Consider the following 115,343-nt stretch of genomic DNA (forward strand, 5'->3'; position numbering starts at 1 on the left):
ATCACTTCCTAAAGCCACGGCACTATTATTCAGGGCTTGAGCTGAAGAACCTAGGGCAATACTATTTACACCCGATGCATTTGAGCTATCTCCAAATGCAATCGCACTTTCTTGAGCAGCACGGGCAGTTTGCCCAATTGCGATACTGTTCGTTGCATTAGAGAAGGAGCTATCTCCAAAAGCAATCGCACTATTTTTAGTTGCTCGAGCTGCTTGTCCAATAGCAATACTGTCTGTTGCACTCGCAATCGAACTATCACCAAGTGAAAACGCACTATTTTTAGTTGCTTGGGCAGAGTGACCAATAGAAATACTATTGGTTGCACTGGAAAGAGAATTATTACCTAAAGCGACTGCGCTATTGCTATTGGCTTTTGCTGATGATCCAATGGCTGTACTGTTAGAGGCGGTGGAGCTTGAACCATTTCCTAAGGCAACTGAACTTGCTTTAGTTGCTTGAGCAGAATGACCAATGGCAATACTATCTATACCGCTAGAATCAGAAGCTGTGCCGACCGCAAGTGAGTGGTTTCCAGAAGCATTTGCACCAGAAGCTGTATATTGATTATTACTACCTGAAGAAGAACCAAGCGCAAGGGCTCCGATACCAGAGGCATTCGCAGAATGACCTAATGCTATAGCCCGTGTTTGAGTTGCAGCACTGGTTGTACCAATTGCGAGTGCAGAATTTTCAAGAGCAACAGCTTCGCGACCTATGGCTGTTAAACCATTTCCATCGACATAAGAATTGTTACCGAGAATGACATTGTTATTGCCATTTGCATAGGAAGCATTACCGATTATGAGATGAGCACCACTATTAAATCCACTAGCTCCAGAAATTGTCGTAGCATGATTCTCCGTTGCTGTCGAGGAACCAATAACAATTGAACCCGCCACCAAGGATTTCGCATTATCACCAATAGCAATACCATAGGTGGTTGTATCTTGTTTTTGACGATTTGGAAGTGCTGGATTGTTCCAATAATGAATGATCAAATTTGTATTATTTACTGTTGCATTTTCAGTTGTAATACTTACCCCATTTCCAGTCGTTTGAATGGTTCGTTCAGCCCAAGCAGGTGAAGTCATTAAGCAAATACTTAAACTCAGTAATTTGAGTTTTAGTGGCGGATGTACTGTGCTTAAGTGCTTATAATATGTCGTATTATTAGGATGTTGAGAAGTCGTATTTTTAATTATTTTTGTCATCTTGATAACCTTTTTTAGGTTTATTAATCACTATATTATTCATTAGTATATTTTTGAGTTATCGTCGTACCCCTGAGATTTCTAATTCAATGCGACGGTCAGGCTGTAAACATAATTTTTGTTTTGATAAGTTTTTAATGTTCTGACAACCTTGTGTAACAGGCTGTGTCTTTCCAAAGCTTTGCACGGCAAGAATCTCATCGGGAACGCCTTGGCTGACTAAATATTGCTTCACGGTTTGTGCGCGTGCTAATCCCAGTTTATAGTTATATTGCTCACTGCCCAGACGGTCGGTAAACCCAGTTATTGCAATTGAACTAATATGACTATAATTTTGTTGCAGGGTAGAAATGAGCTGCTGTAGATTTTGTTCACCTGTTGGTAATAAGCTACTTAAACTTGAACCATTGAATTTAAATAAGATATCACCGTTCAATAAAACTTTTTCTGTGTTTACTGTCGGTTGAAGTATTGGTTGTTCAGCTTCTACGACCTTATGCACGGTAGGTGGTTGAGCGACAACAAAAGTTTCACAATCATTTCCTTTCCACGAAAGTCGTTCAGCAAGATATTGTTTATTAAAATCAATACGAAGTTGGCAACGCTTATATGTTTGTGTATTGGGCATCCGAATATCTAAAACATAATTCCATGTTCTTTCAAACAGAAGCCCTTCATTAAAATGAGGATTTCCTAAGAGTTGACGAAATTGATCTTTGGTTAATCCCGTATCAAGTCGAGCGACATCATTATATTCATAGCGATGAACTTGTTTTAAGTAGCTTTTTTGAATGTCTGGAAAACGTGAATTATGGTCATTTGTTTTTGCCTCAGCTGCAAATATATTTCCCGACAAGGTGATGGCATAGCTAAATATTAAACTTGGAATCAAGATTCTTTTTTTCATGATAAATATCCCCAATAGAATTAAATTATTTTTATTTTAAGTTTTATATTTTTTAATTAATGGCACCGCCAATACCTAAGCGTACACTTGGCTTACCTTCTGTTGCTCCTGCAACGCCAACGGTTGCAGACCAGCGTCCATTATCTGCTGTCTTTTTCAATGTCGCACCAAAACCGACTTCCGAAGAATGATATGCTGTTCCTAAAGCATAAGTCCATTTACCCGGAATATAAGGGGCTGGTTCTAAAGCCATTGCAGCCGCAATCCCCGCATTTGCACGTTTTGCTGTTTTATTGATGGCTTGTTGTAATCGTTTATCCTCATTGTCTAAGGCAAGAATTGCATCACCTACGGTATAGTATGAATTTCCTGCGACATTGAATGTTGGGCCTTTACCTGATTCGAAGTCTGAGCCTGCACCGATAATATTGTAAATGGTATCGCCTAAATGATAGAGCTGAGAACCATTGACTGCATCTTTAGAGCTTGATGAAATCGTACCATTCGCAACATTGGTAATTTTATTGCCACCTGCATTAATTCCATCTTGGTTAATGATGGTGTTACCCACATGAACTGAATTAAACGTAACATTTTTACTGGTTGCAACTTCATAGGTGGTGCTGCCATCGGCATTTAATGTTGGTGAAACYTCCATATTTAGTCCAGCAACTACTTTTGTTTTTGCAGCAGCAACAGCTTCATCAATGGTATCTTTACCCGTATTACCAATATTTGTGGCAGTAATGGTGCCATCCGCATGTAATGTTGCATCTCCGCCAATAATATTGACCATACTATTTGCAACATTACCAATGACATTATTGGTTGCATAGAGTTGGCTACCATTCACAGCATCTGTACTATTTTTAGAAATTTCACCAGATCCAACATGTTTAAGTTGGCGTTCCTCATTGGCATTCCCGAAAGAGACTTGCATGCCAGGATCGCTGACTTGTCCTGCATAATTACCAAAGGTGATTCCTTTTAGAGTTGTATTAACGATTTTGGTGGCATTGGTATCTGTTTTTGCATTGCTACCAATCGCTACGGCATTGGCTTTATTTGAAATGCTGCCTTGTCCAATGGCAACACTATTATTCGCACTAGCCGTTGCATCACTTCCTAAAGCCACGGCACTATCATTCAGGGCTTGAGCTGAAGAACCTAGGGCAATACTATTTACACCCGATGCATTTGAGCTATCTCCAAATGCAGCAGCACTTTCTTTAGAGGCATGAGCAGCTTGTCCAATGGCTACACTCTTGGCTGCATTGGCAATCGTATGGTCACCGATAGCCAATGCACTGACGTTGGTTGCTTGAGAGGATTGACCAATAGAGATACTTTTATTGGCATTCGATAAGGCATTGTCACCTAAAGCGATTGCACTTGTATTCGTTGCTTTAGCAGATTGCCCAATGGCAACACTATTGCTTGCACTAGAAAGTGAACTATCACCTACAGCAACTGCATTATTACCACTTGCTTTTGCTGCTTGTCCAATGGCAGTTGCATTGGCTGCACTGGCAATTGCACTATCACCGAATGCAAGGGCACTATTTTTAGTTGCTTGCGCGGAATGACCAATGGCAACGCTGTCTGTTCCGCTAGAAACAGAAGAGGTGCCTACGGCAAGTGAGTGGTCTCCAGAAGCATTCGCACCAGAATCTGTATAGTAATTACTCCCTCCTTCGGAGGAGCCAAAAGCAATAGCACCGACACCTGAAGCATTAGCAGATTGTCCGATGGCAATGGCTTTTTCCGCGGTTGCAGCGCTAGTTGTCCCGATTGCGAGTGCATTGTCATCAGATGCGACAGCTTCACGACCTATAGCGGTTGAGGCAATTCCATTGGCATAAGAATTATTTCCTATAATCGTATTGTGATTGCCATTTGCATAAGAATTAGTACCAATGACAACCGCTGAGCCTAAATTAGGGTTTGTATTATTAGGCGTGTTTGAATTTTGGCTTGTTGCAGTGGAATTTGTACCAACAACAATAGACCCTCTTGAAAGTGCTTCAGCATTATTGCCTATAGCGATTGCAGACGCATTCGTTATTCCGTGTTGTTTATTTGGTAGTGCAGGGTTGTCCCAATAAAATATATCAGCAGAGGTGTTATTTACAGTTGCATCTGAAGTTGCAATGCTTCCACCATTTCCCGATGTTTGAATGGTTCGTTCAGCCCATACAGATGAGGTCATTAAACAAATACTTAAACTCAGTAACTTGAGTTTTAAGGTCGATGATGTGGTCTGTAGGTGTGCATATTCCATATGATCATCAGAATGATCATTAAAATTTAGGTTTTTCATATAATGTGCCTTTATTAAAATTATATTTTATATTTGTGATTTATTTCTCAATAAATATTATTTTATAGGAGCTTACTTTTTGTTTTATAACATAATATATGTGTATATGGAACATATTACATGAGGGGAATTTTAAATAATTTTAATATAAATTATTTAAATCAAGCGGAATGTTTGTAACACTTAAAAGATTATTTATAGATCAATGAAAGTTTATGCTGATCATTCAAATTTAGATTGTATATATGCTTAAAATTAAGATAAATTTGAATTGACATGTTTGGAAAAATTCTGAGACAAGAGAAGAGATAAGCTTTCACTTTTGGGAGTTTCTAGATGAAGTCAATTAATTATATGAGCTTAATGAGGGGCAAGTGCTTTAAGTAAAACATCACCCAATAAAAGTATTGAGTGATGAGATTTTCATGTGAATCTAAATTATATTTCTTGTTGCGCAGATTGTATGGCAGTCAGTGCGATGGTAAAGACAATATCATCGACTAAAGCACCACGTGACAAGTCATTTACAGGTTTATTTAAGCCTTGCAACATTGGGCCAACGCTGACTACATTTGCAGCACGTTGAACTGCTTTATAGGTCGTATTTCCAGTATTTAAGTCTGGGAAAATAAATACATTGGCACGCCCAGCCACTTGAGAGTTTGGTGCTTTAGAACGTCCTACGCTTTCAACCGATGCAGCATCATATTGAAGTGGTCCATCAATCAGTAAATCTGGGCGACGTTCTTGTGCTATACGGGTTGCCTCAGCAACTTTTTCGACGTCAGCCCCAGCGCCAGATGTTCCTGTTGAATAGGAAATCATCGCAATACGAGGATCAATACCAAATGCTTTTGCAGAGTCAGCAGATTGAATTGCAATTTCTGCAAGTTGCTCTGCATTTGGATCTGGGTTGATTGCACAGTCACCATAGACATAAACTTCATCTGGTAAAAGCATAAAGAATATAGATGACACAAGAGAATATTCTGGTGCAGTTTTGATGAGCTGAAATGCAGGACGAACTGTATTTGCAGTGGTATGAATTGCACCAGAGACCAAACCATCCACTTGATCTAATGCGAGCATCATGGTGCCAAGTACAACTGTATCTTGAAGTTGTTCTTTTGCTTGTAATTCGCTGAGTTTTCCTTTGCGCAGTTCAACCATCTTAGCTATATATTGATCTCGAATTAAATTAGGATCCATAATTTCTAAATTGCTTGGTAAATCAATGCCACGTGCTTTTGCAACTTCAATGACAACAGCAGGTTTTGCTAACAAAATACAGTCTGCAATACCACGAGCTTGACAAATAGCAGCTGCTTGAATGGTCCGAGGCTCATCTCCTTCAGGGAGTACAATTCGTTTTTTTGCAGCAATTGATTTTTGCACAAGCTCATATCTAAATGCAGAAGGAGACAAGCGTAATTGATAGGTTCCATTGAGTAATTGCGTTAACCAATCTGGATTAATATGGCTAGATACAAAGCGTGTTACTTGAATGGCGCGCTCAGTATCATCTATTGGAATTTCATTACTCAAATTTGAAAGTTGCTGCGCAGCATCAAATGCATTTAAAGGCGTATATAGAACGGGTAATCCTTGTTTGATGACTGGCTGACAATATGTCAGTGTTGATGAGTTTTTGATCTCATGTTCGGTGAGCACGAGGCCTGCAAGCGGAATACCATTAGTACTGGCAACACTCGCTGCTAAAATGACATCACCACGGTCAGCGGAGCTGATAATCAGTTCACCCGCAATAAATTTGTCTAATTCATATTCAATATTTGATGTGATTAAGCTGCTGTGAAGTACACGACGTAAATTTGCTTCACCATGATGGAGCCATTCTGCTTGAATGTGTGTTGCAAGGTCTGAAACTCGTGGTACGCTTAGAGTATTACTAAACGGAACTAAACCAATCACGGGTAAAGTCGCTGTGCCAATATGACTATGCGTTTTTTGAATATCTTGAATAAATTGGTGAGTTTCATCAATTAGGCGTAAGCTTGGATCAAGTGTTACAGGAATTTGAGCAGATTCTTCAGAAAGTCCTTTGGTGCGCATAAATAAAACGCCAGCAAGACGCTCAGCCGAGTTGCTGTATTGACGTAGTTGACTTTCTACTTTTTCAGCAGTTGCTGAGGGTTGCTGAATATTTGCATTGCTGACAACAACGACTTTAGCATTAAGTGCTTTTGCTAAAGTGGCGTTCATTTCAGTTGCAAAAGAATCCCGACTGGTCGGAACAAGTCCTTCAACAATAATCACATCATGTGATTTTGAAATTTCACGATGTAGACGAACAGCATCTTCTAAGAGTTCATCACTTTGATCATTATTTAATTGGGCAATCAGTGACTCATAAGCAATTGGGGCAACAGTTTCATTTTGGAATAAATGTGAATATAACGTTGTTGTACGATCTGGATCTGCACTTTTATTGTCTTGAGAAAAAGGTTTTAGAAAGCCTGCTTTGATGCCTTGGCATTCTAATGCATAGATTAAGCCTAAACATGCAGAAGCTAAACCGACACTTTCACCAGTTGGAACTAATAAAATTGTTTTCATAATAAAATCTAAATCACATTGATGATGGTGTAATGACAAATAGACGAAGATTGCTTATGCAATCAACGCCTGTGCTTCAAGCTTTTTTTCAGATGTTTGATCAACCTCAGTTTGTACAACCTGAATGGTTTCTTTTGCAATGCGACCTTCTTCATCTGTCGGAACAACCCATATTTGAGGTCCTGTTCCAGCATCAATACGACCTTCAGTTCCACGCTTTAACTCATTATTTCTTTCTTTACTTAAGTTAAAACCAAAATGTGGAAGGTAGGACATTGTTTTTTCACGGATATATGCAGAATTTTCACCAATACCACCTGTGAAAAATAGACCATTAAGCTGTGGTAAACCACAACTTAGCGCTGCCAGAGATTTCGCTAAACGATAGCAGAATACTTCAATGGCCAATGTTGCATCTTCATTGCCTTGTTCAGATGCCTCAATGAGTGTACGCATATCATTTGAAAGATCTGATAGACCCAATAAACCAGATTGACTATTGAGCATTTTATCAATTTTATAAAGATCCCAGCCTAGATTATTAGCTAAAAAGCTATGGATACTAGGATCAACATCACCGCTTCGCGTACCCATGACCACACCTTCAAGTGGTGTTAAACCCATAGAGGTATCGATACTTTGACCATTCCAAATTGCACATGTTGAACTGCCATTACCTAAATGTGCAGTTAACCATCCACCTTGTTTGAAGCTTCCAGCAAGTTCTGAACCACGCTCTGAAACATAAGCATGGCTAGTGCCATGAAAACCATAGCGACGAACATTATGTTCAGTATATAAAAATTTGGGTAATGCATAGCGGTATGCGTGTGCAGGCATGGTTTGATGGAATGCTGTATCAAACACGGCAACTTGTGGTAATTCAGGGAATAGACGCATTGTTGCTTCAATACCCACTAAATGTGCCGGATTATGCAATGGGGCTAGTGGTGTTGCTTCGCGAATACGTTGCACAATTTCTGGGGTGAGTAATTCTGCTTTTGTTAATGTTCCACCATGAACAACACGGTGCCCAATCGCTTGAGGATTATAATGAGATAAACGTTCTAAAATTGTTTCTAAGGCTTTTTCATGATCTGCATTGGGTAAGGCTAGCTCCAAAGGTTGACCACCTACAGTGATTCCTTTAATGCGCGCTTCGGGAGAACCTAAGTTTTCTGCTAAACCAAAAATTCGGTCGTCTCGTTGATCTGAAATAAGCGCATATTTAATAGATGATGAGCCGCAGTTAATAACTAAGATAGATGTAGACACGTTGTTTTACCCGATTATAATTGAAATACTGTTCCCTGATTTTGATCAAAACCAACTCAGTAAGAGTCGTAATATTGATCATTATTTATGTTTTATCATGGGATTTTTATTCCTCCTAGATAGACTTTAGGAGATTAGACTTAAGCACAATTGGCGATTGTTATGATAATCACTAAAATTTATTGTTTGTAAAATCTCATTTCTTAATGAAATATCACATAAATTTTATTTGTGCACTTAGTTCTAAATTGAAGATAACATAACATTTAAAGAAGATAATGTTGTTTTTTATTATTCTATAAATTCCATCATGTTTTATAATGATTATTTAAACCAACTCAGCCCAATTTTAAACTGAGTTGGTGTAAGTCTTTACTGGCGAATTTGACCATCACCAAAAACAATCCATTTTTGAGATGTTAAACCTTCTAAACCCACTGGTCCACGTGCATGAATTTTATCGGTGGAAATACCAATTTCAGCACCTAAGCCATATTCAAAACCATCGGCAAAACGAGTAGATGCATTAATAATGACCGAGCTAGAATCTACACGTGCTAAAAATTGTCTTGCTAGACTCAAGTTTTCAGTCAAAATCGCATCGGTGTGATGTGAGCCATATTGGTTGATATGAGTAATCGCTTCATCCATACCAGCAACAACTTTGACAGCTAAGATTGGGCCTAAGTATTCTTCATACCAATCTTCTTCAGTTGCAGCTTTTACCTGTGCACCTAAAATACGCTGTGTGTTTGTACACCCACGAAGTTCAACTTGCTTATCAGCAAATGTTTGTATAACTAACGGTAAAAAAGAATCTGCAATTTTCTCATCAATTAATAAGGTTTCCATGGCATTACACACACCATAACGATGCGTTTTAGCATTCAACAAGATAGGGAGTGCTTTATCTAAGTCAGCTTGTGCTTCGACAAAAATATGACAATTACCATCTAAATGCTTAATGACGGGGATGTTGGCTTCACGCGTAATCAGTTCGATTAAGCCTTTTCCACCACGTGGAACAATAACATCGACATATTCAGATAAGGTGATAAGTTGACCAACTGCAGCACGATCTGTTGTTTGAATCACTTGCACACAGGTTTCAGGTAAATTTGCAACTTTTAAGCCATATTGAATCGCCTCAGCAATGGCTTTATTTGATTCAATTGCTTCTGAGCCGCCACGTAGAATAATGGCATTTCCAGATTTTAATGCTAATGATGCTGCTTCGAGTGTAACATTCGGGCGAGACTCATAAATCATGCCGACGACACCTAAAGGAACACGCATTTTTCCAAGTTGAATACCAGAAGGACGATAGGCTAAATCTGTAATTTCACCAATTGGGTCAATTAAACTAATGACATCTTTTAAGCCTTCAAGCATTGCTTCAAAGCGTTTGGGAGTAAGTTCTAAGCGATCAAGTAAAGCACTATCTAAATGGTTTTGATGTGCATTTTGCATATCAATTTGGTTAGCCGCTAATATCGCAGGTTCACTGCTTTGTAAAGCAGCATAAATTGCTGATAAAGCGTTGTTTTTTGTTTGGGTAGAAGCGCTTGCCAAAATACTAGACGCTTGGCGTGCTTGTTGTCCTACCGTTTGCATATATTGTTCAACTGACTCTTGCATAGCGGTTTGATCACTTAGTAATTTCACTGTTGATATTAACAGTCTCCTGACAGACAATGAAGCATCTCAGAAGAAAAAGCTTAAAATTTAGAAAAATGAGTTTTGGATTCAATGAACTTATTTTAAGAAAAAGATCTTCGTTTTGAATTAAAGGAATATTTAAATATTCCTTTAATCATGATTCATTAACCCGAATTAATTTGGTAGAGTTGAATTTCTAAACGCAGTGATCGTATCACGAACTTTTTGCCATTCAGCTCCTAAATTTAAATCTTCTCCAACACGAATATCTGGAATTTTTCCACGCATTTTCTCTAGGCGTTCTTGGTTTGGAAGTGGGAAGTCTGCTATCCCTGCTAAGGCAATCCGCTGTGCCTCACGATCATTACAAACCAGTCCCATATCACAACCAGCTTGCAATGCAGCACGGATCCGAGCATCAGCACCGCCTGCGACACAAGCGGCCTGCATACTTAAATCATCAGAAAATAAAACTCCATCGAACTGGAGATCTTGGCGTAAAACTTTTTGAATCCAAAAATTAGAAAAACCTGCAGGGTTTGGATCAACTTGATTGTAAATGACATGTGCTGGCATTAAGGCATCTAATTGTGATTGTAGTTGAATAAAGGTTTGCATATCTTTGGCATGAATCTCTGCATAGGCTCTAGAATCGATTGCTGCTGCAATATGTGAATCTGCTTTTACCGAGCCATGACCAGGAAAATGTTTACCCGTAGATGCCATACCCGCACGTTTCATTCCTTTTAAAAAAGCAGAAGCGAGAATAACAATATCATTTATATTTTGGGCGAAGCTTCGGTCGCCAATCACATCACTGACATCATTTAGATCGAGAACAGGTGCAAAGCTAAAATCAATACCTACTGCTAAAACTTCAATGGCCATCAGCCAACCACATTGTTCAGCGAATTCTAATGCCTTTTGAGGTTCTGAAAGATAGAGTTCACCAAAGCGACCCATTGCAGGTAAAAGTGTAAATCCTTGCTTTAAGCGTTGAACGCGCCCACCTTCTTGATCGACAGCAATTAAAATTTCTGGACGAATATGTCGCATATGATTCGTTAATGTACGAACTTGTTGCACCGATTCAATATTTCGACCAAATAAAATTACGCCGCCTACTTGCGGAGCTTGTAATAGTTCAATATCTTCTTGAGTAAGTTGTGTGCCAGCGATGTCAAGCATCAATGCGCCAATCATATTTGTGCCCGTGTTCGAATTTTTACTGAAAGACAATAACCGAATTCTGCAATGATTTGCTACATTTTGACAGCATAGAATATGATAAAACTAGTATTATTCATTCCAAGAAGTTGTTTAAGCTTTGAAAATGTTATAGTTCATAGTGAAAAACAATATTTAGATTGGTTCAAAACCAAGGAACAAAGTATCTTTTATGAAACTTCAAACAATCGCTTGCGCCGTTGCCATTGCTACTGGTGGTTTTTTCTTTACTCATACTATTAATGAAGCTATTGCTGCCAATAATACAGTTACAGCACAGAACAAAGCTATTATTCCAACACAAGAACAAGCGCTCGTTTCTCGACAGCTTGCAACATTAGTCGACCGCCAGCATTATTTAAATCAGCGCTTAGATGCGGAGACATCTAATCGAATTTTAGATTTTTATTTAGATAGCTTAGATCCAGATCATAATTTATTTTTAGCGCCAGAAGTTGCACTTTATAAAAAACAATACGGTTCTAATTTTGGCATAGCATTGAAAGCTGGGGATCTGACAGGACCTTATGCCATTCATGAACAGTATCGAAATCGCTTGAAGCAGTTTTATGAGTATATGCTGGCGGAATTGAAAAAACCTCAGAATCTAAATCAACCGAATGTGATTTTAGATACAGATCGTGAGAAAGCGCCTTATTTTGCAACCAAGGCAGAACAGCAAGCGCATTGGAATAAAATATTAATTTCACAATTAATTAATTTGAATATTAATAAAGAAGAAGAGCTCGCTAAACAAAAAGCATTAAAAGAAAATCCAGAATTGGCGAATGGGCAAGATTTAGTGAGCCCTGAAGATTTAACACCCGTTCAAACCTTAACAAAGCGTTATACACGCCAATTAGAACGAATTAAGCGTATTAAAAGTGATGATGTTTTAGATAAAACATTAAATGCGATGACCTTAACCTATGATCCACATAGTAATTACTTTCCACCTGTCGATGCGATGGAGTTAAACCGCCAAACGACTTTGCAACTTGAAGGTATTGGAGTTTCCATTCGCCCTGAACGAGGGAATGAAGATTATACGAAAATTGAAACCATTGTTGAGGGTGGACCTGCAAGTAAATCTGGTCAGATTAAATCTGGAGACCGTATTGTTGGTGTTGCTCAAGATGGCGAAAAAATGGTGGATGTCATTGGTTGGTCAAGTAATGAGATTGTTGGGCTCATCCGTGGTAAACGAGGAACCAAAGTTACTCTAAGACTCTTAGGTTCTGGTGCCGCAATGAATCAAGCACGTGTGGTTACTTTAACACGTGACATTATTCAAGAAGAAGATGCAGGCGTTCGTACACGGACCGTTGATATTACACGTAATGGTAAACAATACACATATGGTGTCATTGAAATTCCATCATTTTATTTAAATTATCGAGCGCGTCGTGCAGGGACGGAATATCGCTCTGTTTCTGAAGATACCAATAATGCATTAAAAGAATTATCTGCTAAAAATGTAGATGGCATTATTGTCGATTTAAGAAATAACCCTGGTGGCTCACTTGAAGAAGTATCACGTATGTTGGGGCAAGTGATTAAATCTGGACCAGTGGTACAAATTCGTGATGGCAATGGCAATGTCAGTATCTTTGAGGATACAGATGGAGGCGCACAAACCTATGCAGGACCGTTAGCTGTATTGATAAATTTAGCCTCTGCATCTGCAAGTGAAATTTATTCGGCTGCAATTCAAGACTATGAACGCGGAATTGTGATTGGTAGCACGACAACTGGTAAAGGTACCGCACAAGTTCAATTAGATAATTTAGCATATGGTCAAGCTACATTAACCCAACGTAAGTTTTATCGTATTACTGGGGGAAGTACACAGAATAAAGGTGTGATTCCAGATATTAAACTTGTTGATATCTATAATGAAGATTTCGGTGAACGCAAGGCTAAAAATGCATTGATATGGGATACGATTCCAACAGCCCCGTTTAAACGAGAAGGTGAGGTGAAAAAATATATACCTCAATTAAGTGGGAATTCACTTGAAAGAACTGCGGTTGATCCACAGTTTAAATATTTAGAACAACGTAAAAATATTTCCAAAGAAGCGAATGATAAAAAACAGATGGTGTTAGATATTAATCATCGTCGCGCTGAAATTATAGCTTTAGAACAACAAAGCTTAAAGTCTGAAAATGAACGTCGAGCTGCAACTGGTCTGAAACCATTTCCAAATTGGGAAAGTTATCAAGCATCACTAGAAGCATTAGCAGAATCTCGCGCAAAAATGAAAGCAGCACAACGTCCTGCATTACCAGAGGAAGAGGTTTTTGTGACTGAAGCTGCGAATATTTTATATGATCATCATCAATTACAAGATAAAAGCGTGAAATAATCTGCTTTAATTCAGGGAGTAATGCTTTATTCGAAGCATTGCTCCTTAGTTTTTAAGAGGGTTGTGGTAGAAACATATATAATAAAAATAATGTATTTTTATCATTGACCTTAATTTAAATGTGTACCATTCTTAACCAATGAAATGTACACTTAATTAACTCTCTGTTTTATTAAGTAAAAATCATGTAATTTTGTATGTTGATAATCTGTTAATTGTTTTTATTTTTAAGGGAAAATAATGGTACTTATCCATTATGATTTAAATATGGTGATATATTCATTCATTGTCGCTATATTTTTTTGCTACTTATCTGCATTATTGGCGGATCAATTTTTATTTAATAATCATCAACAGAAAAAGAATAAAATTTTTATTTTATTAAGTGGATTATTTTTGGGGCTTGCTGTTTGGGTTACCTTTTTTTTATCTATATCTGCAATTCAAATACCGGGTAATTACCATTTTGATTATGCGTTAATACTTGTTGCATTTTTAATTACATTTATTGCATCTGCTTTTGCAGTCTGGTCGACAACACAATACACGCTAACATCTATCCGTTTAATTTTTGGTTCTATTTTAATGGGACTTGGGATCTCGGGGATGTATTATATTGGTCTGATGGGGTTATTCATTGAACATTATGCGATGGTCTATCAACCTCAACTCATGGTATTAGCAACATTAGTTGCAATTCTAGGAGCAGGGTTTAGTTTTGGGCTTGCAATTCAATATAAAAATAAATCAAAAAATCAAAAAAAAACGCAATTAATATTTTCCATAATGATGGCGCTAAATATTATAGGGATGCATTATATTGGAATGCACTCAGTCTCATTCTATCGAGATTTAAATTATAAATATAATTTTGTTTTAAGCACGAATCATAATTTTATTTTATTCACGGTTATATTGATTTCAATCCTTATTTTTTTAGTTTCAGGGATTATTGCATTCTTGGAACAACGATTAGAGGAAAGAAATCGTCAATTGTCGAAAGCAAATACAGATTTAGCTCATCAGGCAATACATGATAGTTTAACTAAATTACCCAATAGATTGTATTTAAGTGAATATGCACAAAAATTATTTACATCTTCGCAGCAAAGTGCATTTTTATTTATCGATTTAGATCGCTTTAAAGCTATAAATGATGTTTTCGGTCATCATATTGGTGATCGTTTATTGATTCAATTGGTGAATAGAATACATAAATATTTAAATAAAAATGAGCAGCTCTTTCGGTTAGGTGGTGATCAATTTTTATTGGTCATAGAACATGCGATGCCTGAATTGGCGATGAAAAAAGCTGAACATTTACAACAGATCATTCTAGAACGTTTTTTAATTGAAGGAAAAGAAATTACTATTTCTGCCAGTATTGGAATTGCATTTTTAAATGAGCATGGCAAAGATTTGCAAGAACTTGTCATGAATGCAGATTTAGCAATGTTAAATGCAAAAGAGCAAGGGCGAAATACATATACTGTATTCAATTATTCAGATGCGCTTTTGCAATCGCAACTTCAAACGAAATTGATCAATGATTTATATAAAGCAGTAGAAGAAGATCAATTTATTTTATTTTATCAGCCTAAATTTACAACAAAAAGTCATTGTATTTGTGGCGTTGAAGCCTTAATCCGTTGGCAACATGTAAGTCATGGATTATTGACACCAAATATGTTTCTGAAAGGGGCTGAATCGACTGGTGTAATTATTCAAATGGGATATTGGGTACTTGAAGAGGCAATTAAACAAATCCAAAAATGGGAGCTCAGTCATACCAATTTATTTCCTGTTGCAGTAAATCTATCTGTTGTTCAGTTTGAGCATAAAGAATTATTTATCACCTTAGAGCAGTTATTTGAAAAGTATAAAATTGATCCAAGTCATTTAACCATTGAGATTACTGAGTCTACAGCAATGCAGAATATTGAAATGAGTATATTGCGTTTTGAGCGACTGCATCAAATGGGGCTCAACCTAGCGGTAGATGATTTTGGTACGGGATATTCAAGCCTATTATATTTAAAAGATTTGGCCATAGATGAGTTGAAAATTGATCGTGCTTTTATTCATGATATTGAAAATAATAAAAAGAGTGAAATTATTCTAGAAAGTATTATCAATTTGGCAACTAGGCTCGGCTTAACAGTGACTGTAGAAGGCGTTGAAACATTAATGCAAGCAGATAAGTTAACTCAGTTAGGATGTCAGCAATTACAAGGCTTTTTATTTGGAAAGCCTATGCCAGTAAAAGAAATAGAACAATGGAAAAATGATCATGATTGTATAGAAAATTAAATAGTTAGCATGAAATTTATGCAGGAATCTATCTTCTAGAAACAAGATAGATACTTATTACTCTTAAATATCGTGTTATCAAACAATAAAAAAACGATAAGAATTGAGTGAGTGATTAGACGTTGATAACGATATTATTGAACAGCTGATTACTAGATGCGCGTAGAAGGAAAAGCTAGAATCAGATACAATACGCGCAATTTTTTATATTGATCATATTGATCTTTACACTGCATATCTGCAGTAGGTGTATTTCATGAGCTTTAAAGACGAATTAGCGGCACAGGTTGCTCAGCGACGTACCTTTGCCATTATTTCCCACCCCGATGCGGGTAAAACGACAATGACTGAAAAGTTGTTGTTATGGGGGCAGGCAATTCAGGTTGCAGGTATGGTGAAAAGCCGTAAATCTGATCGTGCTGCAACTTCTGACTGGATGGAAATGGAAAAAGAGCGTGGTATTTCGATCACGACCTCTGTAATGCAATTTCCATATAAAGACTACATGATTAATCTTTTAGATACACCAGGACATGAAGATTTCTCTGAAGATACATATCGAACACTCACTGCAGTTGACTCTGCGCTTATGGTGATTGATGGTGCAAAAGGTGTCGAAGATCGAACCATTAAATTGATGGACGTGTGTCGTATGCGAGACACTCCTATTATTTCATTTGTAAATAAAATGGACCGAGAAATCAGAGAACCATTAGAGTTATTAGATGAAATTGAAAATGTTTTAAAAATTAAATGTGTACCACTGACTTGGCCATTAGGTACAGGTCGTGACTTTGCTGGTGTGTATAATTTAATTGAAGAAAAATTTTATGTTTATAAGGCAGGTTTTGGTTCAAAAATCACTGAAATAGAAGTTCGTGATGGTTATGATTATGCTGATTTAAAAGATAAAGTTGGTGATCTTGCTTGGGCATCATTTGAAGAGTCTTTAGAGCTGGTACAAATGGCCAATGAGCCATTAGACCGTGATGAATTTCTTGCAGGACGTCAGACACCTGTATTATTTGGTACAGCTTTGGGGAACTTTGGTGTAGACCATGTTTTAAATGCATTTAGTCAATATGCTCCCCCACCTAAAGCACATCCAACACACGATCGTAGTGTGCAAGCGACTGAAGAAGGTTTTACTGGATTTGTTTTTAAAATTCAGGCAAATATGGACCCAAAACATCGAGATCGTATTGCATTTATGCGTATTTGCTCAGGAAAATATGAAAAAGGTCTGAAAATGAAGCATGTACGTCTAGATAAAGACGTTCGAATTAGTGATGCTTTAACTTTCTTAGCAGGAGATCGTCAACATTTGGAGGAAGCTTGGCCAGGCGATATTATTGGTTTGCATAATCATGGAACAATTCAAATTGGTGATACATTCACATCAGGTGAAAAGCTAAGTTTTACAGGTATCCCTCATTTTGCTCCAGAAATGTTCCGTCGAGTTCGCTTAAAAGATCCATTGAAATCTAAACAATTACAAAAAGGTCTGAAAGAACTGGCAGAAGAAGGCGCAACTCAAGTCTTTATGCCTCAAAATAGCAATGACTTAATTGTTGGTGCTGTCGGGGTGCTTCAGTTTGAAGTAGTTGCATATCGTTTAAAAGAAGAATATAAAGTTGATTGCATTTATGAGCCTGTAAGCATTAATACTGTGCGTTGGGTTTCATGCAGCGACGAGAAAAAATTTAATGAATTCAAGAAAAAAGCATATGATCAGCTCTCTGTTGATGGGGGGGGGCATTTGACTTACTTGGCACCAAGTCGTGTGAATTTACAGTTAATGCAAGAGCGTTATCCAGATATTATGTTCCGAAACACTCGGGAACATTAATCAAAGTTAACCTAAAGAAGCCCCAATTAGGGGCTTTTTAGTGTGTAAAATTTGAATATCTTTGTTTATGTTTTTCAATTAAATGAATTTAATATTTTATAACGAGGAAAATATTATTAAGATCTAAAGATGGTGCCTATTTATATGACTTTAATGCCTATGAATGGTTCAGAAATTATCTAATATGATGACCATCTTTACGATGGTTAAACTTTGATTGATGATCATGTTTGAATTTAGTTAATACTTTGTAATTAAAAATGAAATAAAAGCATTTTAAGATTTTTAGTTCTGCAGTTTTTGAGTAGATGGTGTAAATTAGAATTAAGGATTATTGATGCGAAAAGTATGCAAAAGGTAAGTTGATGTCTAAAAATAAACCAAAATTATTCATGAGTATTTTAGCTGTATCTATCGGAATAAGTGCATGTCAGCCGAAGCAAAAACCTGTGGAAGATGTATCGGTTGAAATTCAGAAAGAGCAGGAACAGACCTTAAAACTTATTGGGGATAGGGAAAAGCTGAATTTAAATTTACCAAAATGTGAGGATAAAAACTGTCCTGAGTTATCAATCGAACGGTTGAATAGTAATCAATATTTTGTTGATGAAATCATTGATCAACAAATTCTACAAATTTTAAAAGAAACTTTAAGTTTGGAAGATGAAGAAGCTTCTACAATACAAACAGATAAGATTGCTTCGGAAGTTAATAAAGAAAGTATTGAAACAGCGAAACAAAAGCTTGAAAGACAGTTAATCCCATTTACAGAAAATTTCTTGGAATTAGATCAAGAAATAAAAGCATTAAGTGCGAATCATAAAATTAGTTTAATGATTAAACCTAAAATTTTAAACTCAGAAGGACCATTAGTTACAGTTGTTTTAAATAGCAGTAATTACTTAGGTGGTGCGCATGGTTCATCGTCTCAGCAATACTTTAATTTTGATTTAGAAACGAAAAAACAGGTTCCTTTAAGAAGCATCATTGAAAAAAATGAATTACCTGCTTTAAAAGAGAAAGCCTATGAGGCATTTAAAACATGGGTAATTGAATCTGAGCTTTCAAGTGATATTAAGGAATATGAGCAAGTTTGGAAATTTAAATTAGCAAATCAATATTATTTAGGAACCCAAGGTTTAATTTTACAGTATGGTGAATATGAAATTGGACCATATGTAGTTGGACTTCCTCGTTTAACGATCCCATATGATCAATTACATGGAATTTTAAAAGAGCAGTATTTTCCTAAAGAAGTAAAGCTTGAGCAAGCAACGAGCGAAGTGCAGCAAGTCAAAAAATGATGATGAGTAACGGATGATCCAGTTATTTGATACACATACGCATTTTGATGTTCCTGATTTTGATATAGATCGGGAACAATTGGCTTATGCTGCGAAAAAGGTTGGTGTACAACATTTAGTCCTGATTGGTTTTTTACAATCAAGATTTGATGATTTATGCGCTACACATAATTTAATTAATCAGTTGGATTTTGCTCCACAAAGCCATTTAGCTCCAGGTTTACATCCGTTTTATATTGAAGATCACCAGATTGAACATATATGTGATGTGGAGCGTTTATTAAAAAAATATGATTGTATTGCCTTGGGAGAAATTGGTTTAGACACATTTCTAAAACAGCATAAAGAAGGCGAAATATTTAAAAAACAAAAATTTTTTTTTTCTGAACAGTTAGATTTAGCACAACAATTTAATAAACCTGTTTTATTGCATATTAGAAAGTCGCATGCAGATGTTCTTGCCATGTTAAAACAACATCAATTTAAATTAGGCGGAATTGCGCATGCTTTTAGTGGGGGGATAGAGGAAGCAAAAGCATTTATTAAGCTTGGTTTTAAAATTGGAATTACAGGACAAATTACCAATCCAAATTCTAAAAAATTGCATCAGGTTGTACATGCAATTGGTGCTGAACATCTGGTTTTGGAGACAGATTGTCCAGATATGACCCCTTTATGTTGCCAAACATCCACGGAATATAGAACTAGAAATACACCTGTGAATTTACCTTATGTACTTGATGGTTTATCGGTATGTTTAAATATAAATAAAAATGAGCTGGCAGAGATATTGTGGAATAACTCATTTAAGGCGTTAGATTTAACGATCTAGTTATTTTTTTTAGCAATATATAAGTTGAAAAATATTCAACTAAGAAGGCAGCGCTGATGAAAATATTTCTAAGATAAAAATATACCAGATAAAAGAATTACAGTAACAATTAAGTATTATTCATTCTTGATGCTTTTCAAAATACACTCTGCTAAAAGTAATTATATTTGAGGATGTGAGCAACAATAATTATTCTTCAAATGAAAAAGAGTAGGTAATTTCATTAGTACATGATTTTGGAATAACATATTCTGGTGAGGGAATGAGGGACAAAGAACTGTTAAACTAAAGCAACACTATATTTTAAATTTTTTACATGATGAAATTAAATTTCCTGAGACATGGAGCATTTATTAGTACTCAATTAATCAATTTAATTTGATAAAATAAGACCAAGATTTTCTGATATTAGATTTCATAATGACCGACCTACTCCAAAATGATGAATATGACCGCCGTTTTGCAGGTGTTGCAAAAATTTATGGAGACAATGTATTTCATCATTATGAGCAAAGTCATGTGATGGTGATTGGAATTGGTGGTGTTGGTTCATGGGCGGTTGAAGCATTGGCTCGGACAGGTGTTGGCGAGTTAACTTTAATTGACATGGATGCTGTTGCAGCTTCAAATATAAATCGTCAACTTCCTGCATTAACATCTACGCTTGGTCATGAAAAAATTGAAGTTATGGCTGAACGTTGTCAATCAATCAATCCTCGAATTAAAATTAATTTAATTGATGATTATTTAACGCCAGAAAATGTGCAAGCATTGCTGGTCAATCGACCTGATATTATTTTAGATTGTATCGATGATGTGAAAGCAAAGTTAGCACTCATGCTACATTGCCGTTTTAATAAAATTCCTTTAATTGTATCTGGTGGCGCGGGTGGAAAACTAGATCCATTGAAAATTCGTGTAGCAGATTTATCTAAAACTGAGCAAGATCCAATGCTTGCTAAACTTAGATCACAATTGCGTAGTAAAGGAATATGTAAAAAACCGAAAGAAAAGTTTGGAATTACCTGCATTTATTCTATTGATAATCCATTTTCAGCCTCAGATGTTTGTGCGAGTGCAGGACTAAGGTGTGGAGGATATGGCTCTGCTGTTGTTGTGACATCGAGTTTTGCCATGATTGCCGTTGCCGAAGTTTTGAAGCGATTAGATCAAATTAAAAAATAATTTTTAAAAATTAAAAAGACCGCAAGAGCGGTCTTTTTAATGCTTATTTGATTAAGCTTGGCCATCAACAGCTTGTGTTTGAGCACGTTGAAGGTTCGCTTCAAATTCAGCATCAAAGTTGATCGGTGTAAGAAGTAACTGTGGGAAACTTCCTTTGGTCACTAAATCATTTGCTGCTTCACGTAAGAACGGGAATAAAATATTTGGGCAGTATGCGCCTAAAATATAAGGAAGGCGATCTTCTTCAACCCCATCAATCAGGAAGATACCTGCTTGAGTTACATCAACAATAAAAGCAGTTTCGCCAGCATTATTTGCTTGAACGACAACTTTTAAAGAAACTTCATAATGAGTAGGATCAATTTTTTCAGCCGAAGATGAAAGATTGATATTTAGCTCAGGTTCCCATGCTTTAGTAAATACGTGAGTTCCAGGAACTTCAAAAGAAATATCTTTAGTATAAATACGTTCTAAAGCTAATTGCGGTTGAGCTTGTTGTTCTTCACTCATTTTTTAATCCTTGATTTTTAAAAGTTAATTAAAGTTATACCAATAATTCATCGAGTTTTCCTTCACGCTCTAAAGCATAAAGTTGGTCAAAACCGCCAATAAATTGATCTTTGATAAAAATTTGTGGCACTGTACGATGGTTAGTGCGTTGCATTAATTCAATACGAACTTCTGGTGCTTCGTTAGATAAATTAACTTCTTTATATTCGACCCCTTTACGTTCAAGTAATTGTTTTGCTCGAATGCAATATGGGCAAACAGTTGTTGAATAAATTGTAACATTAACCATGTTTGGCCTCTTTTTAGTGGACTATTTTGCTTTAACCAAAGGTAAGCCTTGTGCTTTCCAGTTGCTAATACCACCATCTAGACGATAAGCATCTGAATGACCCACTTGTTGTAGTGCCGAACTTGCCACTTGACCTAAGTTGCAAATAAAAACAAGTGGACGTTCAGTTGTCTTTAATTCTTCAACATGTTTTGTAATTTGGCTATATGGAATGTTACGGCTACCACTAATATGTCCCTCTTTGAAATCTTTTGCATCGCGTAAATCAATGAGCATTGCATTTTTAGCTTTCACCAAAATACCTAAAGATTGAGGAGAAATTTTACGACCATTACGTTGGCCTTCTAAAATAAAGAACAATACAATTAAAACAGCAAGTGTTCCAAATAAGAAGGGGTGATTCCCCATAAATTCGAACCAACGTTCCACAAGTCACCTAATTACAATTTGAAAATTGCTGAATAGTATAGCCTATAAATATGGCGATCAAAATCGCTGCTTCAAGGGCTAAATGTTAATAAAATTTAATTTTTTTGCTGAGCTTCATGAATTTCATCGATTAAACGTAAAAAACTGTCTAAACGACGAGATAGAATTTCACCATTTTCTACGGCTAATCTTAATGCACATTGCTTTTCATGTTTGTGTGTACAGTTTCTAAATTGACAATAGCCAAGTCGGTTTTCAATTTCAGGAAATCCTCGTTGAACATTTTCTTTATTTAAATGCCATAAACCAAATTCACGAATGCCAGGAGAATCAATTAATGATGCACCTTCGCCAAAAGCAATTAACCGTGTTGAGGTGGTGGTGTGTTGTCCTAATGCTGAGTTTTCAGAAATAATATTGGTTTTTTGTGCAGCATTTGGAACAATAGTATTAATAAGTGAACTTTTACCGACACCAGATTGACCAACAAATGCAACAGTTTCACCCGCTAAGCGTTGAGCGAGCTCAGTTAGATCTCCTGTCGATTGCGTTTTTAATACTTCATAACCTAAAGCTTCATACTCTTGAACTAAGTTTAAAATAGGATCATTTTCTTTAAGTAAATCCGTTTTATTTAGTACTAAAAGTGCTGAAATATCCGCATCCGCACATGCCACTAAATAACGATCAATTAAGCCGGGTGCAGGTTCTGGAAGTGGTGCAAAAACAATCACAATTAAGCTAATATTTGCCGCAACGGGTTTAACTTTATGATAGCGATCTGGACGAGTGAGTAAAGATTGGCGAGGATGAATTGCAGTAATAATACCTAAGCCAGTGTTTGGATCAGCTTGCCATTTAACACGATCACCAGTGACCAATAACTCTAAATTGGTGCGTGTATGGCAACGCCAAATACTGCCTAATTCAATCGGTTTCCAGAAAGGTTCTGGTTCACCTTCATTGATGATAGGTTTTTCAGGATGATGTTCAGGAACAGAGAGTGCCTGTACTTCAAGTTGTCGACCATAGTGTTGAACAATCAGACCTTCTAAATCATTTGAAGTATCTATTTCTTCCTGACGTATTTTATGCTGTTTCTCAATGCGGCGCTGTTGTTGATCAGTCAAACGACGCTTACGAATTAAAGCCATTCATATCCTAAAAAAACCATGAAGATCGAATGTTAAAAATAGCACGAAGCAGGAGTGGAATTACAGCGAAGAACAAAGAAATTTGCTATTATGTTATTTATTTAGCCGATATAAGATTGCACATTTATGAGCAGCACACCAGATACTCGCCTTATTTGGATTGACCTTGAGATGACTGGTCTAGACACAGATAATGATCATATTATTGAAGTTGCGACGATTATTACGGATGACAACTTAAATATTTTGGCAGAAGGTCCTGTATTAGCGGTACATCAATCAGATGTTGTTCTAAATGCAATGGATGAATGGAATACACGTCAACATGGTCAATCAGGTTTAACTGAACGTGTGCGTCGTAGCAAATTGACTGCACGAGATGCTGAATTACAAACTTTGGAGTTTCTTAAAAAATGGGTTACGCCAAAAGCATCACCGATGTGTGGAAATTCAATTTGCCAAGATCGTCGTTTTTTACATCGCTTAATGCCTGAAATGGAGCAATTTTTTCATTATCGCAATTTAGATGTTTCATCGGTCAAAGAGTTGGCTAAACGCTGGCGTCCAGAAATTATGAGCGGGTTAAAGAAAAATGCATCGCATTTAGCCATGGACGATATTCGTGACTCAATTGTTGAATTGAAATATTATCGTGAATACTTTTTTATCATGAATAAAGATTAAGTTTAACAATATGAAAGGAAGAAGAGGTGACAGGCCTCTTCTAGATTAAATTAATTTACATAAATGATTTACATAAATGATTTATATTTTAAGATATTTTACAAAAAACTAGCTGAGTAGGTCATGATTAAATTATGAACTATGTATAAAATGTTGAGTATATTTTAGATTATAAAAATGAGAAGACTATGCAAAGTAATAATCCTATTTTAACCCGTGTAGAAGTTTCAAGCGATTACGCTGAGCCAATGACGGTTCAGGGTGCAATTCAAAAGTCTGTACTTTTAACGGTAATTGCGGCTGTTGTGGGTGTTTCATTATTTTTTTATAGTTTTATGAGTGGTAATGGCTCTTTAGCTTACGCAGCAGCAATGGTGGGGGCAATTGGTGGCTTTATACTGGCATTAATTGCGACATTTAAGCCAAATACAGCAAGAGTACTGGCAATTCCTTATGCACTATTTGAAGGCGCATTTCTAGGTGGAATTTCTGTTATTTTTCAGGTGAAATTCCCAGGTGTTCCATTACAAGCATTATTGGCAACATTTATCACGACATTGGTAATGTTTGGGTTATATCGATTCCAAATTATTCGAGCAACTGAAAAATTCAAGTCGGTTGTCATGTCTGCAACAATTGCGATCGCCATTGTTTTTGTTGTGCAATTTATTATGCGTATGGCATTTGGTTCGAGTATTCCATTCTTATTTGAAACGAGTGCGCTTGGCATTGGTTTTGCGGCATTTGTTGCTGTGATCGCCTCTTTAAATCTTATTCTTGATTTTGATTTAATTGAAAATGGTGCAGCACAAAATGCACCTAAAGCAATGGAATGGTTGTGTGGAATTGCGTTATTGGCAACTTTAGTTTGGATGTATTATTCATTTTTACGTTTATTAAGTATGCTGCAAGATGATTAATTGAATGATTTGATCAGTAAAAAATCGCGCATATTTTATGGGCGATTTTTTATTTAGATCAAAATGTAAAAAAGGTGCATTATGCAATTTCAGAATTGCAGAAATTTAGGCATTATGTTGACAAATTATTTTAAGCGAGAATCTCATGGCACAAGGATTATTGGCGGGTAAGCGTTTTCTAATTGCAGGTATTGCGAGTAAACTTTCAATTGCCTTTGGTATTGCACAAGCATTGCACCGTGAAGGAGCTGAGCTTGCATTTACGTATCCTAATGAAAAATTAAAAAAACGTGTTGATGACTTCGCTGAACAGTTCGGTTCTACACTCGTTTTTCCTTGTGATGTGGCAGTTGATTCTGAAATTGATCAGGCATTTGCTGAATTAGCCAAACATTGGGATGGCTTAGATGGGGTTGTTCATTCTATTGGCTTTGCACCTGCACATACCTTAGATGGTGATTTTACAGATGTTACAGATCGTGAAGGTTTTAAAGTCGCGCATGACATCAGTGCTTATAGCTTTATTTCAATGGCACGTGCTGCAAAACCTTTATTACTTGCACGTCAAGGCTGCTTACTAACATTAACTTATCAAGGTTCTGAGCGTGTAATGCCAAACTATAATGTTATGGGTATGGCAAAAGCATCGTTGGAAGCTGGCGTTCGCTATTTAGCATCTAGTTTGGGTGCTGAAGGTATTCGTGTGAATGCAATTTCGGCAGGTCCAATTCGCACTTTAGCTGCGTCAGGAATTAAATCATTCCGTAAAATGCTAGATGTTAATGAAAAAATCTCACCACTTAAACGTAATGTGACGATTGAAGATGTTGGTAATGCAGCATTATTCTTATGTTCACCGTGGGCGAATGGTATTACAGGTGAAATTTTATATGTAGATTCAGGTTTTAATACCGTAGGTATGAGCCCAGATTTAATGGATGTTGAATAATCTAATTGAATAGATTTACTTGATAAAAAACGGTGTTTAAACACCGTTTTTTTTATTTAATTGTTATATTTGTAATTTAATATTAAATAGGTCTCATAATTTTGCTATTATAGTTTTTAACTATTAAGTTGAATTAAAAAAATAATATGTTAGGAAATATATTTTCAGCCTTAGAAAAATTAGGCTTCGGCTCACAAAGCAGAGCATTACATATTCAATTTTCAAATACAGCATTGAATGCTGAGGTTTTTTTGCAACGTATTGAAGGTCAACATCAATTGAATGGTGGCTTGAAAGTAGAATTAATCTGTTTTTCAACTAATGCATTGATCGCGTTAAAGCAATTTGTAGGAAGTCGGGTCGCTGTTGATCAAGTAACAGATCAAGGGCAACTCTTTCGTATTACAGGCATTATTACAGCAGCGGTACAAGGTCAAAGTGATGGTGCTTTAACCGCATATAAGCTTATTTTAGAAGATGCGTCGTCACTTTGGAGTAAGCGTCGTAATAGCCGTGTATTTATGAATAAAAGTGTTCGAGATGTTACGGAAATCATTTTTAAAGAATGGCAAGAAAAAAGTCCATTATTTGCTGCTAGTTTAAGCTTAGATCTAACAGGTCTAACCAATGATTATGATGTACGCCCATTTATGATGCAGAGTAATGAGTCGGATAAGATATTTTTAGAAAGACTCTGGAAAAGTGAGGGAATAAACTATTTAATTGATGAAGCACAGCTTATAGTTCCATCTTTTTATAGTGAGATTCAAGCACAAACGTTACGTTTGATTGATGATAATGCACAATATCATGCATTAAATAGAAGACGTATTCGCTATCACCGTTCAAATGCAACAGAACGAGAAGATAGTATTACGGGCTTTATTGGGCAACGAAGTTTGCAACCTACTGCAGTGCATGTACAGCGTTGGCAAGCAGATGCTTTAAGCCAAGAAGAAGGTGCAGGTTCAGTTCTAGTAAAACATCGTCATAGTCAAAATCAAGATAATGCAAGTTTAAGCTTAGAACAGGCATGGCATATAAGCCCCGCATGGATACAAGACTTAAAAGGTGAAGATCAAGCATCTGCCTCAAATAATCAACAAATTGAAAAATTAAATCAACATTTGAGCAATTATTATAATGCGCAATCGAAGCAATTTGTAGCCCAATCGACCGTGCGAGATGCTCAAGTGGGGTATTGGTTTACATTTAATGAACATCCAGAAATTGATTTGCATCAGGGCACAGACAAAGAGTTTTTAATTATCTCGAAAAACTTTTATAACCAAAATAATTTACCAAAAGATCTGAATCATCAAATTCAGCAATTAATCAGGCAAAGTCATTGGGTAAATTTAGAACATGCTAAATTGGAAGAGCGTCAAGCGAATACATTGACGTTGCAACGACGTAGTATTCCAACTGTTCCAGAATATGATTTATTGAAAGATCGACCAATTACACATCCTCAACGTGCCAGAGTGGTTGGACCTGCAAGTGAAGAAGTTTATGTTGATGAATGGGGGCGAATTAAAGTCCGTTTCTTATTCACGCGAAATGAAGATCATATTCATGATGGTGGTGCAGGTTCAAATGATAATGACACTGACTCTGCATGGATAGATGTGTTGACGCCTTGGGCAGGTGAAGGGTATGGGGTGCGATTTTTACCACGAATTGGTGAAATTGTTGTCATTGACTTTTTTGATGGAAATATAGATCGACCTTTCGTTACAGGGCGAATTCATGAAGCACAACGAAGTCCAACAAAATTTGATCGCAAAGGAAAATTGCCTGATACGAAAAAACTCAGTGGAATTCGTTCTAAAGAAATTGCTGGCGAAGGATTTAACCAGTTACGTTTTGATGACACAACAGAGCAAATTAGCGCCCAACTTCATAGTAGTCATGGTACGAGCCAACTTAATTTAGGAAATTTAAGTCACCCCAAAGAACAAGAAACCAGTGAAGGGCGAGGAGAAGGATTTGAGCTTCGCACAGACCAATGGGGAGCTGTCCGTGCGGGAGATGGGTTACTTATTTCGACACATTTACAAGATTCAGCAAAAGAGCATCATTTAAATGCTACGGAAGCAAAAAACCAGTTAGAGTCTAGTCTGCATAGTGCTAAAGCATTAAGTGAAGTTGCGAATAATCAACAAACAGATCCTTTAGAAGCCTTAGAAAAAATACAAGGATTTATTGAACACTTAGCACAAGATGATCCGAAAAAGGCAGATGAATTTAAGGCAGCAATTATGATATTGGCATCGCCAAGTGCTATTGGTGTGTCGAGTCATGAAGATTTACATTTATCTGCCGATGGTCAAATCAGTCAAAGTGCAGGAGAGAGTATAAGTTTATCGACACAAAAATCGTTGATTGCACATGCGAGTAGTAAAATTAGTTTGTTTGCAGCTCAAGAAGGTTTTAGAGCTTATGCCGCTAAGGGAAAAGTTGAAATCCAAGCTCAAGGAGATGGTGCAGATTTAATTGCCCGTAAAGGGATACAAATTATTTCTACAGAAGATACGGTTTATATTACCAGCCCTAAAGAAATTAGATTGGTTGGTGATACGTCTTCGCTTGTAGTTAATGGTTCTGGCATATTTTCTATTACTGGTGGGTTATTTGAAAGTAAAGCCGGGCAACATGTGTTTAAAGGAGCAGAATCGATAAATCCACCTGTTTTAAATTTGCCAGATTGTTCTGCAAAACAAGGGCAAGCTGCACAAAATGGAGCTGCAAAGGTTGATTTATCATGATGATCAAACCAATTTTAAAGATTAATAAAAATGAAAAAATTCAACAACTGCATCAGTTAGTAAAATCTAAAATAATTGAAGTCTTTGAGAATAAGAGGCATGTATATTTCTTTTTAGATAGAACGCTAGACCAGTCAATATTTGATGAGATTATAACCTTATTCAAAATAACAGAAATTCAATATATTCCGTTAGGAATTCAAAAAAGTTTTGAATCTTCCAATTTAATTTTAATTAAAATTGAAGATAGAAAGTTATTGGATAAAACTATTTCATTTTTAGTAGATTGTTTTATAAAAAATTATGAACCTGAAAATGATCATTACTTGGTTTGTGGTTTTGGGAGTAGTGATTTAGCAATAGAAGATTTAACAAGAGATATTAAAAGAAAATTAGTAGTAAAAGATGATGATCGTAAAATTATCTTTCGGTGGTATGACCCGAGAGTAATGATTTACTTGGAGGATATTTTTGAGCAAGGACAACTTAAAAATCTTTATGCCCATTTTTCAGATTGGATTTTTCTACACCCAACAGGGCTTTATTTTTTAGATTTAAATGAAACCCTTAATGTTGCGAGTAAACCAATTAATAAATTGAACAATAAGCAGTCAATTCAACTAGATTTAATTAGTATTTCAAATAATGTGTATCAAAATTTATTCAGTTTTCAGGAAGAAATTGATCCCTATTTTGTACAACCAGTAAATATTCATCAATCACTTTTTCAAGCTTATGATGAATATCAAATACAAGAAACTGAACATTTAATTTCATATGGTTTATATAGTCAAATATTGCATTCGAATTTTATGGAATATCAGAGTGTTCTTGAAAATTTATATCAACACTGCATCAGTGGAAATAAAAATTTTACAGAGGCTATGGAGCTTTTAGATTCAAATATATTTGCACAAATACAGCAAGATTATAAGAATGGAGTATAAATATGGCTGAAAAGAAGAGCTCATCTTTTGAAGATTTTATAAAAAATAGACAGGCAGAGTGGTCTAAGAATGGACCAATTGTTGGGAAAGGTTCAGGTACTGGTCAAAAAATTGATCCTAAAGTCATTAAAAATTTAAAACCTAAAATTTCAAAAACAGTTGCAAATTCAACACCGAATAATGCAAAAAATATTCCCTTAAAAGAGACAACCAAGGGCTGTACTGCTTTTTGTCGGTCAGAGGGGATGATGATTCTTCCCTTACGTTATACCGTTGTATCAGATAGTGCACCAAATTTAGTAAGTACATTGGGTCAAAATGTTAAAGATATTACACTTACACATTTTAAATATGGTGTAGAAAAAATAGATACGGGTTATATCTATCGCTTAGTAAAGAAAAAAAGCGGTAAGGTTGAATGGGCTGGGTATAACGTCACTAAAAATGGTTATTTGTCTTATTTTGTTGTTGGAAAAGCTGTTCCATCATCTGTCGCGGAATTTGCTTGTAAATCTGCGGGACATAATTTTAATGCTTCAATGATTGTGGTAGAGAATAACCCAAAAGATCCTGCACTACATGCTTATATTATCCATACACATGTTCCATTAAGTCAAAAAAAGATTGCAGAATATGAAAAAAATGCAGAAACGTTTGCTAAAGATGGAAAATGGCAAAAGTTTGATGTTGCGAGTTGGGCAACGGGTAATAATACACAAACACATTGTTTAAATGGCAGTCAACTGAGTTCTATTTATAATTATGTGTCTTCTTTTGGAGGACGGATTAGTGCATTTAGTAAAAATTTTAAAGAACAGCCTAAAAAATATGCGGCTATGGCATTATTTGATCCAATTGGAATAACTAAAAAACTCAACGAAACAAGAAATGCTCAATTTAAAGAGTTGATGAATTTTTTAGCAAAAGATAAGAATCAACATAAATTAGAATCTTCACAGATGGTTGATAGTATTGAACTTATTATGACTAAAAATGCTGTGAAAGTACGAAAAGATTATAGTCATCAGGTTGTTAATGATATTATTAAATTAAATTATGGAATGAATAAGTTACCGAAAAATTTGACTGATGGTGATGCAATTCAATATGAAATAGATAAAATTTGGGATCGTGCACCCCAAGCAGAAAAAGATAAATATATTAAAGAATATTATGTGAATGATATTTATAAAGGGGGAGCAATAGAAAATGCAAAAAATGATGCATCTACTAAATGGGAGCAAAAATATAAAAATCGGATAGATTGGAATGCAAAAAACTCTTTCGATACTAAAATTAATACTTTGACTGAACGTGGTAAAAAACTCGCTGAGGCCTATGCACAAGATCATATTCAGTGGATAAAATCTAAAGCATTGATTAATGCATTATATGCTTATGATAAAACTGCTGTAAAAATATATGGAACTTTATTTTATACGCATGTAATGAGCATCATGAATGGTATGGCAGGAAGTGATGCGGGTCAAAAAGTAATGGAAGATTGGCTATTACAAGAAAAAGTCACACCGAATAATCTATATTTAAGAGCAGTTTTATATAATCAAACAGAATTAATTCAAAAATTTGAAGCGGCTGCACCATCTGTAAATGGTTTAGATTGGGATCAACAGCAATCACTTGCGAAAGATTTAATAGCCTCAATTGTTGCTGCAGATACGTTATGGGAAGAGTGGTTAAAAACCAATGATGCGATAGTAGAAAGGCAAGGATGGCCTAAACTTACAAAAAGTGTAATGTTTATTTCTGAAACGACTAGAACAGCAGTGAAATGGAGTCTTAAATATAATATAGATGCCCAGCTATCTAAAGGTCTAGCAAGATTATCTTTGTTGATATATGCCCATGGGTCTTTATTAACGACCCATGTACCTAAATATTCACTTTTGTATAATTTAGATTCAAAAATGTCTCAAGCTGCAAAAACGCTAGATGCCACACAAATTCAAAAAAATTGGAAAAAAGCGCAAGAAACGATAGCAGCCCAAAATATTGAAAAAGTTTTAAAAAGTTCTCCTACATCAATATCATTAAGAATTTCAGCAATTGTGGCTTTTTTTGAGTTAATTAATTTTGGTAGTAAAGGGGGCAAGGCGCTAAATGACCCTAATTGGGAAAATAGTACCGCAGCAATTGCAGGAATGTTTTCCTTAACTGCCGCTACTTTGGATATTGCGAGTGGTGGTATGCACGCTTTAAGTTTTGCGGAAAAAGCAGAAAAAATAAAAGTTTATGGTGCAAGTTTTGCGATAGCAGGTTCAACTTTTTCATTTATAAACGACGCTATAGCATTTTCAAAAGAAAAAAATTCGTGGGTAAAATTTCTTTTAGTAATTAAATTAGGAGTTTCATTTGCTATGATTGCTGTAGGTTTAGGAGGGATAGCACGGTTACCTATTCTAAAATCAAAAATAACAGAGCTTGGTTCAAAATATATAGTTGCTAAAGTACTTGTGAATATAAATATACTGAAAACAGCTGCTGTTTTAAACTGGGTAGGAGTTGCAGTAACAATAATCATATTCGTTCTTGAAAAATATTGCATACCAAATGATTTACAAATTTGGTGTTCCAAGTCAATTTTTGGTGATGCGAAGGATTCAGAAAAATATCAGACATTGGAAATTGAAGAAAAAGAATTTAATGAAGCATTACAGAGTATTTAAATCATGGAAAATTTAATTAAAGTTGAAGGTATTATTATTAAGCTTGAAATTGAAGATTCTAAAATACTGCAAATTAATAGTCTAGAAAAACAAGCAGCAGGTACTGCCTTTTTGGGTGCATTAACTGGTAGTGCAGGATTAATGAGTAATGCACCTATTATGGCTATGGCAGCAAAAGGGCGAGATGGAAAAACCTTTAAAGGTGAGCTTAGTGGAATTCGAGTTGTTGGTCAATTCACAGGAGTGAAATTTGAAAATAATACTCCTTTGGCTATGGTCGTAAGTGAAGAGCAACACGAAGGATATCACTTTGTCTATGCAGTGTTGGACCCTAAAACTGGACTATTACATATGCCATATGAAATGGGTAGATCTGTCAAAAAAACTTATATAAAATATTTTAAATACGCAATAATGTTTTCAATAATTATGTGTGTTATTGTTAGTATTATTCTTATTATTCATTATTTTAGTGAAGATGTTAGTATAGAAGAGCTTAAATTTGATTTAATATATTCTTATTTGGGTGGTATTCTTTTTTCTTTTGTCTTTTTTACTTCACTTTTATTTTTTGGAAAAAATAATCTTCGCTATTTAGGAAAACTTTCGGAAAGTGTATTTGAAAAATTAAATTTTTCAGAAATCAAAGAACAAGATTTTTATAGTATAACTTTTTATGACAAAGAAGGATTTTATCCAAGCGTTATGGAATATAGAAAATATTTAATTGGCAAAGACCCATATCCAGCAGATTATTTTGATAAAAAAGAAGAAAGTAAAAAATAAAAAGCCCATAAGGGCTTTTTATCATTCAATGCAAAAGCTATCGAATTGGACTGCCTCCCAAAGCTTGCATTAAGGTGACATAAGCATTGTATTGATTTTGCTTTGTTTGTAATAAACTCATCCGTGCATTACGTACTGTTTCTTGTGCATCCAATAAGCTTTTTAATGCAATAGCGCCATGCTGATAACGAACACCAGTTAGGCTTTCAGTTTTTTGTGCCAGTTGTACATTACGTTCTTGTAATAACACTTGTTTGTTAAGTTCAGTGCGGTTTGAAAGTGCATTTTCAACATCGGCAAAGGCTTGATATAACGTTTTACGATATTGAACAATGGCTTTTTCATAATTTAAATCACTAATTACAATATCTTTTTTCATATCATTATATTGTAAGAAGGGTAGACTTAAATTTGCCCCTAATGTTAGTGCTGGATTCTTTAGCAGTTGAGTTAATGAGACGCTCGAAGCACCTAAATTACCCGTTAAGCTAATAGAGGGATAGTAACTTGCTTTTGTTGCATCTTTCGTTGCTAAAACTTTACGTAATCGTAATTCACTGGCCTGCAAATCTGGTCGACGAGAGAGAAGCTCTGCTGGTAATCCAGCGGAAATTTCAGGCAGAGTAATTTGTGGTAAATGCTGCGGTTCTACAATATTGAGTTGTTGAACGGGTTGATTTAAAAGCACTGCCAAAGCAGTACGGGTTTCAACCTTTTGTTGCTCAATTTGACTCAAGGTTGCCATTTGGCTTTGAAGGGCTTGTTCTGCTTGCGTTAAATCTAAGCGAGAAACAGCACCTGCTTTGTATCGAGCATTCACTAAATTATAGGTTTGATTGGTGCTGGCAAGATTTTGCTGTGCGACACTATAACGCTCATTTAAATAGCCCAATTGCCAGTATAAACTTGCAGTCGTCCCAATTAAACTTTGGGCAGTTGCTTGTAAATCTTGCTCAGTAGCTAAAGCTTCCCATTTTGCTGCTTCCGTTTGATTTGCAAGTTTTCCAAATAAATCAACTTCATAGCTAACACCTGCACTGACAGACATTCCACGATCATTAGAATCGCCCGAATGTAAATCGAATATGTGTCCAGTAGATGCATTGGTATTAATACGTAAGCCTTGTTTATCTTTAGCTAAGCCAGCTTGCAATAAAGCCTGTTGAATATTGATACCAGCAACAGCTAAATCTGCATTGGCTGAAATTACTTGATTCACCAATTGATTTAATTGTTCATCTTTAAATAATGTCCACCATTGATCTGCGTATACATCTGTATAAATTTGCTGACTTTTATTTTTGCTATATTCAAAATTAGAAGGTATTTGAACGGCAGGTGCTTCATAAGGTGTCTTCACAATAGCTGCACATCCAACCAATGAGCTACTGAGAACTAGGGCACTTGCAAGGCGATTGAATTTAATTTGCATGAGATTTTCCTATTCCCTAGACAATGCATCGACAGGGTTTAAACGAGCTGCATTTCGTGCAGGAATAAAGCCAAAGACAATACCAATTAAGCTTGAGCATACAAAGGCTGCAACAATTGATGTTGTGGAATAGGCCATTTGGAATGTACCACTGGTAAATTTGCCAAATAATTGACCAATGCCTAAAGAAAGTAACACACCTAAAACACCGCCTAAAATACAAACCAAAACGGCTTCAATGAGAAATTGTTGTAAAATATCACTTTGACGTGCGCCCACAGCCATACGAACGCCAATTTCTTGTGTACGTTCAGTGACTGAAACCAACATAATATTCATCACACCAATCCCACCAACAATTAATGAAATGACGGCAATTGCAGACACTAACAAGGTCATAGTGGCAGTGGTTTGTTGAATCGTCTCACGAATACTGTCTGAATTTTGTGTAAAGACATCTTTGGCGCCATGTCGTTGTTCAAGTAAACTTAAAATGGCATTTTCAGCAACGCTACTTGAATATTCATCTTTAACGCGAACCACAATACTTCGAACGTGAGCTTGCCCAAGCATACGGCTCATGACGGTAGAGTAGGGTAAGTAAATATTCAGGCTATCGGAGTTCCCCATGATGCCTTTTTGTTCATCAATGACCCCAATAATACGAGTGGGTACACTGCCTAATAAAATAACTTTTCCAACAGGATCTGTACCATCGGAAAAGAAGGTTTTTTCAGTATTGGTATCAATGACGGCATCTTGTGCTTGCTCAGTTACACTGGCTTTATCGAAAGGTTGTCCTGCTTTAAACGTCATTCCACGAACATAGAAGAAATCTTGACCAACACCATTAATGGTTGCAGATGCTTCAATATCTTTATAGCGCACAGTTACATTGGTGGAAACATTCGGAGTAACACCATCTACATAAGGTTGTTCTGCTAAGGCTTCTGCATCGGCTGGAATAAGGGTCTTGACTTGAGAGGCTCGAGAATTATCACCAAAACCACGACCTTGATAAATCGTAATGGTATTGGTTCCTAAGCTACTAATATTGTCTAAAATTTGTTTTTGAGAGCCATTCCCTAGAGCCACAACGGATACTACGGAGGCAATACCAATAATAATACCCAGCATGGTTAAAAAGGTGCGCATACGATGAGCATTCATGGCGAGTAATGCCATTCTAAATGCTTCACCTAAACGATCAAGCGCTGAACGCCAAGCTGAAATTTTCTTTTGTTGTGGTCGAGTCAGTGTTTGCTTTTCAAGTGGTTCACCATCGACTTCAGGCGTATTCGGCAGATCAGAAATAATATTTCCATCACTAATTTCAATAATTCGTGTCGCATTTTTAGCAACATTATGATCATGTGTGACTAAAATAATAGTATGCCCTTTGGCATTGAGTTCACGTAAAATACGCATCACTTCAATACCGCTATTCTTGTCTAATGCACCTGTGGGTTCATCGGCAAGAATGACATCGCCACCATTCATTAAAGCACGAGCAATGGAAACACGCTGTTGTTGACCACCTGAGAGTTGGCTCGGTCTGTTTTGTGTTTTGTCGCCTAAACCTAATTCAGTTAACAATTTAACAGCACGATCATGACGTTCTGTAGAATCTGCACCTGCATAAATGGCAGGAACCTCTACATTCCCAGCAGCATTTAAGTCACCTAAAAGATGGTAGCGTTGGAAAATAAATCCAAAATATTCACGACGTAACTGAGCTAAATCATCGGGTTCTAGTTCTCTGGTTTCTCGTCCACTAACTTTATAACTCCCATTAGTTGGCTGATCTAGACAGCCTAAAATGTTCATTAAAGTTGATTTTCCAGAGCCTGATTGCCCCACAATAGCCACCAGTTCACCTGGATAAATTGCGAGGTCTATACCTTTAAGAATCTGAACCGTACTTTCACCAGCAGGGAATTCACGTGTCAGATTCTTAACCTCTAATAAAGGTTTTTGTATCTGAGTCATCATTACATTCTCATTGATGGGCCGTTAGGGCTACGTTTTGATGAATCATTGCTCTTATCAGAACTATCTGCAATGATGACTTTTTGCCCATCTTCTAAACCACGGAGTACTTGTACGGTAACACGGTTATTTAAACCGAGAAGAACGAAAGTAGGTTTGGCAGTTCCATCTTCTTGTAAAACACGAACCACTCCCATCGAGGCTTTACCTTGCTCAACCAAGATTTTTTCGGCATCTGTGAGTTCAAGGCGTTTTGGTCGCTCTGTTTCAGGACGATCATTATTTTGAGGGCGATTTCCACCTGCATTACGTTCACCGTTGCCGCGCGCACCAGAATTACCCGCGCCATCTGGGTTACGTTTGCGTGGTGTACGATTTGAGTTTTGGACAGCAGCTGCGGGAATGGTTAATACATTTTTTACTTCTTCTAAAATAATATAAACCTGTGCTGTCATATCAATACGCAATTTTCCATCTTCATTTGGGATATCAAATAAAGCATTGTAATAAACTGCAGAACTCGATGAAGATGATGAATTATTATTTGACTCAGTGTTGATTGAACTTGGCGCAGGTTCAACTTGACGTAATTTAGCGTAATGTTTTTTCTCACTATTGCCTAACGTTGTAAAGTAAACGGTTTGTCCCTTTTCAACTTTCATGACATCTGCTTCAGAAACTTCAGCTTTAACTGACATTGTATTTAATTGGGCAAGTTTTACAATTGTTGGCGCACTTTGGTTAGCGTTAACAGTTTGACCTTCTTCAGTTACAATCGCAACAATCGTACCATCCATTGGTGCAACAATACGGGTATAGCTTAAATTTTCTCGTGTTGTTGAAAGTGTTAAGCGAGATTGCTCAATTTGTGCATTAATGGCAGCAATATCTGCAACAGCAGTTTTATAACTTGCAAGTGACGACTCTAAATCCATGCGCGAAGTTGCATCTTGTGAATACATTGCTTTTTGACGATTATATTCTGCTTCAACTTTAGCAAGATTCGCTTGTTTTACTGCCAATTGAGCTTGTTGATTTTTAATATTGGCTTCAGCTGTTTTTAATTCGTTCTCTTGACGCACTGAATCAATTTGAGCAATAAGTTGTCCTGCTTTAACTTGATCACCCAGTTGAACATACATTTTCTTGACTTGACCAGAAACCTGCGCACCGACACTAACCATTTTAGTTGCTTCTAACACACCTGTCGCAAGTACTGAACTTTCAATATCTCCGAACGTTGCATCTGCGGTAATGAATTGTGGCAATTCATTTTTAGGTTTAAAAAAATACCATGCAACTACGGCAATAGCGAATGCACATACAATGGCTCCGATGAGTTTTGTCGATTTTATTTTTGGCATGGTGTCTGGCTAGAATAAGTAGAAGAAATTGCGTGTAATTATAAGTTCGAATTGCGGATTTTTTGTGAATATTTTTGATATAAATAAGAATGATTAACATTTATTTTAGTGGGTTCAATGCTCATGACTTAAATTAAATAAGGGGGTTCCACATAAATTTGCAATCGCTTGTTGAAGAAGATGTTCAGGATTTTCATGACCTAAACCTTTAATTGAAGCATCAATACGTACAAGTAAGGTGGGCCAGTCTAAAAAACTATTTGGATTTAAGCGTCTCAAGGCTTGTTGATAAAGATTTATTTTAGTTTTCCAAATACCAATTTGTAAGGCATTTTGGGGCTGTTCAAATAACTGCATCAGTAAGCGCATTTCTTTGCTAATGCTCCACAGTAGTAAGGTCAGAGGTTCGCCAGAAGCAACTAAATATTGATAAATTTTAATTGCTTGTGCAAGATTCCCCTGTAAAACAGCATCATTTAAATCATAAGTGGTATATCTAGATTGGTCTTGCAAGCAAGAATATAATTGCTCGATTTGAATTATTTCGACATCGGGGAAGGTGTCACTTACACGCATTAAGCTATTTTTAGCCGCAAGTAAATTATGTTCATGATGCTGTTCTAACCATTGCCATGCATCCTTCGCTAATTTTATACCAAGCTTTTCCGCCTCTACTGCTAAAATTTGTTGACGGTCTTTAGGATAATTTGCTGTCAAGGCAACATTGACGCCATTGGCATCTATGGTTTGAAAAAAGTTTGATTTTAAACTGCTGCTATCTTGCTTGGGCATCACAATTAAGAGCAAGTTAAGTTCATTATGCTGTAAGTAGCTTTTAAGTTCTTTTAGACCATTCGCATCGGGTTTAATATTACCATGTGCTTCAATTGCCAATTGATTTGAAAATAAAGACAAACTATTTAATGCGTTAAAAACTGTTTTCCAATCACTTACACTATTAACTTCATAACGCTGACGTTCAATGTCATTCGTTACCCAACTTGCTCTAAAAGTATCGAGTAAGTTTTGTTCAAGCAACGGTTCTTGACCATGTAATACCCAAGCACCACGAGCTTCGTTGACGCGCTTAAGTGCTTGTAAATAGTCAAGTTTCATATATGGTTAACCGCTGTTATTGTGTTGTTGATGGCGCAATCGTTTCTAACCGATTTGATGAAATTTGTCTGGAAATTTGTTGTGCAATATCATCAATCAGTAGTTGTCTTAAATTTTTTTCTTCAAGTTTATCTGTGTTTACTGTCGCTGCATCATATTGATAACTACGCGTCGCCATAATGGTACGATCATCGGTCAATGGTTTACCCGCAGCATCTTCAATTCTAAACGTAACAGTAACCCGTAAAATATTTTGACGTAATGTGCCTGCTAATTGTAGTAAGTGTGGCGTATATTCAATAACTCTAAGGTTATACGCATCTTTTGAGTTACTTAGTTGAACACCCGCAGAGCTTAAATAAAGTGCTAATTTTTCTTCAAGATTTTCAGCGTTATCTGGAACAGTAATAGACATTCTTGAATATTGTACAGGAATTGCGTCAACGCCTTTACCTTTCAAATGAAAACCACAACCTATTAAGCTAGCACTTAGCCCTAAAGTTAATACAACTGCGGCAACACGTTGAACTAAATGCATGCTGTGTCCTCTAAAGAATAGTCTCAAAGTATGTCATGAGTTTATTTTAAATAATAATGTCAATTGTAAAGTCAAAGCCCGCTGGCTGGCAACGGGCTTTGATTGGGAATTTTTAAAGACTGTGACCTAATGTTGGGTATGCAGTCAAAAAAATGCTTAAACGACTAAATTCACCAGTTTATTTGGGACTACAATTTCTTTTTTCGTTGGACCAGTTAAGAACTGTTGAACTTCAGCTAATGCTTTTGCTTGCGCTAAAATTTCATCTTTAGAAGCATCAACAGAAACTTCTAATTTACCACGAAGTTTACCATTCACTTGAACCACAATAGTTTGTGTATTGCGTGTTAATGCAGACTCATCTAGCGTTGGGAATAAAGTCTGTGTAAGTTCAATACCAAATTCAGCCAATAATTTTTGACTTAAATGTGGCGCAAAAGGTGAAAGTAATACAAGCAAAGTAATGATAGATTCACGTGCAACGGCAACATCGTTATCATCTTTTGCTTCAAACTTATTGTTAGCATTCAACAATTCCATCAATGCAGCAATGGCTGTATTAAATGCGTGTCGACGTTCAATATCATCGCCAACTTTTTGAATGGTTTCGTGTGTTTTTCGACGTAAATCTTGTGCTGCAGTTGAAAGCGTCGCTTTGTTAATCTCGGTAGCCTGATTGCCTTTTTCAAGGAAAGCTGCGGTTAAACGCCAAACCCGTTTTAAGAAGCGATTTGAACCTTCAACCCCAGCATCAGACCATTCTAAAGATTGATCGGGTGGTGCAGCAAACATCATAAATACACGTGCTGTATCTGCACCGTATTGGTCAACAATGGCTTGAGGGTCGATACCGTTATTTTTAGATTTCGACATTTTCTCTTGACCACCGACAGTCACTTCTTGACCATCACCACGATATTTTGCAGAAATAATGCGACCTTTTTCATCGCGTTCAAGATCAATATCAGCAGGGTTAAACCACGTTTTCTTACCAGATTCAGACTCGCGGTAATACGTATCAGCAAGCACCATACCTTGAGTTAACAAGTTGGTGAATGGTTCATTGCCTTGAACGACACCTTCATCACGCATTAGTTTATGGAAGAAGCGAGCATATAATAAGTGCAAAATCGCATGCTCTACACCGCCAATATACTGATTGACTGGTAACCATGTTTGACCTGCAGCAGGATCAACAATACCACCAGTGTATTCTGGTGAAGCATAACGTGCATAATACCAAGAAGATTCTACGAAAGTATCTAAAGTATCTGTTTCACGGCGGGCATCACCACCACAAGATGGACATTTGGTTTCATAAAATTCAGGCATCTTATTTAAAGGATTACCCGATCCATCTGGAACAACATTGGTTGGAAGCACCACAGGAAGTTGGTCTTCAGGTACTGGAACTTGACCACAGGTTGTACAGTTCACCATTGGAATTGGGCAACCCCAATAACGTTGACGAGAAACACCCCAGTCACGTAAACGGAATTGAACTTTTAGGCTAGCAAGCTTTTGTGGTTCTAGTTTCGCTAAGATTGCATCGAATGCGGCTTGGAAATCTAAACCATTAAACTCATCAGAATTAACTAATTTACCATCTTTAGAACCATACCACTCTTGCCATGTTACAGTAGAAAAAGCAGCATCTTCAGTGGTTTGAGCATTAATAACTTGTTTAATTTCTAAGTTATATTTATTCGCAAATTCAAAATCACGTTCATCATGTGCAGGAACTGCCATCACGGCACCTGAGCCATATGACATTAGAACGTAGTTTGCAATCCAAACAGGAACTTCTTCACCAGTAAGCGGGTGCTTAACAGAAAGTCCGGTTGCCATGCCTTTTTTTTCTGCAGTTGCAAGATCTGCTTCTGCTACAGAGCCCATGCGACATTCTTCAATAAACGCTTTTAATTCAGCGTTATTTTCAGCAGCTTTAAGCGCTAAAGGATGTTCTGCAGCAACAGCGACATACGTTACACCAAGTAAAGTGTCGGCACGGGTTGTAAATACAGTTAAATCATCTGCGTAGATATCTGGGTGTGCTGATGGGAAATGAATATCCATTCCCTGAGAACGACCAATCCAATTGCGTTGCATGGTTAACACTTGTTGCGGCCAACCATCTTTTAATGTTTCTAAGTCATCAAGTAATTCTTGCGCATAGTCTGTAATGCGGAAGTAATACATGGGAATATCACGTTTTTCTACCAATGCACCAGAGCGCCAACCACGACCATTTTCAACTTGTTCATTGGCAAGTACGGTTTGGTCTACAGGATCCCAGTTCACGGTTGAAAGTTTACGGTAGATCAATCCTTTTTTATAAAGCTGAACAAAGAGCCATTGTTCCCAACGATAATATTCAGGTGTACACGTTGCAAACTCACGATCCCAGTCCACAGAAAGCCCAAGCTTTTTGAATTGGTCACGCATATAAGCAATATTTTTAAAAGTCCATTCAGCAGGCGCAACTTTATGATCAATCGCTGCATTTTCTGCAGGCAAACCAAAAGCATCCCAACCCATAGGCTGTAAAACGGTTTCACCTTTGAGACGATGGAAGCGACTAATCACATCCCCAATGGTATAGTTACGCACATGACCCATATGCAGTTTACCGCTTGGGTAAGGGAACATCGAGAGGATGTAACGACGTGGACCTTCTACAGTATCGGCAACTTTAAAGGCTTTGCGAGTTTCCCAGTCTTGTTGGACTGTTGGTTCAATCGCACTAGCTTGATATTCAGGATCAATGTGAGTAGTCATAAACGTAAATTAAGAATTAAATGGTTAAAAAAAAGTTCGTTGTACAGCATAGCGCAAAATGAACTTAAATGTGAATTTTGAAGATATCTTTATGAAGGAAAAATAGTAAATTAAAAAAATTAAGTTGAGGGCATCATTTTTTAGTACTTTAACTTGGTTTTCTGTTCAGCAGCGAATCTATTCATTAGGGCGTAATCTTTATTGAAATAATTATGTTGTTTGTATTTTTTATTTAAATGATTTATTGATAAAAGAATTTAGAAAATAATAAGTTTTAAAATATATATTGGGTTGAATTTTGGGCAAATAAATAAAAAATTAAAGTTTAATATTGTCTAAAATTTTATTAAAAGTAATGCATAATTTAAGTGGTGATTTTGTGTAATTTACACCTATTTTTATTTTAGATTTACCATGACTTTAGCATAAATATGATTCTTGGTTTTGGGGGGAGATCACATATTACGGTTTACTTTTCATTTAAAAGAGAAATAAAATTCAGCTTTTCATAAAAAACTGTATTTTAATTTTAAAAAAATCATTCTATTTTTTTATGATTTGAGAATATAATTTTTATCATTTAATTTTAGTATGTTATTAATAATTAATTGCTTATGATATTTTTTTAGTAATTTTTTATTAAAGAAAAAAATGAAATTTTAAAAAATAAGTTACGAATCAAAAATAAAAGTTAAAAAGCAGTTTTTTAAACTTGACATTAATTGTCGAAACAACAAAAATGCTTTCTTTAGTTTTATATGCCTTTCATCGATCACCCTTCGATAAAGTGTCATGTCATGCAATGGGCAATTTCTCTAGCCGAGAAGTTGTATAAAGCTTATGAATATGTTTATCCCAATGTGTTCGAAATCTCATATTACTTAATCAGTAATCAGATTGTAAATTTTTCCTCTTGCGATGAAAACTAGGAAATATGTGTGCTATAACATGCATACAATGAATTAATGAAAATACTGCGCAAGTGCATTTTATGTATGTGCAGTGATAAAATTAGGGTGAATCACGTTGGAACTTTTATCTGGTGGTGACATGCTCGTTCGCGCATTAGCGGACGAAGGCGTTGAACATGTTTTTGGATATCCAGGCGGCGCTGTACTACATATTTACGACGCGTTCTTTCGACAAGACAAAATTAATCATTACCTCGTGCGACATGAGCAAGCTGCTGGTCATATGGCAGATGCATACTCACGCGTGACAGGTAAAACAGGTGTGGTTCTCGTCACATCTGGTCCAGGTGCTACAAATACTGTTACTCCTATTGCGACGGCATATATGGATTCTATCCCGATGGTTATTTTATCGGGACAGGTTGCTTCACATCTCATTGGTGAAGATGCATTCCAAGAAACAGACATGGTGGGTATTTCTCGACCAATCGTGAAACATAGTTTCCAAGTGCGTCATGCAAGTGAAATTCCAGCAATTATCAAAAAAGCATTTTATATTGCTTCCAGTGGTCGTCCTGGTCCAGTGGTAATTGATATTCCAAAAGATGTCACAAACCCTGTAGATAAATTTGCATACGAATACCCAGAAAAAGTGAAGATGCGTTCTTATCAACCACCGCATCGTGGTCACTCAGGTCAAATTCGTAAAGCGATTGATGAGCTTTTACATGCAAAACGTCCAGTAATTTACTCTGGTGGTGGTGTGGTTCAAGGGAATGCTTCAGCACAATTAACTGAGCTTGCACATATTCTAGGGTTCCCTGTAACCAGTACTTTAATGGGCTTAGGCGCATTCTCTGGAAAAGATCCTCAGTTCATTGGAATGTTGGGTATGCATGGTACTTATGAAGCCAACATGACAATGCATAATGCAGATGTGATTTTATGTGTGGGTGCTCGTTTCGATGACCGTGTGACGAATAATCCAGCTAAGTTCTGTCCAAATGCGAAAGTCATTCATATTGATATCGATCCTGCGACGATTTCAAAAACCATTATGGCGCATATTCCAATTGTTGGTGCGGTTGAGCCAGTGCTTGCAGAGATGTTAGTACAGTTGAAGCAAATGAATGTTTCAAAGCCAAACCCAGAAGCAATTGCAACATGGTGGAGTCAAATTGATGACTGGCGTAAAGTTCACGGCTTAAAATATGAACCTGCTGTTGATGGTGGTATGAAACCACAGCAAGTGGTTGAAGCGCTAGACAGAATTACCAATAGTGAGGCAATTATTACTTCTGATGTTGGTCAGCATCAAATGTTTGGCGCACTTTACTATACTTACATACGTCCACGTCAATGGATTAACTCTGGTGGCTTAGGCACAATGGGAGTAGGGTTACCATATGCAATGGCTGCAAAATTAGCATTTCCAGATCAACAAGTAGTTTGTATTACGGGTGAAGCATCTATTCAGATGTGTATTCAAGAGCTATCAACCTGTAAACAATATGGTCTAAATGTTAAAATTCTTTGTTTAAATAACCGTGCATTAGGTATGGTAAAACAATGGCAAGACATGAATTATGAAGGCCGTCATTCGAGTTCTTATATAGAGTCTTTACCAGATTTTGCCAAGCTCATGGAAGCTTATGGGCATGTCGGCATTCAAATTGATCATGCGGATGAGCTTGAGTCTAAACTTGCAGAAGCTATGGCGATTAATGATAAATGTGTATTTATTAACGTCATGGTTGACCGTTCTGAGCATGTATATCCAATGCAAATTGCAGGTCACTCAATGCAAGATATGTGGTTAGGCAAAGGGGAGCGTACGTCATGAGACATATTATTTCTGTTCTTGTAGAAAATGAATCTGGCGCACTTTCTCGATTGGTTGGATTATTTTCTCAACGTGGTTATAACATTGAGAGTTTAAATGTTGCACCAACAGAAGATCCAACGTTATCTCGTCTGACATTAACAACCTATGGTGATGATCATAAAATTGAGCAAATCACCAAACAACTAAATAAATTGGTTGAAGTTGTTAAAGTTGTAGATTTATCTGAAGGCGCACATATTGAACGTGAGTTGATGCTGATTAAAGTAAAAGCATCAGGTTCTGCACGAGATGAAATCAAACGTACTGCGGATATTTTCCGTGGTCAGATTGTAGATGTAACGCCAACGACATATACCATTCAATTGGCAGGTACTACAGAAAAGCTAGATGCCTTCATTGATGCTTTAGCTGAAAATACAATTTTAGAAGTTGTACGTTCGGGTGTATCTGGCATTGCACGTGGTGAAAAAGTTTTAACAGTTTAATTTTTAATATATTTCCTCTCCTAATGATAAGGAGAGGGTTTAGTCAAATGACATTAATATTGATCATGGGACTAAAAGGTAATAAGCATTTTAGCGGAGACAACAATGCAAATTTTTTATGATAAAGACACAGACATATCTATCATCCAAGGTAAAAAAGTAGCAATTATTGGCTATGGTTCACAAGGTCATGCACATGCACTTAACCTTAAAGATTCTGGCGTTGACGTAACTGTAGGTTTACGTGCTGGTTCTACATCTTGGAAAAAAGCAGAAAATGCTGGTCTTAAAGTATCAGAAGTTCCTGCTGCTGTTGCTCAAGCTGATGTTGTCATGATTTTAACTCCAGATGAGTTCCAATCTCAGCTTTATCGTGACGTAATTGAACCAAATATTAAAGAAGGTGCAACTTTAGCATTTGCGCATGGTTTCTCTGTTCTTTATAACCAAGTTGTTCCACGTAAAGATTTAGATGTGATTATGGTTGCACCTAAAGCACCAGGTCACACAGTACGTTCTGAATTCCAACGTGGTTCAGGTGTTCCAGATCTTATTGCGATTCACCAAGATGCTTCTGGTAATGCACGTAATGTTGCACTTTCATATGCTTCAGGTGTAGGTGGTGGCCGTACAGGTATTATTGAAACTTCTTTCCGTGAAGAAACTGAAACTGATTTATTCGGTGAACAAGCAGTTCTTTGTGGTGGTGCAGTTGAATTGGTTAAAATGGGCTTCGAAACTTTGGTTGAAGCTGGTTATTCTCCAGAAATGGCATACTTCGAATGCTTACATGAACTTAAACTTATTGTTGATTTAATGTTCGAAGGTGGTATTGCAGACATGAACTATTCAGTATCTAACAATGCTGAATATGGCGAATACGTAACTGGCGTTGAAGTAATTAATGAACAGTCACGTGAAGCAATGCGCAATGCACTTAAGCGTATTCAATCGGGTGAATATGCAAAAATGTTCATTCAAGAAGGTGCATTAAACTATCCTTCTATGACTGCTCGCCGTCGTCAAAATGCTGCACATGGTATTGAAGTAACAGGTAATAAATTACGTGCGATGATGCCTTGGATTCAAGCAAACAAAATTGTTGATAAAGAGAAAAACTAAGATTTAAGTTTCTCTAATAAAAGGCCCATGCTTTGTCGTGGGCTTTTTATTGTGTTAATTTTGCACCATGTTTAACATTTAGAAAATGAAGATGAATTTTTATAAAAAATTAGCATTGATGAGTATAGGTTACTTTTCCTTAAATTTAAGTTATGCGGATAACCTGAATAATGAATCTATAAAATCACTTATGGTGATTAATAATGTAGACGTACAGGTCAGCCGTGCTTTAAAAACACCAAGTGGCGCTTATTTGTTGCAAATGGGTTCAGGCTATTGGAAACCTAATGCAACTTTATATGATATTTCTCAAAATAAAATGACATATTTAGAGGGGGTGCAAAAAGGGAATAACATTCAATTTGTGAGTTCTGAAAATAATGGAATAGTAAAAAATAATATTAATTTAGATGGGAGTTTAGATGTTGAAACAGGTATTTATCGTTCAATATTAAATGATCGATTAGAAGGCTTTAAGCAAGAGCTGGTTTTTTTACCCTTGATTAATATAAAAAATAGACCTACATTTTTATTTAAATTTTATGGTACTGAAAATAAAGAAACAGGCGAGAAAATTATTCAAAAAGTTGAAGTCATTGATAGAAAAACCAAACAAATTTATCAGCAGTTGACAGGTTTTAGTGCTTATGCAACGGGAATCCAATATATAGATTTAAATTTTGATGGTTATTTTGACTTGATTTTAAAAGATACATCATCTGCATTGGGCGATGGCGAACATTCAATTTATTGGATGTATAATCCTGAAACTAAAAAATTCCAAAGATCACCTCAATTAGAAGTACTAGGAGGTTCACCAGTGATTGATATTGAAAAAAAACAGGTTGATTTTGGTAATGGGCATAAATTTGAAATAAAAGACGGGCAGTTTTATAAAATAAAAAATTAAATGCTATTGAGATTGAAAAATACTGAGCTATCTCGTATAAATTTTTTATGTGTACGATTTTATGCGAGTAGCGATCTTTGAAAATAACTTGATTAAGGTGAGGGAGTTGAATGTATTTTGAATGAATGGGTGTTTTATTACTTTTAAAATACCGTTAATATTCTTGAAATATGTTTAATGAATTGTTACATGGTTTACATAAGCATAAAAAAAGTTTCATGAAAGCGTCATATCAAAATCTTACGCTATAGATAAAAATAAATAAGTAGATAAGCAATGACACAGTCCTATGCTGCAAGCTTTTTAAAGCAACAAGAAATACGGGAGGGATTTAAGTTCTATTTTAAGCAAGCAAATTTCAGAAATGATTTACTTGAAGATCATACTCAACTTCTAGAAGCATTGGTAAGACCTAGACTGAGGATAGCAATTATTACAGAAACTTGGCCTCCTGAAGTCAATGGTGTTGCATTTTCATTGGCTCATTTGTGTAAAGGATTGCAACAATTAGGTCATAAAATTTTATTAATTAGACCAATACAAAAAGTCACTTATGAAGCATTTAAACCGAATAAAGAATGTTTGGTCAGACCACATAAAATTCCAAAATATCAACAGTTGCAATTTGGATGGCCACAATATTTTAAAGTGGCTTCAGCAATTGAAGAGTTTTCACCACAAGTGGTTCATATTGTTACAGAAGGCCCATTGGGTTTAGTCGCTTTACAGGTTGCAAAGTCGAAAAAAATACCTATTTCGAGTGGCTTCCATTCGCCATTTCAAGATTTAAGTCGTTTTTTTGATCTTGCGATGTTGGTCAAACCGATTCAAAAATATTTAAGGTGGTTTCATAATAGTACTCAAATTACTTGTGTACCCAGTAAAGATACAGAAAATGCCTTACGGCAGTTTGGTGTGACCTGTCCATTGAGAGTTGTTGAGGGTGGGGTTGATGTGAATGTATTTCATCCTCAACATCGTTCGATTCAACTCAGACGAAAATGGGGGGTGAATGATGTAACCACAGTGCTTTTGTATGTGGGGAGATTGTCTCCTGAGAAAGAAATTTCAGTATTGATCAAAAGTTATCAAGCCATGTTGAACTCAGGTCAGCAGGTAAAATTGGTTATTGTTGGTGATGGACCAGAACGCGAACATTTGGTGAAAATGGATGAGAAAAATCAAATTATTTTTACTGGGGTTTTAACGGGGAAAGATTTGGCGAGTGCGTATGCGAGTGCGGATGTTTTTATCTTCCCGAGTCAAGTTGAGACATTTGGAAATGTCGTACTTGAAGCAATGGCGAGTGGGCTGCCGATAGTCGCATATGATTATGCATGCGCGAATTTGCATGTTTCACATGGAACAATGGGGTGGTTAATACCACTAGGGAGTGTTGATAAGTTTATGTTGCAAATATATCAATTACCCGAAAAGTCAGTGTTAAATGAAATGGGGCAGCAGGCGCGTACCAAAGTACAAACTGTCAGTTGGCAACGTCCTGTTCAGCAATTTGAAGATGCACTTTATGATGCCACTAAAGAGAATGTGATGACAGCATAGTGTTAGTTGCTTGTGAAGGCATCTGAGTTGAAAGAGGGGAAATAGAATGGGGAATTTAAAAGATTTATCTAAGATATATAAAATTAAAATGCTTAATTTAGATTTAAAAGGCTGTTTATATTTAAATCAATGGTCACATCAACAGCAAATTGCCAATTTTTTTAAAGTGATTAGCCGTTTGGGTAATGGTGTATTTTGGTATGTCATGCTGTTTATTGTATGGGTGATGAATGGTGTGATGTTTAGTTTGCAGATCATTTATTTGTTGTTAAGTTGTTCAATGGGTACAGCGATTTATAAAATTTTAAAAGTAAAAACAACGAGACCTAGACCATATCAAGTACATCAAGTGATTCGTTTGGGAGAACATCCTCTAGATCATTTTAGTTTTCCTTCAGGACATACGTTACATGCAGTAATGGTGACGATGGTGTTGGGTTTTATTCAACCCATACTATTGATTTTAATGCTGCCATTTACGATTTTGGTTGCACTTTCTCGGATGATTCTAGGACTACATTATCCAAGTGATGTTATTGTTGGTGCACTCATTGGTGCAACAATGGCATGTGGAATTATTTTATTTGCGCCATTATTACAGATTAAGCTTTAAATTTTACATCATTAAAATCTTCAAGACGATCATGAATTTTATATTGATACAGCCATGGGGAAGTTTGTTAAAATAAAGAATATTTTATCGATGTTAAAGGAATACTGATGGGTTTACGTTGGACAGATACAATTGATATTGCCATTGAACTTTATGAAGCACATCCTGATGTAGATCCTCAGTGGATTCGCTTTACAGATTTACATGCTTGGATTTGTGCACTTCCAGACTTTAGTGATGATCCGACAAAATCTACAGAAGGGCTTCTAGAAGCAATTCAAATGGCTTGGATTGATGAAGCAAGCTAATTTTAGCATCGAAAAATCATTTTTTTTACATTCAAAAAGCAGTATTTGGCACATTTTTCGGTATAATGCGCCAAATTTTCCTGTCTAACATTGACTGAAGGAGCCAATCATGGCTATCGAACGCACATTATCTATCGTAAAACCAGACGCAGTTGCTAAAAATCACATTGGTGATATCTTTGCTCGTTTTGAAAAAGCTGAGCTTAAAATCGTAGCAACTAAAATGAAGCAACTTTCTCAAGCTGAAGCAGAAGGTTTCTATGCTGAGCACAAAGAACGTGGTTTCTTTGCTGACTTAGTTGCGTTCATGACTTCAGGCCCAGTTGTTGTTTCTGTTCTTGAAGGTGAAAATGCAGTTCTTGCTCACCGTGAAATTTTAGGTGCAACAAATCCTAAAGAAGCTGCTCCTGGTACTATTCGTGCTGATTTCGCTGTAAGCATCGACGAAAATGCTGCACATGGTTCTGACTCAGTTGCATCTGCAGAGCGTGAAGTTAACTACTTCTTTGCTCAAACTGAAGTTTGCCCACGTACTCGTTAATTCGAAGTATTCAAACCAGATAAGTGATATTATACTTATCTGGTTTTTTTATTCCTGAAATAAAATTTCGCTTATTTATTGAGCTACTCCCTCTCACCCATAGATATGATTTAGGTAAATACACATGAGTACTGAAGTGGTCGCTGTACCTGAAATTTCGGTTGAACAGCAACAATCTCCGTCCGCTCCTGCACAGCAAAATACTGTGAAGAAGGTGAATTTACTGGGTATGTCTCGTCCTCAAATGGAAAAGTTCTTCGAAGACATCGGAGAGAAAAAATTTCGTGCAGGACAGGTGATGAAGTGGATTCATCAATTTTTTGTTACTGATTTTGCTGAAATGACAAATATCTCAGGAAAGTTACGTGAAAAATTAGAAAAAGTGGCAGAAATAACTGCACCAGAAGTTGTTCATCGTAATTATTCTAAAGATGGAACACGTAAGTGGGTATTTCGTGTGGGTGATGGTGCAGGTTCTTTGGTTGAAACAGTCCTTATCCCTGCGGAAGATAAAACAGGTTCGCGTAAAACATTATGTATTTCCTCCCAAGTTGGTTGTGCTTTAGATTGCTCATTTTGCTCGACAGGAAAGCAAGGATTTCAGCGTGACTTGAGTCAAGCTGAGATTATTGGACAGCTTTGGATGGCAAATCTATCTTATATGGAAGATGTGCCAGTTGCAGAGCGTGAGCGTTCGGTGACCAATGTCGTGATGATGGGAATGGGCGAACCATTATTAAATTATGATGCTGTTTTAAATTCGATGCGCATTATGTTAGATGATTTTGCATATGGCATGTCTAAGCGTCGCGTGACTTTATCTACATCGGGTGTTGTCCCTAAAATTGATCAATTAGCAGAAGATATTGATGTTGCGCTTGCAATTTCTTTACATGCACCTAATGATGAATTACGTAATGAATTGGTACCAATTAATAAAAAATATCCATTAGAACAACTGATTGCATCATGTCAGCGTTATATTAAAAAAGATGGGAATGAAAGTTCACGTAAACATGTGACGATTGAATATGTTATGTTGGATGGTGTAAATGATAGCCTAGAACATGCAAAACAAATGATTAAGCTATTGAAAAATTTACCAAGTAAAATTAATTTAATACCATTTAACCCATTTCCACATGCACCTTATGGGCGCTCGAGTCGAAATCGTATTATTGCTTTTCAAAAGATGCTATCTGATGCAGGTTTTGTGTGCACAATTCGTCAAACACGGGGGGATGATATTGATGCGGCATGTGGTCAATTGGTGGGGCAAGTTGCAGATAAAACACGTCGTGCAGAACAATGGAAAAAGAAAATTGCTGCACAAGGCGAAATAATACGCTCACGGGAATAATGAATAATAAGGGGAAGTTCATTGAGTCGGCATAATTTTAAAAAAATATTCGCTTTAACAGTATGTTCTGCTATTTTTTTAATAGTGGGATGTCAAACGACAACAAGCTTAAGAACTGATCCTAAAAAAGCCGTACAAGTACGCACTCAAATGGCCGCAGAATATATCAAACAAAATGATTATAATGCGGCTAAAAGAGAACTTGATACTGCATTAGAGCAAAATTCACGAGATGCGAATGCAAATATGATGATGGGTGTACTTCTACAACGAGAAGGAAGTCCCGTAAATATAGAAAAAGCTGAACGTTATTTTAAAACTGCAATTGCGATTGAGCCAAAAAATGCGCAAGTTCGTAACAACTATGGTACGTATTTATACCAGTTGGGACGATATAATGATGCGTTGCCACAATTTGAAATTGCAGGCTCAACATTAGGTTACGATCAGCGTTATACTGCCTATGAAAATAGAGGCGTAATTTATGTGAAATTGAATGATATAGTAAATGCTGAAAAATCATTTAATCAAGCATTACATGTGCATCGTGATTCTTATGTTTCAATGATAGAATTAGCGGAAATTAATTATTTTCGTCAAGATCTTCCCTCTGCTATGAAATTTTATCAACAAGCGGTAAATTTAGTTGGGGAAAAGAGTTTAAATGCACGTGCGTTGTGGGTTGGTATTCGGCTTGCGCGTGCAAAGAGCAATCCATTGGAAATGCAGACGCTTGTAAATCAATTACGAGCTTTATACCCTGATAGTCCAGAATATCAACGTTATTTGCAATTACAGTACAGTACTGAGGTCGTATGGAAATAAATCCTAATTCAAAGCAATCAACAGGTGTAACTACCGAAACAAACGCATTAGGAAATGTTCAACGTTCAGGTGAGTACTTACGTCAGGTTCGATTGGAAAAAAATATTGAACTTGATGATGTGGCAAATGAAATTAAAATTCCGACCAAAACTTTAATCGCGCTTGAGCAGGATGACTATGCCTCTTTGCCTGAAGCAACTTTTATCAAAGGTTATTATCGGATATATGCTAAATATTTGAATGTTGATGCAACTGAAATTATTCAGCGTTTTGATGAAGTACGCAAAAATGATGCTGAGCTATTACCGAATCATGAATTAAATAACTCACCGATTCGAATTATGGGTAAACTGCCTGGCTCTAATCATGATCGTAATCGGAAATGGTTAAAGCGTATTGGTCTTATTGTGGTTGTCATTGCTATTTTGGCAGCTTTATTTTCGGTGGTTCAAAACTGGACAGGTAAGGACGGAAATATTGCTGAAACATCAGTTGGAGCAAATGATGTTCAAGTGATTGCAATGGATTCAGATGGTGCTGTATCTGGCGATCAACTGAAGCTTGAGTTTAGCAGACCAACATCAATCAATATTATCGATTCGACAGGTAAAGTATTGGCAACAGGTCGCCAGTCTTCAACGGTGAATTTAAGTGGTGAAACACCATTCCAAATTCGTTTAGATGATGCAACTGCTGTGACATTAAGTTTGAATAATGAAAAAATTTCATTGTCACCATATACCGTAAATGGAAAAGCAGAATTCCGCTTATCACGTTAATTGTTGAATAGTAGAGCGAAATAATGATTGAAAATCCAATTAAACGTCGTCCAACTCGTAAAATTCGTGTGGGTTCTGTTTATGTGGGTGGTGATGCACCCATTAGTATTCAAAGTATGACGAATACTGAAACTTGTGATGTGGATGCAACAGTTGCCCAAATTCAACGCTGTGTAGATGTTGGTGCGGATATTATGCGTGTATCTGTGCCAAGCATGGAAGCAGCAGAAGCATTTGGCGAAATTCGTAAACGCGTTCAAATTCCGCTTGTTGCAGATATTCATTTTGACTATAAAATTGCATTGCGTGTTGCTGATCTTGGTGTGGATTGTTTGAGAATTAATCCAGGAAATATTGGTTCTGAAGCAAAAATTCGTGAAGTTGTTGCGGCAGCAAAACATAATGATATTTCAATGCGTATTGGGGTAAATGCGGGTTCGCTTGAAAAAGATTTGCAAAAGAAATATGGTGAACCGACTGGTGAAGCACTACTTGAATCGGCATTACGACATATTGATATTCTAGATCGTTTAAATTTTCATGAATATAAAATTTCGGTTAAAGCATCTAACGTTTTCTTAACAATGGATGCCTATCGCTTATTGTCGAAACAAATTGATAATCCATTACATTTAGGGGTTACTGAGGCTGGTATTTATCGCACAGGTACAGTCAAATCAGCAATTGCTTTAGGTGGGTTATTAATGGAAGGCATTGGTGATACTATGCGTATCTCTCTTGCTGCTGAACCAGAAGATGAAATTAAGATTGGTTTCGATATTTTGAAGTCACTGGGACTTCGATCTAATGGAATTAATTTTATTGCGTGTCCGAGTTGCTCACGCCAAGAGTTTAACGTAATTAAAGTGATGCAGTCGCTTGAAGAGCGTTTAGAAGATATTCGTACACCAATGGATGTATCAGTCATTGGATGTAAAGTAAATGGACCAGGTGAAGCCAAAGAGTCAGATATTGGTGTTGTTGGGGCAAGTCCTCGATCACTTGTGTACCGTAATGGCGAGAAAAGCCATTTAGTTGATACTAATCAGTTGGTTGATGAAATCGAAACTATGGTTCGTCAACGTGTTAAAGAGCTTGAAGAAGCTAAATCTAAAGAGATCATTCGTAGTTCATCATGAGTTCAATTGTTGCAATCAAAGGTTTTAATGACATTCTTCCAACGCAAACACCAGCGTGGAGACGACTTGAGCAGCATCTATCAGATTTGATGGATGCATATGGCTATCAACAAATCCGTTTACCAATCGTTGAACAAACCAATTTGTTCAAACGTTCAATTGGTGATGCGACAGATATTGTTGAAAAAGAAATGTATACGTTCTTGGATAAAGGAAATCCGCCTGAATCTTTGACATTACGTCCAGAAGGAACAGCGGGCTGTGTGCGAGCAATGCTAGAGCATAACTTGCTTCGTGGGGCAACGCCGAAAGTTTGGTATGTTGGACCAATGTTTCGTTATGAAAAGCCACAGAAAGGGCGTTATCGTCAGTTTCATCAATTTGGTGTCGAAACATTTGGTGTTGCAACGCCAGATCAAGATGCCGAATTAATTCTGATGACTGCGCGTCTTTGGAAGCGTATGGGGGTTTTGGACAAAGTACAGCTCGAGCTAAATACTTTGGGTGAGTCTGATGAGCGCGCTGAATATCGTGCTGCATTAGTCGACTTTTTAACAGCGCACAAAGATGAGCTAGATGAAGATTCGAAACGTCGTTTAACCACGAATCCACTTCGTATTTTAGATTCAAAAGATACGCGTACACAGCAAATTCTTGAAAATGCTCCAAAATTGCATGACTTTATGAAAGAAGAAACAATGCAACATTTTGAGCAGTTAAAGCAATATCTCAATGATGCGGGAATTTCTTTTGTTATCAATCAAAAGTTAGTGCGCGGTCTAGATTATTACAATAAAACAGTTTTTGAGTGGACAACAACGCATTTAGGTTCACAAGGTACAGTCTGTGCTGGTGGTCGTTACGATGGTTTAGTCGGACAACTTAAAGGTAAAGCAGACCAAACTGTGCCTGCTGTTGGTTTTGCAATGGGAATGGAACGTTTACTATTACTTTTAGAACAAGTTGAAGCGCATCCACCTGTGCGGGATTGCGATATTTTCCTCGTTTCAGAACCAAGTTTGCAAAGTAAGGCATTGGTATTGGCTGAGCAAATGCGTGATCAGCTTGAGCAAATGAATAGTCGTTTACGATTAAAGGTCGGTTCACAAGGTTCAATGAAAAGCCAAATGAAAAAAGCGGATCAATCTGGCGCATTCTTGGCTTTAATTTTAGGCGAGCGTGAATTAGAATCCGAAGAGTTTTCTGTTAAAGAACTTACAACAGCAGCGCAAACTTCAGTTGCTTTTGCTGATGTGATATCTTTTATTGTTAATAAACTTACTTCAAAATAAGCCGCAAAGTATAAGGAAAAGGGTAATTAAATGAGCGCATTGAGTGAAGACGACCAACTTAATAGTTTAAAATCTTTAACTAAAAAATATGGCTCTGCCATTTTTAGTGGGATTTTAATTGCGTTAATTGCCTTTTTTGGTTGGCAATGGTGGCAGAATAAAAACTTGGCTGAAGCACAAACCAATACAGCTAAAGTACAGCAGTTAATGGATGAAGCAAACATTGCTCAAAGTAATGATCAAGCGTATACCCAATTGATTGCAACCGCGGATAAAATTGTAAAAGATGCACCTGATTCAGCTCAAGCTATTCAGACACAGTTGTTGTTGGCAAAGCTTGCATTTGATAAAAATGATTATGTCGCAGCAGAGAAAGCATTAAAAAAAGTAGAAAACTCAAAAGTTGATGATGCAGGATTAGTACAAATTGTAAAATTGCGTTTAGGTTATGCACAATTGGCGCAAAAGAAATATGATGAAGCTTTAAAGTCACTCTCTGCGGTTAATGAACCAACTTTCAAGGCCGTTGCTGAAGAAGCTAAAGGTGATGTTTATTTTGCTAAAAATGATCGTGAAAATGCAAAAAAATCATATCAAAGTGCGTGGGATAACTTGATTGAAAATAAACAAGAACGTCAAATTTTACAAATTAAACTACAAAGTTTAGGTGTTTTAGTTGATGATCCAGAAATTGAACGTCCTGTATTAAATACTCAGAAGGATGAGAAAGAATGAATAGAAAATTTAAAATACCATTTGCATTAACGATTTTAACCTTAGCTTTGGTAGGTTGTTCGAGCAATAAAGTTAAAGTGGAAAAAGTAAAGCCAAATCCACTTCCTAAAATTGTAGAAACAACGGCTCTTTCTCCTGTTTTTAGTCAAAGTGTTTCTTCTACTTCAGCAAAAGATCCGCTTCGTTTGCAATTAGATGCAAGCAATGGTGTGGTTTTTGTTGTAGATCCAAAAGGTAAGGTTGCCGCTTATCAAGGTAAACAACGCCTTTGGGAAAAAAATGTTTCTAAGCTAGGTTTAAGTGCTGGTGTTGAAGCGAAAGATAATTTAGTGATTGTCGGAAATGCGAAAGGGCAATTATTTGCACTAGATCAGGCAACGGGCGAACAAAAATGGACTGCCCAACTTTCTGGTGCCATTATTTCTCCATCATTAATTATAAATAACCGTGTGATTACGGTTAGTAATGATGGAACTGTTTTTGCACATAATACCAGCGATGGACAGCAAGTTTGGGCTTATAATTTACCTAACGTACAGTTTAGTTTACGTGGTAATGCATCACCAGTTGCTGTTGATGAGCGTGCTATCGTTGTTGCGTCACCGAATGCTTATATTTATATCATTGACTCATTAACAGGTAATCCGCTGATGCAGCGTCGTGTTGCATTGAGTGATGGGCGTTCAGATATTAAACGATTAAATGATATTGATGGTGATCCTGTTGTTGTTGGGCAATTCTTGATTACAACAAGTTATCAAGGGCAGGTCACTGCGCTGAATTTAGCGAATCAACAAGTTGTTTGGAGTGAGAACTCAAGCAGCACGAAACGTCCTGAAGTCGTTGGTAATGGTGTTTTTGTTGCATCTACTGATGGTAAGTTAACAGCATATGAAATTACCACAGGTGATAAATTGTGGGAAAATGATCAGCTGCTGAACCGTAAATTAAGTAATCCAGTCATGTTGGGAACGAACTTAATTGTAGGTGATTTAGATGGTTATTTACACATTGTAGATCCAAGTTCAGGTCAGTTGATCGGGCGTTCTAAAACCAGTGGTGAAGTGCGTTCGCTACGTGTAATTGATAACCAACTTTATGTTGCAACACAAAAGGGTGCTGTAAGCATTTGGCAGAATCGTTAATTTTTCTTTGCCTTATGTTAAACTAAGCTATCCGTATTCAGAAACACGGGGGATTGATGATTCAATACCCCGTGTTTCTATTTAAGTCTTTGAAAAATCCAATTTCTTCCATTTGTTTCTGATGTTCAGACCAGACCAACTGGCTGATCTTGAATAAAGGTTAATCTATGAAACCCGTAATTGCGCTCATTGGTCGTCCGAACGTCGGAAAATCAACGCTGTTTAACCAGATTACTAAGAGCCGTGATGCTCTTGTGGCCGATTTTGCTGGTCTTACACGTGACCGTAAATATGGTGATGCTGTATATCAAAATAAATCCTTCATTGTTGTTGATACAGGGGGTATTGGCGAATCTGAAGGGGGTATTGATTCATATATGGCAGAGCAATCCCAAACTGCTATTAATGAAGCTGATATTATTGTTTTTGTTGTCGATGCTCGTGCAGGATTGCTTGCATCTGATGAACAAATTGCACGTGAGTTACGTACCTTAGGTAAAAAAGTTTATTTAGTTGCAAACAAAGTAGATGGTGTGCATGCAGAGGCAGCGCTCGTTGAATTTTATAAGCTTGGTATGGGGGAGCCTCTGCAAGTTGCTGCAAGTCACGGACGTGGTGTTCAGCAAATGCTTGAAGATGTATTGGAAAATGTGCCTGAAGATGAAAACCCTGAAGAGCATGATAAAAATACTGGATTACGTCTAGCGATTATTGGTCGTCCAAACGTCGGAAAGTCAACACTTGTTAACCGCTTATTGGGAGAAGAACGTGTTGTTGCATTTGATGAACCTGGTACAACACGAGATTCAATTTACATTCCATTTGAGCGAGATGGTCGTCAATATACTTTAATTGATACGGCAGGTGTCCGTCGTAAAGGTAAAGTTGATGAAATGATCGAGAAATTCTCGATTGTCAAAACGTTGCAAGCGATGAAAGATGCTCATGTGGTTGTGATTGTTGTTGATGCACGTGAGGGTATTGTTGAGCAAGACTTACACTTAATTGGTTATGCATTAGAAGCAGGCCGTGCGATGGTGATTGCGATCAATAAATGGGACAATATGTCTGAATATGATCGTAAACAATGTAAATTAGATGTAGATCGTCGTTTTGATTTTATTCCTTGGGCGAAAATTCATTTAATTTCAGCATTACATGGCACTGGTGTTGGTGATTTATATCCATCAATCCACCGTGCATATGATTCTTCACATTTAAAAGTCTCACCAGCAAAAATTACACAAATTTTAAATGATGCAACAGAAGCTCATCAACCGCCAATGGTTCAAGGTCGTCGGATCAAAATGCGTTATGCGCATATGGGAGGACAAAATCCACCAACAATCGTTGTTCATGGTAACAAGGTAGATAAAACTCCTGCAGATTATCGTCGTTATTTAGAAAACGTCTTCCGAAAGGTTTATAAACTTGAAGGAACACCAGTCAGAATTGAGTTTAGAACATCAGAAAACCCATTTGAGGGACGTAAATCTCAAATTGATGAACGAACGGCTGCGCGTCGTCGCCGTTATGTTCAAAACTTTAAGAAGGCTGAAAAGAAGTTTAGAAAATAAGACTGATTTGATAAAAAAGCCCAATTTTTTGGGCTTTTTTATCATCTGAATTGAATATTTGTAATTCAATGAATATTTGTAAAATGAGTGCAGAAAATATAAAAATTGTCTGGCAAAGAGCGGTCTATTTTTGTGTTAAAAATCATAGAATATGACTGAAAAATTTTAGTTTTTAGTGTGATATATCATTTTTTAATTAAATTATGTTAGTCTGTTAATCATTTTAATGAATAATATTATTTTAATATGTAATGAATAAAATATATTTTCACATTGAAGTGCAAAGAATGCTGATTAATATATTGAAATAAATACAGATTAAAATGTTGATATCTAGATTTAATGACAACGATCGTTGGATTGATAATAAAACATCATACGGAAACTATATTTTTATATATTTGCTTTAATTGAATCAGTTTTAAAGTTTGGGTTTTTATTAAAAAGTAGGTAAAGAGAGTAATCATGGATCAACTTTTACACATAATTCAAAAATTGCGAAAAGAATGTCCTTGGGACCAAGCACAAACACCTCAAACTTTAACGCGTTATGCAATTGAAGAGGCATATGAAGTAGAAGCCGCAATTCAATCAGGTGATGCGCAGCATGTGAAAGAGGAGTTAGGTGATTTACTTTTACAAGTCGTATTTCAGTCACAAATGTATAGTGAGCAAAATACATTTAATTTTCAAGATGTTGTGGATGCGATTGTCGAAAAACTAATTAGAAGACATCCTCATGTTTTTGAAAAAGAAAAATTTATGCATTTGAGTAAAGAAGATGTTGAAAAATTATGGAAAGATATCAAAGTAAAAGAAAAACAAGGACAGCCATATCAACGTTTGAATGAAGTTAAACATGGATCTGCTATTGTCCAAGCTCAGGAAATTCAAGAAAATACCGCAAAAATTGGTTTTGACTTTCCAGATGTAACAGGTGCTTATGAAAAGCTAGAAGAGGAATTAGAAGAGTTACAAACAGCGATTAAAAATCTCAATGATGAAGAAATATGTGATGAATTTGGCGATTGTCTATTTTCTTTAATTAACGTTGGGCGTAAACTAGGCGTATCGAGTGAAATGGCATTATTAAAAACTATTTATAAATTTAGAACACGTTTTGCATATATTGAAGACTGTGCAAGGCTTCAGAATAAGAATATTGAACAGATGTCTTTGGTTGAAATGGACCAATTGTGGGACCAAGCGAAGCAATATTTAAAACAACAAAAAGAACGACAACAGGCTCAGCAACATGGAAATCATACAAACGAATAAATTCAAATCACTATGCATCATTGGATTCTTGATGATGAGTTCAATCGCATTGGCTCAGCCTTATGAACAGCAATATGCGACATGGAAGGCTAAGCAAGATGCGCATGACAGCACATTAGCTGTGGGTTCAAAGACCAAGGACAGTAATCATTATTTATCTAAACCTGAAATGCAAATTTCTGGAGATAAAGTTAATTTGAACTCAGCGTCTATTGATCAATTGCAACAACTTTCAGGTGTTGGTGCTAGAAAAGCTGAAGCTATTATTGAGTATCGAAATAAAAATGGAAAATTTAAAACGATAGAAGAAATTCAACAAGTTAAAGGAATTGGTCCTGCTTTATTTGAAAAGAATAAAATGAAATTGGCTTTATAATTTAGATAGTTTTATTTACGATTTAGATCTAAGAATAAGAGATTAAAATTGCCCTTTGATTGTGTAAGCGATATGATTAGCGCCATCTTATATTTTTTACGTTCAGACGTAGGAGACAACGTCTTTTGCAAACTTTGCGCGCGTCAAAATGTGGTTTATCCACGGCTCTATTACCAGCATCTATCTTAGATGTCATTGATGCCTTAACCAAGGCAGGCTACGTAGCATATATCGTTGGTGGTGGTGTACGTGATCTTATGTTGGGTCAAAATCCAAAAGATTTTGATGCAGTAACAAATGCGACTCCCTTGCAAATCAAAGAGGTATTTGGTCGACGTTGTCGAATTATTGGTCGACGTTTTGAATTAGCACATGTTTATTCAGGGCGAGAACTCATAGAAGTTGCAACATTTCGTGCACCTCCAAAAAAAGAAGTAACATCATCGGCAGGTATGATTTTACGAGATAATAATTGGGGAACGATCGAACAAGATTTCATCAGACGAGATTTTTCGATTAATACACTGTACTATCAACCACGTAAAGATATTATTTTAGATTTTTGCAATGCTGTTGATGATGTACAGTCAAAGACTTTACGTTTACTAGGTGATCCTCAGACTCGGTTTGAGGAAGATCCTGTACGTATGCTTAGAGCATTAAGGTTCGCAGCTAAATTAAATTTTTCAATTGATAAAAATATTCTTAAAGTTTTTACTCCAGAATTAACGCATTTATTAAGTGATGTATCTCCGCATAGATTATATGATGAATCACAAAAATTATTTACAAGTGGTCATCTGAATCGAGTGTTACCGATGCTGATTCAGTTTGATGTTTGGAAGCAACTTTTTGCTGAAGCGAAACCAAAGATCACGCTGTTTATTGAGCGAGTCGCTAAAAATACAGATCAAAGAATCTCGATTGGTAAAACGATTAATCCCGCATTTTTTTATGCAGTACTGTTGTGGGAAATATTTTTAGAACGTTGTAATTTTTATTTATCTAAAGGTGTCGTCCCTGCTGAGGCGCGCGCACAAGCAGGTCTAGATGTATTAAAACGACAAGCGACGCGAACCATTATTCCTCGATTTGCAGAAACCTTTATTCGTGAAGTTTGGGAAATGCAAACACGTTTACTTAATCCAAAACCTCAACAAATTGAAGCACTTTCAGGTCATGCTCGTTTTAGAGCAGGATTTGACTTTTTATTATTACGTGAAAAGTCTGGTGATGAAACAACAATGGGAATGGGGGCTTGGTGGGATGCTTATCAATTGATGTCAGTTGATGAAAAAGAGCGTGTCATTGGTCAATATAATCGTCAAAGAACTCGGTCACGTCGTCAGACACAATCAGTAGATGTTTCTGAAGTTAAAACACCTCATCAGCAAACAGAGATTGAGCCTTTGGTGAATGAGCCAGAACCTAGAAGTCGTCGCACTCGTAAGGTGAAACCTCATTTAGATGAACGGGTTTTGGAAAAAGGAACGAGTCAATCAGGTGAAATACATGCTGACCATCCAATTTTAAAACGTAAACGGGTCAAACGTGATTTAACGCAGGTTATTTTCGGACCAACGCAGTGAATATAAAAACGTACATTGGTTTAGGCAGTAATTTGGGTGATTCTCAGCAAATTCTTGTAGAAGCGATTAATCAACTTTGTCGGTTAGGAAAAGTTAAGGTTTCTAAACTCTATCAAAGTCCTCCAATGGGACCACAAGATCAACCGCATTATTTAAATGCGGTTGTATGTTTAGAAACGACATTTAATGCTTTGGATTTATTGGATGAATTACAGCGAATTGAAAATGAATCTGGTCGAGTTCGTTTAAGACGTTGGGGCGAGAGAACACTTGATTTAGATTTATTGATTTATGGAAATGAGTCAATTCAGAATGAACGCTTAACTGTACCGCATATTGGTATTTTTGAACGAGATTTTGTGATCTTCCCGCTATTGGATTTAGATGAGAATATACAAATCAACGGTCAATTGTTAAAGGATTTATCAATTTTACAGCATCAAACGCTCACGGTGCTGGCCGATCATACTTGGGCAAATTGTTAATTGGTTTTACGCATGTTGTATACATTTTCACGAGGCTATCTTCATGATAAGTTTGAATAATTTAAGACAATTTAAAGCAGATGGACGTAAATTTTCTTGTTTGACTTGTTATGATGCAAGTATGGCAAAGGCCATGGAAATTGCTGAAGTCGATAGTATTTTAGTTGGCGATTCGTTGGGAATGGCAATTCAAGGACGAGATTCAACCTTAGCAGTGACTGTCGAGGATATGGCGTATCATACGGCCGCTGTACGACGTGGTAATCAACATGCATTTTTAATGACTGATTTGCCATTTATGAGTTACGCCACCTTGAACGATGCACTGGTTAGTTCTAAAACAGTCATGCAGGCTGGTGCACAAATGGTTAAAATTGAAGGTGGAGCTTGGTTGAGTGAAACGATTGAAGTGCTGACGCGTAATGGTATTCCTGTCTGCGTGCATTTGGGTTTAACACCTCAATCAGTTCATGTCCTTGGTGGCTATAAGCTACAAGCGAAAACACGTGAAGCTGCGGATCAATTAATTGCCGATTGTCAGGCAGTTGTGAATGCTGGTGCTGCACTACTTTTATTAGAATGTGTGCCGGCTCAATTGGGTCGTGAAATTTCTGAATTATTTCCAAATGTACCTGTTATTGGGATTGGCGCAGGTCTTGAGACAGATGGACAGGTCTTAGTTGTTCAAGATATGTTAGGTTTGACTTTTGGCCGTGTGGCGAAATTTGTACGTAATTTTATGAAAGAACAATCAGGTGAAACTGCAATTGTAGATGCATTTAAAGCGTTCCATCTTGCAGTTCAAGATGGTTCATTTCCTGCCAGAGAACATACTTTCCAAGTTGAGTTGTAAGTTATGAAGTTAGAGACAACCATACAAGGACTTCGCTCTATATTGGATGTTGCACGTATGCAACAAAAAAAAATTGGATTTGTTCCAACAATGGGCAACCTTCATCAAGGTCATTTAAATCTTGTACGTGAAGCACGTAAGCATTGTGATATTGTGGTGGTCAGTATTTTTGTAAATCCAATTCAATTTGGTCCTAATGAAGATTATGACAATTATCCACGAACACTAGAACAAGATAGTCAATTACTTGAAACTGTTGGGTGTGATTATATTTTTGCACCATCGGTAGCGCAAATGTATGGTGACCAATCAAGATTAACCAATATTAGTGTGAATGATATTACGGCTGACTTATGTGGATTGCAGCGTCCTGGGCATTTTGATGGTGTTGCTGTAGTAGTTACAAAGCTATTTAATATTGTAGGTCCTCATGCGGCATTTTTTGGTGAAAAAGATTATCAACAATTGGCCGTTATTCGCCAGTTTGTACGTGATTTAAATATGCCGATTGATGTGATCGGTGTTCCTATTGCACGGGCAGAAGATGGTTTAGCGTTAAGTTCTCGAAATGGATATTTAAGTGAAAGCAATCGCGCGATTGCACCAACGATTTATCAGACATTAAAAAATGCAGAGCAAAACTTACACCAAGGTATAAATCTAGTTGAAGTGCTTGATCGTATGAAAATCGCATTGACAAATGCAGGTTTTATTGTGGACTATGTAGAAGCGAGAACACCAGCGCTTCAAAAAATCTATACATTTAATCAAGATGTTGTGTTATTTGTTGCGGCAAAATTAGGAGAAACACGTTTAATTGATAATGTGTATGTAAAATACATTGACTCACATACCTTGGGGTAGTATTGCTATGAAACGCATTTTAATTGTTACAGGTCAATCGGGTTCTGGAAAATCTTCTGCTTTACAGGTTTTAGAGGATTTAGGTTATTACTGTATTGATAATTTGCCTGTCGCATTACTTCCCGAGATTGTATTAAAACTCGATAAAGAAAATAATTTAGAATTGTTAGCACTTGGTGTAGATGTTCGAAGTACACGTGAAGATTTACAAGAATTTGATCATGTATTTGAACAGCTGAAAAAACAAGGAACAATTGAAGTTATTTATTTAAAAACCAAAGATCATGAATTAATTACACGTTTTAGCGCTGCAAGGCGTCCTCACCCTTTAGCAAATCGGTTTAAGAGTTTGGCGGAGTGTATTCAGGAAGAAAAAAACTTACTGTTACCAGTTCACTTTAATGCAACAATTACCATTGATACGACTGGATTGAGTGTACATGATTTAAAACATACGTTACTGAATCGACTTGGACAAGCAGATCAGATGATCGTTATTTTACAATCATTTGGATATAAGCATGGCATTCCATTAGATGCAGATTATGTTTTTGATGTACGTCATTTACCAAATCCTCATTGGGATATAGAATTACGTAAATATTCTGGTTTAGATGAATCTGTACAAAAATTCTTGAGCAATAGTGAACAAGCAAACGAAATGTTCCAAGATATTGATGGTTTTTTAGAAAAGTGGTTACCTATTTTTGCTGAAGCTCATCGACATTACATTACTATTTCAATAGGATGTACAGGTGGACAGCATCGTTCGGTATATATGGTGGATAGACTTCAAAAAGCCTTACAGGAAAACTGGTCTGTTCAAGTCTTACATAGAGAAATGAAGCACTGGTCATGATTGACACAACTGTTGATGTAATTAATAAATTAGGTTTACATGCTCGTGCATCTGGGAAACTTATTGAGGTTACAACTAAATTTAGTTCTTCTATTCAAATTGGAAAAACTGAAAAATTAGTAGATGCTAAAAACATTATGTCTTTGCTTATGCTTGGTGCTGGCAAGGGTACAACTTTACGCTTGGTGATTGAGGGTGCAGATGAAGAAAAAGCTTTATCTGCAATTCAAGCATTGTTCGAAGCAAAATTTTACGAGGCAGATTAATCGTGGCACGTCGACCGCATCGTTTTACTGAAGATGATTTTGAAACTTTAGAAGGGCGTGCAAGTAAAACAGAACAGAAAAAAGCTGTTCAACGTATGGCAGCTTTAGGTGAGCAACTCGCCGAGTTAAATTTAAAACAAATACAGAGTCTTCCTGTTGAGGAGCGCTTAATTGATGCTTTATTAGATGTGCAAAATATAACATCTCATGAAGCGCGACGTCGTCAATTTCAACGGATAGGAAAACTATTACGGTATGAAGATGAAAGTGTAATTTTATCCTATTTAACACCGCAACAAGGTGCGAAAAAAACAGCACAATTACAGCGTTGGGTGGAGCGTATCGTTAAAGATGGCGATATCGTGATTAATGAGTTCGTCAAAACTTATAATGCAGCAGAGCGCCATACATTACGCCAACATGCTTTACGTATTCATCGTGATATGAGTAAACAAGTCAGTGACGTTGAATTAGAAGAATCGAAGCTGAAACTTTTCAATTATGTTCAACAAGTCGCATTAATTTCTGATAATTAAGCAGATAAAAAAGCGACTTAATGAAGTCGCTTTTTTATGAATATGAATTTTAAAATAATAAAAATTAGTTAAACTCTCCAATAGCTCTATCTTTAGCCCATTCGCGTAAAATGAATTTTTGTAATTTTCCTGTCGATGTCTTTGGGATTTCAGTGATGACAATATCTTTAGGAACTTTAAAGCGAGCAAGATGTTGTGAACAAAAATGAATGACTTCTTCACTTGTTACATTGTGCCCCTGTTTGAGTTCAATGAACGCACAAGGGACTTCTTGCCAGCGAGGATCTGGTTTTGCCACAACAGCAGCAGTCATAATGGCAGGGTGTTGATAAAGAATTTCTTCAATTTCTAAAGATGAAATATTTTCCCCTCCAGAAATAATTACATCTTTTGAACGGTCTGTAATTTTGGCATAGCCGTCGGGCTGACATACGGCTAAATCACCAGTATGAAACCATCCTCCTGCAAATGCTTCAGTTGTTGCCTCTGGGTTTTTTAAATACCCTTTCATGACAATATTGCCTCGAAACATAATTTCCCCCATCGTTTTTCCATCATTGGGAACGGGTTGCATTGTTTCTGGATCAATAACTCTCATGCTATCTTGTAGGGGATATGGAACACCTTGACGAGAATGAAGTTGAGCTTGTTCTTGAAGAGAAAGATGAGACCAACCTGCTTGTGCTGCACAAAGAGCTGAAGGACCATAGGTTTCAGTTAAACCATAAACATGATTAACTCGAATACCAATATGATGCATTCCCTCAATAATGGCAGCAGGTGGTGCTGCACCTGCAACCATTACTTCAACACGATGATTAAACTTAATTTGTTTTTCTTTGGGAGTGTTAATTAGAATTGAAAGTACAATAGGGGCACCACAAAAATAATCAATTTGATGTTGTTCGATCAACTTAAATATGAATTCTGGATCAATTTTACGAAGACAAATATTGGTTCCGCCATTAGCAGCAACGGACCAAGCGAAACACCAACCATTGCAATGAAATAGTGGTAATGTCCACAAATATTTAGCACGTGGTGTCATACCGCAAGCGAGAATATTACTGGCGGCATTTAAGTAAGCACCACGGTGGTGATAAACGACACCTTTCGGGTTTCCTGTAGTTCCTGATGTATAATTTAGACTGATGGCATCCCATTCATCTTCTGGTAAATGCCAAGAAAAATTAATATCACCTTGGGCAAGCCAAGTTTCATATTCGATTTGTCCAATTGTGATTTTAGTCGGATGTTCATATTGTTCATCTTCGACATCAATCACATAAATTTCTTGAGGTATGAGTTGAAGCGCTTCTTTGGCTAACTCTGCAAATTCAGCATCGACCAGTAAGACCTTAGTTTCAGCATGCTCTAACATGAAAGCTAGAGTTTTAGCATCTAAACGTGTATTTAGCGTATTTAACACAGCACCAGCCATAGGAACAGCAAAATGAGCTTCAATCATGGCTGGAATATTCGGCAGTAGAACAGAAACGGTGTCGTTTTTTTGAATGCCTAATCGTTGTAATTGATGTGCAAACTGTCGACAACGTGTATAGGTTTCTTGCCAAGAAATATGCCGATTTCCATGAATAATCGCATCTTGATGGGGATATATATAGGCTGCACGTTCTAAATAACGTAAGGGGGTGAGTGCAACAAAATTTGCAGGTGTTTTGGGTAATTGATCATATGCTTTCACTTTTCTTTTCCTATCCCTTTCATTATTTTTCCTTTTCCTAATATTGAAGATATGAGGTTTTTTGTCAATTTTCTCTCATTCTTTAGTCGTGTCTTTTACGTCATTAATTTTGAACTAATGATTCTTTATTTAGTTGGATTTTTGTTTAGATTTGGGCTTTTATTCAACTTTAAATGAATGAAAAATAAAATTTTGAATAAAGGATTTATAAATCAGGCTAAGCGGTGTAAAATTATTGGCGAATTTATGTTTATCCACCGTTTTTATCTTTTGAGGTTTTCCTCGATCATAATCTCGCGGTGATATGCTCCATGGTAAGGGGCATCACTCCTTAAGGATTTTATTATGCCAATTATTACGTTGCCAAATGGTGATCAAAAACAGTTCGATCAAGCTGTATCAGTCATGGAAGTTGCTCAAAGCATTGGTCCAGGTCTTGCAAAAAATACAGTTGCTGGTCGTGTAAATGGGCGTTTAGTGGATGCTTCTGATTTGATTACCGAAGATGCAACTATTCAAATTATTACACCAAAAGATGACGAAGGTTTAGAAATTATTCGTCACTCATGCGCGCATTTAGTCGGACATGCAGTTAAACAATTATTTCCTGATGTGAAAATGGTGATTGGACCTGTCATTGAAGATGGTTTTTATTACGATGTTTTTAGTCCAAAACCATTTACACCAGAAGATATGGCTGCCATTGAAGAGCGAATGAAAAAGCTCATCGATCAAGATTATGATGTGATCAAGAAAATGACTCCACGCGCGGATGTCATTAAAATTTTCACAGAACGTGGTGAAGATTATAAATTACGTTTGATTGATGATATGCCCGACGAAACTCAAATGGGTTTGTATTATCATCAAGAATATGTCGATATGTGCCGTGGTCCGCATGTGCCAAATACTAAATTCTTAAAAACATTTAAGCTTACTAAAATGTCTGGTGCATACTGGCGTGGTGATGCGAAAAATGAGCAGCTTCAGCGTATTTATGGTACAGCTTGGGCGGATAAAAAACAGCTTGCTGCATATATCAAACGTATTGAAGAAGCAGAAAAACGTGATCATCGTAAGATTGGTAAAGCACTTGATTTATTCCATATGCAAGAAGAAGCACCTGGAATGGTGTTCTGGCATCCAAATGGTTGGACTATCTATCAAGTTCTTGAACAATACATGCGTAAAGTTCAACAAGATCATGGTTATTTAGAAATAAAAACACCTCAGATTGTTGATTTTTCATTGTGGGAAAAATCAGGCCATGCTGCAAACTATGCAGAGAATATGTTTACGACACATTCTGAGAGCCGTAATTACGCCGTCAAGCCAATGAACTGCCCATGTCACGTACAAGTATTTAATCAAGGATTAAAGTCTTATCGTGATTTACCAATTCGTTTAGCAGAATTTGGTTCATGTCATCGTAATGAGCCATCAGGTTCATTACACGGTATTATGCGTGTTCGTGGATTTACTCAAGATGATGCACATATTTTCTGTACGACTGAACAAATTGGTAAAGAAGTCGCAGATTTTATTAAACTCACTTTAGATGTTTATAAAGATTTTGGGTTTGAAGATGTTCAAATGAAGCTTTCAACGCGTCCCGAAAAACGTGTTGGAGCAGATGAATTATGGGATGTTGCTGAAAAATCGTTAGCAGATGCGTTAGATGAAGCTGGTCTAGAATGGCAAGAGCAACCAGGTGAAGGTGCATTCTATGGCCCTAAAATTGAATTTTCATTGAAAGATTGCTTAGGTCGTATCTGGCAATGTGGTACTATTCAGTGTGATTTCAATTTACCAGAGCGTTTAGATGCATCATATGTCACTGAAGATAATGATCGCGATCAGCCTGTAATGTTACATCGTGCAATTCTTGGCAGTTTTGAACGTTTTATTGGTATACTTATTGAACATTATGCTGGATTTATGCCACCATGGTTGGCACCGATTCAAGCATGTGTTATGAATATTACAGATTCACAAGCTCATGCATGTGAGTCAGTCGTTGCAAAACTTAAAGAAAACGGTATTCGTGCTATTTCTGACTTGAGAAATGAGAAAATCGGCTTTAAGATTCGTGAACGTACATTAGAGCGTATTCCTTATTTATTGGTACTTGGGGACCGAGAAGTTGAGGAAGGTACAGTAAATGTACGAACTCGCTCAGGAACAAATTTGGGTACTATGTCAATCGATGCTTTCGTTGACTTAGTGAAAGTAGCCGTTGCCGAACGCGGCCGGTACATTGTGGAGTAAAAGCAATTAAACAGCCTGATCGTAATCAACAGGGCGGTAACAAATCAAACCGTCCTGCCTTGAATGATGAAATTCGTGCGAAAGAAGTCCGTCTTGTTGACGAAAATGGTGAGCAAAAAGGTATTGTAAGCTTAACTGAAGCTTTACGTGCAGCAGAAAGTGTAGATCTTGACTTGGTTGAGATTGTTGCAAATGCTGAACCACCCGTTTGTAAAATCATGGACTTCAATAAGCATTTGTTTGATTTAAAACAAAAGCAAAAAGAAGCGAAGAAAAAGCAACATCAAGTGCAGGTGAAAGAAATTAAGCTCCGCCCTGCAACAGATGTTGGCGACTATAATGTAAAATTGCGCGCCATCGTTAAATTTCTTGAAGATGGTAACAAAGTTAAAATCACACTTCGATTCCGTGGTCGTGAAATGGCTCATCAACAATTGGGTCTTGCGCAACTGCAAAAAATTGAAGCAGATGTTGCAGATGTAGGTGTCGTTGAACAAGCACCAAAAATGGAAGGTAGACAAATGGGTATGTTACTTGGTCCTAAAAAGAAAAAGTAATCCAATCGTCTATAAAAAAGCACTGTATTTTACAGTGCTTTTTTATATTGTTTACATTTACTATTTTGAGATTTAGAGTCGAGAAAGTAAATATTTGAGAATAAAATTTTAGTTGCATAATCATTTAAAATTCTCAAATTGTGATATAAATAATATATAGAATACGTATAGATTGAGTAGAAGAAAAGGATAAAATAGATGATTGATTTATATTATTGGGGAACGCCCAATGGTCAAAAAATTACAATTGCTTTAGAAGAAATGGCTTTACAGTATCAAGTATTTCCTATCAATATTTCAGAAAATGATCAGTTTCAGCCAGATTTTTTAAACATTTCTCCCAATAATAAAATTCCTGCAATTGTTGATCAAGATGGCCCAAATCATCAATCAATTTCAGTCTTTGAATCGGGCGCTATTTTACAATATTTAGGACGAAAAACAGGATTATTTTATCCAAGCAATGAACAAGATCGTGTGGAAGTAGAACAATGGCTTATGTGGCAAATGGGTGGGTTTGGTCCAATGCTTGGGCAAAATCATCATTTTAGTCGTTTTGCACCAGAACGTATTCCATATGCAACTGAAAGATATATTACTGAAACAAAGCGTTTATATGGGGTTTTGAATAAGCAGTTAATTGGACAAGATTATGTGGCAGGGGAATATTCAATTGCCGATATGGCGATCTTTCCTTGGGTAAAACGGCATGAATGGCAAAATATAGATTTAGATGATTATCCAAATGTTAAATCATATTTACAGCGTATAGAAAATCGACCCGCAGTGCAGAAAGCATTAGCGATTAAGCTTTAAGTCAATGGTAGTATAGGTATATTTTTTGTGCCTATATTAAAAAAACCACATTTATAACAGAGCAAGTCGATCTTAACGATACAATAAATTACACAGATGAATGTTTGATTTAAAGAAATACGCGAAGCATTTTTAGTAAAAATATACTTTATGCTAGTATATGTGCGGCTTTGAGCAGCGTATTACTGGATCGGAACAATGAAAGACTTTTTTCTAAATTTTACCCGCATTATTGAACATAATCCAAAAATTTATTGGAGCATTATTGTGGGCATTGTTCTCTGTTTGGTGCTATTTATTGTAGAAGTGATTCAAATTCAAAATTTGATTGCGCAATTAAATACACATGATCAAGTTATTCTTAAAAATGCGATTGAGCCTTTAACACAAAAATATAAGTGGGCACGTGTTTTAATTATTATTATGGCTGTGTTCATCGCAAATTATGAATATTTAAAAACTAAAAAGAAACTGGGTTTAACTCAGTCTAAATGAGTTTATTTTTTTTATTTATTGCTGCATTTGGTGCAGCAACTTTACTCCCACTACAATCAGAAGCGGTATTGGTTGGTTTGCTAATTAATGGACATTATGCACCTTTTATATTAATTGCAGTGGCAAGCCTAGGGAATATTTTAGGTTCTTGTGTGAATTGGTGGTTGGGCTTAAAAATAGAACATTATAAGAATAAACGATGGTTCCCAATTTCACAGAAAAAAATGTTGCAAGCGCAAAAGATATATCAAAAATATGGATATTGGTCTTTGTTGTTAAGTTGGGCACCAATCATTGGAGATCCAATTACATTAATTGCAGGACTATTAAAAGAAAATCTAACTCGTTTTTTGTTGATTGTTTCTCTTGCAAAAATTGGACGTTATATTTTTATTTATATGGCATTTGTTGCGATGAGTTAGTCTACTAATTTACTATCACCGATTGGTCGTTTTGACTAAGGTAAAAAATGTAGCTGACTTATTTGCATTTCATCTTGAAGCCATTGTAGAAAAATAACTTTTTTAGCATCATCGAAAATGCATTGTTGAGATAATAAGTAATAAGCAGAACTGTCTTTGAATGGCGAAATTAGTGTTTTTAATAATTGTGATTCAAGTTCTTTTTCTATCATATACATTGAAATTATTGTTGATCCTAAACCCGCTAAACATCCTTCTAAACATAAATAGAAATGTTCTAATTCAATATGGGGGCGGGAATCTAAGATGGTTCTAGTTGCTTTAAATTGTTTTAAGTGTTTTTTAAAATGAGGTCTAGAAGTGGAAATTAACAAATCTTGATTCTGAGAATGCTGTTGATTCTGAATGATACAAATATATTCATCGGCTATTTTTTCACTAAAAATATGTTCTCCCCAATAAAAATCATTGCGACGAATTGCAATATCAATATTATGTTGTTCAAAATTAACTTTTCCCCCACTTGTAAGCAGAACAATTTCAAATGGGTGCCCTAATTTTTTAAATTTTATTAAACGTGGAATTAGCCATTTGATTGCAAGCGTGGGTTCACATGATAAGATTAAGCGTTCATTTTGATTATCCTGTGTCTTTAATTGACTCAAACAGTCATCTAAATCAGCAAACATTTTATGACAACAATTAAATAAAAGGATGCCTTGAGTCGAAAGGTTTAAAGTTTTATTTTTACGTTCAAATAAGCATAAACCTAAAGACTCTTCTAAATTATAAATTTGTTTACTGACCGCACTTTGAGTGACAAATAATTTTTGTGCAGCAATGGTGACACTGCCGTATTTACCGACAAAATAAAAAAACTTTAGTGAATTTAAGGATAATCTTTCAAACATTCCAAAAACTCATCATGATGTTTTCCTTTTTTTCGATATTTATTCAAGTTAAATTATTTAAAAATAAGCTTCTTACTCATTTTTAATAATTGTATATCATGATTAATGTATGCCAAAAAGTATATCAAAGAATTTTTTATCATTTAGATCGAAAATTACAACTACGTATAGTTCTGATGATAAAACCGCTTGGTAAAGTGTAATGTATGAGTTTTTAGCTGTCGCACTCATTACGATTTTAGCGGTTGTGAGTCCAGGTGCGGACTTTGCCGTTGTAACAAGAAATAGCTATTTGTATGGTCGAAAAATTGGAATCTTTACTGCATTTGGTATCGCTGTAGGCGTGTTACTGCATGTGTTTTATACATTATGTGCAATGATTTTTATTGTGTCGTATCTCTCGTATTTACTTCATATTATTAAATATTGTGGTGCAGCATATTTGATTTATATTGGCTATAAAACATTTATGCAACTTCCGATTAAAGAGACCTGTCCAGATGGAGTTTTAACCATTTTACAGGCATTTAAGCAGGGATTTCTGACAAATGCTTTTAATCCTAAAACAACTTTATTCGTGCTCAGTACCTATACGCAAATTGTGAGCATTGAAACGCCAAAGTTCGTGTTGATTGTTTATGGTTTATTTATGTCCCTTGCACATTTTATTTGGTTCTCAATTGTGGCATTGGTGTTTTCAATTTTACTGTTACGAAAAAAAATGTTGGCTCAGCAAGTGCTGATGAATAGAGTAATTGGTTTGATTTTGTGTATTTTAGGTGTATTACTTGTGGTACTTCAAATTAATTATTGATCTCAATTGGATATAGCTAAGCGAGAGCAAACTCTCGCTGTCATATCATGATTCACATTCATTGAATTTAAATTGAATACGATCATTAAAATTGGTTTTTTTATACATCCATAAAGTACTTGCTGTACGTTTAACTTGAATTGGCGTATCTAAAATAGCAAGAACGACTTTCTGATCTAGATTGGAAGCACCTGATCCTTTGTTAATTTTTACTTTTTTAACATTGCCAGATTTATCTATTTTAAAATTAAATTCTATAGTGCGATCATAGCCATTTAAGTCATTTGAATTTATGTTTAATAAAGGCTGTTGTTGATAGGAAAAAGGCGTTTTTTCACCTGCTTGCTGCTTGATCCAATTTTGTGATTTGAAACTCAAATCGCATGTTTCACTAATAGGGTTGGCTAATTTTAAATTAAAAGTTTGGTAGCCAATGATTGCAATGGGGGTATCTTCTTGTATATGCGGTTGAACCTGAGCAACACGCACAGCATTGAGTAAAATATTATCTAATTCAGTCAGTCCTGTACTTTCTTGAATTGTTACTTGAGTTACTTTTCCCAATTCATTGGCATGAACGCGAATAATAGCAGAGCGATCCTGATTTTTTAAATCTTCAGCGCTATATTTGGGTTGTGGGAATTTCGTCCAAGAAATACGTGTTGTTAAGTGTGGCGATACAGCGGTACTTTGCTGACGAGGTAGTTGATTGATATGTTTTGTTTCACTATGTGCGGCTGTAAACCCTAGACTAAACAAAATAGATAAACAAAGGATTCGTTTCATAATAATTAATCTTAATCGAGCAGAGTCGGACTATTGTTTGGATTTGCTAAATGCACCACGTTTTATCACATTTAGCAAACTTGTTTTTCAAATTTTAAATCAAATTAAGGACGATGATCTTTGGTGATATCCACCCCAAAAAGATCTTTCGTTTTTGCCCAGCTTATGGTAACAACAGCAAGTGTCATGCATCCCCCAAATACGGTAGCAACTATTGTACCTAAATATTTTGCAGCAACACCAGATTCAAATGCACCGAGCTCGTTACTACTAGAGACGAACATTCCATTGACCGCAGCAACTCGTCCACGCATATTTTCGGGTGGATAAATCTGTAAAATCGTTTGACGTATGACTACAGAAATACTATCACAAGCGCCTGTCATTGCGAGAGCAAATAGTGATAACCAGAGCGAATTAGAGAAGGCAAATAAAAGGGTAAAGACACCAAAGCCTGCCACAGCAAGTAACATATTACGCCATGCATGTTGTGTCGGTGGGAATTTTGTGAGCGCAATCATGGTAATCAATGCACCAATAGATGGTGCTGCACGTAAATAACCTAAACCTTCAGGCCCGACATTTAAAATATCTTCTGCAAAAATTGGAAGAAGCGCAATAATACCGCCAAAGAGAACTGAGACTAAATCTAATGAAATTGCCCACAGTACAATTTTAGTTTTCCAAATAAATCGAAAACCATCGCCAAGACTTTCCATTAAGTTGGTCGTTTCAATTTTTGGGAAACTACGTTTTTGTAATAAATTGATTAAAATAAAACAGATGGCCAGTAAAATTGCGACAAAAAAGAAACTGGTTTCTTTTCCTAATAATGCCAACATGAATCCACCCAGCATAGGGCCAATGATGACGCCGCTTTGCCAGCCAATCGTGGTCCATGTCGCACCATTTGCGTAAATTTCACGGGGGATTAAAAAGGGTTTTAAGGAGGTTGCGGATGGATTGTAAAAACCACGAATAGTTCCTAAACCAAAAATAACAGCATATATGCCCCAAGATAATGCACTTGTAGACATATGATTTTGACTATAGGCATGAAATAGCCACCATAAAATAAGCGGCATTGGACAGGCAAAGAATAGGCAAATTTTCATGATCGTTTGCTTGTTAAAGCGATCTGCAAAATATCCACCCCATAAGGATAAAGCAATAAATGGGATTGCTTCAGCCAAACCAATAAAGCCAAGCGTGAGCGGATCTTTCGTAATTTGGTAAAGGGAATAGGCGACAATAATTTCCTGAATCAAAATGGCTAATGTTAAACAGAATTGATTGAGGGTAATAATCGAGAAATCTCGATATCTGAGTGCTGCAAAAGCATCCTGCGTTGAGTTCATGTTTGGACAAGATAGTAAAGATAACTGATTATAAAACTTAAATTAAAAAATGGTGATAAATTCATCGTCACTGGTTATCTGAAAAATGCATATTGAATAAATGAATAAAGTGGAAGAATTGCTTTTGTTTTGTACAGGGATGCTTTAGAATACTGGCTCCCTTACCTGCAGGTCGTTTTTGCAATGGTGCAGACGTGCCGAACAGGTGTTTAAAGAGGTTGTTATGGCTAAGTTAAAAACTCGCCGTGGTGCAGCTAAACGTTTCAAAGCGACTGCTAACGGTTTCAAGCGTAAACAAGCGTTCAAACGCCACATTTTGACCAAAAAATCTGCTAAGCGTATCCGTCAATTGCGCGGCTGTGTAATGGTTCACGTAAGTGACGTTGCTTCAGTTCGTCGTATGTGCCCATACATCTAAGGAGATTATAAATGGCTCGTGTAAAACGTGGTGTACAGGCTCATCGCCGTCATAAAAAAATTCTTGCTCGTGCTAAAGGTTACTATGGCGCTCGCTCACGCGTTTATCGCGTTGCGTTCCAAGCAGTAATTAAAGCAGGTCAATACGCTTACCGTGACCGTCGTCAAAAGAAACGTCAATTCCGTGCTTTATGGATTGCGCGTATCAATGCTGGTGCTCGTCTAAATGGTTTATCGTACAGCCGTATGATTGCTGGCTTGAAAAAAGCTCAAGTAATTATCGACCGTCGTGTACTTGCTGACATCGCTATGCATGACGCAGTTACATTTACAGCTTTAGCTGAAAAAGCTAAAGGTGCATTGGCTGCATAATCATCTTTGATGATTTAGAAAAGACCGCATTTGCGGTCTTTTTTAGTATTGGAATCGTTACATATTTCTACATGAAATGATTGTAGATAAATCACATATTTGCATACAGTATAAGAGAATAAAATAAGGAGAAATCAAATGCTTGTGGAAATTAATGGTTTAAGTCAAGGTTCTATAGAAGTGAATTTACAGGTGATTCCAAGAATTGGAGAAACTGTTAAGGTGTTATATGGTCCAGATGCTGAGGTTGAAGGAGAAGTCATCGTGGTTAATCATTATATAAATCAGCATGATGATGAGCAAAAAATTATTCTAACGATTAAACCAGTGAATTAATGTGCCTGATTTTATGAAAAGCAATTGAAAAAAATAATTCAACTACTTTTCATTATTAGCTCTATAAACCGAAATAATAGCCAACTAGACAGATAATAATGGTCACAATAACTAAAGTGATCACGCTAGATTTGTTAGAAATTTGAGGATCATGAAATTTCTTTTTAATGGGTGTTTTACCTAAAGAAAAGTCATCTAAAGGATTATGCTTTGTGACTGGCGTAAGTCGAGCAGTTTGATAATGATTAGCAACTTTAACAATAAACTTTGAAGAAAGATCATCTGTTTTTTGAGCAAAATGTTGCGCCATTAATTGCTCTTCAGGCGTGAATTTAGAACCATCTTCATGATAAGGCTGCTGTATTTTACTTTGAATGTAGGTTGATAATGAATCTAAGCGAATGAGTGTTTGGTTTGCATAATCTGCTGTATAAGTGGTTGGTAAGAGTGAAAGTAAATTATGGTGATCTTGCGCATCATTTAAGGTTATGCCTGTATAAGCCATATTTTGGCTAATAGGCTCAATAAAACCTTGTGCATTTGTATTCTTAAAAAGTTCATTTTCAGTGTATTCGTGAATATCATCCCAATTTGGTTGCTGTGAAATATCGGCATCAATTTTTTTGACTACTTTTGAAGTCAATTCGTAGCGCCAGAAAGTTTCTTGCTGAATAGCTATTTTTTGTGCTTCAGGTGGCTCATAGTCATTTTCAGCGCTATACCATTCAGGAAGTTCTTTTCCTAATATCCATGCAAATTTAGCTTTTGGATGGTGGCTGACAATAAAGTGAGCAAAAGGAAGGAGCTCCACGTTTACATTGGGGTTTTGTTCATCGGTGATGAGGTTTGAATGATGTAAGCTAATGCGCTGACAACCTTCTTTTTTTAAGCCTTCCAGCCAAATTTGAAAATGTTGTGCCAATAAATGTTGTGAGCTAAGGTCACGAAATTGAAAACTATATTGATTAAAAATTGAATGATTTATCCAAGGTTGAAAACCAATTTTTTGACTTAAATATTCATTACCATATGTAACTAGAGTCAGTTGTTGTTTCCAAATTTGATCGAGTGCCATCGTGATGATCTCTTTAATTTAATAAGTATCTTATACTTTTTCACTTTAAAATGACTATTCTAATTTTCCTAATATAGAAACTACAATTTTTTGGCTAAAAACTGGTAGAATAAATGGTTTTAACTATATTTCTAACTTTGATGCTTTGAGAGTTATTATGTCACTGGAAGCCCTGACCACTGAAGCGCTTGCTGCAATTGCGGCAGCTCAAGACCTTGCAACACTCGATCAAGCCCGAGTGCAATTTACAGGGAAAAAAAGCCAGCTCGCTGAACAATCGAAAGCTCTTGGCAAAATGGATCCTGAAGAACGTAAAGTTCAGGGTGCAGCCATTCATGCTGTGCGTGAAGCGATTAACACTGCATTGACTGAACGCCAATCAGAATTAAAAAAAGCTGAATTAGAACAGAAGCTTGCAAATGAGACGGTGGATATTACATTACCAGGTCGTGGACAAACGATAGGTAGTATTCATCCTGTTACGCAAGTTCAAGAGCGCATTTGTCAATTTTTTACCAAAGCAGGTTTTACGATAGCGACTGGTCCTGAAGTTGAAGATGATTATCATAATTTTGAAGCATTGAATATTCCTGGTCATCATCCAGCACGTGCAATGCATGATACGTTTTATTTTGATGTAAATCATTTACTTCGTACGCATACTTCTGGTGTGCAAATTCGCACAATGGAAACCAATCAACCGCCAATTCGTATTGTGTGCCCTGGGCGTGTGTATCGAAATGATTCGGATCAAACACATTCTCCAATGTTTCATCAAATTGAAGGTTTGTATGTTGCAGAAAATACAAATTTTGCTGAATTAAAAGGTTTATTGGTTAATTTGCTCAATGAGTTTTTTGAAAAAGACTTAAAGGTACGTTTCCGTCCATCTTATTTTCCATTTACAGAGCCAAGTGCTGAAGTTGATATTATGGATGAGCGCGGTAAATGGTTAGAGGTATTGGGGTGTGGAATGGTACATCCTAATGTATTGCGTGCTGCGGGTATTGATCCTGAAAAATACAAAGGGTTTGCTTTTGGTTTAGGTGTAGAGCGTTTCGCAATGCTTCGTTATGGAATTAATGATTTGCGTATGTTCTATCAAAACGACGTGCGTTTCTTACGCCAGTTTGCTTAAAACTTTTTAATACTTTCCTTACTTCTCTAAATATAAAAGTAGTGCTTCGTTCAATATAGATGCAAGCTATTTTTAATATCTGAGAAGAAGAGAGATTTAAGAATTTAGATATATAGGTTTTAAATATATGAAAATTAGCGAAAATTGGTTACGTACGTGGGTTAATCCTGCAATTGATAGCCATACTTTATCTAATCAATTAACAATGCTTGGTCTAGAAGTTGATGACATGGATCCTGCAGCAAAACCATTTACAGGGGTGGTTGTTGGTGAAGTTTTAACCGTAGAGCAACATCCTGATGCGGATCGCTTACGTGTTACAACGGTAAATATTGGTACTGGTGAACCTTTGCAGATTGTGTGTGGTGCACCAAATGTCCGCGTTGGAATGAAAGCACCAGTTGCTACCGTTGGTGCAGTATTACCAGGTGATTTTAAAATTAAAAAAGGTAAGCTTCGTGGCATTGAATCACAAGGAATGCTGTGCGGTGCTTCAGAAATTGATTTAGAAGACAAAATTGATGGTCTTTTAGAGCTAGCAGAAAATGCACCTGTTGGTGTTGATATTCGTGAATACTTAGATTTAGATGATCATGTCATTGATATCAGCATTACACCAAACCGTGGTGATTGTTTTAGTATTCGTGGTGTTGCTCGTGAATTGGGAGTCATTAATCAACTTGCAGTGACTTCACCAGAGATTCAAGCGGTTGCAGCGACAATTACAGATGAAAAGAACATTATTGTTGAAACAGAAGGCTGTCCACGCTATTTAGGGCGTGTCATCAAAAATGTAAATACCAAGGCACCAACACCAGAATGGATGGAGCGTGCGTTAGCACGTTCAGGAATTCGTCAGCACAGTATTTTGGTTGATATTACGAACTATGTGCTCATTGAATTAGGTCAACCGTTGCATGCTTTTGATGGCGGTAAAGTTCATGGTTCAGTTTATGTTCGTCAGGCAACATCTGCTGAAAAAGTAGTGCTCTTAAATGATCAAGAAGTTGAATTAACTGACGATATTATGGTGATTGCAGATGACGAAAAGGCATTGGCAATTGCTGGAATTATGGGTGGACTTTCATCATCTATAACAGATGAAACAACCGAAATTTTCCTAGAATCTGCATTCTTTGCACCTTTACATATTGCAGGTCGAGCGCGTCGTTTTGGATTGCATACAGATGCATCGCAACGCTATGAGCGTGGTGTTGATTTTGAGCTTCCTTTAATTGCTATGAATCGTGCATCTCAGTTGATTGCAGAGCTTGCAGGAGGAGATTTCGGACCAATTACAGTTGCTGAAAATGAAGGTTATTTACCAAAACGTGAAGCGATTGAATTAAATCAAAGCCAAGTAGACCAATTGCTTGGATATTCAATTGAGTCATCTTTTATTACAGATGCATTGACGCGTTTAGGTTGCTTGGTAACAGTTAAAGCAGAAGGTGAGTGGAGTGTTATTCCACCTTCACATCGTTATGATATTGCGATCTATCAAGACTTAATTGAAGAAGTCGCACGTATTGATGGCTATGATAATATCCAAATGAGCTTACCTGTGATTGATGTAAAACTTGCACAGTATCAAGATCAATTTGAACTCGCAGCATTACGTCAAACTTTGGTGACATTAGGGTATCAAGAAGCGATTAGCTTTAGTTTTGCAGATGCAAAACTTGAGAAGCAGTTAAATGCAGATGTACAACCACTTGCATTGGCAAATCCTATTTCAAGTGATTTGGCTGTGATGCGCTCAACATTACTTTCAAGTTTGATCCCTTGTGTGCAGTATAATGTTAATCGTCAACAATCTCGTGTACGCTTTTTTGAAGTAGGTTTGAGATTTGATTATCAAGATGCAAAATCAATTAATGATCTCAAGCAAATTCCAACCTTGGCGATGATTGCAGTAGGATCAAAAACAGCTGAATCTTGGCATGCAAAGCCACAAGTTATGGATTTCTTCGACTTAAAAGGTGAGATTGAGGAAGTTTTAGCTGCTGCACGTATTAAAGCTGAATATATTCCTTCAACTCGATCATGGTTACATCCTGGTCAATCTGCGGAAATTTTAGTCAATGGTCAGTCTATTGGTTATTTAGGGCGTTTACATCCATCACTTGAAAATGACTTGGATTTAGGTGTAACGTGGGTAGTAGAAGTTGATTTAAAGGCGATTTTGCAAAAATATGTATCTAATTTTACAGAATTATCACGTTTTCCATCGGTTAGACGTGATATTGCGCTTTTAATTAATGATAATATTAGTGTTAGAGAAATTCAGCAGCTTATCGAAAATACGGGTGGAGAGCTGTTAGATTCTACTTGGCTATTCGATGTGTATACTGGACAAGGCGTAGAAGATAGTAAGCGTTCATTAGCGTTTGCACTTTTATGGCAACATCCAACGCGTACACTTGAAGATTCAGAAATTAAAACGGGAATGGATAATATCCTTCAAGTTTTAGAAACCACTTACCAAGCAACATTGAGGGCTTCATGACAGCATTAACAAAAGCAGAAATGGCTGATCATTTAAGTGAGCTCACGAGTTTAAATCGACGTGAAGCAAAACAAATGGTCGAGTTATTCTTTGATGAAATTAGTCAGGCATTAATTTCAGGTGAGCAAGTAAAACTTTCTGGATTCGGTAACTTTGAGTTGCGTGACAAACGTCAACGCCCAGGCCGTAATCCTAAAACGGGTGAGGAAATTCCTATTTCAGCTCGCCGTGTAGTGACTTTCCGCGCTGGACAAAAGTTTCGTCAACGCGTGGGTACTGAACAGATCGACTGATCTGTTCATTAAACTTTAAATTTTTAATAAATTTAAAGCAAAAAAAAGAGAACGTAAGTTCTCTTTTTTTATAACTAAAATAATCTTAGATTATTTAGCTGGCTCAGAAGCAACAACTTCAGTTGTAATAACAACTTCAGAAGCAGCGTCAACAGCATCAGAAGCAGCTTCAGAAGCAACAACTGTGATCGCTTCAGAAGCAACTACAGCTTCAGAAGCAGCAGTTTCAGTAGCAGCTTCTTTTTTAGCACAACCAACGAAAGCTAAAGTAGTAGCAACTGCAGCAGCAATAGCGATTTTTTTGAATAACATGGCATCACTCTCTAAAATTTGAGATTAAAAAAAACCTTCGTTAGCCTGTTAAGTGCTTTTATTATTCCTAAATTTGTTAGGTATTAACAACGCAGGAGCAGTCTAACTGGTCTGCGAATATGCTACCACTGAGTACTCAAAATATCTACTGGTTGATACGAAAAAAGAAGTGATTTTGATAGTAAAATGAGAAATTATTAACAGAAAATAACAATTAAAAGATGAATATATATTGGTAGATAGGAAAATAAGCGGTTAAATTATATAAATATTTTATATATTATATGAAATATAGATTAGTCTTTTTTTGAAGTTGACTGAAAAGTGTATTAATTGTGTATGTTTGGTCTAAAAGTTAAGGATATAAAAAGACCAGCATGATCGCTGGTCTTTTTGAGAATTTAGATGAAATTTAATTTGAAGCTTTACGTTTCATTTGATCAAAGAAATCATCATTGGTTTTGGTTTCTTTCATGCGATCAAGTAAAAACTCCATCGCTGCTAATTCATCCATCGGATGAAGAAGTTTACGAAGAATCCATACTTTACGTAAATTATCTTCGCCCATCAAACGTTCTTCGCGACGAGTACCAGACTTTTTAATGTTCATTGCAGGGAATACGCGTTTTTCTGCAATACGGCGATCAAGCGTAATTTCTTGGTTACCTGTACCTTTGAATTCTTCGTAGATCACATCATCCATTTTACTACCGGTTTCGATTAAAGCGGTCGAAATAATAGTTAATGAACCACCTTCTTCAATATTACGTGCAGCACCAAAGAAGCGTTTTGGACGCTCAAGTGCATGTGCATCGACACCACCAGTAAGAACTTTTCCTGATGATGGAATTACAGTATTGTATGCACGTGCTAAACGTGTGATTGAATCAAGTAAGATGACAACATCTTTTTTATGTTCTACTAAGCGTTTTGCTTTTTCGATGACCATTTCAGCCACTTGAACATGTCGTGCAGGTGCTTCATCGAATGTTGATGCAATGACTTCACCACGAACAGTACGTTCCATTTCAGTCACTTCTTCAGGACGTTCGTCAATCAGGAGGACGATAAGGAAAACTTCAGGGTTATTACGAACAATCGACTGAGCGATGTTTTGTAATAACATTGTTTTACCAGCTTTAGGTGGTGCAACAATAATTGAACGTTGTCCTTTCCCAATAGGTGCAACTAAATCAACAACACGTGAAGTTAGATCTTCAGACGTCCCATTTCCTAGTTCCATGACTAATTGTTCTGTAGGAAAGAGCGGTGTTAAGTTTTCAAAAAGAATTTTATTACGTGAGTTTTCAGGCGTATCGTAATTAATTTGATTAACTTTTAATAATGCGAAATAACGCTCACCTTCTTTAGGTGGACGAATTGTTCCTGTAATTGTGTCGCCAGTACGTAGGTTGAAGCGACGAATTTGTGATGGGCTGATATAAATATCGTCTGGCCCTGCTAAATAAGAACCCGCAGCAGAGCGAAGGAAGCCGAAGCCATCTGACAAAATTTCTAGAACGCCATCACCAAAAATCTCTTCACCATTCATTGCATGGCGTTTTAAGATGGCAAAAATAATGTCTTGCTTCCGGTTACGAGCCATTCCTTCAAGGCCCATAAACTCGGCAATCTTGATGAGTTCGCCAATCGGTTTTTTCTTGAGTTCAGTTAAATTCATATTAGGTCAGATAGAATTAAAAATTCTGGGATACAGGTTAGAAAGGAAGCAACAAATGGCCGCGGACGTACAAAAGCGAAAGCAATTGATTTGCACAATAACAATTCAACGAATTGAAACATTGTTTAAAGAGAAATGTGAAAAGCAATTTCTATTGCCGAGCGGCATTTATGTGTTGTGTCTTTTAAGAAATCGAGCCTTTTAGCTCTCTATTTCTTGAGATAGCAATATAAGAGAGATTGAACGGTTTGTCAATTTAGAGATGAAAAAAAATACGTTATTTAAAATAACGTATTTTCAATACTTTATCGTGCTTAAATATTTTCATCAATAAAAGCAGTTAATTTTGATTTAGGTGCAGAACCAATTTGTTGGGCAACAACTTCACCATTTTTAAACATAAGCAGCGCAGGAATATTACGAATATTGTAATTGACTGCTGTATCTGAACAGGTTGTAACATCAACTTTTACAATTTTTACTTTACCTTCATATTCAGATGCAAGTACTTCAAGTACTGGTGCAATTGCTTTACAAGGTGCGCACCAACCTGCCCAGAAATCTACCAGTACAGGAATGTCAGATTCTAAAACGTCTGTTGAGAAGTTTGAGTCAGTTGTATTTACGATGTTGCTTGACATGGAAGTTGCTCCAGAATGAATTTTTTAAAGAGGCTATTCATATAAGTATTACATAGCTTTCTTTTACATAACAATGATGGGGTGAATCACCAAATTTTCAACCTTTCATCTTAAAAAGTCTAATTGATGCTCACGATGAAAATAATCGTGTCTTACAATGAATAAGCTAAAACCTGAATAAAAATGTAAAAATGGATAAATAAATGGCTTTTAAATTAATGAGAGGTGCATTACTCTAAGCACAACTCTGTATAGGTTCGTTTAAATAATGTCTGATTTTTTGATTGATGAAGAGTTGCTCGCAGCCATCGACATGGGGTCAAACAGTTTCCACTTAGCAATTGCACGTGTGGATCATGGTGAAGTAAAAAAAGTCGCGTCGATGTCAGAAAAAGTACAATTGGCAGCTGGGCTGGATGAAAATAAAAATTTAACAGAAGCAGCTCAACAACGAGGTTTAGCTTGTTTAGCAAGATTTGTTGGCCGTCTAGGTTCTGTTCAACCCAATCGTTTGAGAATAGTTGCAACAAATGCCTTAAGACAGGCAAAGAACGGTCATGAATTCATACAAAAAGCAGCTGAAATTTTACCAAAACCCATTGAAATTATTGCTGGTCGTGAAGAAGCACGCTTAATTTATTTAGGTGTTTCGCATACCATGGTAAATAGTGGTCGAAGATTGGTCATTGATATTGGTGGTGGTTCAACAGAACTGATTATTGGTGAAGAGTTTGAGCCTATTCATACAGAATCCATTCAAATGGGTTGCGTTGCTTTTACAAAATCATATTTCCAAGAAGGTGAAATCAGTCAAAGTCGATTTGATCAAGCTGTCGTTGCAGCACGTAAAGAAATGGCTGGTATGGTGAACACGTATAAAGCAGAAGGTTGGGACACCGTTGTTGGCTCAAGCGGAACCATTAAAGCCTGCCGACAAATTGCTGTTAATATGGGCTGGAGTAATGAACAAGAGCATTTGACACGCATAGGGCTAGAAAAACTAAAAGATAAGCTTTTAAAATGTAAACATGTTTCTGAAATAGAATTTGATGGTTTAAAAGAAGATCGTAGAGCTGTTTTACCCGCGGGCGTTGCAATTTTATACGCTATTTTTGATGTATTGAATCTAGATGCATTAGTGTATTCTGATGGCGCATTACGTGAAGGTGTCATGTATGACCTTTTAGGTCGCTTTCAGCATGAAGATATTCGTGATCGTTCTGTACATGCATTAATTGGTCGATATAATGCCGATTTAAAACAAGCAGAGCGGGTAGTCACAACAGCTCAGCATTTATTTGATGGCGTTGCTCACGTCTTGCATTTGAACAATGATGATAGTGACTTATTACGCAGAGCAGCATATTTACATGAAATTGGTTTAGCCATTAGTCATAGTGGTTACCATCGTCATGGTGCATATTTGCTACAACATTCAGATATTGCAGGTTTTTCACAGATTGATCAAAATCATTTATCACATTTAGTTGCTCACCATCGTAGAAAGCTTCGTAGTGATGCAAAATCTGATGTTATGAAAGTTGGTGGTAGCAAATTAGTTTATCTTTGTCTATTGCTTCGTTTAGCAGTTTTAGTTAATCACAGTCGTAGTGATGAGATGCTTCCTGCCATTGAACTTAATGTTGAAAATGCGCAACAATGGCAACTTAAAGTTTCTGGTGATGCGAAACAGTGGCCTTTATTAATTGCAGAATTGTACGATGAACAATTGCAGTTTAAACATTGGGACATTGAATTGAATATTCAGTCGGAACAGTTCATCCATTAACGTATGGTTTGTTTAGGGATAGTGGTCGACCTATGAAAAATAAAGCAGCTCAATCAAAAGCATGGGCAACAGTTCAAATTGCACGTCATCCTGAACGTCCGCAATTTTTAGATTACGTTGGTGAAATATTCACAGAATTTGATGCATTACATGGTGACCGTTTATTTGGTGACGATGGTGCTATGGTTGGTGGCTTAGCACGTTTTGATGGTCAGCCTGTGATGGTGATTGGTCAACATCGTGGTCGTAGTACACGTGAAAAATTAAAACATAATTTTGGTATGAGTAACCCAGAAGGTTATCGTAAAGCCCAACGTCTTATGGACATGGCTGAGCGTTTTAAACTACCAGTATTTACGTTTATTGATACGATGGGTGCTTATCCAGGTGTTGGCGCTGAGGAGCGTGGTCAGGCAGAAGCGATTGCATCTAGCTTGGCACAAATGTCGAGTCTCAAAGTGCCGATTATTGCGACGGTTCTTGGTGAAGGTGGCTCTGGTGGTGCTTTAGGTATTGGTGTTGCAGATCGTGTTATTATGCTGTCGCATAGTATTTATTCGGTGATTTCACCAGAAGGTTGTGCTTCTATTTTATGGAAAACAGCTGAGAAAGCAGAACAAGCAAGTGATTCATTAGCATTAACTGCTGAGAAATTGAAAAAAATAGGCATTGTTGAATATGTGGTGGACGAAGGTGAGGGCGCTCATTTACATCCAGAAGAAATCATGTATAGCTTAAAATCTGTGTTAAAAGAAGCGCTGGAAGAATTGCAACCAATGGATGCGAAAGAAAGATGCGAAGCACGTTACCAACGTTTGATGAAGTTTGGCAGCGACAATTTAGGACTAGCGTCTTAAGTCAACTTCAGTGTTTTTCTGAAGATACGCACTTTTTAATTGGATGTAGTGGCGGCATAGATTCTATGTTGCTGCTACATCTTATGTCTTTTTTATGTCCAAAAAAAGTACGTGCAATTTATGTAGATCATCAATTACAAAATCAAAGTGCCATCTGGGGGCAGTTTGTACAACAACAATGTGATCTACTTGATATTCCTTGTATTATTGAAAAAGTAAATGTACGTGCAGGCAATTTAGAGCAACAAGCAAGATCTGTACGTTATCAGGCGTATCAAAAACAATTAACTGATACCGAAGTCTTAGTTTTGGCACATCATCAACAAGATCAAGCTGAAACCGTGATTCTTCGACTGTTATCTGGTGCAGGCGTTCATGGCTTATCTGCAATGAAGGCTTATGAAAAAAGAGAAAATTTAAATCTCTGGCGCCCATTTTTAGATTTAAGTCGTGAGCAAATTTGCCAATGGGCAGCTGAACTCAATGTGCAAAATATATTAGATCCAAGTAATACTGATATTCATTATGACCGAGCATGGTGTCGTGAAGAATTATGGCCCTTTTTACAAAAACGGTTTCCCAAAATGCAACAAGCATTAAGTCGAATCAGTCAGTTAATGCAAGATGCGGATGAGATTTTAAAAGAAGTTATACACACTGATTTAAAAGCTTGTGGGGATGCGCATGTTTTAAATTTAGTGATATTTTGTCAGCTATCTGAGGCTAGACAACGCCAACTATTATCGATGTGGATGAAAGGAGATGATTTATATCGCCCTGCATTTGATATGGTTGAGCGGTTACAACAGGAAGTGATTGCTTCCAAAAGTGATGCACAAGCAAAACTCCATTGGAATCAATATTATTATGTACGGTACCGAAATCAACTTTTTCGTATTCATCGCAATGAATTTCATGCGGATCAAGATCAGGTCGCTGTAAATTTAGAACTTCAAGTTCAGTTAAATCATCACCTTGTTACCTTGTCAGGTACATATCAGATTCAAACGGCACCGATTGGGTTGAGTTTCGAGCTTTTAAGCAAAAAATTAAGCTTAAAGTTGCGAACTGGTGGCGAAAAAGTGCATTTATATGGCAGAGTTGGTGCATGGCCATTAAAAAAAGCTATACAAGAAGCACATATTTTTCCATGGCAGCGTCATACAATTCAAATATTAAGCATAGATAATGTTATTCTAGGCGTATTCACACCGAAAGGATTTTGGTTAGCTCAATCTCCATATTGTGAAACGGGGGGCTGGCAACCAAATTTGCTATCCTTAAGATAAATACTCAATGATGAGCGTGAAAGATGAGTGCAGTATTAGATTGTAATATTACTTTTATTGGTGGCGGTAATATGGCTCAAGCCTTAATTGGAGGCTTGATTGCAAGAGGTTTACCTCCAACCCGTATTACAGTTTCTGATCCAGTAGAAAGTGTACGTCAACTTCTTCAAGAAAAAGATGTACAGGTGATGGATGATAATATTGCTGCGATTCAAAATGCAGATATTGTAGTATTTGCGGTAAAACCACAGCTTTTGGTGGATATACTTCAGCCACTTGGTAAGTTTATTCAAGATAAGTTGGCTATTTCAATTGTTGCAGGGGCGGAAATTTCAACGATTTCTAAACTATTAGGCACTGATAAAGTAGTTCGTGTCATGCCAAATACACCTGCTTTAGTACAAACTGGTGCACATGGTTTATATGCAACAGACGCTGTTAACGCAAAAGATCGTGAAAAAGCAAGTCAAGTTTTGGCTGCAACAGGTTTGACACTTTGGGTTAATACTGAAGCTCAAATTGATGCTGTAACAGCTGTTTCTGGTTCAGGCCCTGCTTACTTTTTTTATATGATGGAAAGTATGATTCGCGCAGGTAAAAACTTAGGTTTAGATGAAAAAACCGCAACAGCACTCACGCTACAAACGGCTTTAGGTGCTGCACAGATGGCTATTACCAGTGCAAATTCTCCTGCAGAATTGCGTAAAAATGTCACATCACCTAATGGAACAACACAAGCAGCGATTGAAGTTTTTGACCGTGGCCAAATTTCACAAAATATTCAAGCTGCATTGGCTGCTGCAAAAACGCGTAGCCAAGAACTTGCACAAGATTTAAGTGAAAGCATCAAATAATTAAATTATTTTAGGAAACTTTTAGTATGGGTGCAAATTCTGCGCTAATTTTTAACATTATCATTAACGTAGCCATTTTGCTCGTATTCTTCCGTTTTTTAATGCAATTAGCGGCAGTAAGTCCTTATAACCCTGTAGTTCTTTCGACTGTAAAAGCAACAAAAATTGTTGATATTTTTAGTCGAATTTTTCCAACAGTGGGGAAAGGCCGAGTAAATTTGGCAGCATTAATATTATTGATTGTACTTTATCTGCTGAAAATTTTTGGTGGAATGTATTTGTCTGGATTTATGCCAAATAGCCCAATTCATTTGGTTATTTTAACATTTGTAACCATGATTCAGGACTTATTACGTTTCTGTCGCTATTTAATTTTCGCGACAATTATCTTAAGTTGGGTGGTGATGTTTACCCAGTCAAGATCACCCTATATTGAGGTTATTCAAGAGCTTGCAGAACCTTTGCTTGCACCAATTCGTCGTGTTATGCCGAATTTGGGAATGATTGATTTATCTCCAATTATCGCAATATTAGCACTTTATGTAATTGAAATTATTATGAATGAAGTTGCACGTGTTTTGCTCATAGGGTTGTAGTTTTAACTCAAAGAAAAAAGGACGCTATAGCGTCCTTTTTTATTGAATGTAAATGTGATTATGCATACAGATTAATGTGCTTCATTCCAGTTTTTACCTTGACCTACTTCGACAATCAACGGTACCGAAAGTTGTAAAACAGATTGCATTGTTTTTGCGAGTTGTAGGGCAAGTTCATCGGCAATATTTTCATCAACTTCAAAAACGAGTTCATCATGCACTTGTAGTAACATTTTCGCTTGCTGAACAGGAAGTATTTTTTCAACTTCTATCATTGCCAGTTTAATAATATCTGCTGCTGAACCTTGTAGCGGTGCATTAATTGCAGCACGTTCTGCAGCTTGCTTGACCATTTTATTGGTTGCCATGATGTCTGGAGTATATAAACGACGACCTAAAACAGTTTCAACAAAGCCTTGTTCACGTGCAATTTGACGTGTACGTTCCATATAGTCATAGATACCTGGGTAACGTCTAAAATATTGTGCAATATATGAACGAGATTCTTCACGGCTAAATCCAAGTTGACGGGTTAATCCAAATTCAGACATACCATAGAGTAAACCAAAGTTGACCGCTTTTGCTTGACGACGTTGATCGGAAGTCACCTCTTCTAGAGGAATACCTAAAACTTCAGCAGCAGTACGTCGATGTACATCTTGCCCATGATTAAAAGCATGAACCAAAGCATCATCTTGTGAAAAATGTGCCATCAAACGTAACTCAATTTGTGAGTAATCGGCAGCGAGTAAAATTCGACCTTCTGGCGCAACGAATGCTTTACGAATTTGACGCCCAATTTCTTCACGAACAGGAATGTTTTGCAAGTTAGGGTCTGTTGAGGATAAACGACCAGTTGCAGTTAATGCTTGATGATAACTTGTATGCACACGCTGACTATCATTATTGGCTTGTTTTAAAAGTCCATCTGTATAGGTGCTTTTAAGTTTTGACAGTCCGCGATATTCTAAAATTAACTCCGTAATTGGATGATCAATTTTTTCTAAAATATTTTCACTGGTGCTGTATTGTCCCGTGGCTGTTTTTTTACCACCTTTTAAGCCCATTTTTTCAAATAGTACTTCACCTACTTGTTTTGGGGAGCTGACATTAAAGCTTTCTCCCGCGATTTCTACAATCTCATTTTCAAGATTTTGTATGGTCGTAGAAAATTCGTTACCAAGTTGATCTAAAAAATTAAGATCAAGTTTGATCCCATTTTCTTCCATTCCTGTAAGTACACGAGCAACAGGCATTTCAATATTCAGGAGAATATTAATCAGCTCAGGATGTTGTTTTAATTTTTCATTTAAAACTTCATATAAACGATAGGTTACATGTGCATCTTCCGCAGCGTAATGTGCCGCAGTTTCGATTTCAATTTGATTAAATGTTTTTTGTTTAACACCTTTTCCTGCAACTTGTTCATAGGTTGTGGTCAAATGGCTTAAATATAAACGTGCGACATCATCCATTCCGTGACGGGTAGCAACTGAATTAAGTACATAAGATGCTAACATGGTATCGAAATACCAACCTTGTAAATGAATACCATGATTCTCTAAAACATGTGCATCATATTTAAGATGATGCCCAATTTTCTTCACGTCAGCATTTTCTAAGATTGGTTTAATTTGAGCCAGTATGGTTGCTCTATCAAGTTGCTGTGGTGCACCTTCATAGTCATGTGCCAATGGCACGTAATAGGCATCCTTTGCATCGAAGGCAACAGAAAAACCAACAATTTCTGCAATACGATAATCTAGACTTGTGGTTTCTGTATCAAATGCAAATTGCTTTTCTGTATTTAAGCGATGAAATAATTGATCCCAATGTTCTTGGTTTAATACAGTATGGTAAGTTGCATTGCCGAGTTGATCATCAATACTCGTGATCGTTGCTTGATCTTCTAATTCAACCGTAGGTTGAGAAAGTTCTTGTTCAATAACTTTAGAAGTTTGTTGATATGTCACATTATTTGGATTATTCGGATGATCTAAAGATTGGAGTTGGTTACGAAACTCAAGTTCAGTATATAAGTGGCGTAAGGTTTCAACATTAGGCTCTTGTAGTTTTAAATCGTTATAATCAAAACTTAAATCTAAGTCAGTCACAATACTGGCAAGTTGATGATCTAGCGCAATGCCTTCAACGCTTTCTTTAATATTGAGACCAACTTTACCTTTAATCTTATCGACATTCTCTAAGATGCCACCAATTGAGCCATATTCTGTAAGTAATTTAGCCGCAGTTTTTGCACCGACACCAGGCACGCCCATGATACCGTCAGAAGCATCGCCCATTAAGGTTAAATAATCGATAATTTGGTTTGGCCAAACCCCAAACTTTTCAAAAACACCATTTACATCTAATGGTCGTTCTTTAAAACTGTCTTCTAAGGTCACTTTATCTGTAACCAATTGAGCCATATCCTTATCTCCAGTAGAAATAAGAACTTGATGTCCCAATGCTTCTGCGCGTTTTGCTAAAGTGCCAATAATATCATCGGCTTCAGCGCCAGGAAGCATATGTAGTGGAATGCCTAAAGCACGAATAAGCGCGTGTAGATAAGGAATTTGTTGTGATAGTTCTTCTGGCATACTAGGACGATCACCTTTATAAATAGGTGAAAGCTCATGTCTAAAAGTCGGTTCTGGTGTATCAAAAATGACAGCCATATAAGAGGGTTGGGTACGACGCATGAGTTTTTGAATAGCGGAAATTGCACCACGAACAGCATTGGTATGTAAGCCAGTTGATGTCGTCAATGGGGGAACTGCGTGAAATGCACGAAACAAAAAATATGAGCCATCAACTAGAACAAAAGGTGGCATAAAGTAATTCCTTATCCAAATAACAGCGACATTGTACGTGATTTTTTAAGTTGCCGCAGAAACATCAGTATATCAGGAACTACAAAAGTAAATGATCAATAAAAGTCTATAGGTAAATAGATCTTGTATGATGAACTTAGAACTTAAAGGAAATTTTAAGAGATGCATAAGATCAATCATGAAATTCGTATTATTTGGCTCATGTCACTGATCATTATTGGGGTGGGGGCATGGTTTTATGATTTGAATATTATGGTTTATGTCTGTGGCATTATCTTTATTGTCAGTATTATGCAATATGTAAATGGATACTCACAGCAAATAGAGCAGTTTGGTCAACAAAGATCTCTAACATCTTCAGCCACTCATTTTAAAATTCCCCTGTATATTATTTCAATTGTAATTGTCATAAGTGCAATATTGGATTGGATGTACTTAGTAGCATTGGCAATCATATTTTGGGTGTATTATCTTTTAAGATGGCTTCAATTTTTAGAATTATCCATTACAAATTTACAAGAACAAATACAAAAAAAGTTGAATGCTGAAGAGTCAGCTAAAAATATATCTACGCACAATGAAATACAGCAAAATATATCGATGGCTGTAGAAGCTCAACACATTTCTTCTAATATCGATGCGGTGATTCCAGATAAAAATAACTTCTCAGAAACTTCGACTATGAATACTGTTTCTAAATTAGAGACAGCATCAAGCTTAGTGAAAAATTCATCATTACAGATCTCTTTACCTTTAGAAGAGAATCGAAATCATCAAGATTCATCTTCTATTGGTTTTGTTGAACAGGTTCAAGCATGGATATTTCAGGGTAATCCTGTATTAAAAGTTGCGATTGCTATTTTATTTATTGGGGTAGTTTTATTACTTCGTTTTGCAACAGAACATTGGCAGTTTAGTCTGATTGCTAAACTGAGTTTTATTGCTCTAATGAGTTTATCTGTTGTTGGTCTGGGAGTATGGTTACAAGGTCGAAATCGAAGTTTTTCTTTAGCTTTAGAGGGGTTGGGCTTAGCAGGATTATTCTTAACTCTATTTTTTGCTCACTATAATCAAATCATTCCTGCTTTGTATGCTGCAAGTTTCATTTTTATTGTGATTATGGCATTAACTTTATATTTAAGTTTAAAGCAGCAATCCGTTGAATTGGCAATTATGGCAATGGTGGTTGCCTATTTAGCACCGATAACCTTACCTGAAAACGTAGCAACTGCCGTTGAGTTTCTTACGTATTATTTTGTAATCAATCTTGCTGTTGCAATTTTAAGTTCCTTGAGACCTTGGAAATTTCTCAATCAAATTGCATTTATGATGACCATTATCTTGGGCGGTGGGTATGTTTTCATGCATGGAAATGTATTACAAAAGCCATATCTCGCAGGGTTGATTTTGGCACATACTGCCGTTTTTGTTTGGTTAGGGTTTAGATTTAGTCAGTTGTTAGCAAAAGAAGATTTAATAAAAATTCAACTGAAACCTATTTTAGATATTGCACTTATTTTTGGTGCTCCAACCGTTGGGTATTTTGCACTTTATATTCTATATTTTAATGAGATGTATATTAAAGCAGGCTTTAGTTTGGCATTTGCTACTGTGTTCGCTGTGTTATATCAATTGGCGAGGAAGAATCGTTCGATTCCCTTTATCGCACAAAGTTATTTAAGCTTGATGCAAATTTTTTTGGTGCTCATTCCTCCAATTTTATTACCTGAATATTGGAGTATTGCAGGTTGGTCTGTAGTTGGATTGACTATTTTTGTTTATTCTCTTTATCAAAATTCAAAGGTCAGTCGTTATTTAGCCATGGCATTGCTACTGATCGCTGGCTTTTCAGCTTTACAGTATTTTATTGATTATCATGGTGATATTCCGAATACGGTATTTTGGATATTGGTGGCGAGCTATCTTGCCAGTGTTTTTATTGTAAATGTTGATCTTCGATTTAGACAACAGGTTGATGCGCTTTTAATTGTATTTTTATCATTTTTGATGATTGTTAGTACATCAATTTTACTGGTTTTATTCGCTGATATTTTCACTGAACCACTTACTCAAATTTATACTTTATTTGCAAGTTTACTGATATTGGTGGCTATGAATGAAATATTACAACGTCGAAATATCGATTGGGAATGGTTATTACCGAAGTGGGTCGGGTTAACGCCCATTCATTTATTTGCTTATATTTTAGTTTACTCAAGAACTACTGAGGGTGCCTTACATTGGATTTCAGATTATGAACGTGTGCTTGTATTGGGTGCAGGTTTATTGTTAACCAGTTTGTGGTTGCGTCCATTGCTTGGGGTTAAAACAGAAAAAGAATGGGTCAGTTTAGGAACGTTAAGTGGATTATCTCTTGCAAGCTTAAGTCTTATTCCAAGCTTTCCATATTTAAGTATGGTAATTCTGCCATTAAGTTTCTGTTTGTGGTGCTTTTGGCGAAATGAAAATCCAGCATGGGCGTTTTTTTGGCAAGCAAGGACAACTCTTGCCTTAATGGTGATATGGATCATTTGTTCACAATTATTTGCAACACAAGTTTTTCAGTATTATTGGCTTCCTGTGTTTAATCCTTTTGATCTGATGAGTATCGGAATGTTAGTCGGATTAATGTGGATGTTAAGCCTACAAGTTAAATCTGGTCTTGATCAGGGATTGGCTTCAGTCATGGCTGTACTGGGGCTGTTGTGGCTGAGTAGTTATATTTTGTTAAGAGCATTGCATCAGTATTTGGGGACGCCACTCAATCAAATTGAGGTGTGGTCAAATGCGACAATCCAACTCAGTTTTACGCTTTTATGGGTTATTCTTGCTTTTATTGCGATGAGTGTTGCAAGTCGAAAATGCTTAAAACCATTATGGATATTAGGAGGCAGTATTTTAATCATTGTAACTTTAAAGCTTGTACTTCTAGATTTATCTCATATTGGAACATTAACGCGGGTTATTTCATTTTTAGGTGCAGGCTTTATTATGCTCATTATTGCTTATATTGCACCGATTCCTACAAGTTCACCGCAAGAGATTACACCTGAAAAATAAATAAAATGCTTTGCTGATCTAGATTAGCAAAGCATTTTATTGATCATATTTACTATTTTAATTTCTTTTCACGACGTATTTCTTTTTGATTGGCATATTGATCAATATCTTCATTGTTTAACATTGAAAGGGGATGATCTACAAAGCCCATTTTAGGGACGGGAATTTCAATTTGATTGGCTAAAAATCCATTACGAATTCGCTCTTGCATTTCATCACGGACTTTTAAGAAGTTCTCTTGCTGGCACCATACGGCAAATAAGAGTTCAATTGAAGATTCACGAAATGCTGTCACGGTGACGGCAGGTTTGGGATCAGATAATACTAACGAGTATTTACTTGCAACATCAAGTAACACTTGGCGAACCTTAATCATATCTTCATGAAAATTAATAGCCAGTGTAATTGGAATCCGTCGAATGGGAAATTTTGAAAGATTATGTACGGGCGCACGAATGAGTTGTTCGTTTGGTAAGCGAACATAGATATTATCTTGTGTAAGCAATTTGACTGAAAGTAGATCAATTGAAATCACTTCACCTTCAATCGTATGCCCACGAATTAAGGTAATTTGAATGGTATCTCCAACCTCAAAAGATCCTTCCCCAATAAGGAAAATACCACTGATTAAGTTAGATGCTGATGTTTGAGAAGCGAAACCAATGGCAACCGTTAAAATACCAGCTGCACCCAAGAAGATGCTTAATTTAAAACCTGCTTCTTTTAAGCTGGTCATGACAAAAAGAATAAAAATAAAGTAAAAGATGCCTCGACGCCAAATCAGACGTTGATGGGCATTAAATCGAGAACCAATTGTACGAATAAATGTATTTGAAATAAATCGAGCAGCAATAAATCCAATACAGCATAAAATAAGCGCGACTAAAATTTCTGTTAGTCGGTCTGTATTGATATTAGTAAAAACCTTTGTAAATGTATTTATAAATTCTTGTGAAATATTTGTTTCAGCCATTTATCAACCTTCCTTAAAAGAATGAGTCAAACATGTTGAATAGGGCATTTGCAGGTTCTCTTGGCGGATGAAGGTAGATCACATCTCCTGCTAAAGGTGGTGTTCGATTTTCAATACGAATACGAGGAGGGCGGTCAGAACCCTCATGAATAACCTTGATTTGAGATGTCCATAAGCGACCTGTGCTTTCACTATAAAAAAGTGGCAAGGCAGTCACTGGGACATTCATCTTATCGAAACGTAGTTGATGATGGCTAGTATTATGAAACTCGATGGATGTGACCGCTCTAAATGCACGTGGCGTTAATTTTTGCAATTCTGTACGTCCATCGACAGAAGTGGCATAACAAATTTCTCCAGTACGATGATTTGGACCAAACCAAGTATCTTTAGGTAAAATAACAGGAATATCAAAAATAGGTTCTTTTTGACCTTTGACCATTCCTGCTAACCACAGTGGCGTACTAATATAAAGCGTACCACGCTGACCTGCTGGAATATAGATTGGATCAACGGGTTTTATCACAACTGAGCGATCCGCAAGGCGTGGCATTAGGTGTAATTTATTTTGTGTCGTTTTGAACATATAGCGTTCAATTTTTATGGGTTGTGGAAAAACAAATTCAGGATCATCAATACTATGCCATTGTTGTTCATAGTCATATTGAAGTTGAGGGCGATAATACTCTAAACGCCATTCTTGTAGACTACGCGTAACGCGAAAGAGTAAAGAGCCAAATTGCCAAGCACGAGGTCTGTTTAATTCAAACTCTTTTTCTCCCCACCATTGAATTTTGGGTAAGCTTGGTTCTATATAATCAACTTTATCAGACAATTGATATTTCCTTTTATATAGTAAATCGTAAAACAGACTTCACGCTGTCATATGCTTAGAGTACACTCAATTTAAATATTGATCATTATTATAAATTTCTAATGCAAGTACTGAAACATTTACAAATACCTTATAGTTTTGCAAAAAAACATGGTGTTCTTATTCGTTACGAAGGAGATCAGGTTTATATCGTCCGAAAAAAAACAACGTCTTTGGTTGCATTGCAAGAAGCTAGAAGATATTTGGCTTCATCAGCACAATATCAATTATGCACAGACCAAGAGTTTCATCAACTCTTGAGTTCAAGTTTTGCAGGAGATACAGGTGAGTCTCAGCAAGTTGCTGCTGGTTTAGAAGATCATCCTGATTTATTAAGTTTAGCTGATCAAGTACCAGAAACAGAAGATTTAATGGATCAAGAAGATGATGCGCCAATTGTACGTTTAATTAATGCGCTACTTTCAGAAGCAATTCGAGTGGGTGCTTCAGATATTCATATTGAATCTTTTGAAAAAAAATTATCGGTACGACTACGAGTAGATGGTCAGTTACGTGAAATTGTTCAACCACGCCGTGAATTAGCACCTTTATTGGTATCTCGTATTAAGGTCATGGCACGTTTGGATATTGCAGAGAAGCGTATACCGCAAGATGGTCGAATCTCATTAAGATTGGCTGGGCGAGAAGTTGATGTGCGTGTATCTACGTTACCATCTTCACATGGTGAGCGAGTGGTCATGCGTTTATTGGATAAGCAAGCAGGACGCTTAAACATGACGCATCTGGGCTTAATGGATCATGATTATGAACGATTAAAGCAATTGGTACATCGTCCACACGGTATTATTTTGGTCACAGGTCCAACAGGTTCAGGTAAAACCACAACCTTATATGCTGCGTTGTCTGATTTAAATGATGGGTCTAGAAATATATTAACGGCTGAAGATCCAATTGAATACCAATTAGAGGGAATTGGACAAACTCAAGTAAATACCAAAGTGGATATGACTTTTGCACGGGCATTAAAAGCGATGCTCCGCCAAGATCCAGATGTGGTCATGGTGGGTGAAATACGTGATTTAGAAACGGCTGAAATTGCGGTGCAGGCTTCATTGACAGGACATTTAGTCTTATCAACCTTACATACCAATACCGCTATTGGTGCTGTAACACGTTTAAAAGATATGGGAATTGAACCCTTTTTACTTTCAAGTTCCTTGATTGGGGTGGTTGCACAGCGTTTGGTTCGAACATTGTGCTCGCGTTGTTCAACTTGGTATATTGCTGATGATTTTGAAAAACAACTTTTTACGACAATAAACACTGAAAATTCACTTAAATTACCACAAGCACAAGGTTGTGAGCACTGTTCTCATACAGGTTTTATTGGTCGAACAGCAATTTATGAAATTGTACCGATTGATGAGAAAGTACGTCGTTTAATTCATAGTAATGCTGCTGAATTTGAATTGGAAAGCTATATAAGACAAGAAAATGGATCAATTCGTGATGATGGTTTAAGAAAGGTATTGGCTGGAAAAACAACAGTAGAAGAAGTATTAAGAGTGACAAATGAAGCAGTTGAATAAAATCCTAAATTTATGATTTATATTCAACTAAAACACGATGATTCATGAGAGGCATAGCATTGCGAATGAATTTTTGCTGTTCTAAATCGAAATGAGTACTCATGATTTGAGCGCCTTCTTCTTGAGTGGATACGAGTATTTCTCCAAGAGAATTGCTGATTGCCGCATGCCCCCAAGTTTGACGCTTATCTCCATGCCAGCCTTGTTGCGCTGCACCAAGAACATGACATTGACTGTCTATAGCGCGTGCCTGTAATAATAACTGCCAATGCATTTTACCTGTTGTATAGGTAAATGCTGCGGGCGCCGTTAATATATTTGCGCCTTGCGCGCGTAACTGAAGTGCGAGTTCAGGAAAGCGTAAATCATAGCAGACCATCATGCCAATATGACCAAAAGGCGTTTTAGCAACGATAAGATCGGTTCCTGGTTCAAAGAATTTTGATTCTTGGTAGCCTCCAACAACATCTCCGACTTGTACATCAAATAAATGAATTTTATCGTAACGCGCTTCAGTACGCTCAGGACTAATGCATAAACTTACAGTTCGAACACGACCATCTCGAATTATCGATCCATCAGGTCGATAAGGGCAAGGTAGGGTTCCTGCAATGATCCAAATTTGATATTGATGAGCTAGATTTTCTAAACGTTGCTGTATTTCTTTAAAACGTAAAGCAGTTTCTTGCTGTTTCCCTGCAGCGAAACAGGCAAAATTTTCTGGAAAAACAATCAGACTTCCCCCATTTTTTTTACTTTGCTGTATTAATGATTCGATGACATTGAAGTTTGCCTCAATATCATTTTGAGAGTTCATTTGGGTTACTGAAAGTAAAGTCATGAGGTTGCCTTGAGAAGAAAGCTTTAGCTTTGTGTGCTAGAAAGGGGTTCTAGATTATCTTGTTCTCTTTCAAGTTGTTTAACCAATGGTTCAAACATGTTCTGGTTGTTTTCATTCAGTTGCATCAGCGTTTTATGTGCATCTAATACCGTACATAACAGTATATTTTGGGTAACATTTTCTTCAGCAAGCGCTTTCGTGCAAATATTTGAATGATTAGAGTTGTCTAATATTACAAAAATTTGACTCAATCCCATGCTATTTGCAAGGGTCGTGATATCTGAGTTTGTAGATAACATAACTGTTTGAAGATGATGCTTTTGCTTTAGCTTAAGTCCAAGCTTAGCCAGTATGCCTAAAACCGTACTATCAATAAATGTGGTTTGAGTTAAATCTACAATTGCACCAACAATGTTAGATTGTTGTTCAATTCTATTTAAAAGTTTGTCTAAACTAATACAAGATTGGGCACGCACTTCGCCGATAAGCTTAAAAATATGCGTTCCATTTAAACTTGCATATTCAACATGACCTGTTGACATATAAATGCCATTTTCAGAGAGGGATAGTAAATTATCCCATAGCAAAAGTTTAGACTCAAGTATATCCATCATATATATTGGTCTAATTTACATTAAGCTATTGAATTATAAGTTAATTGATTCTACGTAAACTAAAGATGGCAATATCATCTGCAACATGATCAGGTGCTTTAAATGATTGATTTTGTAAATGATAGATCAGTTGAACAAACTGTTCATTCAATCCGCCACTATAAGGTTCTAGCGCACCATCAGAACAAATAATAAAGCGCGCATGTTGATTCAGAGTACATTCGAACTCTTCGACTTCCAAATCTTCTGTCAGACCTAAGGGGAAGCTGCTGGTATTTAAAATTTTAGGAGGATGATTAGGCTCAAAGATAATTGCAGGAGGATAGTGCCCAGCACTTGACCACTTTAGCTTATGGGTTTCTAGGTTAAGAATACCACTCACCATGGTAATATGTTTTTCAATATTCTCTTGAACAAGCATTCCATTGAGTTTCTTGATTAATTCACGTGGTGTCTTTGATCGACCATGAAATGCTGCCATCCAAGAGGTTAATAAACTGCTTGTTACACCATGACCAGAAACATCAGCTAAGTAAAACATAATTTCTTTATCGCTAATTTTCCAATAATCAAACCAATCACCAGATAAATAAGCAGAAGGTTTAAATAATGTTTCTACTTTATAGTTTGTTAATTCAATGGGGTTCGGAAGTAAGCGTTTTTGTAATTCAGCAGCGGAAGGTAAATCACGACTGTCTTGATTACGTTTATATTGAGCATTGATTTTAGAAAGTGTAAGTTCAAGGTTTTCAGGAAGATGATTCCAGAGCCAACCTGCCAAAGCACCGAATGCCCAAGCTTGAGAAAGTGCAACACCTTCTTCATCAAAAGCAAGAACAATTGTAGGTAAATTCCAGCGATGTTTTAAGTAATCATCAACATCTGCAATTGCAATAATCGTTGGATCGTAAGATTGAATCTCTTCGATGTTAATCATTTGTACACTAGGGAGCGCATCTAGCACTTGATCTAAATGAGGTATGTCACGTGTGGGGCGAATGAAATACATAAAGGAGATATTTGATCCTAATCTTGATTTACCAAAATAATATAACAATCAGAAGTGTATTTGGGAAAGAATTAAATTCCTCAAATACACATAATTTTGAATAGATTACTTTTTGAGTTTAGATTTTATCTCATCAGCATCTTCATCCAAAGTATCATCTACATCATCAATGAATTGAATGGCATCTGCATCTAAACCTTTCTTTTCTGCAATAACAAAGTGCCGACGTTGTAAATAAATATCTCGTAATGCTGAATATTTATCACCTTGTAGGGCGCCTTCATAATCTAGTAAGGATGCTCGTGCATTAATCCCCCGGCCTGCCTGATCAGACCAATAAACTGCATCATGTCCATCTAGATATTCTTGTGGATGGCCTGCAATATCTACAATTAAACCTGCACCATCACGAAATGTACTTGGCCCAAAGACAGGGATAACTATATATGGTCCAGAAGGAACACCATAGTAACCGAGTGTTGTTCCGAAGTTTTCATTTTCAGTTTCTATGCCTAGGTGTTGTGCAGGATCTGCAAAACCTAGTGTGGTCAATGTATTAATCGAAAAACGGCCCAGCGTTTTAAGTGCACGTAATGGTTTGCCTTGTATGAGTTGATTAACCGCATTCCAAGGTTCACCTAAATTATTACGGAATGAACTATATGAACCACGAACATCTTCAGGAAATTTTTCTTTATATTGCACAGCAATAGGTCGAACAACATGTTGATCAACTGTCTCGTTGAGATTGTGGACTTTTCTATTGAAAGCCTCTAAAGGGTCTTTTACTTTATCGGGTTGAGCTGCATTAGCATCTACTTTTAAATCTTTTAGTCGGACATTTTTTAAATCTCTAAGTGAGTTTGTATTTTCTTTCTTTTCATTTAGAGATGATGCATCTGTAGATTCAGAAATATCATTTGCATATAAGGACGGAGATATTCCGATTAAAAAAGAGCTAATTAAAAGTAAACTTTTATGATCCATAAAAATAATCCTGAAGCTTTAAGTAAAAGCCATCGATTTAAAACAGTCTTAATCATAACAGTAAATGAAAGTGATGAATATTAATTCAAAAGATCGATTTTTATATAAATATAGATAAAATTGATTAAAAAAAGAACCGTTAACAATAAATTTTAAAAACAATTGAGGATAGGGGTTGCATTGGAATGGGGATGGTGTAGAATGCACATCCATCGGCGGTGATGTTGATTAAAACTTGTTGAGAAACAAGGATTTAGCCTTAAGTGGTAAGATCTGAGAGTTTTGAGAAGGTTTTAAAAGATTAACAAAACTAGTTGACTTTCTGGAAAAAGAGAGTAATATAGCCGACCTAGCTTACTGATGACGAGTCAGTAAGAAGATCATTAAGAGAATATGAAGAACAACTTGTGTGGATTTTTACTGATTGATCGATCGAAAATATTTCATTGATAATTGGTAAGAATTACTCGAAGTTTATTTGAGAATTTTTTGTCAGTAATTGATGAGCCAGATTTAGTACTTTTATTAAAGTACAAAATGATTTTAACTGAAGAGTTTGATCATGGCTCAGATTGAACGCTGGCGGCAGGCTTAACACATGCAAGTCGAGCGGGGAGATGTAGCTTGCTACATCACCTAGCGGCGGACGGGTGAGTAATGCTTAGGAATCTACCTATTAGTGGGGGACAACGTTTCGAAAGGGACGCTAATACCGCATACGCCCTACGGGGGAAAGCAGGGGCTCTTCGGACCTTGCGCTAATAGATGAGCCTAAGTCGGATTAGCTAGTTGGTGGGGTAAAGGCCTACCAAGGCGACGATCTGTAGCGGGTCTGAGAGGATGATCCGCCACACTGGGACTGAGACACGGCCCAGACTCCTACGGGAGGCAGCAGTGGGGAATATTGGACAATGGGGGGAACCCTGATCCAGCCATGCCGCGTGTGTGAAGAAGGCCTTTTGGTTGTAAAGCACTTTAAGCGAGGAGGAGGCTACTTTGGTTAATACCCAGAGATAGTGGACGTTACTCGCAGAATAAGCACCGGCTAACTCTGTGCCAGCAGCCGCGGTAATACAGAGGGTGCGAGCGTTAATCGGATTTACTGGGCGTAAAGCGTGCGTAGGCGGCTGATTAAGTCGGATGTGAAATCCCTGAGCTTAACTTAGGAATTGCATTCGATACTGGTCAGCTAGAGTATGGGAGAGGATGGTAGAATTCCAGGTGTAGCGGTGAAATGCGTAGAGATCTGGAGGAATACCGATGGCGAAGGCAGCCATCTGGCCTAATACTGACGCTGAGGTACGAAAGCATGGGGAGCAAACAGGATTAGATACCCTGGTAGTCCATGCCGTAAACGATGTCTACTAGCCGTTGGGGCCTTTGAGGCTTTAGTGGCGCAGCTAACGCGATAAGTAGACCGCCTGGGGAGTACGGTCGCAAGACTAAAACTCAAATGAATTGACGGGGGCCCGCACAAGCGGTGGAGCATGTGGTTTAATTCGATGCAACGCGAAGAACCTTACCTGGTCTTGACATAGTAAGAACTTTCCAGAGATGGATTGGTGCCTTCGGGAACTTACATACAGGTGCTGCATGGCTGTCGTCAGCTCGTGTCGTGAGATGTTGGGTTAAGTCCCGCAACGAGCGCAACCCTTTTCCTTATTTGCCAGCACTTCGGGTGGGAACTTTAAGGATACTGCCAGTGACAAACTGGAGGAAGGCGGGGACGACGTCAAGTCATCATGGCCCTTACGACCAGGGCTACACACGTGCTACAATGGTCGGTACAAAGGGTTGCTACCTCGCGAGAGGATGCTAATCTCAAAAAGCCGATCGTAGTCCGGATTGGAGTCTGCAACTCGACTCCATGAAGTCGGAATCGCTAGTAATCGCGGATCAGAATGCCGCGGTGAATACGTTCCCGGGCCTTGTACACACCGCCCGTCACACCATGGGAGTTTGTTGCACCAGAAGTAGGTAGTCTAACCGCAAGGAGGACGCTTACCACGGTGTGGCAGATGACTGGGGTGAAGTCGTAACAAGGTAGCCGTAGGGGAACCTGCGGCTGGATCACCTCCTTAACGAAAGATTGACGATTGGTAAGAATCCACAACAAGTTGTTCTTCATTGATGTATCTGAGGGTCTGTAGCTCAGTTGGTTAGAGCACACGCTTGATAAGCGTGGGGTCACAAGTTCAAGTCTTGTCAGACCCACCAAGTCTACTGAATACAGAAGAGCAGATATATTAAGATCTTAACTGGGGACTTAGCTTAGTTGGTAGAGCGCCTGCTTTGCACGCAGGAGGTCAGGAGTTCGACTCTCCTAGTCTCCACCATCATAATAGAAGCTAAGATGTTAGATTATAGAACTTAATAAGAAATGAACTAAGGTTTATATTTTATTAAGTTCTGTGATTTATCACAGTTTACTGCATGCTGACGAAGCTGTAGTTAATCATTAACAGAATATATTTGAGTTGAAATAATTTGTTCATACTCGTTTTAAGCAATTTAACAAGCAATTGTTAATATTGAATGAAATGAGTTACTAGCGAAATTAACTGAATCAAGCGTTTTGGTATATGAATCTAATTGAAGCTGTACAGTGATTAAGTTCACAAAGCTCTAAACTGAAATGTTGAAGTTGCTACTTGTAGGTAACGTCGACTGTTTGGGGTTGTATAGTCAAGTAATTAAGTGCATGTGGTGGATGCCTTGGCAGTCAGAGGCGATGAAAGACGTAATAGCCTGCGATAAGCTCCGGGGAGGCGGCAAATATCCTTTGATCCGGAGATTTCTGAATGGGGAAACCCACTTACCATAAGGTAGGTATCGCATGATGAATACATAGTCATGCGAGGCGAACGAGGGGAAGTGAAACATCTCAGTACCCTTAGGAAAAGAAATCAATTGAGATTCCCTCAGTAGCGGCGAGCGAACGGGGAACAGCCCATTAAGTTATGTGTGTTTTAGTGGAATGCTCTGGGAAGTGCAACCATAGTGGGTGATAGTCCTGTACACGAAAGGGCACACATAATGATGACGAGTAGGGCGAGGCACGTGAAACCTTGTCTGAATATGGGGGGACCATCCTCCAAGGCTAAATACTCCTGACTGACCGATAGTGAACCAGTACCGTGAGGGAAAGGCGAAAAGAACCCCTGTGAGGGGAGTGAAATAGATCCTGAAACCGCATGCATACAAGCAGTGGGAGCCGACTTGTTCGGTGACTGCGTACCTTTTGTATAATGGGTCAGCGACTTATATTCAGTAGCAAGGTTAACCGTATAGGGGAGCCGTAGAGAAATCGAGTCTTAATAGGGCGTTTAGTTGCTGGGTATAGACCCGAAACCGGGTGATCTATCCATGAGCAGGTTGAAGGTTGGGTAACACTAACTGGAGGACCGAACCCACCGTCGTTGAAAAGCCGGGGGATGACTTGTGGATAGGGGTGAAAGGCTAATCAAACTCGGTGATAGCTGGTTCTCCCCGAAAGCTATTTAGGTAGCGCCTCGGACGAATACCATTGGGGGTAGAGCACTGTTTCGGCTAGGGGGTCATCCCGACTTACCAAACCGATGCAAACTCCGAATACCAATGAGTACTATCCGGGAGACAGACTGCGGGTGCTAACGTCCGTAGTCAAGAGGAAAACAATCCAGACCGCCAGCTAAGGCCCCAAAATTATAGTTAAGTGGGAAACGATGTGGGAAGGCATAGACAGCTAGGAGGTTGGCTTAGAAGCAGCCACCCTTTAAAGAAAGCGTAATAGCTCACTAGTCGAGTCGGCCTGCGCGGAAGATGTAACGGGGCTAAAACTATATGCCGAAGCTGCGGATGTATACTTATGTATACGTGGTAGGGGAGCGTTCTGTAAGCCGATGAAGGTGGATTGAGAAGTCTGCTGGAGGTATCAGAAGTGCGAATGCTGACGTGAGTAACGACAAAACGGGTGAAAAACCCGTTCGCTGAAAGACCAAGGGTTCCAGTCCAACGTTAATCGGGGCTGGGTGAGTCGACCCCTAAGGCGAGGCCGAGAGGCGTAGTCGATGGGAAATTGGTTAATATTCCAATACTTCAGTGTAATGCGATGAGAGGACGGAGAAGGTTAAGTCAGCCTGGCGTTGGTTGTCCAGGTGAAAGGATGTAGGCATGTATCTTAGGCAAATCCGGGGTACTCTATGCTGAGATCTGATAGCAAGCCAGTTTACTGGTGAAGTGGCTGATACCATGCTTCCAGGAAAAGTCTCTAAGCTTCAATTACACTGGAATCGTACCCGAAACCGACACAGGTGGTCAGGTCGAGTAGACCAAAGCGCTTGAGAGAACTCTGCTGAAGGAACTAGGCAAAATGGTACCGTAACTTCGGGAGAAGGTACGCTGCCGGCGGTGATGGGATTTACTCCCTGAGCTACTGGCAGCCACAGAAACCAGGCCCCTGCAACTGTTTATTAAAAACATAGCACTCTGCAAACACGAAAGTGGACGTATAGGGTGTGATGCCTGCCCGGTGCTGGAAGGTTAATTGATGGGGTTAGCGTAAGCGAAGCTCTTGATCGAAGCCCCAGTAAACGGCGGCCGTAACTATAACGGTCCTAAGGTAGCGAAATTCCTTGTCGGGTAAGTTCCGACCTGCACGAATGGCATAATGATGGGGGCGCTGTCTCCAGCAGAGACTCAGTGAAATCGAATTCGCCGTGAAGATGCGGTGTACCCGCGGCTAGACGGAAAGACCCCGTGAACCTTTACTGCAGCTTGACATTGAACTTTGATCTTACTTGTGTAGGATAGGTGGGAGGCTTTGAAACTGGAACGCTAGTTCCAGTGGAGCCGTCCTTGAAATACCACCCTGGTAATATTGAGGTTCTAACTCTGTCCCGTTATCCGGGACGAGGACCATGTCTGGTGGGTAGTTTGACTGGGGCGGTCTCCTCCTAAAGAGTAACGGAGGAGTACGAAGGTGCGCTCAGCGTGGTCGGAAATCACGCGTAGAGTATAAAGGCAAAAGCGCGCTTAACTGCGAGACCCACAAGTCGAGCAGGTACGAAAGTAGGTCTTAGTGATCCGGTGGTTCTGTATGGAAGGGCCATCGCTCAACGGATAAAAGGTACTCTGGGGATAACAGGCTGATACCGCCCAAGAGTTCATATCGACGGCGGTGTTTGGCACCTCGATGTCGGCTCATCTCATCCTGGGGCTGAAGCAGGTCCCAAGGGTATGGCTGTTCGCCATTTAAAGAGGTACGCGAGCTGGGTTTAGAACGTCGTGAGACAGTTCGGTCCCTATCTACCGTGGGCGCTGGAAATTTGAGAGGATCTGCTCCTAGTACGAGAGGACCAGAGTGGACGAACCTCTGGTGTACCGGTTGTGACGCCAGTCGCATCGCCGGGTAGCTATGTTCGGAAGGGATAACCGCTGAAAGCATCTAAGCGGGAAGCCTACCTCAAGATAAGATTTCCCTAGGAATTTATTCCTCTAAAGAGCCGTTGAAGACTACGACGTTGATAGGTTGGATGTGGAAGCATAGTGATATGTGAAGCTGACCAATACTAATTGCTCGTGAGGCTTGACTATACAACACCCAAGCAGTTGTATTTAAAGCATCAATTGATTTACATATAATCAATCAAACTTGATTTAGTTGAAAAGCTAAGTAAAATGAACAAACTAATTAAACTCAGATATCTCTGTTAATAACTCTTTTGACCAAGCAACGGCACGTAGTGTAGAAATACAACGAATAAGACCAAATGCAAAGTCATAACAGTTGTGCTGGCGACAATAGCAAGAGTGAACCACCTGATCCCTTCCCGAACTCAGAAGTGAAACCTCTTTGCGCTGATGGTAGTGTGGGGTTACCCATGTGAGAGTAAGTCATCGCCAGCTCATTAATCCTAACCCCCTTAATCAACAGATTAAGGGGGTTTGTTTATGCAAAAATTAAGGTCGGGATATAGATTTTATATTATAGAGTTTGTTAATAATTATATTGAGATTGTAATCATCATCGTACTTATAATAAATAAATAGTAAATGAAACGGAGATATTTAAAATTGAATGCCATATATAAGCACTTATATTTTAAATAATATTAGTTTATAAAATAAGACAATGAATCATATAACTATTTGTAAAATATAAAAATACTAATTTTTTGAGATGAATCATAATGATATATATTTATTAACAGTAATTAAATTTATTTTTCTATATGTTTTCTTTATTTAAAATATATAAGGATAAATAATATGTTGAGAATACATAAAAATAATGTTGTCGTTTTTTTTATAATAATATTGCTAATTTCTGGTTGTAAATCTGGTAACGACAAAGCATCATCAACGCCAACGCCAACGCCAACAATACCCCAAAATCCACGTGAATTTCGTATAGATACCATTGCTTCATTTAATGATCCATGGGCACTCACAGAATTATCGGATGGTCGTTTACTTGTTACTGAAAAAGCGGGTGTATTAAAACTTTTTAATCCTCAAGATGGGGGAGTAACTCAAATAAATGGCGTCCCAGATGTTGTAGATATGGGACAGGGAGGATTAGGTGATATAAAATTACATCCTAATTTTGATCAAAACAAACTGATTTATTTAAGTTATGTAGAAAGAGATCCGTCTAATTCACAATTATATGGTGCTGTTGTAATACGTGCTCAGTTAGATATGACAAATTCGAAAGCATCATTATCAAATATTCAAAGAATTTGGACACAAGTACCTAAATTTTTTGGTGTAGGTCACTATGCTTATCGTATTCTTTTTGATGAGCATGGAAAATTATGGATTAGTTCAGGAGAACGGCAAGAATTTTTTCCAGCACAGGATATGAATTCAAATGCTGGAAAAATTCTTCGATTAAATGATGATGGATCTTTACCATCCGATAATCCATTTCAAAATCAGGGTGAAATAGCAAAACAGGTTTGGAGCTTAGGTCATCGAAATGCGCTAGGAATGGCTTTTGATCAACAACAAAAACTTTGGGTTGCTGAAATGGGACCAGCAGGTGGTGATGAATTTAATTTAATTACTCGGGCTGGAAACTATGGTTATCCAATTGTTTCAGAAGGGTTTCATTACCCTAGCGATTCTTTTCGAACACCTTTCTTGAGGCATACGGAGCGACCAGAATTTATAGCACCTGTTATGTCATGGACACGTGTCATTTCTCCATCTAGCTTAATTTTCTATAAAGGTTCTTTGTTTCCTCAATTTAAGAATAAAGCCATTATGGGAGGGCTAAGTTCACGAGGTCTAGTTATCGTTGACATTGAAAATAGACCAGTTAGGGAGATTGCTCGAATTTCTATGAACAGTAGAATACGAGCCATTACTGAATCAAAAGATGGTACGTTATGGATTTTAAAAGATGCTATGCGTCAAGATAATTTATTAAGACTTGTGCCACGTTAGCAAGTCAATAGCCCTCTTAAATTGGAGGGCTACAATTTACGATATTTTAAATGAAAGATACTAATAAAAATAATCATTTGTGACTAAGATGATAGATTGTTAGAAAATTGAAATATAAATGTATATTATTTAGCATATTATTCTAATTAAAAAATTATCAGGTATTTCAAATGATTATATGGCTTTGTAGTTGTATTGGTTTATTTTTCTTGGAGGTGACTTTTTAATAACTGCTAATATTTACAGGATAGATGGTCATTTTACTTGGTGTTAAGTTTTGATTGTACATTCTGCATTATCGTTTATTGCGCTAAGAGCAATCTTAAAATTATTAATACATGAAAAATGACATAATTTGGACTATGTTTAGCTGGATTTACTCTTATATTTTATCGGATTGATCAACTCCAAATTACGATGGGATGATTTGATCAATATGTTGATTTATCTACTTTGCTGACAATTAAATTTAGAATTATCCGCACTTCAATGTTGGTTAGAGCATTTAATTGCACATACTTAACGTTTAGCAAATGTCATGTTAGAAGATATAAAGACGTAATAATACAGAAAGCAATCATTTAAATAATGTTATTACATAGTAAGTTGTTATTATTTTTAATGATCATTATGCTATGAATAAATAGCATGAATTTTCATTACTATAGTAATGAAAATTATCCATACCAATATTTAGGTTATTTGAGGTACGCTAAAGATGAAATTAAATTCATTTTCCCCACTTCCAGAAGAAGATGATGAAGAATTACATCTTCCAGAATTAATCTATTGGGCATCTTTAGGAGAATTAGAGCAAGTAAAAAACCTATTGATACAAGATATAGATGTAAATATGACAGATGATGAGGGGTATAGTGCCTTACATGCTGCTGCTGAAAATAATCACTTGATGCTGGTACAATTGTTAATTCAACATGGCGCTAATCATGCTCATAAAGCACCGTATAGTGCCCTAGAACTTGCGGAAATGGCTGGAAATACATCGATTATTGACTATTTAAAATCTTTAAGTTAATTGAATAGTCAGATATTAATAAAAGTTAAGGTTATGCCTATTCATAATTTTTAGATTAAAAAAAGGAACATCAGGTTCCTTTTTTTAATGAGTAATAATTACGCTGTTTTTTCAATTCGACAATAATAAAAACCATCACCAAGTCCTTCACTTGGTAACAGTTGACGGCCATAAGCCTGTTCAATGCCCAAGGAAGTATCCATTTTAATTTCTAGGGCATTACTATTATTTGCAAAAAAATCTTGTATTTGCTGCTCATTTTCAACTTTAAGAATTGAACAAGTAATATAAAGTAATGTGCCGCCAACTTTCAGTTGATTCCACATATGCGCTAAAATTTGTGCTTGCAGATCGACGGTTTGTTGTATATCAGTTGACTGACGTAATAGGCGAATATCAGGATGACGACGCATAACACCAATGGCTGAGCATGGTGCATCTAAGACGATACAATCGACGAGTTGATCAGCTTCCCATGAAGTTGCATCAGCAGCTAAAATATTGATGTTTGAATGGGTATCAAGCTGCAATCTATCTAAATTTTCAGCAACTCGGACTAGTCGTTTTGAGTCATAATCTAAAGCAATTAATTCAGTTGGGGTGTATTTTTCTAATAAATGTGCTGTCTTTCCGCCTGGTGCTGCACAAGCATCAATGACCACTTTATCGTTTAAGTTGGGTACAAAGTTCGCACAAAGTTGAGCATGCTCATCTTGAACAGAAAACCAACCTTCTTCATATCCAGGTAATTCAGTAATTTGAACAGATTGATCTAAAATAATGGCAACATCCGATTCTGTACCGATATGTGCTTTTATCCCTGAGCTTAATAATTTATTAAAATAAGCTTCACGGCTCATTTTACGTGTATTAACACGTAGGGTAAGCGGTGCAACTTGTTTTAAACTGAAGATTAATTCATTAAGTTGTTCTGGCCAATCTTTTTTTAACCGTTTAAATAACCAACTTGGCAAGCCATGAGCTTCAGTGAGCGCTGTGTAAAATTCTGGTGTTTCACGTGAAACACGACGCAGAATAGCATTTACGACACCACTTAATGTTTGATAACCTAATTGTTTAACTGCCGTCACTGTTTCTGAAATGGCAGCATGATCTGCAATACGGGTGCATAAAATTTGGTATAAACCAACATATAAACAGGTTTCAACCGTTTCATTGTTCAGGGGTTTTACCAATAACGGTAGAGTAATACTTTTGAGTGCGTACCATTGACGTAAAGTTCCCAACACTAGTTCATGAAATAGTGCACGATCACGATCTGCAACTTTCGCAAGATGGATAGGTAAAACATTGGCAAGAGATTGACCTTGTTGTACGGCTAATAAGGTTCGAATCACTTGAGCACGTAAGTTAAGGTGTGATGTACCATATTCAAATTGACTCATGCGAGAATTTGTCCTACCTGTAGTTTCTGAGTTTGATTAATTTGTATTGGATTAAGTGGTTTACCACCTGGCCATTGTAAAGAAGTTAAGCAAATTGCTTTTCCATCACCACAAGCAATATGTACACCTTTTTTATCTATTGCTAATACCGTACCAGCCGATTTATTTTCAGCATTTTCAGTGGATAGCATTGAATTCCAAACGCGTAAATTATTATTTTCAGCGAGTGGTATGAACGCGACAGGCCAAGGATTAAAAGCACGAATATTGCGGTCAATATTTATGGCATGTTGAGACCAATCAATTTTTGCTTCTGCTTTAGATAATTTATGCGCGTACATTGTAAGTTCTTCATCTTGAACTTCACGTTGGTTTAAGTAAGTTTTTAAGCTCTCTTCTGTTGCTAGAACAGTAACAATAGCCTCAGCACCTTGTTGGGCTAATTTATCATGCAAACTTGCGGATGTATCATTTGCAAGAATTGGGCAGATGGTTTTTAACATCATATCACCTGTATCCAACCCAGCAGCCATTTTCATAATGGTGACGCCAGTTTCTTGATCACCCGTAGCTATGGCACGTTGAATTGGTGCTGCACCACGCCAACGAGGTAATAATGACCCATGAATATTCAGACAACCATACTTAGGGGTATCTAAAATGACTTGAGGTAAGATAAGTCCATAAGCAGCAACAACCATGACATCTGCATGGAGATGAGCAAGTTCTTGTTGGGCTGCTAAACCTTCTTCTGTTGAAGACTTAAAGTGTAATGGTTGATAAATAGGAATATTATGTTCTAAAGCAAGAAGTTTTACTGCAGAAGCGGTTAATTTTTGTCCGCGACCCGCTTTTCGATCAGGTTGAGTATAGACAGCGACAATATCATGTTCTGTGGAAATAAGTGCTTTTAATGCTTCTGCTGCAAATTCAGGCGTGCCTGCAAAAATGATTTTCAATAGACCAACTCAATAGTTCGATTTAAGATAATTATAGCAAAAATAGTTTTCTTTTATTGATCTTAATCTTATTGTTACTTGAGGAATAATTCATTTTTGATGAGTTTAAAATAAAATTCATTAAAGAATAAGGAACCTTAATTTCATCTTTTTAATTCATTAGAAAATCTAATCAATAATAAGCTGATATTTATTTTCTTCGCCATTCTTTAATTCTAAATGCATTATTTTTACAAATTAAATGTGATATTGTTTAATGAATAAGTATAAATAGTGAATTATCAAACATTCACTGTTTAGTATTTGTAAATAATCAAGTGAAGAATATTTATAAATAACCTTTGCACTGTACTTTATTGGGGAAAGAATAAAAGTAAGTTAGCGAAGGATATTAAAAGATGAATAAAATTTATAAAATTGTTTGGAATATAAAAATAGGGACTTGGATTGTTGTCTCTGAATTAGCTAAAAGTAAACTGAAAGTATGTGGTTCAATCACGAATATAAATAAGACTCAGAAAACACATCAAACATTCTTTAAACGGAATCTTATTTCATTAGCCATTCTTTTTTGTTTAGGTCTAAGTGGAGCACCAGATAGAGCATTTGCGAATAATATACAACTGGTATCAAATAATAATCTTACACTCTCGCCTAAGGTATGTACTAATGTGATTAGTAAAGGAAATTTAACTCAGTACAGTATAGCGATAGGTTGTTTTAACAAGATTAAAATTGATAGTAAAAATACTTATCAAAGCATTTATGATCATCGGAAACCAGTAAGTGAAGGAAAGATACCGAATATTCAATATCCTACTGGGGATAATCAGATTGTTTCTACAGGTCTAGCCAT

Annotated in this window: 93 protein-coding genes, 2 tRNA genes, 3 rRNA genes and 1 pseudogene (1 of these 99 running past the window's edge); 65 read left to right on the top strand and 34 right to left on the bottom strand. The window is 36.9% G+C overall.

What is annotated here, in order from left to right; genetic code table 11:
• The 7 genes and pseudogenes from B9T31_RS06145 to nagZ form a co-directional block, all read right to left on the bottom strand.
• Positions 1 to 1,212 (bottom strand): annotated as a pseudogene (locus B9T31_RS06145) (hypothetical protein); the annotation flags it as partial.
• 58 nt (positions 1,213 to 1,270) lie between these two features.
• Positions 1,271 to 2,119 carry an OmpA family protein gene (locus B9T31_RS06150; protein WP_086181090.1) on the bottom strand — a complete coding sequence of 283 codons (849 nt, stop codon included), beginning with the start codon at positions 2,117 to 2,119 and terminating at the stop codon, positions 1,271 to 1,273.
• A 52-nt stretch (positions 2,120 to 2,171) separates the two neighbouring features.
• Entirely contained in the window at positions 2,172 to 4,439 is a 2,268-nt protein-coding gene (locus B9T31_RS06155; protein ID WP_086181091.1) for a YadA-like family protein, read from the bottom strand.
• A 438-nt stretch (positions 4,440 to 4,877) separates the two neighbouring features.
• Positions 4,878 to 7,016 carry a phosphate acetyltransferase gene (gene pta, locus B9T31_RS06160; RefSeq protein ID WP_086181092.1) on the bottom strand — a complete coding sequence of 713 codons (2,139 nt, stop codon included), beginning with the start codon at positions 7,014 to 7,016 and terminating at the stop codon, positions 4,878 to 4,880.
• A gap of 54 nt (positions 7,017 to 7,070) precedes the next feature.
• Positions 7,071 to 8,291 (bottom strand): acetate/propionate family kinase, encoded by a 1,221-nt coding sequence (locus tag B9T31_RS06165; RefSeq protein WP_086181093.1) that lies wholly within the window; start codon positions 8,289 to 8,291, stop codon positions 7,071 to 7,073.
• A 372-nt stretch (positions 8,292 to 8,663) separates the two neighbouring features.
• Positions 8,664 to 9,929: a glutamate-5-semialdehyde dehydrogenase gene (locus B9T31_RS06170; RefSeq protein ID WP_086181313.1), complete on the bottom strand. Its 1,266-nt coding sequence runs from the start codon at positions 9,927 to 9,929 to the stop codon at positions 8,664 to 8,666.
• A 195-nt stretch (positions 9,930 to 10,124) separates the two neighbouring features.
• Positions 10,125 to 11,153, bottom strand: coding sequence for a beta-N-acetylhexosaminidase (gene nagZ / locus B9T31_RS06175; protein ID WP_086181094.1), 1,029 nt, complete (start codon positions 11,151 to 11,153; stop codon positions 10,125 to 10,127).
• A gap of 196 nt (positions 11,154 to 11,349) precedes the next feature.
• Between nagZ and B9T31_RS06180 the strand changes: the two genes are divergently transcribed.
• From B9T31_RS06180 to B9T31_RS06205, 6 genes are all read left to right on the top strand, one after another.
• The gene (locus B9T31_RS06180; protein ID WP_086181095.1) at positions 11,350 to 13,545 is read left to right on the top strand and encodes a carboxy terminal-processing peptidase; all 2,196 of its coding nucleotides are present in this window, start codon (positions 11,350 to 11,352) and stop codon (positions 13,543 to 13,545) included.
• Positions 13,546 to 13,785: 240 nt separating this feature from the next.
• The gene (locus tag B9T31_RS06185; protein ID WP_086181096.1) at positions 13,786 to 15,855 is read left to right on the top strand and encodes an EAL domain-containing protein; all 2,070 of its coding nucleotides are present in this window, start codon (positions 13,786 to 13,788) and stop codon (positions 15,853 to 15,855) included.
• 256 nt (positions 15,856 to 16,111) lie between these two features.
• Complete coding sequence (locus tag B9T31_RS06190; protein ID WP_086181097.1) at positions 16,112 to 17,704, top strand: peptide chain release factor 3; 1,593 nt, start codon at positions 16,112 to 16,114, stop codon at positions 17,702 to 17,704.
• Between the two features lie 365 nt (positions 17,705 to 18,069).
• Positions 18,070 to 19,008: an RsiV family protein gene (locus tag B9T31_RS06195; protein ID WP_086181098.1), complete on the top strand. Its 939-nt coding sequence runs from the start codon at positions 18,070 to 18,072 to the stop codon at positions 19,006 to 19,008.
• A 13-nt stretch (positions 19,009 to 19,021) separates the two neighbouring features.
• Positions 19,022 to 19,840, top strand: a complete 819-nt coding sequence (locus tag B9T31_RS06200) for a TatD family hydrolase (protein WP_086181099.1) — start codon at positions 19,022 to 19,024, stop codon at positions 19,838 to 19,840.
• A gap of 420 nt (positions 19,841 to 20,260) precedes the next feature.
• On the top strand, positions 20,261 to 21,025 hold the full coding sequence (locus B9T31_RS06205; protein ID WP_086181100.1) for a ThiF family adenylyltransferase: 765 nt from the start codon (positions 20,261 to 20,263) through the stop codon (positions 21,023 to 21,025).
• A 51-nt stretch (positions 21,026 to 21,076) separates the two neighbouring features.
• Here B9T31_RS06205 and secB read toward each other — a convergent pair whose 3' ends face one another.
• The 4 genes from secB to rsgA all read right to left on the bottom strand — a co-directional run bounded on the left by secB (position 21,077) and on the right by rsgA (position 23,407).
• On the bottom strand, positions 21,077 to 21,535 hold the full coding sequence (gene secB / locus B9T31_RS06210; RefSeq protein WP_086181101.1) for a protein-export chaperone SecB: 459 nt from the start codon (positions 21,533 to 21,535) through the stop codon (positions 21,077 to 21,079).
• Positions 21,536 to 21,569: 34 nt separating this feature from the next.
• The gene (gene grxC, locus B9T31_RS06215; RefSeq protein WP_086181102.1) at positions 21,570 to 21,824 is read right to left on the bottom strand and encodes a glutaredoxin 3; all 255 of its coding nucleotides are present in this window, start codon (positions 21,822 to 21,824) and stop codon (positions 21,570 to 21,572) included.
• A 21-nt stretch (positions 21,825 to 21,845) separates the two neighbouring features.
• A complete protein-coding gene (locus B9T31_RS06220; protein WP_086181103.1) occupies positions 21,846 to 22,253 on the bottom strand; it encodes a rhodanese-like domain-containing protein in 408 nt (135 codons plus the stop codon).
• 95 nt (positions 22,254 to 22,348) lie between these two features.
• A complete protein-coding gene (rsgA, locus tag B9T31_RS06225) occupies positions 22,349 to 23,407 on the bottom strand; it encodes a ribosome small subunit-dependent GTPase A (protein ID WP_086181104.1) in 1,059 nt (352 codons plus the stop codon).
• Between the two features lie 126 nt (positions 23,408 to 23,533).
• Here rsgA and orn point away from each other — a divergent pair, with 126 nt between their 5' ends.
• From orn to B9T31_RS06260, 7 genes are all read left to right on the top strand, one after another.
• Entirely contained in the window at positions 23,534 to 24,091 is a 558-nt protein-coding gene (gene orn, locus B9T31_RS06230; protein ID WP_086181105.1) for an oligoribonuclease, read from the top strand.
• 188 nt (positions 24,092 to 24,279) lie between these two features.
• Positions 24,280 to 25,011 (top strand): Bax inhibitor-1/YccA family membrane protein, encoded by a 732-nt coding sequence (locus tag B9T31_RS06235; RefSeq protein ID WP_086181106.1) that lies wholly within the window; start codon positions 24,280 to 24,282, stop codon positions 25,009 to 25,011.
• A gap of 145 nt (positions 25,012 to 25,156) precedes the next feature.
• The gene (locus B9T31_RS06240; RefSeq protein ID WP_086181107.1) at positions 25,157 to 25,960 is read left to right on the top strand and encodes an enoyl-ACP reductase FabI; all 804 of its coding nucleotides are present in this window, start codon (positions 25,157 to 25,159) and stop codon (positions 25,958 to 25,960) included.
• A gap of 146 nt (positions 25,961 to 26,106) precedes the next feature.
• On the top strand, positions 26,107 to 28,728 hold the full coding sequence (locus tag B9T31_RS06245) for a type VI secretion system Vgr family protein (RefSeq protein ID WP_086181108.1): 2,622 nt from the start codon (positions 26,107 to 26,109) through the stop codon (positions 28,726 to 28,728).
• Complete coding sequence (locus B9T31_RS06250; protein ID WP_086181109.1) at positions 28,725 to 29,675, top strand: hypothetical protein; 951 nt, start codon at positions 28,725 to 28,727, stop codon at positions 29,673 to 29,675. Before B9T31_RS06245 ends, B9T31_RS06250 begins: the two co-directional genes overlap by 4 nt.
• A gap of 2 nt (positions 29,676 to 29,677) precedes the next feature.
• On the top strand, positions 29,678 to 32,362 hold the full coding sequence (locus B9T31_RS06255) for a T6SS effector BTH_I2691 family protein (RefSeq protein ID WP_086181110.1): 2,685 nt from the start codon (positions 29,678 to 29,680) through the stop codon (positions 32,360 to 32,362).
• Positions 32,363 to 32,365: 3 nt separating this feature from the next.
• Complete coding sequence (locus B9T31_RS06260; protein ID WP_086181111.1) at positions 32,366 to 33,148, top strand: putative type VI secretion system effector; 783 nt, start codon at positions 32,366 to 32,368, stop codon at positions 33,146 to 33,148.
• 37 nt (positions 33,149 to 33,185) lie between these two features.
• On the opposite strand, the gene B9T31_RS06265 is transcribed toward B9T31_RS06260, so the two are convergent.
• The 6 genes from B9T31_RS06265 to leuS form a co-directional block, all read right to left on the bottom strand.
• Positions 33,186 to 34,580, bottom strand: a complete 1,395-nt coding sequence (locus B9T31_RS06265) for an efflux transporter outer membrane subunit (RefSeq protein ID WP_086181112.1) — start codon at positions 34,578 to 34,580, stop codon at positions 33,186 to 33,188.
• 9 nt (positions 34,581 to 34,589) lie between these two features.
• On the bottom strand, positions 34,590 to 36,569 hold the full coding sequence (locus B9T31_RS06270) for a MacB family efflux pump subunit (RefSeq protein ID WP_086181314.1): 1,980 nt from the start codon (positions 36,567 to 36,569) through the stop codon (positions 34,590 to 34,592).
• Positions 36,570 to 36,571: 2 nt separating this feature from the next.
• The gene (locus B9T31_RS06275) at positions 36,572 to 37,933 is read right to left on the bottom strand and encodes an efflux RND transporter periplasmic adaptor subunit (RefSeq protein ID WP_086181113.1); all 1,362 of its coding nucleotides are present in this window, start codon (positions 37,931 to 37,933) and stop codon (positions 36,572 to 36,574) included.
• 114 nt (positions 37,934 to 38,047) lie between these two features.
• The gene (gene holA / locus B9T31_RS06280; RefSeq protein ID WP_086181114.1) at positions 38,048 to 39,049 is read right to left on the bottom strand and encodes a DNA polymerase III subunit delta; all 1,002 of its coding nucleotides are present in this window, start codon (positions 39,047 to 39,049) and stop codon (positions 38,048 to 38,050) included.
• Between the two features lie 16 nt (positions 39,050 to 39,065).
• Positions 39,066 to 39,587 carry an LPS assembly lipoprotein LptE gene (lptE, locus tag B9T31_RS06285; protein ID WP_086181115.1) on the bottom strand — a complete coding sequence of 174 codons (522 nt, stop codon included), beginning with the start codon at positions 39,585 to 39,587 and terminating at the stop codon, positions 39,066 to 39,068.
• Between the two features lie 156 nt (positions 39,588 to 39,743).
• On the bottom strand, positions 39,744 to 42,365 hold the full coding sequence (gene leuS / locus B9T31_RS06290) for a leucine--tRNA ligase (RefSeq protein WP_086181116.1): 2,622 nt from the start codon (positions 42,363 to 42,365) through the stop codon (positions 39,744 to 39,746).
• Positions 42,366 to 43,391: 1,026 nt separating this feature from the next.
• On the opposite strand from leuS, the gene B9T31_RS06295 reads away from it, so the two are divergent.
• From B9T31_RS06295 to yjgA, 25 genes are all read left to right on the top strand, one after another.
• Positions 43,392 to 45,119: an acetolactate synthase 3 large subunit gene (locus B9T31_RS06295; RefSeq protein ID WP_086181117.1), complete on the top strand. Its 1,728-nt coding sequence runs from the start codon at positions 43,392 to 43,394 to the stop codon at positions 45,117 to 45,119.
• Positions 45,116 to 45,607, top strand: coding sequence for an acetolactate synthase small subunit (gene ilvN / locus B9T31_RS06300; RefSeq protein ID WP_086181118.1), 492 nt, complete (start codon positions 45,116 to 45,118; stop codon positions 45,605 to 45,607). Before B9T31_RS06295 ends, ilvN begins: the two co-directional genes overlap by 4 nt.
• A 105-nt stretch (positions 45,608 to 45,712) precedes the next feature.
• The gene (gene ilvC / locus B9T31_RS06305; RefSeq protein WP_086181119.1) at positions 45,713 to 46,729 is read left to right on the top strand and encodes a ketol-acid reductoisomerase; all 1,017 of its coding nucleotides are present in this window, start codon (positions 45,713 to 45,715) and stop codon (positions 46,727 to 46,729) included.
• 91 nt (positions 46,730 to 46,820) lie between these two features.
• On the top strand, positions 46,821 to 47,639 hold the full coding sequence (locus B9T31_RS06310) for an XAC2610-related protein (RefSeq protein ID WP_086181120.1): 819 nt from the start codon (positions 46,821 to 46,823) through the stop codon (positions 47,637 to 47,639).
• Between the two features lie 276 nt (positions 47,640 to 47,915).
• Positions 47,916 to 49,202: a glycosyltransferase family 4 protein gene (locus B9T31_RS06315; RefSeq protein ID WP_086181121.1), complete on the top strand. Its 1,287-nt coding sequence runs from the start codon at positions 47,916 to 47,918 to the stop codon at positions 49,200 to 49,202.
• Positions 49,203 to 49,248: 46 nt separating this feature from the next.
• A complete protein-coding gene (locus B9T31_RS06320) occupies positions 49,249 to 49,815 on the top strand; it encodes a phosphatase PAP2 family protein (RefSeq protein WP_086181122.1) in 567 nt (188 codons plus the stop codon).
• 107 nt (positions 49,816 to 49,922) lie between these two features.
• The gene (gene iscX / locus B9T31_RS06325; RefSeq protein WP_086181123.1) at positions 49,923 to 50,123 is read left to right on the top strand and encodes a Fe-S cluster assembly protein IscX; all 201 of its coding nucleotides are present in this window, start codon (positions 49,923 to 49,925) and stop codon (positions 50,121 to 50,123) included.
• A gap of 109 nt (positions 50,124 to 50,232) precedes the next feature.
• Positions 50,233 to 50,664: a nucleoside-diphosphate kinase gene (gene ndk / locus B9T31_RS06330; protein ID WP_086181124.1), complete on the top strand. Its 432-nt coding sequence runs from the start codon at positions 50,233 to 50,235 to the stop codon at positions 50,662 to 50,664.
• Positions 50,665 to 50,788: 124 nt separating this feature from the next.
• Positions 50,789 to 52,024, top strand: coding sequence for a 23S rRNA (adenine(2503)-C(2))-methyltransferase RlmN (gene rlmN / locus B9T31_RS06335; RefSeq protein ID WP_086181125.1), 1,236 nt, complete (start codon positions 50,789 to 50,791; stop codon positions 52,022 to 52,024).
• A 21-nt stretch (positions 52,025 to 52,045) separates the two neighbouring features.
• Complete coding sequence (gene pilW, locus B9T31_RS06340) at positions 52,046 to 52,849, top strand: type IV pilus biogenesis/stability protein PilW (protein ID WP_086181126.1); 804 nt, start codon at positions 52,046 to 52,048, stop codon at positions 52,847 to 52,849.
• Positions 52,840 to 53,628: a helix-turn-helix domain-containing protein gene (locus B9T31_RS06345; RefSeq protein WP_086181127.1), complete on the top strand. Its 789-nt coding sequence runs from the start codon at positions 52,840 to 52,842 to the stop codon at positions 53,626 to 53,628. The genes pilW and B9T31_RS06345 overlap by 10 nt, the downstream gene beginning before the upstream one ends.
• A gap of 23 nt (positions 53,629 to 53,651) precedes the next feature.
• Positions 53,652 to 54,767, top strand: a complete 1,116-nt coding sequence (ispG, locus tag B9T31_RS06350; protein WP_086181128.1) for a flavodoxin-dependent (E)-4-hydroxy-3-methylbut-2-enyl-diphosphate synthase — start codon at positions 53,652 to 53,654, stop codon at positions 54,765 to 54,767.
• Positions 54,764 to 56,059 carry a histidine--tRNA ligase gene (hisS, locus tag B9T31_RS06355; RefSeq protein ID WP_086181129.1) on the top strand — a complete coding sequence of 432 codons (1,296 nt, stop codon included), beginning with the start codon at positions 54,764 to 54,766 and terminating at the stop codon, positions 56,057 to 56,059. Before ispG ends, hisS begins: the two co-directional genes overlap by 4 nt.
• A 30-nt stretch (positions 56,060 to 56,089) precedes the next feature.
• A complete protein-coding gene (locus B9T31_RS06360; protein WP_086181130.1) occupies positions 56,090 to 56,794 on the top strand; it encodes a YfgM family protein in 705 nt (234 codons plus the stop codon).
• Entirely contained in the window at positions 56,791 to 57,939 is a 1,149-nt protein-coding gene (bamB, locus tag B9T31_RS06365; RefSeq protein WP_086181131.1) for an outer membrane protein assembly factor BamB, read from the top strand. The genes B9T31_RS06360 and bamB overlap by 4 nt, the downstream gene beginning before the upstream one ends.
• Positions 57,940 to 58,106: 167 nt before the next feature.
• Positions 58,107 to 59,516, top strand: coding sequence for a ribosome biogenesis GTPase Der (der, locus tag B9T31_RS06370; protein WP_086181132.1), 1,410 nt, complete (start codon positions 58,107 to 58,109; stop codon positions 59,514 to 59,516).
• Positions 59,517 to 59,981: 465 nt separating this feature from the next.
• The gene (gene mazG / locus B9T31_RS06375) at positions 59,982 to 60,794 is read left to right on the top strand and encodes a nucleoside triphosphate pyrophosphohydrolase (RefSeq protein WP_086181133.1); all 813 of its coding nucleotides are present in this window, start codon (positions 59,982 to 59,984) and stop codon (positions 60,792 to 60,794) included.
• Positions 60,772 to 61,170 carry a ComEA family DNA-binding protein gene (locus tag B9T31_RS06380; protein ID WP_086181134.1) on the top strand — a complete coding sequence of 133 codons (399 nt, stop codon included), beginning with the start codon at positions 60,772 to 60,774 and terminating at the stop codon, positions 61,168 to 61,170. Before mazG ends, B9T31_RS06380 begins: the two co-directional genes overlap by 23 nt.
• A 125-nt stretch (positions 61,171 to 61,295) precedes the next feature.
• Entirely contained in the window at positions 61,296 to 62,759 is a 1,464-nt protein-coding gene (gene pcnB, locus B9T31_RS06385) for a polynucleotide adenylyltransferase PcnB (RefSeq protein ID WP_086181135.1), read from the top strand.
• Positions 62,756 to 63,244, top strand: a complete 489-nt coding sequence (gene folK / locus B9T31_RS06390) for a 2-amino-4-hydroxy-6-hydroxymethyldihydropteridine diphosphokinase (RefSeq protein WP_086181136.1) — start codon at positions 62,756 to 62,758, stop codon at positions 63,242 to 63,244. Before pcnB ends, folK begins: the two co-directional genes overlap by 4 nt.
• A gap of 43 nt (positions 63,245 to 63,287) precedes the next feature.
• Positions 63,288 to 64,097, top strand: coding sequence for a 3-methyl-2-oxobutanoate hydroxymethyltransferase (panB, locus tag B9T31_RS06395; protein WP_086181137.1), 810 nt, complete (start codon positions 63,288 to 63,290; stop codon positions 64,095 to 64,097).
• Between the two features lie 3 nt (positions 64,098 to 64,100).
• Positions 64,101 to 64,961 (top strand): pantoate--beta-alanine ligase, encoded by an 861-nt coding sequence (panC, locus tag B9T31_RS06400; RefSeq protein ID WP_086181138.1) that lies wholly within the window; start codon positions 64,101 to 64,103, stop codon positions 64,959 to 64,961.
• A gap of 7 nt (positions 64,962 to 64,968) precedes the next feature.
• Entirely contained in the window at positions 64,969 to 65,820 is an 852-nt protein-coding gene (rapZ, locus tag B9T31_RS06405) for an RNase adapter RapZ (RefSeq protein ID WP_086181139.1), read from the top strand.
• The gene (locus tag B9T31_RS06410; protein ID WP_086181140.1) at positions 65,817 to 66,086 is read left to right on the top strand and encodes an HPr family phosphocarrier protein; all 270 of its coding nucleotides are present in this window, start codon (positions 65,817 to 65,819) and stop codon (positions 66,084 to 66,086) included. The genes rapZ and B9T31_RS06410 overlap by 4 nt, the downstream gene beginning before the upstream one ends.
• Before the next feature lie 2 nt (positions 66,087 to 66,088).
• Positions 66,089 to 66,622 (top strand): ribosome biogenesis factor YjgA, encoded by a 534-nt coding sequence (gene yjgA, locus B9T31_RS06415; RefSeq protein ID WP_086181141.1) that lies wholly within the window; start codon positions 66,089 to 66,091, stop codon positions 66,620 to 66,622.
• Between the two features lie 64 nt (positions 66,623 to 66,686).
• Here yjgA and B9T31_RS06420 read toward each other — a convergent pair whose 3' ends face one another.
• Positions 66,687 to 68,327 carry an acyl-CoA synthetase gene (locus tag B9T31_RS06420; protein WP_086181142.1) on the bottom strand — a complete coding sequence of 547 codons (1,641 nt, stop codon included), beginning with the start codon at positions 68,325 to 68,327 and terminating at the stop codon, positions 66,687 to 66,689.
• A 345-nt stretch (positions 68,328 to 68,672) separates the two neighbouring features.
• On the opposite strand from B9T31_RS06420, the gene thrS reads away from it, so the two are divergent.
• From thrS to B9T31_RS06445, 5 genes are all read left to right on the top strand, one after another.
• Positions 68,673 to 70,595, top strand: a complete 1,923-nt coding sequence (gene thrS, locus B9T31_RS06425; protein WP_086181143.1) for a threonine--tRNA ligase — start codon at positions 68,673 to 68,675, stop codon at positions 70,593 to 70,595.
• A 5-nt stretch (positions 70,596 to 70,600) separates the two neighbouring features.
• On the top strand, positions 70,601 to 71,152 hold the full coding sequence (gene infC / locus B9T31_RS06430; protein WP_086181144.1) for a translation initiation factor IF-3: 552 nt from the start codon (positions 70,601 to 70,603) through the stop codon (positions 71,150 to 71,152).
• A gap of 198 nt (positions 71,153 to 71,350) precedes the next feature.
• Positions 71,351 to 71,968: a glutathione binding-like protein gene (locus tag B9T31_RS06435; protein ID WP_086181145.1), complete on the top strand. Its 618-nt coding sequence runs from the start codon at positions 71,351 to 71,353 to the stop codon at positions 71,966 to 71,968.
• A 198-nt stretch (positions 71,969 to 72,166) separates the two neighbouring features.
• Positions 72,167 to 72,463 carry a hypothetical protein gene (locus B9T31_RS06440; protein WP_086181146.1) on the top strand — a complete coding sequence of 99 codons (297 nt, stop codon included), beginning with the start codon at positions 72,167 to 72,169 and terminating at the stop codon, positions 72,461 to 72,463.
• The gene (locus B9T31_RS06445) at positions 72,460 to 72,885 is read left to right on the top strand and encodes a YqaA family protein (protein WP_086181147.1); all 426 of its coding nucleotides are present in this window, start codon (positions 72,460 to 72,462) and stop codon (positions 72,883 to 72,885) included. The genes B9T31_RS06440 and B9T31_RS06445 overlap by 4 nt, the downstream gene beginning before the upstream one ends.
• Before the next feature lie 35 nt (positions 72,886 to 72,920).
• Here the strand turns inward: B9T31_RS06445 and B9T31_RS06450 are convergent, their stop codons facing one another.
• Positions 72,921 to 73,796, bottom strand: coding sequence for a LysR family transcriptional regulator (locus tag B9T31_RS06450; protein WP_086181148.1), 876 nt, complete (start codon positions 73,794 to 73,796; stop codon positions 72,921 to 72,923).
• A gap of 202 nt (positions 73,797 to 73,998) precedes the next feature.
• On the opposite strand from B9T31_RS06450, the gene B9T31_RS06455 reads away from it, so the two are divergent.
• On the top strand, positions 73,999 to 74,610 hold the full coding sequence (locus tag B9T31_RS06455; RefSeq protein ID WP_086181149.1) for a LysE family translocator: 612 nt from the start codon (positions 73,999 to 74,001) through the stop codon (positions 74,608 to 74,610).
• Between the two features lie 45 nt (positions 74,611 to 74,655).
• On the opposite strand, the gene B9T31_RS06460 is transcribed toward B9T31_RS06455, so the two are convergent.
• Positions 74,656 to 75,396: a TonB family protein gene (locus tag B9T31_RS06460; RefSeq protein WP_086181150.1), complete on the bottom strand. Its 741-nt coding sequence runs from the start codon at positions 75,394 to 75,396 to the stop codon at positions 74,656 to 74,658.
• Between the two features lie 104 nt (positions 75,397 to 75,500).
• Positions 75,501 to 76,754, bottom strand: coding sequence for an MFS transporter (locus B9T31_RS06465; protein ID WP_086181151.1), 1,254 nt, complete (start codon positions 76,752 to 76,754; stop codon positions 75,501 to 75,503).
• Between the two features lie 223 nt (positions 76,755 to 76,977).
• On the opposite strand from B9T31_RS06465, the gene rpmI reads away from it, so the two are divergent.
• From rpmI to B9T31_RS06480, 3 genes are all read left to right on the top strand, one after another.
• On the top strand, positions 76,978 to 77,172 hold the full coding sequence (gene rpmI, locus B9T31_RS06470; protein ID WP_001096359.1) for a 50S ribosomal protein L35: 195 nt from the start codon (positions 76,978 to 76,980) through the stop codon (positions 77,170 to 77,172).
• An 11-nt stretch (positions 77,173 to 77,183) separates the two neighbouring features.
• Entirely contained in the window at positions 77,184 to 77,543 is a 360-nt protein-coding gene (gene rplT / locus B9T31_RS06475; protein WP_086181152.1) for a 50S ribosomal protein L20, read from the top strand.
• Between the two features lie 138 nt (positions 77,544 to 77,681).
• Positions 77,682 to 77,879 carry a hypothetical protein gene (locus tag B9T31_RS06480; protein WP_086181153.1) on the top strand — a complete coding sequence of 66 codons (198 nt, stop codon included), beginning with the start codon at positions 77,682 to 77,684 and terminating at the stop codon, positions 77,877 to 77,879.
• A gap of 61 nt (positions 77,880 to 77,940) precedes the next feature.
• On the opposite strand, the gene B9T31_RS06485 is transcribed toward B9T31_RS06480, so the two are convergent.
• Positions 77,941 to 78,954, bottom strand: coding sequence for a hypothetical protein (locus tag B9T31_RS06485; RefSeq protein WP_086181154.1), 1,014 nt, complete (start codon positions 78,952 to 78,954; stop codon positions 77,941 to 77,943).
• A 157-nt stretch (positions 78,955 to 79,111) separates the two neighbouring features.
• Between B9T31_RS06485 and pheS the strand changes: the two genes are divergently transcribed.
• The 3 genes from pheS (at position 79,112) to B9T31_RS06500 (ending at position 82,894) form a co-directional block, all read left to right on the top strand.
• On the top strand, positions 79,112 to 80,092 hold the full coding sequence (pheS, locus tag B9T31_RS06490) for a phenylalanine--tRNA ligase subunit alpha (RefSeq protein ID WP_086181155.1): 981 nt from the start codon (positions 79,112 to 79,114) through the stop codon (positions 80,090 to 80,092).
• Between the two features lie 127 nt (positions 80,093 to 80,219).
• Complete coding sequence (pheT, locus tag B9T31_RS06495; RefSeq protein WP_086181156.1) at positions 80,220 to 82,601, top strand: phenylalanine--tRNA ligase subunit beta; 2,382 nt, start codon at positions 80,220 to 80,222, stop codon at positions 82,599 to 82,601.
• Complete coding sequence (locus B9T31_RS06500) at positions 82,598 to 82,894, top strand: integration host factor subunit alpha (RefSeq protein WP_067763456.1); 297 nt, start codon at positions 82,598 to 82,600, stop codon at positions 82,892 to 82,894. The genes pheT and B9T31_RS06500 overlap by 4 nt, the downstream gene beginning before the upstream one ends.
• A 90-nt stretch (positions 82,895 to 82,984) precedes the next feature.
• Here B9T31_RS06500 and B9T31_RS06505 read toward each other — a convergent pair whose 3' ends face one another.
• From B9T31_RS06505 to trxA, 3 genes are all read right to left on the bottom strand, one after another.
• Positions 82,985 to 83,206 carry a hypothetical protein gene (locus B9T31_RS06505; RefSeq protein ID WP_086181157.1) on the bottom strand — a complete coding sequence of 74 codons (222 nt, stop codon included), beginning with the start codon at positions 83,204 to 83,206 and terminating at the stop codon, positions 82,985 to 82,987.
• 412 nt (positions 83,207 to 83,618) lie between these two features.
• Complete coding sequence (gene rho, locus B9T31_RS06510) at positions 83,619 to 84,887, bottom strand: transcription termination factor Rho (RefSeq protein WP_086181158.1); 1,269 nt, start codon at positions 84,885 to 84,887, stop codon at positions 83,619 to 83,621.
• A gap of 314 nt (positions 84,888 to 85,201) precedes the next feature.
• Positions 85,202 to 85,528 (bottom strand): thioredoxin, encoded by a 327-nt coding sequence (gene trxA / locus B9T31_RS06515; protein ID WP_086181159.1) that lies wholly within the window; start codon positions 85,526 to 85,528, stop codon positions 85,202 to 85,204.
• 268 nt (positions 85,529 to 85,796) lie between these two features.
• On the opposite strand from trxA, the gene ppx reads away from it, so the two are divergent.
• Genes ppx through B9T31_RS06540 form a run of 5 tightly spaced genes read left to right on the top strand, consistent with a single transcriptional unit; the run spans position 85,797 to position 90,913 of the window.
• Positions 85,797 to 87,317, top strand: a complete 1,521-nt coding sequence (ppx, locus tag B9T31_RS06520; RefSeq protein WP_086181160.1) for an exopolyphosphatase — start codon at positions 85,797 to 85,799, stop codon at positions 87,315 to 87,317.
• A 32-nt stretch (positions 87,318 to 87,349) separates the two neighbouring features.
• Positions 87,350 to 88,174, top strand: coding sequence for an acetyl-CoA carboxylase carboxyltransferase subunit alpha (locus B9T31_RS06525; protein WP_086181161.1), 825 nt, complete (start codon positions 87,350 to 87,352; stop codon positions 88,172 to 88,174).
• Positions 88,111 to 89,463, top strand: a complete 1,353-nt coding sequence (tilS, locus tag B9T31_RS06530; protein WP_086181162.1) for a tRNA lysidine(34) synthetase TilS — start codon at positions 88,111 to 88,113, stop codon at positions 89,461 to 89,463. The genes B9T31_RS06525 and tilS overlap by 64 nt, the downstream gene beginning before the upstream one ends.
• 23 nt (positions 89,464 to 89,486) lie before the next feature.
• Positions 89,487 to 90,317, top strand: a complete 831-nt coding sequence (gene proC, locus B9T31_RS06535) for a pyrroline-5-carboxylate reductase (RefSeq protein WP_086181163.1) — start codon at positions 89,487 to 89,489, stop codon at positions 90,315 to 90,317.
• Between the two features lie 26 nt (positions 90,318 to 90,343).
• A complete protein-coding gene (locus B9T31_RS06540) occupies positions 90,344 to 90,913 on the top strand; it encodes a YggT family protein (protein ID WP_086181164.1) in 570 nt (189 codons plus the stop codon).
• Positions 90,914 to 90,984: 71 nt separating this feature from the next.
• Here B9T31_RS06540 and polA read toward each other — a convergent pair whose 3' ends face one another.
• The gene (gene polA / locus B9T31_RS06545) at positions 90,985 to 93,747 is read right to left on the bottom strand and encodes a DNA polymerase I (protein ID WP_086181165.1); all 2,763 of its coding nucleotides are present in this window, start codon (positions 93,745 to 93,747) and stop codon (positions 90,985 to 90,987) included.
• A gap of 162 nt (positions 93,748 to 93,909) precedes the next feature.
• Between polA and B9T31_RS06550 the strand changes: the two genes are divergently transcribed.
• Positions 93,910 to 96,807 (top strand): DUF2339 domain-containing protein, encoded by a 2,898-nt coding sequence (locus B9T31_RS06550; protein WP_086181166.1) that lies wholly within the window; start codon positions 93,910 to 93,912, stop codon positions 96,805 to 96,807.
• 52 nt (positions 96,808 to 96,859) lie between these two features.
• On the opposite strand, the gene B9T31_RS06555 is transcribed toward B9T31_RS06550, so the two are convergent.
• Positions 96,860 to 97,780, bottom strand: a complete 921-nt coding sequence (locus tag B9T31_RS06555) for a mechanosensitive ion channel family protein (RefSeq protein ID WP_086181167.1) — start codon at positions 97,778 to 97,780, stop codon at positions 96,860 to 96,862.
• A 13-nt stretch (positions 97,781 to 97,793) separates the two neighbouring features.
• Complete coding sequence (locus B9T31_RS06560; RefSeq protein WP_086181168.1) at positions 97,794 to 98,615, bottom strand: hypothetical protein; 822 nt, start codon at positions 98,613 to 98,615, stop codon at positions 97,794 to 97,796.
• Between the two features lie 101 nt (positions 98,616 to 98,716).
• On the opposite strand from B9T31_RS06560, the gene gspE reads away from it, so the two are divergent.
• The gene (gene gspE, locus B9T31_RS06565; protein WP_086181169.1) at positions 98,717 to 100,204 is read left to right on the top strand and encodes a type II secretion system ATPase GspE; all 1,488 of its coding nucleotides are present in this window, start codon (positions 98,717 to 98,719) and stop codon (positions 100,202 to 100,204) included.
• Positions 100,205 to 100,214: 10 nt separating this feature from the next.
• Here the strand turns inward: gspE and B9T31_RS06570 are convergent, their stop codons facing one another.
• The 4 genes from B9T31_RS06570 to B9T31_RS06585 form a co-directional block, all read right to left on the bottom strand.
• Complete coding sequence (locus B9T31_RS06570; RefSeq protein WP_086181170.1) at positions 100,215 to 101,045, bottom strand: carbon-nitrogen hydrolase family protein; 831 nt, start codon at positions 101,043 to 101,045, stop codon at positions 100,215 to 100,217.
• 23 nt (positions 101,046 to 101,068) lie between these two features.
• The gene (gene gigB / locus B9T31_RS06575; protein ID WP_086181171.1) at positions 101,069 to 101,587 is read right to left on the bottom strand and encodes an anti-anti-sigma factor GigB; all 519 of its coding nucleotides are present in this window, start codon (positions 101,585 to 101,587) and stop codon (positions 101,069 to 101,071) included.
• 112 nt (positions 101,588 to 101,699) lie between these two features.
• Positions 101,700 to 102,668, bottom strand: coding sequence for an RsbU family protein phosphatase GigA (gene gigA / locus B9T31_RS06580; RefSeq protein WP_086181172.1), 969 nt, complete (start codon positions 102,666 to 102,668; stop codon positions 101,700 to 101,702).
• Positions 102,669 to 102,773: 105 nt separating this feature from the next.
• The gene (locus B9T31_RS06585) at positions 102,774 to 103,655 is read right to left on the bottom strand and encodes a VacJ family lipoprotein (RefSeq protein ID WP_086181173.1); all 882 of its coding nucleotides are present in this window, start codon (positions 103,653 to 103,655) and stop codon (positions 102,774 to 102,776) included.
• Between the two features lie 544 nt (positions 103,656 to 104,199).
• Here B9T31_RS06585 and B9T31_RS06590 point away from each other — a divergent pair.
• From B9T31_RS06590 to B9T31_RS06620, 7 genes are all read left to right on the top strand, one after another.
• A 16S ribosomal RNA gene (locus tag B9T31_RS06590) occupies positions 104,200 to 105,736 on the top strand.
• A gap of 59 nt (positions 105,737 to 105,795) precedes the next feature.
• Positions 105,796 to 105,872, top strand: a tRNA-Ile gene (locus B9T31_RS06595).
• Positions 105,873 to 105,915: 43 nt separating this feature from the next.
• Positions 105,916 to 105,991 (top strand) — tRNA-Ala (locus B9T31_RS06600).
• A 347-nt stretch (positions 105,992 to 106,338) separates the two neighbouring features.
• Positions 106,339 to 109,229, top strand: a 23S ribosomal RNA gene (locus B9T31_RS06605).
• Positions 109,230 to 109,426: 197 nt separating this feature from the next.
• Positions 109,427 to 109,541: ribosomal RNA gene (gene rrf, locus B9T31_RS06610) — 5S ribosomal RNA — on the top strand.
• Together the 16S, 23S and 5S rRNA genes with 2 tRNA genes alongside form the textbook arrangement of a ribosomal RNA operon.
• Positions 109,542 to 109,904: 363 nt before the next feature.
• Positions 109,905 to 111,086, top strand: coding sequence for a PQQ-dependent sugar dehydrogenase (locus B9T31_RS06615; protein ID WP_086181174.1), 1,182 nt, complete (start codon positions 109,905 to 109,907; stop codon positions 111,084 to 111,086).
• Between the two features lie 718 nt (positions 111,087 to 111,804).
• Positions 111,805 to 112,122, top strand: coding sequence for an ankyrin repeat domain-containing protein (locus B9T31_RS06620; protein WP_086181175.1), 318 nt, complete (start codon positions 111,805 to 111,807; stop codon positions 112,120 to 112,122).
• 98 nt (positions 112,123 to 112,220) lie between these two features.
• On the opposite strand, the gene rsmB is transcribed toward B9T31_RS06620, so the two are convergent.
• Both rsmB and fmt read right to left on the bottom strand, forming a co-directional pair.
• Entirely contained in the window at positions 112,221 to 113,528 is a 1,308-nt protein-coding gene (gene rsmB / locus B9T31_RS06625; protein ID WP_086181176.1) for a 16S rRNA (cytosine(967)-C(5))-methyltransferase RsmB, read from the bottom strand.
• Complete coding sequence (gene fmt / locus B9T31_RS06630; RefSeq protein ID WP_086181177.1) at positions 113,525 to 114,487, bottom strand: methionyl-tRNA formyltransferase; 963 nt, start codon at positions 114,485 to 114,487, stop codon at positions 113,525 to 113,527. Before fmt ends, rsmB begins: the two co-directional genes overlap by 4 nt.
• A 398-nt stretch (positions 114,488 to 114,885) precedes the next feature.
• Between fmt and B9T31_RS06635 the strand changes: the two genes are divergently transcribed.
• Positions 114,886 to 115,343, top strand: the start of a protein-coding gene (locus tag B9T31_RS06635) for an ESPR-type extended signal peptide-containing protein (RefSeq protein ID WP_086181178.1). 4,027 nt of this gene lie beyond the right edge of the window; the window shows 458 of its 4,485 coding nt (coding positions 1-458); it begins with the start codon at positions 114,886 to 114,888; its stop codon lies off the right edge, out of view.

The organism is Acinetobacter sp. ANC 4558 (genome assembly GCF_002135375.1).
Lineage (GTDB): Bacteria > Pseudomonadota > Gammaproteobacteria > Pseudomonadales > Moraxellaceae > Acinetobacter.

Bases quoted from the DNA above. Each gene is read 5' to 3' on its own strand.
- B9T31_RS06150 (WP_086181090.1), bottom strand. From the start codon at position 2,119: ATGAAAAAAAGAATCTTGATTCCAAGTTTAATATTTAGCTATGCCATC.
- pta (WP_086181092.1), bottom strand. From the start codon at position 7,016: ATGAAAACAATTTTATTAGTTCCAACTGGTGAAAGTGTCGGTTTAGCT.
- B9T31_RS06170 (WP_086181313.1), bottom strand. From the start codon at position 9,929: ATGCAAGAGTCAGTTGAACAATATATGCAAACGGTAGGACAACAAGCA.
- nagZ (WP_086181094.1), bottom strand. From the start codon at position 11,153: ATGATTGGCGCATTGATGCTTGACATCGCTGGCACACAACTTACTCAA.
- B9T31_RS06180 (WP_086181095.1), top strand. From the start codon at position 11,350: ATGAAACTTCAAACAATCGCTTGCGCCGTTGCCATTGCTACTGGTGGT.
- B9T31_RS06185 (WP_086181096.1), top strand. From the start codon at position 13,786: ATGGTACTTATCCATTATGATTTAAATATGGTGATATATTCATTCATT.
- B9T31_RS06190 (WP_086181097.1), top strand. From the start codon at position 16,112: ATGAGCTTTAAAGACGAATTAGCGGCACAGGTTGCTCAGCGACGTACC.
- B9T31_RS06195 (WP_086181098.1), top strand. From the start codon at position 18,070: ATGTCTAAAAATAAACCAAAATTATTCATGAGTATTTTAGCTGTATCT.
- B9T31_RS06200 (WP_086181099.1), top strand. From the start codon at position 19,022: ATGATCCAGTTATTTGATACACATACGCATTTTGATGTTCCTGATTTT.
- B9T31_RS06205 (WP_086181100.1), top strand. From the start codon at position 20,261: ATGACCGACCTACTCCAAAATGATGAATATGACCGCCGTTTTGCAGGT.
- secB (WP_086181101.1), bottom strand. From the start codon at position 21,535: ATGAGTGAAGAACAACAAGCTCAACCGCAATTAGCTTTAGAACGTATT.
- grxC (WP_086181102.1), bottom strand. From the start codon at position 21,824: ATGGTTAATGTTACAATTTATTCAACAACTGTTTGCCCATATTGCATT.
- rsgA (WP_086181104.1), bottom strand. From the start codon at position 23,407: ATGGCTTTAATTCGTAAGCGTCGTTTGACTGATCAACAACAGCGCCGC.
- orn (WP_086181105.1), top strand. From the start codon at position 23,534: ATGAGCAGCACACCAGATACTCGCCTTATTTGGATTGACCTTGAGATG.
- B9T31_RS06235 (WP_086181106.1), top strand. From the start codon at position 24,280: ATGCAAAGTAATAATCCTATTTTAACCCGTGTAGAAGTTTCAAGCGAT.
- B9T31_RS06240 (WP_086181107.1), top strand. From the start codon at position 25,157: ATGGCACAAGGATTATTGGCGGGTAAGCGTTTTCTAATTGCAGGTATT.
- B9T31_RS06245 (WP_086181108.1), top strand. From the start codon at position 26,107: ATGTTAGGAAATATATTTTCAGCCTTAGAAAAATTAGGCTTCGGCTCA.
- B9T31_RS06250 (WP_086181109.1), top strand. From the start codon at position 28,725: ATGATGATCAAACCAATTTTAAAGATTAATAAAAATGAAAAAATTCAA.
- B9T31_RS06255 (WP_086181110.1), top strand. From the start codon at position 29,678: ATGGCTGAAAAGAAGAGCTCATCTTTTGAAGATTTTATAAAAAATAGA.
- B9T31_RS06260 (WP_086181111.1), top strand. From the start codon at position 32,366: ATGGAAAATTTAATTAAAGTTGAAGGTATTATTATTAAGCTTGAAATT.
- B9T31_RS06265 (WP_086181112.1), bottom strand. From the start codon at position 34,580: ATGCAAATTAAATTCAATCGCCTTGCAAGTGCCCTAGTTCTCAGTAGC.
- B9T31_RS06270 (WP_086181314.1), bottom strand. From the start codon at position 36,569: ATGACTCAGATACAAAAACCTTTATTAGAGGTTAAGAATCTGACACGT.
- B9T31_RS06275 (WP_086181113.1), bottom strand. From the start codon at position 37,933: ATGCCAAAAATAAAATCGACAAAACTCATCGGAGCCATTGTATGTGCA.
- holA (WP_086181114.1), bottom strand. From the start codon at position 39,049: ATGAAACTTGACTATTTACAAGCACTTAAGCGCGTCAACGAAGCTCGT.
- lptE (WP_086181115.1), bottom strand. From the start codon at position 39,587: ATGCATTTAGTTCAACGTGTTGCCGCAGTTGTATTAACTTTAGGGCTA.
- leuS (WP_086181116.1), bottom strand. From the start codon at position 42,365: ATGACTACTCACATTGATCCTGAATATCAAGCTAGTGCGATTGAACCA.
- ilvN (WP_086181118.1), top strand. From the start codon at position 45,116: ATGAGACATATTATTTCTGTTCTTGTAGAAAATGAATCTGGCGCACTT.
- ilvC (WP_086181119.1), top strand. From the start codon at position 45,713: ATGCAAATTTTTTATGATAAAGACACAGACATATCTATCATCCAAGGT.
- B9T31_RS06310 (WP_086181120.1), top strand. From the start codon at position 46,821: ATGAATTTTTATAAAAAATTAGCATTGATGAGTATAGGTTACTTTTCC.
- B9T31_RS06315 (WP_086181121.1), top strand. From the start codon at position 47,916: ATGACACAGTCCTATGCTGCAAGCTTTTTAAAGCAACAAGAAATACGG.
- B9T31_RS06320 (WP_086181122.1), top strand. From the start codon at position 49,249: ATGGGGAATTTAAAAGATTTATCTAAGATATATAAAATTAAAATGCTT.
- iscX (WP_086181123.1), top strand. From the start codon at position 49,923: ATGGGTTTACGTTGGACAGATACAATTGATATTGCCATTGAACTTTAT.
- ndk (WP_086181124.1), top strand. From the start codon at position 50,233: ATGGCTATCGAACGCACATTATCTATCGTAAAACCAGACGCAGTTGCT.
- rlmN (WP_086181125.1), top strand. From the start codon at position 50,789: ATGAGTACTGAAGTGGTCGCTGTACCTGAAATTTCGGTTGAACAGCAA.
- B9T31_RS06345 (WP_086181127.1), top strand. From the start codon at position 52,840: ATGGAAATAAATCCTAATTCAAAGCAATCAACAGGTGTAACTACCGAA.
- ispG (WP_086181128.1), top strand. From the start codon at position 53,652: ATGATTGAAAATCCAATTAAACGTCGTCCAACTCGTAAAATTCGTGTG.
- hisS (WP_086181129.1), top strand. From the start codon at position 54,764: ATGAGTTCAATTGTTGCAATCAAAGGTTTTAATGACATTCTTCCAACG.
- B9T31_RS06360 (WP_086181130.1), top strand. From the start codon at position 56,090: ATGAGCGCATTGAGTGAAGACGACCAACTTAATAGTTTAAAATCTTTA.
- bamB (WP_086181131.1), top strand. From the start codon at position 56,791: ATGAATAGAAAATTTAAAATACCATTTGCATTAACGATTTTAACCTTA.
- der (WP_086181132.1), top strand. From the start codon at position 58,107: ATGAAACCCGTAATTGCGCTCATTGGTCGTCCGAACGTCGGAAAATCA.
- mazG (WP_086181133.1), top strand. From the start codon at position 59,982: ATGGATCAACTTTTACACATAATTCAAAAATTGCGAAAAGAATGTCCT.
- B9T31_RS06380 (WP_086181134.1), top strand. From the start codon at position 60,772: ATGGAAATCATACAAACGAATAAATTCAAATCACTATGCATCATTGGA.
- panB (WP_086181137.1), top strand. From the start codon at position 63,288: ATGATAAGTTTGAATAATTTAAGACAATTTAAAGCAGATGGACGTAAA.
- panC (WP_086181138.1), top strand. From the start codon at position 64,101: ATGAAGTTAGAGACAACCATACAAGGACTTCGCTCTATATTGGATGTT.
- rapZ (WP_086181139.1), top strand. From the start codon at position 64,969: ATGAAACGCATTTTAATTGTTACAGGTCAATCGGGTTCTGGAAAATCT.
- B9T31_RS06410 (WP_086181140.1), top strand. From the start codon at position 65,817: ATGATTGACACAACTGTTGATGTAATTAATAAATTAGGTTTACATGCT.
- thrS (WP_086181143.1), top strand. From the start codon at position 68,673: ATGCCAATTATTACGTTGCCAAATGGTGATCAAAAACAGTTCGATCAA.
- B9T31_RS06435 (WP_086181145.1), top strand. From the start codon at position 71,351: ATGATTGATTTATATTATTGGGGAACGCCCAATGGTCAAAAAATTACA.
- B9T31_RS06440 (WP_086181146.1), top strand. From the start codon at position 72,167: ATGAAAGACTTTTTTCTAAATTTTACCCGCATTATTGAACATAATCCA.
- B9T31_RS06445 (WP_086181147.1), top strand. From the start codon at position 72,460: ATGAGTTTATTTTTTTTATTTATTGCTGCATTTGGTGCAGCAACTTTA.
- B9T31_RS06450 (WP_086181148.1), bottom strand. From the start codon at position 73,796: ATGTTTGAAAGATTATCCTTAAATTCACTAAAGTTTTTTTATTTTGTC.
- B9T31_RS06455 (WP_086181149.1), top strand. From the start codon at position 73,999: ATGTATGAGTTTTTAGCTGTCGCACTCATTACGATTTTAGCGGTTGTG.
- B9T31_RS06460 (WP_086181150.1), bottom strand. From the start codon at position 75,396: ATGAAACGAATCCTTTGTTTATCTATTTTGTTTAGTCTAGGGTTTACA.
- B9T31_RS06465 (WP_086181151.1), bottom strand. From the start codon at position 76,754: ATGAACTCAACGCAGGATGCTTTTGCAGCACTCAGATATCGAGATTTC.
- rpmI (WP_001096359.1), top strand. From the start codon at position 76,978: ATGGCTAAGTTAAAAACTCGCCGTGGTGCAGCTAAACGTTTCAAAGCG.
- rplT (WP_086181152.1), top strand. From the start codon at position 77,184: ATGGCTCGTGTAAAACGTGGTGTACAGGCTCATCGCCGTCATAAAAAA.
- B9T31_RS06480 (WP_086181153.1), top strand. From the start codon at position 77,682: ATGCTTGTGGAAATTAATGGTTTAAGTCAAGGTTCTATAGAAGTGAAT.
- B9T31_RS06485 (WP_086181154.1), bottom strand. From the start codon at position 78,954: ATGGCACTCGATCAAATTTGGAAACAACAACTGACTCTAGTTACATAT.
- pheS (WP_086181155.1), top strand. From the start codon at position 79,112: ATGTCACTGGAAGCCCTGACCACTGAAGCGCTTGCTGCAATTGCGGCA.
- pheT (WP_086181156.1), top strand. From the start codon at position 80,220: ATGAAAATTAGCGAAAATTGGTTACGTACGTGGGTTAATCCTGCAATT.
- B9T31_RS06500 (WP_067763456.1), top strand. From the start codon at position 82,598: ATGACAGCATTAACAAAAGCAGAAATGGCTGATCATTTAAGTGAGCTC.
- B9T31_RS06505 (WP_086181157.1), bottom strand. From the start codon at position 83,206: ATGTTATTCAAAAAAATCGCTATTGCTGCTGCAGTTGCTACTACTTTA.
- rho (WP_086181158.1), bottom strand. From the start codon at position 84,887: ATGAATTTAACTGAACTCAAGAAAAAACCGATTGGCGAACTCATCAAG.
- trxA (WP_086181159.1), bottom strand. From the start codon at position 85,528: ATGTCAAGCAACATCGTAAATACAACTGACTCAAACTTCTCAACAGAC.
- ppx (WP_086181160.1), top strand. From the start codon at position 85,797: ATGTCTGATTTTTTGATTGATGAAGAGTTGCTCGCAGCCATCGACATG.
- B9T31_RS06525 (WP_086181161.1), top strand. From the start codon at position 87,350: ATGAAAAATAAAGCAGCTCAATCAAAAGCATGGGCAACAGTTCAAATT.
- tilS (WP_086181162.1), top strand. From the start codon at position 88,111: ATGCGAAGCACGTTACCAACGTTTGATGAAGTTTGGCAGCGACAATTT.
- proC (WP_086181163.1), top strand. From the start codon at position 89,487: ATGAGTGCAGTATTAGATTGTAATATTACTTTTATTGGTGGCGGTAAT.
- B9T31_RS06540 (WP_086181164.1), top strand. From the start codon at position 90,344: ATGGGTGCAAATTCTGCGCTAATTTTTAACATTATCATTAACGTAGCC.
- polA (WP_086181165.1), bottom strand. From the start codon at position 93,747: ATGCCACCTTTTGTTCTAGTTGATGGCTCATATTTTTTGTTTCGTGCA.
- B9T31_RS06550 (WP_086181166.1), top strand. From the start codon at position 93,910: ATGCATAAGATCAATCATGAAATTCGTATTATTTGGCTCATGTCACTG.
- B9T31_RS06555 (WP_086181167.1), bottom strand. From the start codon at position 97,780: ATGGCTGAAACAAATATTTCACAAGAATTTATAAATACATTTACAAAG.
- gspE (WP_086181169.1), top strand. From the start codon at position 98,717: ATGCAAGTACTGAAACATTTACAAATACCTTATAGTTTTGCAAAAAAA.
- B9T31_RS06570 (WP_086181170.1), bottom strand. From the start codon at position 101,045: ATGACTTTACTTTCAGTAACCCAAATGAACTCTCAAAATGATATTGAG.
- gigB (WP_086181171.1), bottom strand. From the start codon at position 101,587: ATGTCAACAGGTCATGTTGAATATGCAAGTTTAAATGGAACGCATATT.
- gigA (WP_086181172.1), bottom strand. From the start codon at position 102,668: ATGTATTTCATTCGCCCCACACGTGACATACCTCATTTAGATCAAGTG.
- B9T31_RS06585 (WP_086181173.1), bottom strand. From the start codon at position 103,655: ATGGATCATAAAAGTTTACTTTTAATTAGCTCTTTTTTAATCGGAATA.
- B9T31_RS06615 (WP_086181174.1), top strand. From the start codon at position 109,905: ATGTTGAGAATACATAAAAATAATGTTGTCGTTTTTTTTATAATAATA.
- B9T31_RS06620 (WP_086181175.1), top strand. From the start codon at position 111,805: ATGAAATTAAATTCATTTTCCCCACTTCCAGAAGAAGATGATGAAGAA.
- rsmB (WP_086181176.1), bottom strand. From the start codon at position 113,528: ATGAGTCAATTTGAATATGGTACATCACACCTTAACTTACGTGCTCAA.